91 protein-coding genes (1 of these 91 running past the window's edge) are annotated in these 115,343 nt (G+C 71.6%); 65 read left to right on the forward strand and 26 right to left on the reverse strand.

Annotation, left to right across the window (positions count from 1 at the left end; translation table 11 throughout):
* Window positions 1–306: transposase (locus tag LY13_RS17400; protein WP_253829543.1), on the forward strand; the 306-nt coding region annotated here is incomplete at its 5' end.
* 326 nt (window positions 307–632) lie between these two features.
* Here LY13_RS17400 and LY13_RS17405 read toward each other — a convergent pair.
* Both LY13_RS17405 and eccD read right to left on the reverse strand, forming a co-directional pair.
* Complete coding sequence (locus LY13_RS17405) at window positions 633–2,291, reverse strand: S8 family serine peptidase (RefSeq protein WP_253829545.1); 1,659 nt, start codon at window positions 2,289–2,291, stop codon at window positions 633–635.
* Between the two features lie 172 nt (window positions 2,292–2,463).
* Window positions 2,464–3,858, reverse strand: coding sequence for a type VII secretion integral membrane protein EccD (eccD, locus tag LY13_RS17410; protein ID WP_253829546.1), 1,395 nt, complete (start codon window positions 3,856–3,858; stop codon window positions 2,464–2,466).
* Window positions 3,859–4,174: 316 nt separating this feature from the next.
* Between eccD and eccCa the strand changes: the two genes are divergently transcribed.
* The 16 genes from eccCa to LY13_RS17490 all read left to right on the forward strand — a co-directional run bounded on the left by eccCa (window position 4,175) and on the right by LY13_RS17490 (window position 25,545).
* Window positions 4,175–8,194 carry a type VII secretion protein EccCa gene (gene eccCa / locus LY13_RS17415; RefSeq protein ID WP_253829547.1) on the forward strand — a complete coding sequence of 1,340 codons (4,020 nt, stop codon included), beginning with the start codon at window positions 4,175–4,177 and terminating at the stop codon, window positions 8,192–8,194.
* Between the two features lie 52 nt (window positions 8,195–8,246).
* Window positions 8,247–10,409 carry a type VII secretion-associated protein gene (locus LY13_RS17420; protein WP_253829549.1) on the forward strand — a complete coding sequence of 721 codons (2,163 nt, stop codon included), beginning with the start codon at window positions 8,247–8,249 and terminating at the stop codon, window positions 10,407–10,409.
* A 334-nt stretch (window positions 10,410–10,743) separates the two neighbouring features.
* Window positions 10,744–11,061, forward strand: coding sequence for a WXG100 family type VII secretion target (locus LY13_RS17425; RefSeq protein ID WP_253829551.1), 318 nt, complete (start codon window positions 10,744–10,746; stop codon window positions 11,059–11,061).
* Between the two features lie 60 nt (window positions 11,062–11,121).
* Complete coding sequence (locus tag LY13_RS17430; protein WP_253829552.1) at window positions 11,122–11,409, forward strand: WXG100 family type VII secretion target; 288 nt, start codon at window positions 11,122–11,124, stop codon at window positions 11,407–11,409.
* Window positions 11,410–11,944: 535 nt separating this feature from the next.
* Entirely contained in the window at window positions 11,945–12,397 is a 453-nt protein-coding gene (gene rplM / locus LY13_RS17435) for a 50S ribosomal protein L13 (protein WP_183646095.1), read from the forward strand.
* 14 nt (window positions 12,398–12,411) lie between these two features.
* Window positions 12,412–12,882 (forward strand): 30S ribosomal protein S9, encoded by a 471-nt coding sequence (gene rpsI / locus LY13_RS17440; protein WP_253829554.1) that lies wholly within the window; start codon window positions 12,412–12,414, stop codon window positions 12,880–12,882.
* A 568-nt stretch (window positions 12,883–13,450) separates the two neighbouring features.
* Window positions 13,451–14,794, forward strand: a complete 1,344-nt coding sequence (gene glmM, locus LY13_RS17445) for a phosphoglucosamine mutase (protein WP_253829667.1) — start codon at window positions 13,451–13,453, stop codon at window positions 14,792–14,794.
* Between the two features lie 216 nt (window positions 14,795–15,010).
* Entirely contained in the window at window positions 15,011–15,364 is a 354-nt protein-coding gene (locus LY13_RS17450) for a WXG100 family type VII secretion target (RefSeq protein WP_308216358.1), read from the forward strand.
* 2 nt (window positions 15,365–15,366) lie between these two features.
* Window positions 15,367–18,402 (forward strand): hypothetical protein, encoded by a 3,036-nt coding sequence (locus tag LY13_RS17455; RefSeq protein ID WP_253829555.1) that lies wholly within the window; start codon window positions 15,367–15,369, stop codon window positions 18,400–18,402.
* Window positions 18,403–18,481: 79 nt separating this feature from the next.
* Window positions 18,482–18,961: a hypothetical protein gene (locus tag LY13_RS17460; protein ID WP_253829557.1), complete on the forward strand. Its 480-nt coding sequence runs from the start codon at window positions 18,482–18,484 to the stop codon at window positions 18,959–18,961.
* A gap of 393 nt (window positions 18,962–19,354) precedes the next feature.
* Complete coding sequence (locus tag LY13_RS17465; RefSeq protein ID WP_253829559.1) at window positions 19,355–19,684, forward strand: hypothetical protein; 330 nt, start codon at window positions 19,355–19,357, stop codon at window positions 19,682–19,684.
* Entirely contained in the window at window positions 19,681–22,320 is a 2,640-nt protein-coding gene (locus LY13_RS17470) for a WXG100 family type VII secretion target (protein WP_253829560.1), read from the forward strand. Before LY13_RS17465 ends, LY13_RS17470 begins: the two co-directional genes overlap by 4 nt.
* Window positions 22,321–22,458: 138 nt before the next feature.
* Window positions 22,459–22,866: a hypothetical protein gene (locus LY13_RS17475; protein ID WP_253829561.1), complete on the forward strand. Its 408-nt coding sequence runs from the start codon at window positions 22,459–22,461 to the stop codon at window positions 22,864–22,866.
* An 11-nt stretch (window positions 22,867–22,877) separates the two neighbouring features.
* Window positions 22,878–23,192: an acyl carrier protein gene (locus tag LY13_RS17480; RefSeq protein WP_253829563.1), complete on the forward strand. Its 315-nt coding sequence runs from the start codon at window positions 22,878–22,880 to the stop codon at window positions 23,190–23,192.
* A 2-nt stretch (window positions 23,193–23,194) separates the two neighbouring features.
* Window positions 23,195–24,433 carry a beta-ketoacyl-[acyl-carrier-protein] synthase family protein gene (locus LY13_RS17485; protein WP_253829564.1) on the forward strand — a complete coding sequence of 413 codons (1,239 nt, stop codon included), beginning with the start codon at window positions 23,195–23,197 and terminating at the stop codon, window positions 24,431–24,433.
* Window positions 24,430–25,545, forward strand: a complete 1,116-nt coding sequence (locus LY13_RS17490) for a beta-ketoacyl synthase N-terminal-like domain-containing protein (protein ID WP_253829566.1) — start codon at window positions 24,430–24,432, stop codon at window positions 25,543–25,545. The genes LY13_RS17485 and LY13_RS17490 overlap by 4 nt, the downstream gene beginning before the upstream one ends.
* 67 nt (window positions 25,546–25,612) lie before the next feature.
* Here the strand turns inward: LY13_RS17490 and LY13_RS17495 are convergent, their stop codons facing one another.
* The gene (locus LY13_RS17495) at window positions 25,613–26,449 is read right to left on the reverse strand and encodes a dienelactone hydrolase family protein (protein WP_253829568.1); all 837 of its coding nucleotides are present in this window, start codon (window positions 26,447–26,449) and stop codon (window positions 25,613–25,615) included.
* 204 nt (window positions 26,450–26,653) lie between these two features.
* Between LY13_RS17495 and glmS the strand changes: the two genes are divergently transcribed.
* From glmS to tsaE, 5 genes are all read left to right on the forward strand, one after another.
* Window positions 26,654–28,519, forward strand: coding sequence for a glutamine--fructose-6-phosphate transaminase (isomerizing) (gene glmS, locus LY13_RS17500; RefSeq protein WP_253829570.1), 1,866 nt, complete (start codon window positions 26,654–26,656; stop codon window positions 28,517–28,519).
* Between the two features lie 5 nt (window positions 28,520–28,524).
* Window positions 28,525–29,997, forward strand: coding sequence for an NAD(P)H-hydrate dehydratase (locus LY13_RS17505; protein ID WP_253829572.1), 1,473 nt, complete (start codon window positions 28,525–28,527; stop codon window positions 29,995–29,997).
* Window positions 29,998–30,132: 135 nt separating this feature from the next.
* A complete protein-coding gene (alr, locus tag LY13_RS17510; protein WP_253829574.1) occupies window positions 30,133–31,263 on the forward strand; it encodes an alanine racemase in 1,131 nt (376 codons plus the stop codon).
* Entirely contained in the window at window positions 31,260–32,267 is a 1,008-nt protein-coding gene (locus tag LY13_RS17515) for an alpha/beta fold hydrolase (protein WP_308216360.1), read from the forward strand. The genes alr and LY13_RS17515 overlap by 4 nt, the downstream gene beginning before the upstream one ends.
* Window positions 32,255–32,824, forward strand: coding sequence for a tRNA (adenosine(37)-N6)-threonylcarbamoyltransferase complex ATPase subunit type 1 TsaE (gene tsaE, locus LY13_RS17520; protein ID WP_253829670.1), 570 nt, complete (start codon window positions 32,255–32,257; stop codon window positions 32,822–32,824). The genes LY13_RS17515 and tsaE overlap by 13 nt, the downstream gene beginning before the upstream one ends.
* Before the next feature lie 264 nt (window positions 32,825–33,088).
* On the opposite strand, the gene LY13_RS17525 is transcribed toward tsaE, so the two are convergent.
* A complete protein-coding gene (locus tag LY13_RS17525) occupies window positions 33,089–34,519 on the reverse strand; it encodes an acyl-CoA synthetase (RefSeq protein ID WP_253829671.1) in 1,431 nt (476 codons plus the stop codon).
* A 156-nt stretch (window positions 34,520–34,675) separates the two neighbouring features.
* Here LY13_RS17525 and tsaB point away from each other — a divergent pair, with 156 nt between their 5' ends.
* The 5 genes from tsaB (at window position 34,676) to LY13_RS17550 (ending at window position 38,531) form a co-directional block, all read left to right on the forward strand.
* Window positions 34,676–35,365: a tRNA (adenosine(37)-N6)-threonylcarbamoyltransferase complex dimerization subunit type 1 TsaB gene (gene tsaB / locus LY13_RS17530; protein ID WP_253829577.1), complete on the forward strand. Its 690-nt coding sequence runs from the start codon at window positions 34,676–34,678 to the stop codon at window positions 35,363–35,365.
* 143 nt (window positions 35,366–35,508) lie between these two features.
* Window positions 35,509–35,988, forward strand: coding sequence for a ribosomal protein S18-alanine N-acetyltransferase (gene rimI / locus LY13_RS17535; RefSeq protein WP_253829672.1), 480 nt, complete (start codon window positions 35,509–35,511; stop codon window positions 35,986–35,988).
* The gene (gene tsaD / locus LY13_RS17540) at window positions 35,988–37,034 is read left to right on the forward strand and encodes a tRNA (adenosine(37)-N6)-threonylcarbamoyltransferase complex transferase subunit TsaD (RefSeq protein ID WP_253829579.1); all 1,047 of its coding nucleotides are present in this window, start codon (window positions 35,988–35,990) and stop codon (window positions 37,032–37,034) included. The genes rimI and tsaD overlap by 1 nt, the downstream gene beginning before the upstream one ends.
* Before the next feature lie 13 nt (window positions 37,035–37,047).
* A complete protein-coding gene (locus LY13_RS17545; protein WP_253829581.1) occupies window positions 37,048–37,836 on the forward strand; it encodes a helix-turn-helix transcriptional regulator in 789 nt (262 codons plus the stop codon).
* 77 nt (window positions 37,837–37,913) lie between these two features.
* Complete coding sequence (locus LY13_RS17550) at window positions 37,914–38,531, forward strand: LysE family translocator (protein WP_253829583.1); 618 nt, start codon at window positions 37,914–37,916, stop codon at window positions 38,529–38,531.
* A gap of 84 nt (window positions 38,532–38,615) precedes the next feature.
* Here the strand turns inward: LY13_RS17550 and LY13_RS17555 are convergent, their stop codons facing one another.
* Window positions 38,616–40,598 (reverse strand): N-acetylmuramoyl-L-alanine amidase, encoded by a 1,983-nt coding sequence (locus LY13_RS17555; protein WP_253829584.1) that lies wholly within the window; start codon window positions 40,596–40,598, stop codon window positions 38,616–38,618.
* Window positions 40,599–40,705: 107 nt separating this feature from the next.
* Window positions 40,706–41,755 carry an alpha/beta fold hydrolase gene (locus tag LY13_RS17560; RefSeq protein WP_253829586.1) on the reverse strand — a complete coding sequence of 350 codons (1,050 nt, stop codon included), beginning with the start codon at window positions 41,753–41,755 and terminating at the stop codon, window positions 40,706–40,708.
* Between the two features lie 632 nt (window positions 41,756–42,387).
* Here LY13_RS17560 and groES point away from each other — a divergent pair.
* On the forward strand, window positions 42,388–42,681 hold the full coding sequence (groES, locus tag LY13_RS17565) for a co-chaperone GroES (RefSeq protein ID WP_030532828.1): 294 nt from the start codon (window positions 42,388–42,390) through the stop codon (window positions 42,679–42,681).
* Between the two features lie 81 nt (window positions 42,682–42,762).
* Window positions 42,763–44,382 (forward strand): chaperonin GroEL, encoded by a 1,620-nt coding sequence (groL, locus tag LY13_RS17570; protein WP_253829587.1) that lies wholly within the window; start codon window positions 42,763–42,765, stop codon window positions 44,380–44,382.
* Window positions 44,383–44,579: 197 nt separating this feature from the next.
* Here groL and LY13_RS17575 read toward each other — a convergent pair whose 3' ends face one another.
* Window positions 44,580–44,879 carry a WhiB family transcriptional regulator gene (locus LY13_RS17575; protein WP_253829589.1) on the reverse strand — a complete coding sequence of 100 codons (300 nt, stop codon included), beginning with the start codon at window positions 44,877–44,879 and terminating at the stop codon, window positions 44,580–44,582.
* A gap of 240 nt (window positions 44,880–45,119) precedes the next feature.
* Here LY13_RS17575 and LY13_RS17580 point away from each other — a divergent pair, with 240 nt between their 5' ends.
* The 4 genes from LY13_RS17580 (at window position 45,120) to LY13_RS17595 (ending at window position 49,072) form a co-directional block, all read left to right on the forward strand.
* On the forward strand, window positions 45,120–46,040 hold the full coding sequence (locus LY13_RS17580) for a hypothetical protein (RefSeq protein ID WP_253829590.1): 921 nt from the start codon (window positions 45,120–45,122) through the stop codon (window positions 46,038–46,040).
* Between the two features lie 129 nt (window positions 46,041–46,169).
* Window positions 46,170–46,766, forward strand: coding sequence for a response regulator transcription factor (locus tag LY13_RS17585; protein WP_030532824.1), 597 nt, complete (start codon window positions 46,170–46,172; stop codon window positions 46,764–46,766).
* Window positions 46,767–47,128: 362 nt separating this feature from the next.
* A complete protein-coding gene (locus LY13_RS17590; protein ID WP_253829592.1) occupies window positions 47,129–47,701 on the forward strand; it encodes a sigma-70 family RNA polymerase sigma factor in 573 nt (190 codons plus the stop codon).
* Window positions 47,702–49,072: an anti-sigma-D factor RsdA gene (locus LY13_RS17595; RefSeq protein WP_253829595.1), complete on the forward strand. Its 1,371-nt coding sequence runs from the start codon at window positions 47,702–47,704 to the stop codon at window positions 49,070–49,072.
* Window positions 49,073–49,413: 341 nt separating this feature from the next.
* On the opposite strand, the gene LY13_RS17600 is transcribed toward LY13_RS17595, so the two are convergent.
* Window positions 49,414–49,809 (reverse strand): DUF5319 family protein, encoded by a 396-nt coding sequence (locus tag LY13_RS17600; RefSeq protein ID WP_183646053.1) that lies wholly within the window; start codon window positions 49,807–49,809, stop codon window positions 49,414–49,416.
* Window positions 49,810–49,983: 174 nt separating this feature from the next.
* On the opposite strand from LY13_RS17600, the gene guaB reads away from it, so the two are divergent.
* The 4 genes from guaB to LY13_RS17620 all read left to right on the forward strand — a co-directional run bounded on the left by guaB (window position 49,984) and on the right by LY13_RS17620 (window position 55,626).
* A complete protein-coding gene (gene guaB / locus LY13_RS17605; protein WP_253829674.1) occupies window positions 49,984–51,468 on the forward strand; it encodes an IMP dehydrogenase in 1,485 nt (494 codons plus the stop codon).
* A 106-nt stretch (window positions 51,469–51,574) separates the two neighbouring features.
* The gene (locus tag LY13_RS17610; RefSeq protein ID WP_253829596.1) at window positions 51,575–52,732 is read left to right on the forward strand and encodes a GuaB3 family IMP dehydrogenase-related protein; all 1,158 of its coding nucleotides are present in this window, start codon (window positions 51,575–51,577) and stop codon (window positions 52,730–52,732) included.
* A gap of 204 nt (window positions 52,733–52,936) precedes the next feature.
* Entirely contained in the window at window positions 52,937–54,667 is a 1,731-nt protein-coding gene (locus LY13_RS17615) for a GMC family oxidoreductase N-terminal domain-containing protein (protein ID WP_253829598.1), read from the forward strand.
* A gap of 410 nt (window positions 54,668–55,077) precedes the next feature.
* Window positions 55,078–55,626, forward strand: coding sequence for a hypothetical protein (locus LY13_RS17620; RefSeq protein ID WP_253829599.1), 549 nt, complete (start codon window positions 55,078–55,080; stop codon window positions 55,624–55,626).
* A 260-nt stretch (window positions 55,627–55,886) separates the two neighbouring features.
* Here LY13_RS17620 and LY13_RS17625 read toward each other — a convergent pair whose 3' ends face one another.
* On the reverse strand, window positions 55,887–57,185 hold the full coding sequence (locus LY13_RS17625; protein ID WP_253829601.1) for an aldehyde dehydrogenase family protein: 1,299 nt from the start codon (window positions 57,183–57,185) through the stop codon (window positions 55,887–55,889).
* 143 nt (window positions 57,186–57,328) lie between these two features.
* On the opposite strand from LY13_RS17625, the gene guaA reads away from it, so the two are divergent.
* The 3 genes from guaA (at window position 57,329) to LY13_RS17640 (ending at window position 61,621) form a co-directional block, all read left to right on the forward strand.
* On the forward strand, window positions 57,329–58,906 hold the full coding sequence (guaA, locus tag LY13_RS17630; RefSeq protein WP_253829602.1) for a glutamine-hydrolyzing GMP synthase: 1,578 nt from the start codon (window positions 57,329–57,331) through the stop codon (window positions 58,904–58,906).
* 28 nt (window positions 58,907–58,934) lie between these two features.
* Window positions 58,935–59,714 carry an E3 ubiquitin ligase family protein gene (locus LY13_RS17635; protein WP_253829675.1) on the forward strand — a complete coding sequence of 260 codons (780 nt, stop codon included), beginning with the start codon at window positions 58,935–58,937 and terminating at the stop codon, window positions 59,712–59,714.
* Between the two features lie 380 nt (window positions 59,715–60,094).
* Window positions 60,095–61,621, forward strand: a complete 1,527-nt coding sequence (locus tag LY13_RS17640) for an FAD-dependent monooxygenase (RefSeq protein WP_253829604.1) — start codon at window positions 60,095–60,097, stop codon at window positions 61,619–61,621.
* 46 nt (window positions 61,622–61,667) lie between these two features.
* Here the strand turns inward: LY13_RS17640 and LY13_RS17645 are convergent, their stop codons facing one another.
* On the reverse strand, window positions 61,668–61,904 hold the full coding sequence (locus tag LY13_RS17645; RefSeq protein WP_253829605.1) for a hypothetical protein: 237 nt from the start codon (window positions 61,902–61,904) through the stop codon (window positions 61,668–61,670).
* Window positions 61,897–63,159, reverse strand: coding sequence for a PspC domain-containing protein (locus tag LY13_RS17650; protein ID WP_253829607.1), 1,263 nt, complete (start codon window positions 63,157–63,159; stop codon window positions 61,897–61,899). The genes LY13_RS17645 and LY13_RS17650 overlap by 8 nt, the downstream gene beginning before the upstream one ends.
* A 169-nt stretch (window positions 63,160–63,328) precedes the next feature.
* Between LY13_RS17650 and LY13_RS17655 the strand changes: the two genes are divergently transcribed.
* The 3 genes from LY13_RS17655 (at window position 63,329) to LY13_RS17665 (ending at window position 67,025) form a co-directional block, all read left to right on the forward strand.
* Entirely contained in the window at window positions 63,329–65,086 is a 1,758-nt protein-coding gene (locus tag LY13_RS17655; protein WP_372493847.1) for a PspC domain-containing protein, read from the forward strand.
* A 95-nt stretch (window positions 65,087–65,181) separates the two neighbouring features.
* The gene (locus LY13_RS17660; RefSeq protein ID WP_253829677.1) at window positions 65,182–65,841 is read left to right on the forward strand and encodes a response regulator; all 660 of its coding nucleotides are present in this window, start codon (window positions 65,182–65,184) and stop codon (window positions 65,839–65,841) included.
* Between the two features lie 245 nt (window positions 65,842–66,086).
* Complete coding sequence (locus tag LY13_RS17665) at window positions 66,087–67,025, forward strand: DMT family transporter (RefSeq protein WP_253829608.1); 939 nt, start codon at window positions 66,087–66,089, stop codon at window positions 67,023–67,025.
* 9 nt (window positions 67,026–67,034) lie between these two features.
* Here the strand turns inward: LY13_RS17665 and LY13_RS17670 are convergent, their stop codons facing one another.
* Window positions 67,035–68,807: a chloride channel protein gene (locus LY13_RS17670; RefSeq protein WP_308216362.1), complete on the reverse strand. Its 1,773-nt coding sequence runs from the start codon at window positions 68,805–68,807 to the stop codon at window positions 67,035–67,037.
* A 52-nt stretch (window positions 68,808–68,859) separates the two neighbouring features.
* Here LY13_RS17670 and LY13_RS17675 point away from each other — a divergent pair, with 52 nt between their 5' ends.
* Window positions 68,860–69,360: a MarR family winged helix-turn-helix transcriptional regulator gene (locus LY13_RS17675; protein WP_253829610.1), complete on the forward strand. Its 501-nt coding sequence runs from the start codon at window positions 68,860–68,862 to the stop codon at window positions 69,358–69,360.
* A 30-nt stretch (window positions 69,361–69,390) separates the two neighbouring features.
* Here the strand turns inward: LY13_RS17675 and LY13_RS17680 are convergent, their stop codons facing one another.
* The 6 genes from LY13_RS17680 to LY13_RS17705 form a co-directional block, all read right to left on the reverse strand.
* Window positions 69,391–70,338: a serine/threonine-protein kinase gene (locus tag LY13_RS17680; RefSeq protein WP_253829611.1), complete on the reverse strand. Its 948-nt coding sequence runs from the start codon at window positions 70,336–70,338 to the stop codon at window positions 69,391–69,393.
* Between the two features lie 17 nt (window positions 70,339–70,355).
* Window positions 70,356–72,065, reverse strand: coding sequence for a serine/threonine-protein kinase (locus tag LY13_RS17685; RefSeq protein ID WP_253829612.1), 1,710 nt, complete (start codon window positions 72,063–72,065; stop codon window positions 70,356–70,358).
* 197 nt (window positions 72,066–72,262) lie between these two features.
* A complete protein-coding gene (locus LY13_RS17690) occupies window positions 72,263–72,655 on the reverse strand; it encodes a hypothetical protein (protein WP_253829613.1) in 393 nt (130 codons plus the stop codon).
* 237 nt (window positions 72,656–72,892) lie between these two features.
* On the reverse strand, window positions 72,893–73,930 hold the full coding sequence (locus tag LY13_RS17695; protein ID WP_253829615.1) for a hypothetical protein: 1,038 nt from the start codon (window positions 73,928–73,930) through the stop codon (window positions 72,893–72,895).
* An 862-nt stretch (window positions 73,931–74,792) separates the two neighbouring features.
* Window positions 74,793–75,107 (reverse strand): hypothetical protein, encoded by a 315-nt coding sequence (locus tag LY13_RS17700; RefSeq protein WP_253829617.1) that lies wholly within the window; start codon window positions 75,105–75,107, stop codon window positions 74,793–74,795.
* Between the two features lie 153 nt (window positions 75,108–75,260).
* Window positions 75,261–75,587 (reverse strand): chorismate mutase, encoded by a 327-nt coding sequence (locus tag LY13_RS17705; protein WP_253829619.1) that lies wholly within the window; start codon window positions 75,585–75,587, stop codon window positions 75,261–75,263.
* 220 nt (window positions 75,588–75,807) lie between these two features.
* Here LY13_RS17705 and pcrA point away from each other — a divergent pair, with 220 nt between their 5' ends.
* A complete protein-coding gene (gene pcrA / locus LY13_RS17710; RefSeq protein WP_253829621.1) occupies window positions 75,808–78,231 on the forward strand; it encodes a DNA helicase PcrA in 2,424 nt (807 codons plus the stop codon).
* 520 nt (window positions 78,232–78,751) lie between these two features.
* Complete coding sequence (locus tag LY13_RS17715; RefSeq protein ID WP_253829623.1) at window positions 78,752–78,928, forward strand: hypothetical protein; 177 nt, start codon at window positions 78,752–78,754, stop codon at window positions 78,926–78,928.
* Window positions 78,929–79,055: 127 nt separating this feature from the next.
* On the opposite strand, the gene LY13_RS17720 is transcribed toward LY13_RS17715, so the two are convergent.
* Window positions 79,056–79,778 carry a M23 family metallopeptidase gene (locus LY13_RS17720; protein ID WP_253829680.1) on the reverse strand — a complete coding sequence of 241 codons (723 nt, stop codon included), beginning with the start codon at window positions 79,776–79,778 and terminating at the stop codon, window positions 79,056–79,058.
* A 769-nt stretch (window positions 79,779–80,547) separates the two neighbouring features.
* Here LY13_RS17720 and LY13_RS17725 point away from each other — a divergent pair.
* The 11 genes from LY13_RS17725 (at window position 80,548) to LY13_RS17775 (ending at window position 97,815) form a co-directional block, all read left to right on the forward strand.
* A complete protein-coding gene (locus LY13_RS17725; RefSeq protein ID WP_253829625.1) occupies window positions 80,548–82,371 on the forward strand; it encodes a hypothetical protein in 1,824 nt (607 codons plus the stop codon).
* Window positions 82,372–82,638: 267 nt separating this feature from the next.
* A complete protein-coding gene (gene sucC / locus LY13_RS17730; RefSeq protein ID WP_253829626.1) occupies window positions 82,639–83,805 on the forward strand; it encodes an ADP-forming succinate--CoA ligase subunit beta in 1,167 nt (388 codons plus the stop codon).
* A gap of 5 nt (window positions 83,806–83,810) precedes the next feature.
* On the forward strand, window positions 83,811–84,698 hold the full coding sequence (gene sucD / locus LY13_RS17735) for a succinate--CoA ligase subunit alpha (RefSeq protein ID WP_253829628.1): 888 nt from the start codon (window positions 83,811–83,813) through the stop codon (window positions 84,696–84,698).
* A 418-nt stretch (window positions 84,699–85,116) separates the two neighbouring features.
* Window positions 85,117–85,959, forward strand: coding sequence for a DUF5336 domain-containing protein (locus LY13_RS17740; protein WP_253829630.1), 843 nt, complete (start codon window positions 85,117–85,119; stop codon window positions 85,957–85,959).
* A gap of 222 nt (window positions 85,960–86,181) precedes the next feature.
* Complete coding sequence (locus LY13_RS17745; RefSeq protein WP_253829632.1) at window positions 86,182–87,972, forward strand: cell division protein PerM; 1,791 nt, start codon at window positions 86,182–86,184, stop codon at window positions 87,970–87,972.
* A 125-nt stretch (window positions 87,973–88,097) separates the two neighbouring features.
* Window positions 88,098–88,715, forward strand: a complete 618-nt coding sequence (gene purN, locus LY13_RS17750; RefSeq protein ID WP_253829634.1) for a phosphoribosylglycinamide formyltransferase — start codon at window positions 88,098–88,100, stop codon at window positions 88,713–88,715.
* Window positions 88,712–90,298, forward strand: coding sequence for a bifunctional phosphoribosylaminoimidazolecarboxamide formyltransferase/IMP cyclohydrolase (purH, locus tag LY13_RS17755; protein WP_253829635.1), 1,587 nt, complete (start codon window positions 88,712–88,714; stop codon window positions 90,296–90,298). The genes purN and purH overlap by 4 nt, the downstream gene beginning before the upstream one ends.
* Before the next feature lie 818 nt (window positions 90,299–91,116).
* Window positions 91,117–95,103: a Pls/PosA family non-ribosomal peptide synthetase gene (locus LY13_RS17760; RefSeq protein ID WP_443678909.1), complete on the forward strand. Its 3,987-nt coding sequence runs from the start codon at window positions 91,117–91,119 to the stop codon at window positions 95,101–95,103.
* A complete protein-coding gene (locus tag LY13_RS17765) occupies window positions 95,100–95,807 on the forward strand; it encodes a BPL-N domain-containing protein (RefSeq protein WP_253829639.1) in 708 nt (235 codons plus the stop codon). The genes LY13_RS17760 and LY13_RS17765 overlap by 4 nt, the downstream gene beginning before the upstream one ends.
* Window positions 95,804–96,592: a dimethylarginine dimethylaminohydrolase family protein gene (locus LY13_RS17770; protein WP_253829641.1), complete on the forward strand. Its 789-nt coding sequence runs from the start codon at window positions 95,804–95,806 to the stop codon at window positions 96,590–96,592. The genes LY13_RS17765 and LY13_RS17770 overlap by 4 nt, the downstream gene beginning before the upstream one ends.
* A 5-nt stretch (window positions 96,593–96,597) precedes the next feature.
* A complete protein-coding gene (locus LY13_RS17775) occupies window positions 96,598–97,815 on the forward strand; it encodes a heparan-alpha-glucosaminide N-acetyltransferase domain-containing protein (protein WP_253829643.1) in 1,218 nt (405 codons plus the stop codon).
* Here the strand turns inward: LY13_RS17775 and LY13_RS17780 are convergent.
* The 3 genes from LY13_RS17780 to LY13_RS17790 all read right to left on the reverse strand — a co-directional run bounded on the left by LY13_RS17780 (window position 97,763) and on the right by LY13_RS17790 (window position 99,937).
* Entirely contained in the window at window positions 97,763–98,284 is a 522-nt protein-coding gene (locus LY13_RS17780; RefSeq protein ID WP_253829644.1) for an STAS domain-containing protein, read from the reverse strand. The genes LY13_RS17775 and LY13_RS17780 overlap by 53 nt on opposite strands.
* Before the next feature lie 114 nt (window positions 98,285–98,398).
* On the reverse strand, window positions 98,399–99,145 hold the full coding sequence (locus LY13_RS17785; RefSeq protein WP_253829646.1) for a GAF and ANTAR domain-containing protein: 747 nt from the start codon (window positions 99,143–99,145) through the stop codon (window positions 98,399–98,401).
* A gap of 57 nt (window positions 99,146–99,202) precedes the next feature.
* Window positions 99,203–99,937 carry a GAF and ANTAR domain-containing protein gene (locus tag LY13_RS17790; RefSeq protein ID WP_253829648.1) on the reverse strand — a complete coding sequence of 245 codons (735 nt, stop codon included), beginning with the start codon at window positions 99,935–99,937 and terminating at the stop codon, window positions 99,203–99,205.
* Window positions 99,938–100,328: 391 nt separating this feature from the next.
* Between LY13_RS17790 and imuA' the strand changes: the two genes are divergently transcribed.
* The 5 genes from imuA' (at window position 100,329) to LY13_RS17815 (ending at window position 107,196) form a co-directional block, all read left to right on the forward strand.
* Complete coding sequence (gene imuA', locus LY13_RS17795; RefSeq protein ID WP_253829681.1) at window positions 100,329–101,105, forward strand: DnaE2-dependent mutagenesis accessory factor ImuA'; 777 nt, start codon at window positions 100,329–100,331, stop codon at window positions 101,103–101,105.
* Window positions 101,106–101,212: 107 nt separating this feature from the next.
* Entirely contained in the window at window positions 101,213–102,790 is a 1,578-nt protein-coding gene (locus LY13_RS17800) for a DNA polymerase Y family protein (protein WP_253829683.1), read from the forward strand.
* Window positions 102,790–102,960 carry a hypothetical protein gene (locus tag LY13_RS17805; RefSeq protein WP_253829649.1) on the forward strand — a complete coding sequence of 57 codons (171 nt, stop codon included), beginning with the start codon at window positions 102,790–102,792 and terminating at the stop codon, window positions 102,958–102,960. The genes LY13_RS17800 and LY13_RS17805 overlap by 1 nt, the downstream gene beginning before the upstream one ends.
* A gap of 3 nt (window positions 102,961–102,963) precedes the next feature.
* The gene (locus LY13_RS17810) at window positions 102,964–106,449 is read left to right on the forward strand and encodes an error-prone DNA polymerase (protein ID WP_253829651.1); all 3,486 of its coding nucleotides are present in this window, start codon (window positions 102,964–102,966) and stop codon (window positions 106,447–106,449) included.
* A 117-nt stretch (window positions 106,450–106,566) separates the two neighbouring features.
* The gene (locus tag LY13_RS17815) at window positions 106,567–107,196 is read left to right on the forward strand and encodes a pentapeptide repeat-containing protein (RefSeq protein ID WP_372493848.1); all 630 of its coding nucleotides are present in this window, start codon (window positions 106,567–106,569) and stop codon (window positions 107,194–107,196) included.
* 104 nt (window positions 107,197–107,300) lie between these two features.
* Here LY13_RS17815 and LY13_RS17820 read toward each other — a convergent pair whose 3' ends face one another.
* Window positions 107,301–110,786: a glycohydrolase toxin TNT-related protein gene (locus tag LY13_RS17820; RefSeq protein WP_253829652.1), complete on the reverse strand. Its 3,486-nt coding sequence runs from the start codon at window positions 110,784–110,786 to the stop codon at window positions 107,301–107,303.
* Between the two features lie 173 nt (window positions 110,787–110,959).
* Between LY13_RS17820 and LY13_RS17825 the strand changes: the two genes are divergently transcribed.
* The 3 genes from LY13_RS17825 to LY13_RS17835 all read left to right on the forward strand — a co-directional run bounded on the left by LY13_RS17825 (window position 110,960) and on the right by LY13_RS17835 (window position 113,195).
* Complete coding sequence (locus LY13_RS17825) at window positions 110,960–111,982, forward strand: DMT family transporter (protein WP_301299263.1); 1,023 nt, start codon at window positions 110,960–110,962, stop codon at window positions 111,980–111,982.
* A 22-nt stretch (window positions 111,983–112,004) separates the two neighbouring features.
* Entirely contained in the window at window positions 112,005–112,856 is an 852-nt protein-coding gene (locus LY13_RS17830) for a bifunctional methylenetetrahydrofolate dehydrogenase/methenyltetrahydrofolate cyclohydrolase (protein WP_253829654.1), read from the forward strand.
* Window positions 112,857–112,937: 81 nt separating this feature from the next.
* Window positions 112,938–113,195: a DUF3017 domain-containing protein gene (locus tag LY13_RS17835; protein WP_253829688.1), complete on the forward strand. Its 258-nt coding sequence runs from the start codon at window positions 112,938–112,940 to the stop codon at window positions 113,193–113,195.
* A gap of 57 nt (window positions 113,196–113,252) precedes the next feature.
* On the opposite strand, the gene LY13_RS17840 is transcribed toward LY13_RS17835, so the two are convergent.
* The 3 genes from LY13_RS17840 to LY13_RS17850 all read right to left on the reverse strand — a co-directional run.
* Window positions 113,253–114,464, reverse strand: coding sequence for an MFS transporter (locus LY13_RS17840; protein ID WP_253829656.1), 1,212 nt, complete (start codon window positions 114,462–114,464; stop codon window positions 113,253–113,255).
* A gap of 441 nt (window positions 114,465–114,905) precedes the next feature.
* The gene (locus LY13_RS17845; protein ID WP_253829658.1) at window positions 114,906–115,106 is read right to left on the reverse strand and encodes a DUF1918 domain-containing protein; all 201 of its coding nucleotides are present in this window, start codon (window positions 115,104–115,106) and stop codon (window positions 114,906–114,908) included.
* 84 nt (window positions 115,107–115,190) lie between these two features.
* Window positions 115,191–115,343 carry the 3' end of a TIGR03560 family F420-dependent LLM class oxidoreductase gene (locus tag LY13_RS17850; RefSeq protein ID WP_253829659.1) on the reverse strand. Its footprint extends 690 nt past the window's final position, so the window shows 153 of its 843 coding nt (coding positions 691–843); its start codon lies beyond the right edge, outside the window — the gene reads right to left on this strand; the stop codon is at window positions 115,191–115,193.

Genomic DNA, 115,343 nt, shown 5'->3' on the forward strand with positions numbered 1-115,343 from the left:
GCCGCCTACGCCGGCATCGCCCCCGTCACCCACAAATCCGGATCGTCGATCAAGGGCGAACACCCGACACGGGCGGGCAATCGCAAGCTCAAACGGGCGTTCTTCCTCGCCGCCTTCGCTTCTCTGACGGACCCGGTCAGTCGGACCTACTACGACAAGAAACGTGCCGAAGGCAAGAAACACAACGCCGCCCTCATCTGCCTCGCCCGACGCCGCTGCGACGTCCTACACGCCATGCTCCGCAACGGCACCCACTACCAACCACCCCAGACCACACCGAGCGAAAACCTCCCCGCAGCCGCTTGACGTCCCCCATAGGGACACCCCCCCGGGGGGCATCGTCGTACCCGGGGCCGGCCCGTCACGTGGGCCGATGGTGTGGACCGATGGTGTGAACGTAGGACCCGGCGGGCACCGGCATCGGCGCGCGGGTTCAGGCGGTCCCGCAAACCAGCGGCTCAGCAGGGTGCTGCAAGCCCAGCGGCTCAGTGGGGGTACCGCAAGCCCACGGGCTCAGGCGGTCCCGCAAACCCGGCCGCCCAGTGGGTTTGCAGGCTGCGCCGGGTCACCGGTTCCGGCGGCCCAGCGGGATGTGCGTGTCGTGACGGCTCTGCGGGATCTGCAGGCCGGAGTCAGTCCGGTGAACCGGAGGACGACGCCCTTGCCGAGGTCTGCGGCGGCTTCTGCTTCCGCCGCACGGTGTGGACGACGAACATCGTCACGCCGAGTGCCACGAGCGCACCCGCGGACCCGGTGACGGCGACGGCGAACGGTGTCCAGTTGGGGATGTTCGCGGGAGGCAGGTCGTCGGGCAGCGGCTGCTGCTGGATCTTCTCGACGCCCATCTCCTCGGGCACGTCCGCGGTCAGCGCGGCGACGGGGTCGATGACGCCCTCGCCGATGTACTGGTCGTGACCGTCGGGGGTGGCCGGGTGGTGCGCGGTGTACTTGATGCGATCCGTGACCTGCGTCGCCGTGAGGTTCGGGTACATCTGCCGCACCAGGACGGCCAGGCCCGAGACGTACGGTGCCGCGAAGCTCGTGCCCTCGATCGGGGCCGCGTTGCCGTTGGGGTCGATCGTCTGGTTGACGATGCGATCGGAGTTCTCCGCCGGGTCCAGCGAAATGATCTTCGTGCCGGGCGCGGCGACGCCGACCCACGGGCCGTTCATGCTGAACGGCGCGGTGCCCTCTTCGCCGATCGCCGCCACCGACAGCACGTGGTCGGAGAACACCGGCGGCGAGACGATCGAGTTGAGCTTGGACAGGTCCGAGTCGGTGTTCTGCTGGCAGTTCTCGCCGACGTTGCCCGCCGCGGTCACGACGACGACGTCCTTGACCTCGTGCGCGTATTTGACGGCGGCCTGCAGCTTCTTGTTCTCGGCGTCGATGGTCGTCGAGAAGGGCTGGCAGTTGTTGATCGACACGTTCATGACGCTGCCGGGAGCCTCGTCGGCGGCCCTGATGATCGCGGCGGCGAGCGTGGCGAGCGTGCCCGCGCCCTCCTCGCTGTCGGCCTGCCGCTGCGACGTGCCCGTGGCCGAGGACTCGCCGGTGCCGGCGTCGCCACCGCCGTCGCCGCCTGCGTCGCCGTCACCTCCGGGACCGCCGCCGTCGCCACCGGCCCCGCCGCCGTCACCGCCACCGGGGCCACCGCCGTCGCCACCGTTCTGGCCACCGCCGTCGCCGCCGTTCTGGCCGCCGCCCGGGTTCTGCGGCTGCGCGGGTTCGTCGCTCTTCTCGTAGTACTGGCTGGACTGGCGGATCGCGTTGATCCGCACGTGCGGTGCGACGCCCTGGAAGCCGATGTCGGGCGGGGTATTCGCGCCGATGATGCCCGCGACCTCGGTGCCGTGGCCGTCGCAGTCGCGGACGCCCGGTCCGCCCTCCTCCTTGACGTACTCGCCGATGCCGTGGACGCGGCTGTTTCCGTCCGGCCCCTGCATGTACGGGTGGCCGTCCTCGACACCGGTGTCGATCACGGTGACGGTCTGGCCCGCACCCGGCTGTTTGCCCTCGGCGGCCAGGATGCGGTGGGCCTCGTCGAGCCGCAGGTACAGCTGTCCCCACGGGGCCTGCCGGAGACGGTCTGCCTCCTCGAGCTCGGCCGCCTTCACGCACTCGGTGTGGAGCTCGTAGTTCTCCTTGGGCCCGTCCATCTTCAGCTGGCCGATGGGTGGCAGGCCGGTGTCGGGTGGCGGTGTCCAGGCATCCGCCTGGGCCGCCGCGGGCAGCGACGGGACGAGCGCCGTCGTGGCGCCGATGGCGGCGGTGAGCAGTACCGCGGACATCCGGCGTGCCGGTCCCGTCCGGCGGGCACCGGCGCGGGGAGCGGCGCCGAACCGGCCGGCAGCTCGCGAACCGGCGTGTGGACCGACCGAACGCACCCGAAACCCCCTTGACGTCTGTTGCCGTGCCTGCGCGGCCTGCTGTCGGCCGCGCGCGTGTCCGCCCCGCCCGGTGTCAGCCGAGAAGGTCGAGGTGGCGGAAGAACGAGTACAGGCCCATGACCGCGAGCGCCAGCGGCAGCACCGCCGCGATGCAGACGGCCTCGAGGATGTCGACCGTGCGGCGCACCGGCGGCGAGAACCGCTGGTTGGGGATCACGACACCCAGCACGACCGAGCCCGCGGAGATCACGACGAACGCCACGCTGGCCCACAGCAGCTGGTCGAACGGTTCGGCGCCCTGCAGCCAGCCGATGAGGATGCCGCCCGCGGAGACCATGCCGGTGACCAGCAGTGCGACGGCCTGTGCGCCGTTGGCGTACGTCCGGGCGCGCAGCAGCAGCACGACGGTGGCGATGGCGCCGGTGAGGACGCCCCAGATGGCGCCGGAGGTGGCGGTGAGCATCGCCGCGAGCGCCGTGACGGCGCCGCAGCCGACGAGCAGGCCCGTCATGTAGTTGTGCGCCGAACTGGTGCGCTGCTCGATGTCGGAGTAGTCCGGGATCTCGGAGTCTTCCTTGAGCTCGTCGGCGGTGCCCGGAACGGTCGGCAGCGGCAGCTTGGCCAGCCAGATGGTCGCGCGGGGGAGCATCGAGATGCAGCCGAGCGCGACGGCGGCCGTGCCGGCGGCGATACCCGGCGCGGGATGGTCGACGAGCGTGGCGACGAGGAACGCGACGACGCCGAACACGCCCGCGGTCGCGGCGGCGATGAACGTCGTCAGGCCCGTGCCCATGATCATGATCGAGGCGGCGGCGACCACCACGACGAGTGCACTGGCCAGCAGCAGGTTCGGCCGGATCGAGGTGTCGAGCGGCACGATGAAGAAGCCCGCGACGAACGCCATCGGCAGGCCGCCCGCGGCGGAGATCAGCACGCCGGTCGAAACGGCCTGGTAGGCGCGGACGAGCGTGGCGCCCAGTGCGACGGCGGCGATGGCCACCACGCCGGCCGCGATCGCGGCGAACAGTGCGTAGCCGCCGATGCCGCCGAGGAACACGGCGAGTGCGGCGAGCACGGCCGACAGGCCGCCCGCGGCGTGGCCGATCTTCCGGGCCGTCTCCTTGCTCCAGGGGCGGAAGCCGTCGGGGTCGGCCTCGGCGATGGCGTCGACGACGTCGTCGTAGAGCGGCGGCGGCGGGTTCTCGTTGCGCTTGCGCAGCTGCAGCAGCTCGCCGTCCACGACACCCAGGGAGGCGAGCGTGCGGCTCGGGTCCAGCGGAGCGTCACCGAGCTTGGCCAGCGCCCAGCCGCCGTGGCGAGCGCCGCCGTCGGGAGAGACCTCCTTGGCCATCTCCAGCAGCATCGGCATCAGGTCCGCAACGGCCACGTCGGCCGGCAGTGCGACGTCGATACGGGTGCTCGGTGCGACCACCGTGACCCGGCTGAATACGGTCGTGCCCGTTGCCACCTGTTGTCCCCCTACCTGGATGTGTCGCTGACCCGGTACTTATACCGCGCACGGGAACTTACCGTTCGCCCGCCCGGACGCCTACGGCTGTCTCGCGCGGCCGCGGCTGCGTGCCGTTTCTAGCGCACTCGCCCCGCTCGGTGGGACGGATTCGCCGAAGGCGGGCTGTGACGTCGCCGGTACGGGGATCGACTTCGCCGGTCTGTGGATCGCAGGTTGCTCTCGTTCGCTACCGTGTGGTCTCGGCCAGCATTCGGTCCGCAGGTGGCCGGTCGCATGGCGACTCGATCAGCCGAGTTGAAGAGGGGTCTTTTCGGTGAGCACGCTGCAGTTCAAGCGGTCGCCACGTCTTGCTGCGCCCCGCCCGCCGGGCGGTGAGGTTCACCTCGAGCCGCCACCCGAGGTGCCCCGGGCGGTTCCGGGCAACATCATGATGAAGATCCTGCCGGTCGTCATGATCGTGGCGATGCTCGGCATGGTCGGCATGATCATGGTGCCGCGGCTGGAGCAGGGGCAGGCTCCGAGCCCGTTCATGATGATGATGCCGATGATGATGATCATGTCGATGGTCGGCATGTTCGCGGGCGGCGGAAAAGGGGGCGGCCAGAAGAAGGCCGAGATGAACGAGGACCGCAAGGACTACCTGCGGTACCTCGGCCAGATGCGCGAACGCGCTCGCGAGGCGATGGAGGAGCAGCGGGCCTCGCTGGAGTGGGTGCACCCGGATCCGCAGACGCTGTGGTCGATGGCGGCCACGCGCCGGATGTGGGAGCGCAGGCAGAACGACCAGGATTTTCTCCACCTGCGGGTGGGCCGCAGTGCGCACCGGCTCGCGACGCGGCTCGTGCCGCCGCAGACCGGCCCCGTCGACGAGCTGGAGCCGATCGCCACGCTCGCGCTGCGCCGGTTCGTGCGCGCGCACTCGATCGTCCCGGACCTGCCGACGCAGATCACGCTGCGTGGGTTCGCGGCCGTCGGCGTGCAGGGGGAGCGCGAACTCGTCCGCGGGCTGACGCGGGCGGCGCTCGCGCAGCTCGTCACGTTCCACAGCCCGGAGGACGTGCTCATCGCGGTCGCCTCGACCGGCCGGTCGAAGGCGGACTGGGAATGGGCCAAGTGGCTGCCCCACACCCAGCACCCGACGCTGTCGGACGGCATCGGCCAGCTCCGCATGATGGCCGGTTCGCTCGCGCAGCTCGAGCAGTGGCTGGAGGAGGAACTGCGCGACCGGCAGCGGTTCTCGCGTAACGCCACGCCGCCGCCGGACCAGCCGCACATCGTGATCGTCCTCGACGACGCCGACGTCACCGGCGAGGAGCGGATCCTGCTGGAGGAGGGGCTGGTCGGCGTCACGCTGGTCGACCTGTCCGACACGATCGGCACCCTCGCCGCCCGCCGCGGGCTGCGCCTGGTCGCCGAGCCCGAGCGGCTCGGTGCGCGCAGCGCCGGCGGTGTCGAATGGTTCGGTGCGCCGGACACGCTCAGCCTCGTCGAGACGGAGGCGCTCGCGCGGAAGCTGTCGCCGTACCGCATCGGCACGGCCGCGGCCGACGACGGCGAGGAGCAGCCGCTGCTGTCGAACCCGTCGCTGCTCGAACTGCTGGGCATTCCCGGCGACCCGATGACGTTCGACGTGCAGCAGGCGTGGCGGCCGCGCCCGGTGCGCGACCGGTACCGCGTGCCGTTCGGCGTCGGCGAGATGGGCCAGCCGGTCGAGCTGGACATCAAGGAAGCCGCCATGGAGGGCATGGGCCCGCACGGCCTGTGCATCGGTGCGACCGGTTCCGGTAAGTCCGAGTTCCTCCGCACGCTCGTGCTGGGCATGCTGGCCACGCACTCGTCGACGTCGCTGAACTTCGTGCTCGTCGACTTCAAGGGTGGTGCGACGTTCCTCGGTCTGGACAAGGCGCCGCACGTCTCGGCGGTCATCACCAACCTGGCCGACGAGGTCACGCTGGTCGACCGGATGAAGGACGCGCTCGCCGGTGAGATGAACCGCCGTCAGGAGGCGCTCAAGAACGGCGGCAACTTCAAGAACGTGTGGGAGTACGAGAAGGCCCGCGAGAACGGCGCCGATCTCGACCCGCTGCCCGCGCTGTTCATCGTCGTCGACGAGTTCTCCGAGCTGCTGAGCGAGAAGCCCGACTTCATCGAGCTGTTCGTCGCGATCGGCAGGCTGGGCCGTTCGCTGCAGATGCACATGCTGCTGGCCTCGCAGCGCCTCGAGGAGGGCAAGCTGCGCGGTCTGGACTCGCACCTGTCGTACCGGATCGGCCTGAAGACGTTTTCCGCCGCGGAGTCCCGCGCGGCGATCGGCGTGCCGGACGCGTTCGAGCTGCCGTCGGTGCCCGGTGGTGGCTATCTGAAGTACGACACGTCGACGCTCGAACGGTTCAAGGCGTCCTATGTGTCCGGTCCGTACCGGCCCGCCGGAATCAAGGCCGCGGCGCCGGGTGCGAAGGTCGTGCGCGCCGACAAGCGGCCGCAGATGTTCGTGCCGGACTACATCGAACTCCCGAAGGAACCGGAACCCGAACCGGAGCCGGAACCGGAGCCGCAGCAGCCCGAGTCGGAGGAGGCCGTCGAGCCGAGCGAGCTCGACGTCATCGTCGGCAGGCTCGTCGGCCAGGGCCCGCCTGCCCACGAGGTGTGGCTGCCGCCGCTGAACGAGCCGAACTCGCTCGACACGCTGCTGCCCAACCTCAACCCGACCGAGGAACGCGGCCTGTCGCCGGTCGGGTTCTTCGGCAACGGCAAGCTGCAGGTGCCGCTCGGCATCGTCGACCGCCCGTACGAGCAGCGGCGCGACCCGATGTGGGCCGACTTCTCCGGTGGTGCGGGCCACGGCGCCATCGTGGGCGGTCCGCAGTCGGGCAAGTCGACGTTGCTGCGGACGCTGATCATGTCGATGGCGCTGACGCACACGCCGCAGGAGGCGCAGTTCTACGCGATCGACCTCGGTGGCGGCACGCTCGCCTCGCTGAACGGCCTGCCGCACGTCGGCGGCGTGGCCGTGGCGAGGCGTGACCCCGACAAGGCGCGCCGGATCGTCGCCGAGCTGACGACGCTCGCCAATGAGCGCGAGTCGCGGTTCGGCGAGTTGAACGTCGACTCGATGGCCGACTTCCGCAACCGCAAGCGCCGGGGCGACATCACCGCCGACCAGGACGCGTTCGGCGACGCGTTCCTCGTCGTCGACGGCTGGCGTGCGCTGCGGGACGACTTCGAGGAGCTCGAGCCGCAGATCACGAAGCTCGCGGTGCAGGGCCTGGCCTACGGCGTGCACGTGGTCATCGCCTCGAACCGGTGGGCCGACATCCGCCCGGCCATCAAGGACATGCTGGGCACGCGGTTCGAGCTGCGCCTCGGTGACCCGAGCGAGTCCGACATCGACCGGCGCACCGCGGTGAACATCCCGGCGGCCAGGCCCGGTCGCGGTCTGACGCGCGACAAGCTCCACTTCCTCGGCGGACTGCCGCGGATCGACGGTTCGAGCGACGCGGAGAGCATCGGTGACGGCGTGAGCGACGCCGTCGCGAAGATCAACGCCGCGTGGCACGGCCCGAAGGCGCCGCAGGTGCGGCTGCTGCCGGAGCTCATGCCGTACGAGGACCTGCTGGCGATGGACCACCGCCGCGACTCGAAGCTGGTGCCCATCGGCGTCAACGAGGACGAGCTGGCACCCGTCTACCTCGACTTCGACGCCGACCCGCACTTCCTGGCCTACGCCGACGGCGAGTCCGGCAAGACGAACCTGTTGCGGCAGATCGTCCGGGGCATCACCGACCGGTACACGCCCAAGGAAGCGGTGCTGATCCTCGTCGACTACCGCCGCACGATGCTCGGTTTCGTCGAGGGCGACCAGGTGCTGTCGTACGTCGTGTCGGCCAACCAGCTCGACGGCATCGTCAAGGAGGTGGCCGGGTCGATGCAGAAGCGACTGCCCGGCCCGGACGTCACGCCGCAGCAGCTCAAGGACCGTTCGTGGTGGCAGGGTCCGGAGCTGTTCGTGATCGTCGACGACTACGACCTCGTGGCGACGCAGCAGAACAACCCGCTGCGGCCGCTGGGTGAGTACCTGGCCCAGGCGAAGGACGTCGGTCTGCACATGATCGTCGCCCGCCGCACGGGTGGTGCCGCGCGGACCGGTATGGATCCGATCCTCGGCAAGCTCAAGGAACTGGCGATGCCCGGCATCGTCATGAACGGGTCGAAGGACGAGGGGCAGTTGCTCGGCAACGTCAAGGCGGGGCCGATGCCTCCGGGCCGCGGCAACCTGGTCAGCCGCAAGGTCGGCAAACAGCTCATGCACGTCTCGTGGATCAACCCCGAGTGATCACCGTGGTGTCGAACCGGTCACCGGTCGCCTCTGACGTCGGAGGCGACCGGTGACTTTTCGCGTCGCGATCGACTTCGGCACGTCGAGCACCTGTGTCGTGGCGGCGATCGGGGAACGGCAACCACAGGTCGTCGTGATCGACGGGCAGCCGCTGATGCCGTCCGCGGTGTACGCCCACGGCGACGGCACGCTGTTCGTCGGCCAGGAGGCCGAACGGCAGGCCGCGGTCGACCCGGCACGGTTCGAGCCGACGCCGAAACGCCGCATCGACGAGGGCGAGCTGCTGCTGGGCGACACGGTGCTGCCGGTCGTCGACGTGGTCCGCACGGTGTTGTCGCGCGCGGTGAGCGAGGCGCGCAGGCTCGCGGCGAACGCCGACGTCGACCTGCTCGTGCTGACCCACCCCGCCGACTGGGGCGCGGTGCGCACGCGACTGTTGCGGCAGGCGGCGTCCGGTCTGGGGCACGAGGTGGCGCTGGTGCCGGAACCGGTTGCGGCGGCGGTGTTCCACGCCGCGACGTACACGCCCGCGAAGGGCGAGAACCCGGAGAAGACGGTCGCGTTCACCGGCAGTCCCGGCGACACGCTGGCCGTGCTGGACTTCGGCGGCGGCACGATCGACGTCAGCGTGGTGCGCAGGACGGAGTCGCAGCAGCGGCACACGGCGTTCGAGGTGCTGGCCACGCGCGGTGATCCGCGTTTCGGCGGTGCGGACATCGACCAGTCGCTGCTCGAACACGTCGGGTCGCTCGTGCCTGCTGACGACCGTGAGGCGTGGGACGAGCTGGTGCAGGGCCGCGAACTCGCCGACCGCAGGCGCAGGCGGGTGCTTCGGCAGGACATCCGCGGCGCGAAGGAGACCCTGTCGCGGCACGCCTACACCGACGTGCCGATGCCGCCGCCGTTCGCGGACGCGCACGTCACGCGTGAACAGCTCGAAGAACTGATCGCCTCACCGCTCGGCAGGGCCGTCGAGTTGACGCTCGCCACGATCGAGGACGCGAAGCTGCGGGCCAAGCAGCTGACGGCGATCTTCCTGGTGGGCGGGTCGAGCCGGATCCCGATGATGTCGCGGCTGGTGCACGAGCGCACCGGGGTCGTTCCGACGACGCTCGACCAGCCGGAGACGGTCGTCGCCCGCGGCGCGCTGCGCGCCGTGCAGGTGATTCCCGACCGTGGTGGTTCCGTTCCGGCCGCGCTGCCGGGACGGGGCAGCGAGACCACGTCGGTCGTCGGCCGGGACGAGGCGAACCGCGCCACGCAGGGCGGGCCCGGCACCTCGGCGCAGGCGGGGTCCAGGCATCCGGGACAGGCACCCCAGTCCGGCACACCCCAGTCCGGCACACCTCAGCCCGGTACACCCCGGCCCGGGGCGCCGCAGGCCTGGCACGGTGGGCCGAACCGGCAGGGACAGCACCACGGCGGTCCGAACCGGCAGGCCCCGACCCAGCACGGGCCGCAGGGCGGCGCGAGTCAGCCCGGGGGAGCCGGGCAGCCGCTGCACGGCCCGTCGCAGGCATATCCGCAGAGCGGGCCGCTTCCGCATCAGCCACAGGGTGGTTCGCACCAGCCCGGGCCGTACGGAGCATTCGGCCACCAGGCGTCGCAGGGGTATCCGCAGCCCGCGGGTGCCCGCGGCGACGGCGGTGACGGGGAGAACGCGCCGAAGCGGAAGCGCCGGGGTCTCGTGTGGTCCGCGGCCGCGGTGGTCACGCTGTTGGTGGCCGGCGCGGCGGGCTGGTTCTTCTTCCTGCGCGACGACCGACCCCCCGGCACGGAGATCGCGCGGTTCTCCTATTCGTTCGTGGCACCCGAAGGCTGGCAGAAGGTTCTGGAGGACACGCAGCGCGCGCGGGTCGCATTCGCACCGAAGGACTCGGACGGTTCCGATCGCGTCGTGGTCCAGCAGATCGAGCAGGACTTCGACGCGGGCGAGCAGCGCAGGCAGCTCTACGACACCCTGCGCGCCGACGCCGACGAGGCGAACTCGCAGAGCCCCGGCACGTACCGCAACTTCCGCGAGCACCACACCTACGCCGACAAGGACACGATCTACTACGAGGAGTTCCCGTCCGAGGGCGTGGTCATCAAGTGGTACGTCCAGGCCAACGGGAAGGCGCAGGTCAGCATCGGCTGTCGCGTCGTGGAGATGCAGCAGCGGCTGGAATCGGGGTGCCACCAGATCGTCGGCACCCTCGACTTCACCAACTGACGCCTCGCTGTCGCACCCCGCGGTGGTCGCGTTCGCGAATCGGTGCTGTCGCTTTCGCAAACCGCAGGCGTCGACGGCGGAAATCGATCGTTCGTCGGTAACCCGGACGTGTTCCCGCGCGCTTTCGGAAACGAATGCAAATTGCCACCCGGGTGGTTCTGACCTGGACAAACGGTGCCGGTTCCCGGTGGTTCCGACCTGTCGCGTTTACGGGAGCAACTACTTCCCGAACCCGTGGGACATCGTGGAACCGATCGTGGCAGGGTCTTCGTCGTAGGGTCAGTACCAACGAGGAAGTACTCGACCGAACCACTTACGAAGGGGGTCATTCCCAATGGCTGGCGGTTTTGCAGGGACACCGGAGCAGTTCCAGAAGGCGTTCCAGGACGTGTCGGAGACCAGGACCCAGATGGACTCCAACATGCAGAAGCTTCGCTCGAACATCGAGGCCACCTCGGCCGGTTGGCAGGGCGAGGCTGCCGGCGCGTTCCAGAACGTGATGGCCGCGTTCGACGAGAAGAACATGAAGCTGAACCAGGCGCTGCAGGACATCGCCGACCTGCTCCAGCAGTCGGGTCACAAGTACCAGCAGGCTGAGGAGGAGCAGAACTCCGCCATCAGCAACATCGGCAACGTCCTCGGCGGCCTCTGAGCAGGCGATTCCACGTCCTGATCCACTTCATTTCTCACGACTTCTGGAGGGAAGAACAGCATGTCCGGAATCAAGGTTGATTACGCAACCATCAACACCGCGGCCGAGGACTGCAAGTCCACCGGTGCCGAGCTCGAGGCCCTGTTCGAGCAGCTGAAGAGCAACCTCGCCCCGCTCACCAGCGAGTGGGAAGGCGAGGCCATGGCGGCCTGGCAGGAGCTGCAGCAGAACTGGAACAACTCGCTCGACGAGCTGAAGCAGGTTCTCGCGCAGATCGCGACCGCGCTGCCGCAGATCGCCGACTCCTACCAGGGTACGGAGCAGGGCATCAAGGGCATGTTCGGCTGAGACGGCTCCGGCTGTCGGCTGACGACGCTGTGTGAGGCGGGTCCGGCATCGGCCGGGCCCGCTTTCGCATGTCCGGAGGCGGTGGCACGTGTCCCCACGGATACGTCGGCATGCCCCAAGGGCACCTTGGCATGCACCCAAGGGCACTGTGGTGGCACTCGATACAGCCACGCGCCGGCGTGCGGATGAGGGTGGTGGTCGGGCCGGCGGGAGGGGCCCGAATCTTCCCCTCGTTGCCGACTCGCGCTGTCGACCCGGCGTGCCCGTCGAGGGACGGCCGGCACGCCGGCCTGGTCGAGGTGCCCCGGGGCTTCACTCGGCCGGGGTGGTGCGTAAACTTCCGCGTCGCCGGAGGTCGACGCGCCGGTGCGGCCTGTTGGGCCGCAGGGGTCGCCGGTATTAGGATGACCGACCGACCCGACCCCGCTTCTATGCTCTCCGAAGCGACCGGGTATCTTCGTAGTCTGTGCGCGTGCCGAGTGTTTGCGGCCGGCCCGCACGTACCCACAAGCAATCTTGACGACGAGGTAGACCCTTGCCCACGTACAGCCCTAAGCCCGGCGATGTCACCCGTGCCTGGCACGTGATCGACGCCCAGGACGTCGTGCTCGGCCGGCTCGCGACCGAGGTTGCCACGCTGCTGCGCGGCAAGCACAAGCCGACCTATGCTCCTCACGTGGACACGGGTGACTTCGTCATCATCGTGAACGCCGAGAAGGTCGCCCTCACCGGCAACAAGCGCGAGCAGAAGTTCGCGTACCGCCACAGCGGCTACCCGGGCGGCATGCGCAAGCAGTCGTTCGGCGAGCTGCTGGACCACAAGCCGGAGCGCCTGCTCGAGAAGACCATCAAGGGCATGCTGCCGAAGAACAAGCTCGGCCGTGCCATGGGTAAGAAGCTGAAGGTGTACGCCGGCCCGGACCACCCGCACGCCGCGCAGAACCCGCAGCCGCACGAGATCACCAAGATCGCTCAGGTGACCAAGTGAGTGAGGAACAGCCTGTGACCAGCACCGAGACCGAGGCCGCCACCGAAGCGGCTGTGATGAGCGAGACGCCGGCCGCGCCGAAGCCGTCTCGCGCCGCCGGTGGCACCGCGCAAACGGTCGGCCGGCGCAAGGAGGCCGTCGTCCGGGTGCGCCTCGTGCCCGGCAGCGGCCAGTTCAAGCTCAACGGCAAGCCGCTCGAGGACTACTTCCCGAACAAGGTGCACCAGCAGCTCATCCGTGAGCCGCTGGTGACGGTCGAGAAGCCCGAGTCGTTCGACATCGCCGCGAACCTCCGCGGTGGCGGCCCGTCGGGTCAGGCCGGCGCGCTGCGCCTGGCCATCGCCCGTGCGCTCGCCGAGATCGACGCCGACGACCGTCCGGCGCTGAAGAAGGCCGGCTTCCTCACGCGTGACGCGCGTGCGACGGAGCGCAAGAAGTACGGCCTCAAGAAGGCCCGCAAGGCGCCGCAGTACTCCAAGCGCTGACGTTCGGCGAACACTTCCGGTCGCGTGCGTCACATGCGCGCGCGGCAACACGCGAAAGCGCCCATCCGATACACGGGTGGGCGCTTTCGCGTGTCCAGGTGCAGCCGCGCAACGTCGTCTCCCGCCGTGTTGCGGATCCCCGGGCCCGTGTTGCGTTTTCCGGAGACCGTGTTGCGGTCCCAGGGGCTCGTGTTGCGGGTTCCGGGGGCCGTGTTGCGGGTTCCGGGGCGGGCGTTGCGCATGTCGTCGGGCCGGCCGCCGGTCCTCGGTCGGCGCGCGGCGGCGTCCGCGGGGTCGCCGCGGTGCTCGTGGCCGGGGCGCGGCCGCCGTTGTGGTGACCGGGTCGTGGTGACCGGTTCGCGGTGAGTGGGCCGGTCGGAGTGCGGAGGGGACCGCGGAGGCGCCCGAGCACGTGCGGAATGTCGCCGGTCGGGCACCGGCCGTAGCGCAAACGGTGACCCGCCGGTATCGCCCGCGCGTGTGTCGCTAAGTTGTCCGCGCGGCGCGCAGTGCCCACGGTGGGCTCGGAAGCGTCGTGAGGCGCGAGAAGTTGCAGTTGGAGGAACGTATGGCCCGCCTGTTCGGCACCGATGGCGTGCGCGGTCTCGCGAACAGTGAGCTGACACCGGAGCTGGCGATGTCGGTGGCTGCGGCCGCCGCGGGGGTGTTGGCGGCTCACGACCGGTCGCACCGTCCGGTGGCGGTCGTGGGACGGGATCCGCGGGCGAGCGGCGAGATGCTGCAGGCAGCGGTGGTCGCGGGGCTCACGTCGGCGGGTGCGGACGTGTTGCGGGTCGGTGTGCTGCCGACGCCTGCGGTGGCGTTCCTCGTCGGCGACCTGGGCGCGGATTTCGGCGTCATGATCTCGGCGTCGCACAACCCGATGCCGGACAACGGCGTGAAGCTGTTCGGCGAGGGCGGGCACAAGTTGGCCGACAGCATCGAGGACGAGATCGAGGCGGCGCTCGCGGGCCGCGGGCCGGGGCAGGCGCGTCCGACGGGGTCGGAGATCGGCCGGGTGCGGGACGTCGACGATGCGCTGGACCGGTACGTGGCGCACCTGGTGGCGGCGACGCCGCACGCGCTGTCGGGCCTGAAGGTCGTCGTGGACTGCGCGAACGGCGCGGCGTCGGCGGCGGCGCCGGAGGCGTATCGGAAGGCGGGCGCCGAGGTGGTGGCGATCCACGCCGAGCCGGACGGGCTGAACATCAACGACGGGTGCGGTTCGACGCATCCGGAGCGGCTGCAGGATGCGGTCGTCTCCCACGGTGCGGACCTGGGGATCGCGCACGATGGTGACGCCGACCGCTGTCTGGCCGTGGACGCCGACGGCACGCTCGTGGACGGCGACCAGATCATGGCGGTGCTGGCGCTGGACATGGCCGAGCGCGGCGAGCTGGCGCACACGACGCTCGTGGCCACCGTGATGAGCAACCTCGGCCTGCACCTGGCGATGAAGGAACACGACATCACGCTGCGCACCGCGGCCGTCGGCGACCGTTACGTGCTCGAGGAGCTGCGGTCCGGTGGCTTCGCGCTCGGTGGTGAGCAGTCGGGCCATGTGGTGCTGCCCGCGCACGCGACGACCGGTGACGGGCTGTTGACGGCGTTGCGGCTGATGAGCAGGGCCGCGGCGACGGGTAAGCCGCTGGCCGAGCTGGCGGCGGTGATGGAGCGGCTGCCGCAGGTGCTGGTGAACGTCCGGGTCGTCGACAAGGCGGCGGTGGCGGCGTCGCAGGCCGTGAAGGATGCCGTCGACGCGGTGACCGACGAGCTGGGCGAGGAGGGGCGCGTGCTGCTGCGCCCGTCCGGAACCGAGCAGCTGGTGCGGGTGATGGTCGAGGCCAAGGCTGAGGCCACTGCGCAGGCCGCCGCCGACCGGCTGGCGGGAGTCGTCGCCGCGGTGGCGTGACGCCGATGACCCGCATCCCGGGGCGCCGCCTCGGGTGACGGGCGCGACCCTCGCGGCGTCGCATCGGGAAGGTGCCCGTGACCGGGGCTTCGGCCCCGTGCGGCGCTGGTCACGTACCGGCCGGGCGGCTGTTCCCATCCCGTAGACCCGGTCGATTCGGTATGTTTCTCTGTGCATCCGTAACGGCACCGGACGTCATCGTGTTGCGTCTGAACCGTGAGGGACGAGCTCGACCTGCACGACATGCAACAGGGGGAGGAACCGATGGCCGGTGGACACAACGTAAACCCGCAGAAGCTGGCTGCTGCTGGGCGTGCCTATGCCCAGGACGGTGGGCAACTGAAGGAGGTCGGCGGAAAGCTGGAGACCGACGTCGGGGAGGCGCAGGTCGGCAAGGCCTGGTCGGATACCGCGAAACCGTATGCCGAGGCGATCAAGAAGTACCGCGATGCTGTGACCAAGTACGGCGAACAGGCCGCTGACCTGGGCGACAACATGAAGCAAGCCGCCAAGGCGTACGAGGACGGCGAGACCGTGAACGCGGAGACCATCGCCTCGAAGGGGGTCTGACGATGGATGACAAGACCTCTGCTGCTCTCTCCGGGGTGCTCGGCCACGAAGCCCGTGCCGAAGCGGCGCAAAAGGCGGCCAAGTCGATGTTCACCGATGCAGAGCTGAAAGAGATGAAGACTCTGCTCGATGACCCGAATGTTTCGTCCGAGCATCGCGGGCAGATGCTGATGGCGCTGTCCAATGCGGGCATGGTCAGCCATCAGGAGATCGACAAGTATTCCAACAAGTACGGGTACGACGCGGAAGACATCAAGGAGGGTGGAGAGGCTCCGCTCGAGAATCTGGTCAATGCGCAGCGGTCTTTGCGCAGGGCGCAACGTGAAGCGCATCAGGGCAAAATTTCGGATGCGAAGGACAGCCTGCAGGACCTCAAGTCGTACCGGTCTTCGGACCAGATCATCGACAAGGCCAAGCTGATCGTCAAACTCTTCAGCGAGTTCTACCCGAAGTACACCGAAGTAAAATCTCTCGGCTACAACGCTGATTCCGGCGATCCGGGCAAGCGTGAGATGCCGCGAGCCGAGATCAACGACCCGAACTCGGGGCAGGGCAAAGCGGGCGCGACGGCGAAGTACTCGGCGGACGGGCACGAACCGGACGATATTCGGGCAGGCCTGGACGAGTTCCGCGGCATCGAGTTCCACTGCTTCTGGCAGGACTCCAATGCCTTCTCGGACACGCACGAGAAGGTCGGTGAGATCAAGGAGTCACTGAACGAGGCTTGGCGGGATGGAACCGCCGATTGGACCGGCGACGCCAAGGGTGCGGCCGACCAGCGAAACAGTGCCATTGACAAGAGCGCCAGCGACCTCTCGGAGGCGCTTAACACTTCTGCTGACAGTGTGATGGCCGGCATCGACGCGGTCCGGGAGTGTGTGGCGCAGTACGTCGAGGTCGTACTCGAGATGTACGGGGACGGCAGAATTTCGAGTCTTGTCCCGTCCGACATCGACACGCTCATCGCAGTGGTCCAGCAGTTTCCTTCTGGGATCAGTCGCCTCGAGGAAATGAAGGACACGAATGTCTTTCAAGATATCGCTGGCGGTTTCATGGAGCTCCAGTCGTTCGGGATGCACAGCGGCGGTGTGCCTCGGGGGAAGTCGTCCTTGTTTGATTTTCAGGACTACAAGTTCGCTGAAATCATAAACAGCGACAACATCAATCAGGAAATTGAGCGTGGTACGCAGGCTCTGCAGGATGCCGAAAATCAGTTGAAGGCTTTTCTGGGTGCCTACGAGCAGAAGGCGAAGCAGTTTCACAGTCTTGGGCAGGAGTACGTCGGGGGTATTCAGACCAACTACTCTGAAATGATTAACGCCCTGAACAAGAACCTGGGGCACGTATTCGGTGACCAGGCGGGCAAGGGCGGTGACAAACCTGCTGTTCCCGCCGGTCAGCAGACGGCGACGCAGACCGCCAATCCTGTCCAGGGTGGCGGGCCGCCGACGGGTGGTGGACCGCAGCAACCGGGTGGTTCACCTGTCGGCTCGCCGGCCGTGCCTCCGCAGGCTTCGGTCGACCCGGCCGCCGCCGGTGAGCAGGCGCAGGGAGAAGCCGGTCAGGGTGGGAACGGCCAGCCGAAACCGGGCGACGTGGGCGAGGGGAAGAACCCCGTCACGGGCGGCAAGCTCGAAACCGACCCTGAGACCGGCGAGCCGTACCCGATCGACCCGGAGACCGGCGAGGCCGTCAAGGACGCCACCGAGCGCGACACACTGACCGTCGAACAGGGCGACAAGAAGCTCGAACTCGCCGAACCCAACGCCGACGGTGAGATGGCGATCTCCGTCGACGACGGCAACGGGCAGCTCAAGGACTACAAGCTCGACTTCGGCAACGGTGAGGACGCTTCCGGAGGTGCCCAATCGGGTGGTCCGACGGAGGGTGGCCCCGCCCAGGCCGCTGGTCAGAACCAAGGCCCCGGGGGAGAGGGCCAGGGCCCGGGCGCAGGCCAGGAACAGAACCCCGGCGAGCAGGACAGGCAGGATTTCGGACCGCAGGGTTCCGGTGACGGGGCCGACGGCGGGCAGGGCGCCGGCCAGGGCGAGAAGGTCTACACGCCGGACGAGGACGGCAAGATCCGCATCCAGGACGGCGACACCGAGATCGTCGCCGAACAGCCCGACGGACCCGACGGCCCGACCACGGTGACCGTCGACGACGGCAAGGGCGAACCCACCACCTACACCCTCGGAGAAGAGCAGAGCGAACCCTCCGCCGCGGGTGGCGGTGGCATGCGGCCCGGGGGTGGCGGCGCCGAGTTCGCGGGCCGCGGCATGACCGCCGAGCCGGCGGACGTGGCTGGTCGGGCCGACGCCGCCGATGGCGGGGTTGCGCAAGCCGCTCAGGACGGTGGTCCACAGGCTGCGTCCGACGTGGATGCCGCCGATGCGGGATCGGTCACGGGCGACCTCGGTGCCGCAGGCGGCGGTACGCCCGCAGAACCGAGTGGCGACGCGATGCAGGCCGCGGCGTCCGCATCGGCCGCAGGTGGCGCCCCGTCGATGCCCGACGACATGGGTTCCTCCGGCGGTGGCGCTCCCGAATCCGGTGGGGGAACGCCGGCCGCGGAGCCGTCCCCGGCCGGCCGGCCGGGTGGAGACCAGGCGCCCGCCGCCGACACAGGCAACAGTGGTGGTGCCGACGACTCCACCTCGCCCGCATCCAGCCTCGGCTCGTCCCTGGGTGACGACGCGCTCGGTGGTGGTTCCGGTGAGGCCGGCGGTGGCAGCCTCGGGGACGCTGGCATGGGTGACAGTGCCGATGGTGGCGCTGCGGCCGACTCCGGCGACGGTGACAACGGCGGCCCCGGAGGTTCCGGCGACCGCGGTGGCGGCTCCGGTGCGGCCGGCAGCGGAATGATGGGCGGAGGCATGGGCGGCGCCGGCGGAGGCGGCGGTGGCGGCGACGAGGAACGGCAGAGCCAGTTCGTCCTCAACGCCGTCAGCGACCTCTTCGGCGAGGCCGTGGCCGGCAACCACATCACGGGCACGATCGGCGAGGGTGTCGAGCCCGCCGTGTCGTTCAGCCGGTGACGGCACACATCGAGGCGGCTGGTGACAGTCCCGGCCGGTGCGCGTTCAGATGCCGAGTCGTGAGCAGAGGGGAAGCAGCATGGTCGAGAACGCTGATTCGGAGCTGGCGCAGCGGCTCGCCGAGAATCGGGCCCGGTTACGTGCCGCGACCGCCGAGATCAACGAATGGGCCCAGCAGGCCGAACGAGAGCGTGAAGAGGCGGCAGAAGCACGTCGCCAGGCTGCGGAGCAGTTGAACAAGGAACTCGACGAACAGGTCGCCGCCAACAAGGAAGCCCGCGAGGATCCGAACTCGAAGAACGAGTGGTTGCAGCGGCGCGACGACGGTGGTGGCCGCACGATGGACTTCGGCCCCACCGGGGACGGCTTCGAGGACGACCAGGCCGGCGCGGCCCCGGCACAGCCCGCCGCCCCGTCACCGCAGGTGCCCGTCGCGGAGCCTGCACCGGCGCAGCAACCGACGCAGCAACCGACGCAGCCGTCCAGGCCTGCCGCGCGGCACCGGCGCGCGGACGAGGACGACGACGAGGACTTCGCCAACCGCGACTGGTTCGTCTAGTCCGGGACTCCCGCGACACTGCGGAGTTCGCCGAGCCGGAGTTCGTCGAGCCGGGGTTCGCCGAGCCGGAGTTCGGCGAGCTTCTGGGCGCCGGACACACGTCCGTACCGGAGACGGCACATCGACGGCGGCCGCCCGGGCCTTCACGGTCCGGACGGCCGCCGTCGTCGTTTCGCCCGGAGTCGTGGCAGGCCGGTGGTGCGCGGCCTGCTCGCCGTCGTCCCCGGCTGACCAGCGCGGACACCTCGCGCCGCCCGGGTGGCCGTGGTCGTTGCGCGTTCCTCGGATCCGCCCAACCCGGTACATTTCGTGTGCAGATGCGACGGCACCGATCCGGTACTCCTCGCGTCTCAGTCGTCAGACGACCACGGACGATGCCAGGGGGTGCGAGGAGTGAGCGGGGTCAACGCGCCGCAGGGGTACACGGCCGACCAGGGTTCGATGTCGAACCAGGCCACACGCATCGGCGATGCCGCGACGAGTGCGCAGGAGGAGGTCGTCGACGTCGGCACGTCGAACGTCGGCGAGGGCGGCTTCGGCAAGGCGCACACCGAGTTCAGCGGCGACTACACCGCGGGCATCCAGACGATCGGCGAGGCGGCGCAGGCCATGTGCAGCTCGTTGACGTCGTTCGCGAGCACCGTCGGCGCGGCGGGCCGGCAGTACGGCGCTGCGGAGGAATCGCAGGCCCAGGCGGCCACGCGGGCGGGGAGTGGACTGTGAGCGACTACACGTGGGACGAGACGAAGGAGATCCTCGACGACCCGTACGTCTCGGCCGACACCAAGCAGGCCGTGCTCTACAACTACGCCATGGCCGGTGACGGTAACGAGGCCGCCGAGGCGTACTACGAGAAGTACAACGTCGCTCCGCACCCCTATCCCGGTCCGTACATGGGCAGTCGAGGGAACTACGAGGGCTACGACGGCAGGAAGGACCCGTACGAGAAGGCGCGCGAGGAGTCCGAGGCGGGAAGCTATCGCGGCAGCCAGCTCGAGTCGAAGCTCGACGAGAACGCCGACGAGCTCGACCAGGCGCAGCCGCCCGCGTCGTCGTCCTCGTCGGCGGGCGGGGTCACCACCTCCGACGAGCTGCTCGAATTGGCCAAGGACGCGCTCGACACGTTCCACACGTTCCTGCCGATCGACGCGCAGGTCCCGGCCGACTCCAAGCACATCGACGGGCCGTTGGACTACGCCACGGACATCCGCGAGCGCTACTGGGAGCAGAGCGGCATCGACTTCCGGAAGTTCCTCGACGATGCCGAGCAGCTGCGCAAGGCACACGGCACGCTGAAGGAACTTCGGACGAGCACACAGCAGGATCTGAACTCGCTCTACCGCGACTGGACCGGCGACGCCGCCAACGCGTCGTACCAGCAGTACAGCGAGGACATCGAGCCGAACGCGGCCGACCTGATCGAGCATCTCGACGGCGCGTCCCAGGTGATCGAGGCCGCCGTGCAGACGGTGTTCGACACGGTCAAGCACAAGGCCGAACAGGTCATGCAGCTGTACACGCCGACCGTCGGCCAGGCCACGCCGGAGATCGCGAAGCAGGTCATGACGCTCGCGAACGGCGATTTCTCCACCCAGGACGAGGTGCTCGAGGTGGCCGCGTGGGTCGACTCGGTGTGCGGGTCCAACCTGGAAGCCACGATCCGCGCCGACAACTGCGGCCTCAACGACGAGAACAAGGAACTCGTCAAGACCGAGTGCAAGACGTGGATCCGCGAATCGTGGAACGTCGACCTGTACGACAACCTGTACGCCTCGTTCACGTCGCTGTGCGACTCGACGAAGGAAGCCGTCGACCAGGCCTACAGCACCCTGAACGAGTACCTCGGCGAGTACGAGAACGGCTTCCCGGCCCAGCAGGGAGGCACACCGGGAGGTACGCAGCCGCCGGGCGTCGACACCGGGGTCGGCACTCCGGGCACCGGCACTCCGGGCACCGGTACGCCGGGCGCAGGTACGCCGGGGGCGGGCACTCCCGGCGCGGGCGCAGGGACGCCGAGCGTGGCGACGCCGGGTGCGGGCAGCCCGGGCGGTGGCGCTCCCGCGGGCGGCGGCCCCGGTGGCGGGAGCCCCGGCGCGCCGACGACGCCGAGCACCCCGGCGCCCGACGTCCCGAAACCCGACGTTCCAAAGCCCGAAGCGCCGAAGGTCCCGGAGTTCGAGACGCCCGGCCCCGGAACGGGCGGGCCCGGCACCGGTGGCGGCGACACCGACGGCGACGGTGAGCCGGACCTGCCGGAGTTCGAGACGCCGGACCTGAAGAAGCCCGACCTGGGCCTCGACGACGACGGCGACGGAAAGCCCGACAACGTGCTCGACACACCGGGAGACGATCGCGACAGGCTCACGGTCGAGGAGGGCGACAACACGCTCGAGATCACCGAGCCCGACGACGACGGGAAGATGGAGATCTCCGTCGACGACGGCACGGGCCTGCCCAAGGACTACCGACTCGACTTCGGCAACGACGACGCAGCAGGCGACGACGCAGCAGGCAACGGCGCAGCAGGTGGCGGGAACGCGAGCGGCGACACCGGCGACCGGCGCGAAGTCCGCGCGGAGGACGCCGCCGAGGCGTACGACGGCGGTTCCGATGGCGGGACCGACGGCGGCAAGGTCCACACGCCCGGCCCGGACGGCACGATCCGCATCGAGGACGGCGACCTGACGATCGTCGCCGAACAGCCCGAGGGGCCGGACGGTCCGACGTTGGTCACCGTCGACGACGGCACGGGCGAGCCGACCACGTACACGCTCGACGGAGTCGACAGCGGTGACAGTGGTGACAGCGGTGCCGACAGTGGACTCCGGACGCTGCCGAAGGAGTTCGAGCCGCCGTCGTCGGGCTCGCTCGACCTCGACGACGGCCCCGCCGGCGGTGACGACCCCGCGGGCGGTGGCGGCGCTGCGGTGGGTGGCGGTGTCACAGGCGGTAGCGGCTCCGTCGGGGAGGGTGCCGGTTCGATCGGAGCCGGTGCCGGCTCGGTCGGTGGCGGTGGCGGCGGCGGGTTCTCGGCCGACGCCGAGGCACCGCAGCCGCTGAACGAGGGCTCGCGCACGAGCGCCACCACCGGCGCTCTGCCCACGAGTGGCGCACCCGCGGCCGTCGCGGGCGGTGGTGACGCCGGTGGCGGTGCGGCCGGTGGTCGCGGCGGAATGATGGGCGGCGGCATGATGGGTGCGCCGATGGGCGCCGGCGGCGGCGCCGGTGGGCAAGGCGGCGACCAGGAACGGACGTCGAGCTACCGCATCGACGGTGGCCTGTTCGACGGTTCCGAGTCCCCGCAGGCCATCACCGGCACGATCGGCGACGACCCGCCCGCCGTGCGCTACGACAAATGAGCACGCCACGACAAGTGACCGCCCCACGGCAGGTGAACCCCTGCTCCGGCGAACGCGCCAAGGCGGTGGGAAGGGCGGCGGTGGAAACGGCGGCGGTGGAAACGGCGGCAGGCGAGGACAGGACGGCGGGAGAGGACCATGGCTGAGGGCAGGGCGGCGGCCGCGCTGGCCCGGTTCGACCGGATCAACCGGGAACTGGCGGACCGGCGGGCGTTGCGGGAACGCAAGGCCGCCGAGGCGAAACAGCGGGCGTCGGACAACCTCGCGCGGCGCGGTGAGGTCGCCGAGCGGTCGGCGAAACACCTCATCGAGCTGGCGAAACGGCAGCGCGCGAACAGCGGCTTCGACACCGGCCGCTCGCGTGAGGAGGAAGAGCACGTGCTGCGGTTCGGTGCCGAGGACGAGACGGCCGCAGAACCGCCCACCCGGCACATGCTGCCGCCCCAGCCGCCCGCATCACCTGCACCGCCGCCACCTCCGCGCGGGCCGGCTCCCGCCGACGACCACGAAGACGACGACTTCTCCCACGAGACCTACCTGAAATGAGCGCCGGCGACATGAACACCGAACGGAACGCCGAAGCCGCCGCCGCAACGACCGCGACCGTGCCCGCGGCGGTGGCAGGCAGGGCCCGGGAGATCGAGGCATTGGTGTGCCGGGTGCTGGAGGTCGAGTCGGGGACGGTGGGCCCTGAGGATCGGTTCGTCGACGATCTGGGTGCGGATTCGATGAAGTTGATCGAGTTGTTGTCGCATTTGGAGATCGAGTTCGACGTGGAGATCGACGAGGACGAGTTGGAGCGCCTGGTGCACCTGCAGGGCGTGTACGACGTGCTCGGCGACGTCCTGGACGCCGACTCCCTGGACGCCTAGCCGTGGCGGGTTCGCGTGCGCACGCGGGCAGGCGCCGCGTGGCCGTGACGGGCGTCGGCGTCGTGTCCTCGATCGGCACGGGCGCCGACGCCTACGCGCGCGCATTGCGGCAGGGCCGCAGCGGGGCTCGTCCGATCGAGGCGTTCGACACCACCGGGTTCGCGCACGCCACGGGCTGCGAGGTCGTCGGGTTCGAACCGGAGCGCTGGCTGCGGCGCGTGCCCGTGGAGGAGGCGGGCAGAGCGGCGCAGTTCGCGATCGCCTCGGCCGGGATGGCGCTCGACGACGCCGGGATCACCGAGGACGACCTGCGGGACCGGCGCGGCCTCGTGTCCATCGGCACCACCGACGGCGGCTCCGACGACGGTGAACGTCTCGCCGCCTCGTTCGTCCACGACGGCCCCGCGGCGATCGACCCGGCCGCCGCACGCCGCGTGCCCGCGAGTCGTCTCGCCACCGGTGTGGCCCGCGACCTCGGACTCGCCGATGTCGAGGTGTCGACCGTCGCCACGGCCTGCGCCGCGGGCAACTACGCGATCGGCGGCGGCGTCGACGCACTCCGCACCGGCGAGGTCGACTACGCCCTCTGCGGCGGCGCCGACGCCCTGTGCCGCATGACGTTCACCGGCTTCTACCGCCTCGGCGCCGTGGATCCCGACCGCTGCAGGCCGTTCGACGTCGACCGCCGCGGCATCCACACCGGCGAAGGTGGCGCGGTGCTGCTGCTCGAACCCCTCGACGACGCCGTGGCGCGCGGCGCGCGGGTCTACGCCGAGGTGCTCGGTTACGGCCTCAACTGCGACGCCCACCACCAGGTCGCCCCGCACGGGGAGAGCGTCGCCCGCTGCATGGAACTCGCACTCGACGACGCCGATGTAGCACCCGCCGACGTCGACCTGATCTCCGCTCACGGCACCGGCACGAAGGCCAACGACGTCACCGAGTGCGGCGCGATCCACGGCGTGTTCGGGCCCGCGGGCGAGGTGCCGCCGGTGGTGTCGGTCAAGTCGATGCTCGGCCACACCATGGGTGCCGCCAGTGCGCTCGCCGCCGCGGCGTGCGCACTCGGCATCGACGGCGGATTCGTCCCGCCGACGATCAACCACACCGAGACCGATCCGGAGTGCGCCGTCGACTGCGTCCCCAACACCGCCGTGGACGCCGACCTGCGGGTGGTGCAGAACAACGCGCTCGCCTTCGGGGGCAACAACGCCGTCGTCGTGCTGGGCAGGCCCGCATGACCGGCGCGGTGATCACGGCGTGGTCGGCGATCTCGGCGTGCGGCGTCGGCGCCGACTCCCATCGCGCGGTGTACGGCGACCCTGCCCGCAGGCCCCGGCTCACCCCGGTGGGCGATCCGGTGCCCGGCGAAGCCCACGTGGCCGCGGACTTCGACGTCACCGAGGCCCTCGGCCCGAAGGGCACCTCCTCGATGGACCGGTGCAGCGCCCTCGCCGTCGCCACCGCGGCCGACCTCCTCGCCGCCGGGCAGCGCCCCCAAGGGCACATTGGTTGCATTCAACGCAACCAAAGTGCCTCTGGGGGCATCGCACCACCGAGCGGGATCGGCGTGGTGCTGGGGACGACGTCGGGGAGCGCGCAGACCCAGCTCGACTTCACGCGCGAATCGCTGACCCGCGCCAAGCCGTACCGCGTCAATCCGGCGCTGATGCCGTTCGCGCTGATGAACAGTGCCGCGGCCCGGACGGCGATGTGGCACGGGCTCACCGGTCCGAACACGACGATCGCGGGTGGCCGCATGTCCGGCCTGTCCACGCTGCGCTACGGGGCGCGGCTGCTCGCCACCGGCCGTGCCGACGCGATGCTGTGCGGAGCCGTCGAGGAGTACGGACCCGCCCGGCAATGGCTCGCCGACCAGCGCACCCCGGACGCGCTGCACCCGCTCGGCGAGGGCGGAGCCGTCCTACGCCTCGAACCGGCGGCCGCGCACGGCGAGACCACGGCCACCTTCGGCGAGACCACGGGCGCGGGTACTCCGGCACTGGCCGACGTGCTGGGCATCGACACCCGGGTGGTCGTCGACGACGATCCGGCGGCGGCGCTCGAGGCCTGCATCCGCCGCACCCTCGACCGTGCCGGTGCCGCCGCGAGCGACGTGCGCACCGTCGCCGTGTCCGCCCCGCCCGGGCCGCTCGCCGACGCCGAACGCCGCGCCGTCGCCCACACCGCCGGTCACGCCGACGTGCGCGACCCCGGCGACATCGTCGGCGACACCGGGGCGGCGACCGGCCCGTTCCAGGTCACGCTGGTGCTCGAGCGCCGCGGACTCGCACTGATGACCGCCGCGGACGAGGACGGCACGGTCGGCTGCGGCCTGCTCCGCGTGCACTGACCGCGGTCGGTTCCGGATCCGTGGTGGCCGATTCCACCCGCGGTGGCCGGGAGCCTGCTCCGCCGGGTCAGCCGGCCTTCGCGACCGCGGCCTTGTCGGAACCGGCGCCCGGCTCGTCGAGGTCGACGATCTTGGCGCTCTTCACGCTCTCGTCGAGCAGCGGGCGGTAGGTGTCGGTGCCGGTCAGGTGCGTCAGGAAGAACGCGGTCAGCAGCGCGCGTACGGTGCGGTGCGCCGCGCGGTTCGGCTTGCCGTGCACGAGCAGCCTGCTCCAGTGCATGCCCTCGGTGACGGCCAGGTGCGACGCCTTCGGCACGGTCCGCAGCTGCACCGGGCCGGCCCAGGCGCGGGCGATGGCCTCGGCGTTGCCCTGGGCGGGCGCCACGAGGTCGTCCTCCGCGGCCAGGTGTAGCCCGGGGCGGTCCACCTGCCGGGCCGCCGCCGACGCCGACGGGACCGTCTGTGCGGGCGCGAACGTGCCGACCGCCCGAACGGACTGCTCCTTCGCGGCCGCCAGCACCGCCGAGCCGCCGCCCGTCGAGTGGCCGCCGACGCCCAGCTTCTCCGGGTCGACGCTGATCGCGCCCGGTCCGAGCCGCACCCCGGTGATCATGTCCAAGGTCGACAGCAGATCGTCGGCCAGCAGCCGGTGCGACGGCAACGGCCCACCCTGCGTCGACGGAGCGGCCGTGACGATGCCCCAGCTCGCCAGGTGTCGCAGCAGCTCGCGGTACTGGCCGGTCGGCTGCAGCCACCCGTGGCCGAACGCGACGGCAGGCAGCCCGCGGCCCTGCTTCGGCGTGTAGACCACGCCCGGCAACCCGACCAGTGCCAGGTCGCCGCGCAGCACGTCGTGCGGTCCCGGGAAGGTGAGGTCCTCGAGCAACTGCTTCGCCTTGGCCATGCCGGGCAGATTACTCGACACCCCGCGACGACGAGACGCCCGACACAGGTGCGCGACCGGTGCGGCGGACGCCCCCAGGGGCACTTTGGTCGCATTCAATGCAACCAAAGTGCCCTTGGGGGCAACACCGGTCGTGCGGAGGCACGACGCGCGTCGACCGCGGCCGGCAGGGCGTCGCTCGGTCGTGTCGATACGCTGGAGGGCGTGTGTGGAATCGTCGGATACGTCGGGCACCGGGACGCACTGGATGTGGTGCTCGGTGGGCTGCGACGCATGGAGTACCGCGGCTACGACTCGGCGGGCGTCGCCGTCCTGGACGGGGCGGGCGGCCTGACCGTCGAGCGGAAGGCGGGCAGGCTCGCGAACCTGGAGGCCGCGCTGGACGAGGCGGGCCGGACGCGGTTCGCGGGCACGTCCGGGATGGGCCACACGCGCTGGGCCACCCACGGCCCGCCGGTGGACCGCAACTCGCACCCGCACCGTGACGCGGCCGAACGCGTCGCCGTGGTGCACAACGGCATCATCGAGAACTTCGCGCAACTGCGCGCCGAGCTGGAGGCCGACGGGGTCGAGCTCGAGAGCGACACCGACACCGAGACGGCCGCGCACCTCATCGCGCGCGCCTACGACAAGGACCCGGACACCGCGGGCGACCTGCCTGCCAGCGTGCGGGCGGTGTGCCGCAGGCTCGAAGGCGCGTTCACCCTCGTCGTGACGCACGCCGACCACCCGGACCTGATCGTCGCCGCACGCCGGTCGTCGCCCCTGGTGGTGGGCGTCGGTGAGGGCGAGACGTTCGTGGCCTCCGACGTCGCCGCGTTCATCGAACACACCCGTGAGGCCGTCGAGCTCGGCCAGGACCAGCTCGTGACGATCACCCGCGAGGGCTACGAGGTCAGCGACTTCCACGGCGAGCTCGCCCAGGGCAAGCCGTTCACGGTCGACTGGGACCTGTCGGCCGCCGAGAAGGGCGGCCACGAGTACTTCATGCTCAAGGAGATCGAGGAGCAGCCCGACGCGCTCGCCAACTCACTCCGCGGGCACTTCTCCGAAGGCCGCGTCGTCCTCGACGAACAGCGCATCTCCGACCAGGATCTGCGCGACATCGACAAGGTGTTCGTCATCGCGTGCGGCTCGGCGTACCACTCGGGCCTGGTGGCGAAGTACGCGATCGAGCACTGGTGCCGCCTGCCCGTCGAGGTCGAGCTGGCCAGCGAGTTCCGCTACCGCGACCCGGTGCTGGACCGCGACACGCTCGTCGTGGCCGTCTCCCAGTCCGGCGAGACCATGGACACCCTCGAAGCCGTCCGCCATGCCAGGGAGCAGAAGGCCAGGGTGCTGGCGGTCTGTAACACCAACGGCGCGCAGATCCCCCGCGAGTCCGACGCCGTGCTGTACACGCACGCGGGCCCGGAGATCGGTGTCGCCTCGACGAAGGCGTTCCTCGCGCAGATCGCCGCCAACTACCTCGTCGGCCTGGCGCTCGCGCAGGCCCGAGGCACCAAGTACCCCGACGAGGTGGGCCGCGAGTTCGCCGAGCTCGAAGCCATGCCGAAGGCGGTCGAGCAGGTGCTGTCGACCGTCGGCCAGGTGCGGGAACTCGGCGCGCGGCTCGCCGACTCGAAGGCGGTGCTGTTCCTCGGCAGGCACGTCGGCTACCCGGTTGCGCTCGAAGGTGCGCTCAAGCTCAAGGAGCTCGCCTACATGCACGCCGAGGGCTTCGCCGCGGGTGAGCTCAAGCACGGTCCGATCGCGCTGATCGAGAAGGACCTGCCCGTGGTCGTGGTGATGCCGTCGCCGCGGGGCCGCGCGGTGCTGCACGCCAAGCTGGTGTCGAACATCAGCGAGATCCAGGCCCGCGGCGCTCGCACGGTCGTCATCGCCGAGGAGGGCGACGAGACGGTGCGGCCGTTCGCCGACGAGCTCATCGAGGTGCCCGCCGTGTCGACGTTGTTGCAGCCGCTGGTGTCGACCGTGCCGCTGCAGGTGCTGGCGGCCGAGATCGCCCGCACGCGCGGTTACGACGTCGACAAGCCGCGCAACCTCGCCAAGTCCGTGACGGTGGAGTAGCCCCCGTGCGCGGCGCGTGGACGACCGCCGGGGTGCGGGAGGCCGAGGACGAGGTCCTCGCCCGCACACCCGACGGTGCGCTCATGCAGCGCGCCGCCCATGCCGTCGCAGTGCGCGCGGCGGCGCTGCTCACCGATCACACCGGCGGCGTTTCCGGACGCCGCGTGCTGCTCGTCGTCGGCGCGGGCAACAACGGCGGCGACGCGCTGTGGGCGGGGGCGTTCCTGCGCAGCCGCGGCGTGGGCGTCGCCGCGGTGCTACTCGCTCCCGAGAAGGCGCACGCCGCGGGGCTGGCCGCGTTGCGTCGCCGTGGCGGCCGCGTGCCGGCCGACGCGGATGTTCCACAGTGGATCGAACGGGCCGACCTGGTCGTCGACGGCGTGGTCGGCATCTCCGCCCGCGGTCCGCTCCGGCCCGCCGCCGCGGACGTGTTCGACCGCGTCACCGCGCCCGTGCTCGCCGTCGACCTGCCCAGCGGTGTCGACCCCGACACCGGCGCCGTCGACGGTCCCGCCGTGGCGGCCACCGCCACGGTCACGTTCGGCGCCCGCAAACCCGTCCACCTGCTCGCGGCCGGGCGGTGCGGCGACGTCACGCTCGTCGATCTCGGCCTGCCGCTCGGCGCCGACCACGGCAGGCCGCCCGCACTGCGGCAGCTCGACGTCGCCGACGTCGCCGCGGCCTGGCCGGTTCCCGCACCCGAGGACGACAAGTACACCCAGGGCGTGGCGGGTATCGCCGCGGGCTCGGCGACCTACCCCGGCGCGGCGGTCCTCGCCGCGGGCGCCGCGGTGCGCGCGACGTCCGGCATGGTGCGCTACGCCGGTCCCGCCGCCGACGAGGTGCGGTCCTGGTGGCCCGAGGTCGTCGCCACCGGGTCGGTGGCCGACGCGGGACGCGTGCAGGCGTGGTCGGCGGGCCCCGGCCTCGGCACGGGCCGCGACGGCTCCGACGTCCTCGCCCACGTCCTCGGGCAGGGCGTGCCCGTGTGCGCCGACGCCGACGCCATCACGCTCATCGCCACCCGGCCCGAGGTCCTCGACGCGCGGGACCCCGACACACCGCTGGTGCTCACCCCGCACGACGGCGAGTTCGCCCGCCTCACCGGCGACTGCCCCGGCGCCGACCGCGTCACCGCCGCCCGCGACGCGGCCCGCCGGTTCGACGCCGTCGTGCTGCTGAAAGGCCACTGCACGCTCGTCGCCGCCCCCGACGGGCGGGTGCTCGCCAACCGGCCGCGCGGCGCGTGGCTCGCGACCGCGGGTTCCGGCGACGTGCTCTCGGGCATCCTCGGGGCGCTGCTCGCCGCGGGACTCGACCCGTGGCTCGCTGCCGGGGCGGCCGCCGACGTGCACGCCCGCGCGGGGGAGATCGCCGCGGCCGGGGCGCCGACGTCGGCATCCCAGGTGCTCACGGCGGTACCGGAGGCGATCCGGCGGGTACGTGCGTTGTGCGACGATGGCGCACACGGTGCGTGAACGGCGGCGTCGGCCCCGGACACGCGGCGTCCCCGCGAGCAGCCCGACGGTCCACCCCGGCGACCGCCCGCGAACGAGGGGCCGAACAGTGGCTCCGCACCCCGGAACGACACTCGACAGCAGCGCAGGAACCTCATGACCGCACACACCCGGCCGGCGCGGGCGCTGGCGACCGTGGACCTCGGCGCGATCCGCCGCAACGTCGCACTGCTCTCGTCGCGCGCGGCCGCGTCGGGCGCCGCGACGATGGCGATCGTCAAGGCCGACGGCTACGGCCACGGCGCCGAGCAGGCCGCCCGTGCGGCCCTGCGCGGCGGCGCGACGTGGCTGGGCGCGTGCTCGATGGCCGAGGCGCTGGCCCTGCGCCAGGCCGGTATCGATGCGCCGCTGTTCAGTTGGCTCGAGTCGTGGGACGCCGACTTCGCGCCCGCGCTGGAGGCGGGCATCGACGTGTCGGTGTCGTCGGCCTCCGAGCTGGCGCGCGTGGCGGGCGCCTCCGCACGCACCGGCAAGCGGGCGCGGGTGCACCTGAAGATCGACACGGGGTTGTCACGCAACGGCTGCCCGCCCGAACTGTGGCCCACGCTGGTCAAGGCCGCCGCCGCGGAATCGGGTGTGGACGTCGTCGCCGTGTGGTCGCACCTGGCCGCCGCCGACGAACCGGGACACCCGTCGATCGACCGGCAGGCCCGGCGCTTCTCCGAGGCTTACGATCTCGCGCGCGAGGCGGGCCTGACCCCGTTGCGGCACCTGGCGAACTCGGCGGCCACGCTCACCCGCCCCGACCTGCACTTCGACCTCGTCCGCCCGGGTATCGCGATCTACGGCCTCAACCCCGTCCCCGAGTCGGCGGACCTGACGCCCGCGATGACGTTCTCGTCGCACGTCGTGCTGACCAAGCGGATCGCCGCGGGCGAAGCGGTGTCCTACGGCCTCACCTGGACCGCCGAGCGGGACACGACGGTCGCGCTCGTGCCCGTCGGCTACGCCGACGGCGTGCCGCGCACGCTGTCGGGCCGGATGGACGTGTGGCTCGGCGGGCGCAGGCGCCCCGTCGTCGGCCGGGTGTGCATGGACCAGATCGTCGTCGACTGCGGCGACGACGAACCGCCGCTGGGCGCCGAGGTCGTGCTCTTCGGCACCGGCTCCGAGGGCGGGCCGACCGCACGCGAATGGGCGGACACGATCGGCACGATCGACTACGAGATCGTCACCGGCATGTACCGGCCCCGCGTGCAGCGCACCTACCCGGGAGCGGAGTCGTGACCACGGAGGCGGGCAGGCCGGAACCCGAGGACGTCCTGGGCGCGCCGGGCGACGGCAGGGTCTCGACGGTCGCCGCCGAGGACGGCACGCCGCTGATCGTCGAGGAGATCGCACCGCGGTCGGCGAAGGCGGCGCTGACCGTGGTGGGCGTGCACGGCTTCGCCCTCTCGCGGCGCAGCTGGCACTTCCAGCGCCGGGCGCTCACCGCGCTCGAACAGCCGGGCGTGCGACAGGTGTACTACGACCACCGCGGGCACGGCGAGTCCGGACCCGCCGACACCGGCACCTGCACGATCGAACAGCTCGCGGCCGACCTGCACGTCGTGATCCGTACCGTCGCGCCCGGTGAACCTGTCGTCCTGATGGGACACTCGATGGGCGGCATGGTGCTGATGGAGCTCGCCCAGCAGGCACCCGAGCTGTTCGCCTCCCAGGTGTGCGGAGTGGCGCTGCTGGCCACCGCCGCAGGCGAGGTCGGCAGCCACGGACTGCCGAGATCGTTGCTGTCGCGGAAGAACCCGATCACCCGTGGTGTCGGCGAACTCGCCGGATGGCAGCCGGGGCTCGTCGAGTTCGTGCGCGCCGCGGGCGGGCAGCTGACCCGCACCGCCGTGCGGCACCTGGCGTTCGGCAAACACGACGTGCCCTCCGAGGTCGTGTCGTTCATGCAGGAGATGCTGGCGGTGTCGTCGGTGAAGCAGCTGGCCGGTTTCGCCGACACGTTCGGCACCCACAATCGGTACGCGGCGCTGGCCGGGCTGAAGCACGTGCACACGCTCGTCGTCGGCGGGGACGCCGACCGCATCACACCGCAGGCGCACACCGAACGCATCGTCGCCGAGCTGCCGGACGCGTCGCTGCTGCGTCTTCCCGGCGCGGGGCACATGCTGCAACTGGAACAGCCGGACGAGGTCAACGGCCACGTGATCGAACTGGTGCAGCGGTGCGCGGGTGTCACGGGCAGGGAGAAGACGAAACGGAAGTCGAGGTGGTGGCGCCGGTGACCATCGAACTGACCACGGCCGACGACGCGATCCGATTCGGACGGTCGTTGGGCAGGGCGTTGCGGGCGGGGGATCTCGTACTGCTGGCAGGCCCGCTCGGCGCGGGCAAGACGACGATGACGCGCGGCATCGCCGAGGGCATGGGCGTGTCGGGCCGCGTCAGCTCACCGACGTTCGTGCTCGCGCGCGTGCACCCCGCCTCCGGCGACGGGACTTCCGGGGACGGCTCATCCGGGGACCGCTCATCCGGGGTCGGCGCCTCCAGGGGCGGTGCCTCCGAGGACGGCTCATCCGGGGACGGCGCCTCCGAGGACGCTGTCGCGCTCGTCCACGTCGACGCCTACCGGCTCGGCGGTGACCTGTCCGAACTGGACGACCTCGACCTCGACGCGGAACTCGATCGGTCCGCGGTCGTCGTCGAGTGGGGCGAGGGGCTGGCCGAGCCGCTGTCGGAGGACCGTCTCGTCGTCCGCATCGCGCGCCACGCCGACGACACCCGCACCGTCACGTTCGAACCCCACGGAACCTGGAAGACCCGCGTCGACACCCTCCCCTGACCCCGCGTGTTGCGGATCCCGGAGCCCGTGTTGCGGGTTGCGGAGCGCGTGTTGCGCTTCCGGGGGCGCGTGTTGCTCCCGCCCGTCGCCCGGCCACCACCCCTCAACGACGCGCTACCGCGCGACTGTGTTCCCGGGGCGCGTGTTGTCGATTCGGGGAGCCGGGTCGTCGCCGGTGGAAGCCGTGGCGCCGCTCGGTCGACGATGCCGCAGGCGAACGCCGAGGCGACGGCGTCGATCATCCCGCGGGCCGAATCGGGCAGGTCACCCATGGAGCGACCGCTTCATCAGCTTGCCCATGTCGTTGCGCGGCAACCGGTCGAGGAACCGCACCACGCGCGGCCGCTTGTGCGGTGTCAGCAGGCGGGCCACGTGGTCGGCGAGTTCCGCCTCGGCCGGTGTGGCGCCGGCGGGCACGACCCACGCCACGATCCGCTCGCCGAGGTCGTCGTCGGGTTCGCCGGTCACCGCCGCCTCGGCCACGCCGGGATGTTCGATGAGCGCGTTCTCGATCTCACCGGCGCCGATCTTGTAGCCGCCGGACTTGATGATGTCGGTGCCCTTGCGGCCCACGATCTTGACGTAGCCGTCGGCGTCGCGCGTGGCCATGTCACCGGTGCGGAACCACGAGTCGTGGAAGGCCTCGGCCGTGGCGTCCGGCCGGTTCAGGTACTCGGTGAACAGGTTGGGCCCCCGCACCTCGATCTCGCCGACGGTCTCGCCGTCCCACGTCGTGATCGGCGTGCCGGACTCGTCGACGAGCCGCAGCTCGACGCCGCGGAGCGGGACGCCGACCGTGCCCGGTTTGCGTTCGCCGTCGGCGCGCACGCTGGTGTTCATGAGCGTCTCGGACATGCCGTAGCGCTCGACGACCCGCCTGCCGGTCGCGGCGTGGATGCGCTCCTGGTCGTGCACGGGAAGCGGGGCCGACCCGGAGACGAGCAGCCGCGCGCCGCGCAGTGCCCCGGCCAGCGCCTCGTCGGAGTCGACCTCGTCCGCGATCCGGTGGTACATCGTCGGGACGCCGAACATCATCGTCGCGCCGCTGGTCAGCGCGCCTGTCAGCGCGGCGATGGAGAACGTGCCGAGGTGCCACACCGTGCCGCCGCGGCGCAACGGGCCGAGCACGCCGAGGATCAGTCCGTGCACGTGGAACAGCGGCAGCCCGTGCACCACGGTGTCGTCCGACGTCCACTGCCACGCGTCCTCGAGGGCGTCCAATGTCGAGGCGATCGCCCGTCGCGGGAGGACGACTCCCTTCGGCGCGCCGGTCGTACCGGAGGTGTAGACGATCAGCGCGGGCGCCTCGGCGTCCGGTTCCGGCAGCGGGTCCGCCGTGGCGGGTGCGGCGTCGACGTCCAGGCGCGGCACGTCGGCCAGTCCCGGCGGCAGGTCGTCGCCGCCCGCGGCGAGCACCAGACCGGGCTCGCTGTCGGACACGATGTGCGCCAGTTCGCGCTCGCCGATCTTGGGGTTGATCGGCACCGCGGGCACTCCCGCGAGCAGTGCGCCCACCACGGCGACGGCGGTCTCCAGGGTCGGCGTCGCCCACACCGCCACGCGGCCCACGCCGGTCAGCCTGGCTGCCAGTGCGCCCGCGGCCCCGGCCAGGTCGTCGTAGGTCAAGGTCTGTTCGCCGAACCGCACCGCGGTCTTCGCGGGCGGGGCGGACAGGGACGGCAGCAACGGCGGCACGCTCACACGGTCTCCTCGGTCGGGTCTGGCTCGCGGGCCTCCTCGTCCGGAGCCCGGCACGACAAGTATCAGCTCCGTGGCCGCCTGCGCCATGGTCACGGCGCCGCGGGCGGAGACGCGCGCGAGTAGTCGGCCGCGACGTCGTACGCTCGAAGGGTGCTGATTCTCGCCCTCGACACCGCCACACCCGCGGTGACCGCCGGGATCGTCCGACTGTCCGGACCCGCCGCCGCAGCAGCTCCCGCGGCCGCCGACGGCACGGCGCCCGGCCCCACCGCGTCCGGCCCCGTCGGCGCGGACGTCGCGGAGCCCGTCGTCGAGCAGGTGGCCGCGCGCGTGACCGTCGACCCGCGGGCGCACGGCGAGCTGCTCACCCCGCACGTACTGGACGCCGTCGCCGACGCCGGGATCACGCTCGCCGACGTCGGCGCCGTCGTCGTGGGCACGGGCCCCGGGCCGTACACCGGACTTCGGGCGGGCCTGGTGACGGGCGCGGCGCTGGCGCACAGCCTCGGCGTCCCGGCCTACCCGGTGTGCACGCTCGACGCGATCGCGGCCGGTCCGGAGGGTGCGGCGCTGGTCGTCACCGACGCCCGCCGCCGCGAGGTGTACTGGGCGACCTACGACGCCGGGGCACGTACCGACGGTCCCCACGTCGGGCCGCGCGACGAGGTACCGGAACCGGCGGGGCGCCTCGCCGACCACGAACAGCCGACGCCGGCAGGCATCGTGCGTGCAGCGGCGCCGGACGTCCTGGCCGGGCGCGAACCGGGGCCGTTGACGCCGCTGTACCTGCGCAGGCCCCACGCCGCCGAGCCGGCGACCAGGAAGCGGGTGACGGCGTGACCCTCGGCGACCGCCCCTTCGGAAGCCCCGACGGCGCCGCGAACCCGAACGGTGCGGCGGCCGACGGCGCGGCCGTCCACGCCGACGGCGCGGTGACCGGGCCGAGCGACCCCGACGGTGCGGCACCCGCGAGGCTGGAACCGATGCGCAGACGGCACGTGCGGGAGTGCGCGGAGATCGAGAAGGTGCTGTTCGCCGGGGACAGCCCGTGGCCACCGGCCGCGTTCCACAGCGAACTCGACCTCGGCGGGTACTACCTCGTCGCGGTCGACGGTTCGGTCTCCGGCGGCGACGAGCACGTGCTCGGCTACGCGGGCCTCGCCGTCATGGGCAAACGCGGGGACCACGAGACGAGCCTGCACACGATCGGGGTGCGCCCGGAGCATCAGGGCACCGGCCTCGGCCAGGCGCTGCTGCGGGCGGTGCTGGCGAGGGCCGACGAGCTGGCCGCGCCCGTGTTCCTCGAGGTGCGCACCGACAACGACAGCGCGATCGGACTGTACGAGAAGCACGGATTCCGGCGACTGGGCGTGCGCAAGGGCTACTACCAGCCTTCGGGCGCCGACGCGTACACGATGCGCCGGGACGCGATCACCGGTGAGCGACAGGAGGACGGCCGCTGATGGCGAGGATCATCATGGGCATCGAGAGCTCGTGCGACGAGACCGGTGTCGGGCTGGTCGCCGCCCACGACGACGGCACGGTGGAGCTGCTGGCAGACGAGGTCGCCTCCAGCGTGGAGCAGCACGCGCGGTTCGGCGGCGTCGTGCCGGAGATCGCCAGCCGCGCGCACCTCGAGGCGATGGTGCCGACGACCCGCCGCGCGTTCGACACCGCGGGCCTTTCGATGTCCGATGTGGACGCGGTCGCCGTGACGGCCGGTCCCGGGCTGGCGGGCGCGCTGCTGGTCGGCGTCTCCGCGGCGAAGGCGTACGCGGCGGCGCTCGACGTGCCGCTGTACGGCGTCAACCACCTCGCAGGGCACATCGCGGTCGACACGTTGCAGCACGGGCCGTTGCCTGCGCCGTGCCTGGCGCTGCTGGTGTCCGGCGGGCACACGCAACTGCTGCGGGTGGACGACATCGCGGGCACGATCACCGAGATCGGCTCCACTGTGGACGACGCCGCGGGGGAGGCCTACGACAAGGTGGCCCGGCTGCTCGACCTGCCGTATCCCGGCGGCCCGCCGATCGACAAGGCCGCCCGCGACGGTGATCCGCAGGCGATCGCGTTCCCGCGCGGCATGACGGGACCGCGGGACGCGCAGTTCGACTTCTCGTTCTCGGGCCTGAAGACCGCCGTGGCGCGGTGGGTCGAAGGTGCGCAGGGACGCGGCGAGGAGGTGCCGGTCGCCGACGTCGCGGCGTCGTTCCAGGAGGCCGTCGCCGACGTGCTGACGGCCAAAGCGGTGCGCGCCGCGACCGAGGCCGGGATCGGCACGCTCGTCGTCTCCGGTGGGGTGGCGGCGAACTCGCGGCTGTCGGCGCTGGCGCAGGAGCGGTGCGCCGAGGCCGGGATCGAACTGCGTATCCCACGGCCCCGGCTGTGCACCGACAACGGCGCGATGATCGCCGCGCTCGGCGCCCACGTCGCGGCCGCGGGCCACAAGCCCAGCTCCCTGGACCTGTCGGCCAACCCCGGCCTGCCCGTGGACACGGTCCTGGTCTGAGGGGAGCGAGAGCGTGGGGGAATTCCGGCGCAGCACGGCGGTGCCGCACCTGGAGGTGCGCCGCTCGTGCCGGCACGACACGTGCTACCGCCCGCACTTCCACGACACGTTCTCGATCGGGTTGATCGACAGGGGATCGTCGGTGTTCACGGGGTCGCCCGCGGGCACGATCCGCCTGCAGCCGGGTGACGTCGTCGTCATTCCGGCCGGGCACGTCCACGCCTGCAATCCCGACGACGGGCCGTGGCGGTACCGGATGGCGCACATGGGCCAGGAGTGGGCGGTCTCCCTCGTGTCCGGCGGCGCGGCGGACCGCCTGCTGTCCGGGATCGGGGTGCTGCGCCGCGACGAACTGCATCGGCGGACTGCCGCCGCGATGCAGACCGTCGTCGCCGATGCGGAACCCGCGCGCATCGAGGCCGAGTTCGCCGCCGCGCTGACCGAACTGGCCGCAGCCGCACCGGAACACCTCGTCCCCAGCGGCACGGATTCCGCGCTGCGCACGCGATTGCGCCCGGTCATGGACCGCCTGCGCGGTGACGAGACGAACCCGCCGCTCGACGAACTGGCGCGGTCGGTCGGCATGACCAGGTACGGCCTGGTGCGGGCGATGCGGCGCGCGACCGGTCTCACGCCACTGGCCTGGCGGCAGAACGCCCGCATCGTGCGGGCCCGGTACCTGCTCCGTGCGGGACTGCCGATCGCCGACACCGCACAGGAACTCGGGTTCACCGATCAGAGCCATTTCCACCGCGTGTTCCGCGCGCACGTCGCCGTCTCGCCGGGCGCCTACCGCGGCTGAGCGCAAGAACGTACAAGATCCCGGCCCCGGCTGTTGCGCATGCTCGGCGTGTTCGTCGCCGAGACATGTGAGGGGACATGGAGCAGTTCGCCGCGGTCGCCGCCGCCCACTTCCTCGCCCTGCTGATTCCCGGGGTGGACTTCTTCCTCATCGCACGCACCGCGATGACGTCCGGCTGGCGCAGCGCCACCGGAGTCTGCCTGGGTATCGCCGTCGCCAACGGGATCCTCATCGCGGCGGCGTTCTCCGGCGTGTCGTTGCTGTCGCATCCCGTGCTGCTCGACGGGATCCGTGTGGCGGGCGGGGTGTTCCTCGTCGTCGTCGGCGCCGCGTTCGTCAGGGCGAGAGTCAGGGTCGACGTCGAACAGGGTCCGCGTGCCGAATCGGCGACGTGGCTGCGCGGCGCCGGACTCGGCTTCACGTCGGGCCTGCTGAACCCGAAGAACGCGCTGTTCTACGTCAGCCTCGCCGCCGCGGTCGCCACTGCCCGGCCGCCGGCACTCGTGCTCTACGGCGCGTGGATGGTGACGGTCGTGCTCGGCTGGGACGTCTTCGTCGCTCTCGCGCTCGGTTCCCGGCGGGCGCTCGCTCGTATGGACCGCGTGCTGCCGTGGCTCACGAAGGCAGCGGGCGGCTTCCTCGTCGTGTTCGGCATCGCCATGATCGCCGGCCTCGCCGCGGGGCTCGTCTCCTAGTGGGAACACCGCGGAACGCAGGACGCCCCCCGGGGCACCCTGGTTGCATTGAACGCAACCAGGGTGCCCCCGGGGGATGTGCTCCTACACGTGCCAGGTGTCGACGTCGGCGAGCCTGACGTAGGCGACGCGGTGGCCGAGTTGCACCTGCGCGTACTTCTCCCCGCGGACGACGACGTGCTGCGACTCGTCGTAGGTCTTGGCGTGGTAATACTCCGAATCCACGACCAGGCCGACGGCGTAGCGCTGCCCCTCGGGGATCGAGTACTGCAGCGGCGCGAGCTCCTGCGGCGGCACGCCTTCGGGGTAGGCGCCCGCCTCCGGGTACGCCCGCCCGTACACCGGGATCCGCCCCGAACCGGCCTTCGGCGCGGCCACCACGCCGAGCGTCGGCCGCACGACCGGGGCCGACGCCGGGTTCTTCAGCCACGCCTTCCTGCCGTTGAACCAGATCGCCGTCCAGTCGCCGTCGGAGTCGGCGACCGCGTACACCTGACCGGTCACGACGCGGCTGCCCCAGTCGGACAGCTGCATCGACTGCGGCGAGCCGTCGGGGTTCAGCGCCGGATCGCTGAGCAGCGGCGCGTCGTCGCGGGGTTCGGTGCGCAGCAGGACCATCGCCGAGCCGGTGACCGGGCACGCGGCGGACGGGTCGTCGGCCTCGCACCCGCGGTAGGGCACGTGGTTCGCGTCGAAGTCCGGCAGGACCACCACGAGGCCGGTGTCGGCGCGCCACGTCGGCAGCTCGGCGCCGAGCAGCTCGAAGTAGTGCGCCCAGTCCCAGTACGGGCCCGGGTCCCAGTGCATGCCCGCGACGTTCTCCGGGATCGTGCCCGGGACGTTGTCGTGCCCGATGATGTGGTGCCGGTCCAGCGGAATGCGGAACCGGCGCGCCAGGTGCCGCACCAGCTTCGCCGACGCGCGGTACATCGCCTCGGTGTACCAGGCCGGTTCGGCGGCGAAGCCCTCGTGCTCGATGCCGACGGACTTGGCGTTGACGTACCAGTTTCCCGCGTGCCACCCGACGTCCTCGGTGCGCACGTGCTGCGCGACGTGCCCGTCGGACGAGCGGATCGTGTAGTGCCACGACACGTACTCCGGGTCCTGCACCAGGCCGAGCGCGACGTCGTAGCTGCACTCGGTGTCGTGGATGACGATGTGGGTGATGCGCTGACTGTCGGGACGGCTCGCCCGGTCGTGGTTGCCGTAGCTGCCCGGGTCGTCGGAAAGCCGTTCGTACGGCGCGGGGATCCACTCGACGGGCAGGTCGTCGGGGCCCTCCGGTGGCGCGGCGCGGGCGGTGCGCAGGCCGAGGGAGCGGAGTTGGGTGCGGTCCGGACGTGCGCTCGTGGCGGCGAGCCGGACCGTTTCGCCGTCGACGGTCACGCGCTCGGCACCCTCGGCGAGCACGGTGTACACCTCGTCGGCGAAGAACCCCGCCGTGGCCTCGTCGTCGGCCCCGGCGTAGCGGGCGACCGCTCCGTAGAAGTCGCCGGGGTCGTGTCCGCGTGTTCCGGACGTGCGCTGGTAGTGGGCGAGCAGCGCCGCGCCGCCGCGGATGTTCTCCACCGGATCGGTGCGCAGTGTCTCCTTGTCGACACCGGTGAGCTCGGAGGCGAGGTCGATCGTCTGCAGCCGTTCCGTCGGCGTGCCCTCGGCGGGCGAGACGGGCCGCAGCGCGCGTCGGGCGGTGTCGCCGCGCGGATCCTCGACGACTGTGCCGCTGACGGCGACGTCCCCGCCGGTCGCGGTGCCGGCCCGGTGGTCGTGGTGACTGCCCCCTGCTGCCGCGGTGCGCAGGTCGGTGAGGTGCATCGGCCCGTACCCGGCACCGCTGCTCGGCCTGCCGCCGTGATCGTCCCAGCGGGATTCGAGATACGACACCGCCAGCAGCACCCGCTCCGGTACGCCGAACTCCGCGGCGGCCGCGGCGAACGCACGCTGCCGGGCGCTCCGCTGCGCGGCGGAGGCGACGCCACCCGTGGCGGAGAGTCCCGCGGTGGCCGCGGCGAGGCCCGCGGTTCCGGCGGCGGCGCGGAGAGCGCTGCGTCGAGGGAAGGTGTCCATGCGTTCGCTCCTCACGCGGCGATGTGACGTGAGGAACGTACCGACAATTCGCCTACCGTGGAACGAACTTTCCGCCGGGAAACCGACGCCGTCCGGGTGACGCGTGGTCAGGCGCCCAGCCGCACGGCGGCGCGGATCACCGGGCCGAGCGCACTCGACATGCCGCGCCGGGGCAACGCCGCGATGCGGGCGACCCGCCGGCGGAGACCGTCCAGGTCGCCGCGCTCGACGTGATGGGCGACGTGCAGTGCGGCGAGCTGGTGGGTGTCCAACGCGCTGTGTCCGTTGTCGGGCAGCTCGACCCGCACGGAGTGCGGAAGCAGCTGCGCGACGCGTTCGGCGACGGGCCGTGGCGTGCGCAGGTCCCTGCCGCCCGACACCACGGCTGTCGGCCAGTCGAACCCGGGCAGGGCAGCGGGCAGGTCGACGGTGTCGCCGGTGAACGGCGGTGCGTGCTCAGCGGCCGGTGCGAACTCGGCCTGCGGATCGAGGGGCAGCCCGTCGGGTTTCGCTCCGTAGCCCAACTCGCCGTGGGTGATGCCGGCGACCAGGTCGAACTCGGCGACGAACGGCGCGGCCTCACCCGCCGTTTCCTGCTTGCCGAGCGAGGACAACCACTGCCAGGTCACGCGGGCGTCCCCGCGCAGCCTCGCCTCGAGCAGTCGTTCGAGTGCGTCGGGTCCGGCGAACTCGTACACGACCTGCGCCACGTGCCCGGCGCGGTCCCACCCGGCGTCCACGGCCGCACGCACCAGCGAGGGCAGTCGGCCGGGGCCGTCCAGCAGCAGCTCGCGGCGGTGGCTGCGGACGGTCTCACGGTCCTCGGCGGACAGCAGGGGCGAGTCGAGCACCATGCCGGCCACCCGGTGCGGATGGCGCACGCCGAACACATGTGCCAGGTACGAGCCGTACGAGGTGCCGTACACCACGGCGCGGTCGATGTTCTCCCTGTCGAGGACCGCGGCGACGTCGTCGGCCGCGGCGGCCGTCGACACCGCGGACACGGCCAGTTCGGTGCCGTCGACGTCCCGGCGGGACAGCCCGACGCCGCGGTGCTCGGTCATCACCACGTCCAGCCCGCGGGCGAGCGCGCGCCTGCGCAGCGAGTGGTACGGCAGTGCCGACGCCAGGCCCGGACCGCCGGGCAGCACCACCACCGGCGTCCCGCGTCTGCGTTCCGGCGGGGCCGGGCGCAGCGAGAGGAGACCGGGAACGAGGGGAAGATTCGGGGGCGCCCGCCCGTCGGCCCGACCACCCCGACCACCCCGGGCACGCTGACGCGTGGCTGTGTTCGATGCCACCAAGGTGCCCTCGGGGGCAAAATCCGGGTCCCTCGGGCAGGCGGTCGCTGCGGGTGTTCGGCGGTCCCGGGCCTGAACGGCGAACGGCCCCCGACGTGGTCGGGGGCTGTGGCGTCACGCGGTCGTCAGGAGCAGCTTCCGCAGCACCCGCATCCGCGACCGGTACACGCACTGCAGCAGTTGCAGCCACCCATTCGGATCACCGTCCCTTGTCCGTCGTCCGCAGGGGAGCGTTCACGGTAGGCCGGTGGGCGGTGCTCGCGGCACCGCGCGACGAGTGACGACCGGCGGTCACGGGGAGTGCGCACGCGGCGAAAGGTGCCGATCAGGCCGGTTGCGGACCCTGCTTGCGCGGCTAGCACTCCCATGGCTAGAGTGCTAATCGAAACGGCACCACACACGCCCCGGCACCCGCGACGGCGGGGTGGTAGGCGCCGTACCCAATAGGTACCTGCCAACGCTTTCTTAGACCCGTGGAGGTCAACCCGGTGAGCGTGAACATCAAACCGCTCGAGGACAAGATCGTTGTCCAGAGGAGCGAGGCCGAGGAGACGACGGCTTCCGGTCTCGTCATCCCGGACACCGCCAAGGAGAAGCCCCAGGAGGGCAAGGTTCTGGCCGTCGGCCCGGGCCGTGTCGACGACAAGGGCAACCGCGTCCCGGTGGACGTGAACGAGGGCGACGTCGTCATCTACTCCAAGTACGGCGGCACCGAGGTCACGTACAACGGCGAGGAGTACTTGATCCTGTCCGCCCGCGACGTGCTGGCCGTCGTCAACTGACGACCCGCTATGCGTTGACGCCCCGGGCCCCGCTGACGCCGGGGGTCGGGGCGTTTCGCGTGCCTGGAGAGAGGTTCCTCAATGCCTAAGCAGATCAATTTCGACGAGGATTCTCGTCGCGCGCTCGAGCGCGGGGTCGACAAGCTCGCCAACGCCGTCAAGGTGACGCTCGGCCCGCGCGGCCGGCACGTCGTCCTGGACAAGCAGTTCGGCGGCCCGACGGTCACGCTCGACGGTGTGACGGTCGCCCGCGACATCGAGATCGACGAACCGTTCGAGAACCTCGGTGCTCAGCTGGCCAAGAGCGTCGCCACGAAGACGAACGACGTGGCGGGCGACGGCACCACCACGGCGACCGTGCTCGCGCAGTCGCTGGTCAAGGTGGGCCTGCGCAACGTGGCCGCCGGTGCCAACCCGGCCGCGCTCGGCGCCGGCATGGAGAAGGCCGCCGACCACGTGGTCGAGTTCCTGAAGAACAAGGCCACCCCGGTCAAGGGCCGCGACAACATCGCTCAGGTCGGCACGGTCACGTCGCGGGACGCCAACATCGGCGCCCTGCTCGGCGAGGCCGTCGAGAAGGTCGGCGAGGACGGCGTGATCACCGTGGAGGAGTCCTCCACGATGGCCACCGAGCTCGACATCACCGAGGGCGTGCAGTTCGACAAGGGCTTCCTGTCGGCGCACTTCGCGACCAACCCGGAGGAGCAGCGGGCGACGCTCGAGAACGCCTACGTGCTGCTGCACCGGGAGAAGATCTCGTCGCTGAACGAGCTGCTCCCGCTGCTGGAGAAGGTCGCAGAGACCAAGAAGCCGCTGCTGATCATCGCCGAGGACGTCGAGGGCGAGGCGCTGTCCACGCTCGTCGTGAACTCGCTGCGCAAGACGATCAGCGCCGTGGCGGTCAAGGCCCCGTTCTTCGGCGACCGCCGGAAGGCGTTCCTGGACGACCTGGCCGTCGTCACCGGCGGCACGGTCATCTCGAGCGAGATCGGCATGAAGCTGTCCGAGTCGGGCATCGACGTGCTGGGCCAGGCCCGTCGCATCGAGATCACCAAGGACGCGACGACCATCGTCGACGGCGCGGGCTCCAAGGAGGCCATCGCCGACCGGATCTCCCAGATCCGCAGCGAGATCGAGACGACCGACTCCGACTGGGACCGCGAGAAGCTGCAGGAGCGGCTCGCGAAGCTGGGCGGCGGCGTCGCGGTCATCAAGGTCGGTGCGGCCACCGAGACCGAGCTGAACGAGCGCAAGCACCGCATCGAGGACGCCGTGGCCTCCACCAAGGCGGCCGTCGAGGAGGGCATCGTGCCCGGCGGTGGTTCGGCGCTGGCTCACGCGTCGAAGGAGCTCGAGGGCAACCTCGGTCTCACCGGCGACGAGGCCACGGGCGTCAAGATCGTCCGTGAGGCGCTCACCGCTCCGCTGTACTGGATCGCCCAGAACGCCGGCCACGAGGCCGCCGTGCTGGTGTCCAGGGTCAAGGAGCAGGACTGGGGCCAGGGCCTCAACGCCGCGACCGGTGAGCTGACCGACCTGCTCGCGGCCGGTGTCGTCGACCCGGTCAAGGTGACGCGGTCCGCGGTGTCCAACGCCGCGTCCATCACCCGCCTCGTGCTCACCACGGAGGGCTCCGTGGTGGAGAAGCCCGAGGAGGACGAGGACGAGGACGCCGGCCACGGACACGGCCACGCGCACTGACGTCGGCATCGCCTGCGTCTCTCGTAGCGACGGGGCGGCACTCCGATTCGGAGTGCCGCCCCGTTCTTCGTCCCTACCGACATTTCCCGTGCAAGTAGTTTGCGGGAAAGAAAATTCGGCGAAAAGAAAGGGGCGCCCGGCCGGGCGCCCCTTTCTTCATCCCCCTCCGGTCGCTCCCTCGAGATGAGGAAAGCGATTCACATTACGACCGTCAACGACCGGTGCTCGTTGCGGATGATGTGCTCCCGTTCGCTTTCCGAGAGTCCGCCCCACACCCCGTAGGGCTCGTGCACCGCGAGGGCGTGCTCCCGGCACAGCTCGAGCACCGGGCACGATCGGCACACGGCCTTCGCTCTGGCCTCCCTGCGCGCTCTCGCCGGTCCCCGCTCCCCGTCGGGGTGGAAGAACGAACCGCTGTCCATGCCCCGGCACGACCCCTCGAGCTGCCAATTCCAGATATCGGCATTCGGGCCGGGAAGTCTGCGGGTATCCGCCATCGGTGTCCCCTCGTCGAATCCGGTCCCACGTAACCGGATCTACTGCGACTACTCCATTCGGTGCAACGAGATGCACGTTAGAAGTGCGGCAAAAGTTGTTCAAGTGATGGGTCGGCGGATTCATTCTTTAGGCATCCCCCGCTGGTGTGATGGCAGACACAGCGTGGGTTTTCGGCGGTGTTTTCGGCCGAGTGGATGCCGCGAACGCGCTTTCCGGGTGGCCGAGGGGCCGGAGGCAGGATGGGGGCCGTGACCCTCGAGAATCGCCTCCGCGGGCTGGCGTTCGGCGACCCGGGTGAGCTCCGTATCACACCGGACCACCGGTTCGCCGGTGTCGCCGCACGGGCCCGCACGGATCGTGAGCGCTGGCTGGCCGCCGTGGTGCTCGGCGCGCACGGCCGGTACGCCGCTGCCACGACCCTCCTGCGCGGACTGCGCCACAGCAGCGACGTCGTGATCGCCTCGCTCGCGGCGAGCACCCTCGCCTCCCTCCGTCGACAGCTCGGCGGGCACGCCGCGGCCCTGCCCGCCGACGGGGCCGCGCTCGCCGTCGTGGCCGGGCTGCCCCTCACGGGGTCCGCCGACCACGACGGGATCGACGTCGCGGGCGCGTGGGCCGACGCCCTGCTCGGGCTGGCCGCCGACCATCTCGCGTTGGGCGGACCCGCCACGGCGCGACGCCTCGTCGCGGAGGTGACGGCCGGTCTCGACGCGGCCTACGGGGTGGGTGGTGGCAGTCTGCGCTCCCGCGTGCGTGCGGGCTGGGTCGGCGCCGAGGCCGCGCTCGCCGGCGGCGACGCGGCCGCGGCCGTCGTATCGGCGGAGGAGGCGTTGCGCCGGGTCGAGGCGGCACCCGGGGTGAATCCGGTGCGGCACCGGGCCAAGACGGAGCTCGTCCTCGCCGCGGCGCTGTCGGCGTCCGCGCCCGGTGCGGCGGCGTCGACGCGGCCCGCGGAGTTGGTGGCATCGGCGCTCGCGACGATCGACGCCCACGGGTTCGCCTCGCTGTCGTGGCCCGCCCGGCTCCTCGCCGCCGACGCCGACCCGGCGCGTGCCGACGAGCACCGCCGCCGCGCCACGCGTGAGGTACACGCGCTGTTACCCAGGGTCGACCCCGAGTTGCGCAGACTCGCGGTGGAGTCGCCGTGGGTTCCGGCGTGAGCCCGCGACCTGGCGTTCCGGCATCCGGGTCAGAGAAATTTCAAAAAAGCCACCAGATCGTGTCAAGGTCCGGCCTCAAGCGTCCGATAGTGGGGGTAGTACGTCACCCGGCTGCAGGAAGGAACCCCCGTGACTACGGTCTTGATCTGCGACGACCGACGCAGTGTCCGCGAAGGCCTCACCCGCGTGATGTCCGCTGTGCCCGGCGTCAGCCGCATCGACTGTGTAGCGCACGGTGACGAGCTGTTGGCGCGTTACTCCCGCCAGCCGGTCGACGTCGTGCTCGTGGGCACGCAGCGCGCCGTGCCCACGGGTGTGGAGGCCACGCGGCGTCTCGTGTCGGCGAACCCGCAGGCGAACGTGATCGTCTTCGGTGCCCCGGACGACGCGGGCAGCATCGCCGCGGCCATCGCAGGCGGTGCCCGCGGCTACCTGCGCTGGGACGCCTCGCGGCCCGAACTCGTCGCCGCCCTCGCGCACACGCTCGCCAGCACGTCCGTGCCCGCCCAGCGGCAGCCCGCCGACCCCGGCGTGCAGCTCACCGAGCGCGAGCTCCAGGTGCTGCGCGGCATGGCCCAGGGCAAGAGCAACGGCCAGATCGGCCGTGAGCTCTACCTGTCGGAGGACACGGTGAAGACGCACGCGCGTCGCCTGTTCCGCAAGCTCGGCGTGCGCGACCGCGCGCAGGCCGTGGCGCACGGCTTCCGGCGCGGACTCGTGGCCTGATCTGCCTCCTCGCCGGAGGGCTTGCCCGGGGACGAACGCCGACGGGGCGTGGCATGACGACATGCCACGCCCCGTCTCGTGCGCGAGGCGGGGTACCGTGACCGACGGCGATGCCGTGAACCGTGAGCGCATCGCCCACACGGCCGCCCGTCACGACGGACGCAGTGTGTTCGCGTGACCGGAGGCCGTTCGGCAGTGACCCGTCCGTGGGGCATGTCACCTGCGCGAGCGACGGCCGGGAACTCACGCGGAACTCAGAGAGTGGCCGGGTACTGTGGTCACGTCACCGGCGTGAGGGACGCTCAAACCCGCGCGCCGCTTTTCATGCACACCGAGACGTAACACCGGGATCGTTGTCTGCGATGGCCACTGTGGGGGATGGACTGGACGAGTCGGTCGCCGCCGCTGTTGAGGGAGATCAGCAAGCGGTCGAGCGGCTGCTCGCTTCGATCCGCCCCCTAGTGGTGCGGTACTGCCGCGCCCGTGTTGGCAGGCAGGAGCGTTCGTACGCTTCGGCAGACGACGTGGCTCAGGAGGTGTGTCTCGCGGTGCTCACCGCTCTGCCCTCCTACCGCGACCAGGGACGACCGTTCCTGGCGTTCGTCTACGGCATCGCCGCTCACAAGGTGGCCGACGCGCACCGCGCGGCAGCCAGGAACAAGGCGGAGCCGGTCGCCGATGTGCCGGACGAGATGGAGCGGGACGTCGGGCCCGAGCAGTTCGCCATCCAGGGCGAGCTGAACGAGCGCATGACGAAGCTGCTCCAGGTCCTGCCGGAGAAACAACGCGAGATCGTGGTGTTGCGCGTGGTCGTGGGACTGTCCGCGGAGGAGACCGCGGAGGCCGTGGGCTCGACCCCCGGCGCGGTCCGGGTCGCTCAGCACCGTGCTCTCGCGCGGCTGCGCAAGGTGCTGGCCGCTGAGGAGGTGGTCTGAGTGACGGAACACACCGGTCCCGCCGGTTCGGCCGACGAGCCGGAACGCGACGACGACGCCGGAGCGGTCGAGTACGCCGAGACCAACATCGACGACACCGCCGCTGACCGGACCGTGGACGAGACGACGTCCGCCGACGATTCGGCTGCGGACGAGACGACTGCGGACGAGACGGCTGCGGACGGGACGACGGCGACCGCCGGAGCGGACGACACCACCGAGTCCGGTGCCGACGACGCCGACACCCCGGCCGACGCCGACACCCCGGCCGACGCCGACACCCCGGCCGACGCCGACACCCCGGCTGCGGCCGACACCCCGGCCGACGTCGAGACGCCGGCGGAGGCCGACGGCGACGGCCGCATGGCCGATGTCGTCCACATCGGGCCTGCGGAGACGGTCGACGCGGCCGACACGGAGCTCGTCGAGGCCGCGGAGGCCGACGACCCGATCGGCGGCACCGACGGTGCCGAGCTCGCCACGGCCGCGGCGGACCTGTCCGCCGTCCAGGCCGACGACGCCCTGCTCGACGCGCTCGGCGGCCCGGACGCGAAGGTCGCCGACGAGCTCGGCGACGCCGAGCTGGGTGCCCTGCTGCTCGCGTGGCGGCGGGACATCGACAGCGAACGCATCCCCGAGCTGATCGACGCCGACACGGCCGCCACGGAGATCCGGACGGCGTCGCTGGCCAAGCGGTACGCGGGCCGTGGCCGCAAGCGGCGGTTCATGGTGCCGGTCGCGGCGGCCGCCGCGGTGCTGGCCATCGGGTTCACGGGCACGGCACTCGCCGCGCGCGACGCCCAGCCCGGCGACACCCTGTGGGGCCTGAGCAAGGTGCTCTACACCGACCACGCCCGGTCCGTCGAGGCGGCGGCGTCGGTACGTTCGTCGATGGACGAGGCCCGCCTCGCGATCGCTTCGGACCGCTACTCCGAGGCCCGCTCCGCGCTGTCGCAGGCGGAGAAGGATCTGCGCGACGTGACGGCCACCGAGGAGGCCGCGCAGCTCAAGGCACGGCACATGCAGCTGATGCAACGGCTGGAGGGGAACCCGGACGAAGGTGGCCAGCACCCGCCGGAGTCCTCGAAGGACGGCTCGTCGTCGAAGTCGAGCTCGTCGGACTCCTCGTCGCCCGACTCGTCGTCGCCCACGGGGTCGCAGCCGCAGCCCGGCCCGGACGACCCGACCGGCAGCGCGCCGACCGAGTCGGAGGAACCGACGACCAGCGAGCCGGACGACACGACCACGGGCTCGCCGAGCTCGGAGACGCCGACGCCGTCCACCGAGACGAGCGACGACACCGGCCGTTCGTCCGACGGCTCCGGCAGCGGCTCCCTGGAGTCGCCCGCCCTGTCGGGCAGCACCAACTGACGGCAGGCGGCTCCGACCGAGCCGCCCCTCGGCACGAGAACGACCCCGGGATTCACGGTGAATCCCGGGGTCGTTCCGCTGTTCCGGGCCGGAGGCCGCGGGCCGGCTCACTGTTCGCCATGCGCGAACAACTCGTCCGCGGCTGGAGAGGGGCGGAGCGCGGGAGTCGCCGCTGGTCGTCGGCCGAGGTGAGCCGTCCCCGTCGCGGTCCGCCGCCGAAGCGCGGGCAGGGAGCCACGGCGGCGGATCCGGGCAGGGTGTCCCCACGCCGGGCCCTTCGGGGACCCGGCGTCGAGGTCGCCGGTGTGGACGTCGGTGGCGCGGTGCTCCGCGCCGGAGGCTCAGTAGGCGTTCTCCGTCGTGGTGATGCCGTCGGCGAAGCCGCGGCAGTAGTCCCACGTCACGTAGTCGGCGGGGTCCGGGTCGAACGCGGGCTCGTGAGGGCGCATGCGGCCGTCGGCGAGCAGCTGTTCGAGGCTGGCGCGGAGCAGGTGCCAGTCGTGGTAGTGAGGCAGGTCGCACTCACCGCAGTCCACCACGATTCCGCGCACCCCGCGGGGCTCGAGAAGCGCCTGGTAGACGGCCAGGTCGGCGAGGTCCGACAGGAGCTCGGTGCGCTCCTCCTCGGAAATGGGGTCGCCGGCCGGCTCGTCGATCTCTGCGATCTCCTTTGCCGGGTCGTCGGGGTCGTCGGCGAATGGGTCTGGGGGCAACACGTCGTGCGGCACGGGCTGCACGGTACCGGGAAGGTACCCCCATCCGTCCAGCTACCATCGGTTACGAGGCGTTTCGCCCCGCGCCGCCGTCCGCATCCCCATGCACCGAGGAAGGTCCGCCGCCCTATGCCGAGCGAGTTCACCGACTCCGACTCCAGCGCCGCCGTGCCCGGTGGTGCCGATGACGCCGCCGTGATGGCGGACAAGTTCGCGCTCCTCGGGCTGACCTTCGACGACGTGCTCCTGTTGCCCGCCGAGTCGGACATCGTCCCGAGCACCGTCGACACGTCGACCCGGGTCTCGCGCAACGTGTCCCTGCGTGTCCCGCTGCTGTCGGCGGCGATGGACACCGTCACCGAGGCACGTATGGCCATCGCCATGGCCCGGCAGGGCGGCATGGGCGTGCTGCAGCGCAACCTGCCGATCGACGAACAGGCGCAGGCGGTGGAGATCGTCAAGCGTTCCGAGGCGGGCATGGTGACCGACCCGGTGACGTGCTCGCCCGACGACACGCTCGCCGAGGTCGACGCGCTGTGCGCCCGGTTCCGCATCTCCGGCGTTCCGGTGACCGACGCGTCGGGCCAGCTCGTGGGCATCATCACGAACCGCGACATGCGGTTCGAGGTGGACCACTCCAAGCAGGTGCGCGAGGTCATGACGCCCGCGCCGCTGGTGACCGCGCAGGTGGGCGTCACCGCCGAGGCCGCGCTGGGCCTGCTGCGCAAGCACAAGATCGAGAAGCTGCCGATCGTCGACGGCGCGGGCAAGCTGCGCGGGCTGATCACGGTGAAGGACTTCGTCAAGACCGAGCAGTATCCGGACGCCAGCAAGGACGACGACGGACGCCTGATCGTCGGCGCCGCGGTCGGTGTCGGCGCCGACGGCCACCAGCGTGCGATGGCGCTGGCGGACGCGGGCGTCGACGTGCTCGTCGTGGACACCGCACACGGTCACTCGAGGGGCGTGGTCGACACGGTGGCGACGCTGAAGAAGGAGCTCGGCGACGCCGTCGACGTCGTCGGCGGCAACGTCGCCACGCGTGCGGGGGCGCAGGCGCTCGTCGACGCGGGCGTGGACGGCGTCAAGGTCGGCGTCGGCCCGGGTTCGATCTGCACCACCCGCGTCGTCGCCGGTGTGGGCATGCCGCAGATCTCGGCCATCCACGAGGCGGACAAGGCGTGCAGGCCGGCGGGCGTGCCCGTCATCGGGGACGGCGGCATCCAGTACTCGGGCGACATCTCGAAGGCCGTCGCGGCCGGGGCGTCGGCCGTCATGCTGGGCAGCCTGCTCGCGGGCACCGCCGAGGCGCCCGGCGAGGTCGTGCTCGTCGGCGGGAAGCAGTTCAAGACCTACCGCGGCATGGGCTCGCTCGGCGCGATGAGCTCGCGCGGCGGGGCGCGGTCGTACTCGAAGGACCGCTACGCCCAGGACGACGTGCTGTCCGAGGACAAGCTCGTGCCGGAGGGCATCGAGGGGCGCATCCCGTTCCGCGGGCCGCTCGCGACCGTCGTCCACCAGCTCGTGGGCGGGCTGCGGTCCGGCATGGGTTACGCGGGGGCGCAGACGATCGCGGAGATGCAACGGGCGCAGCTGGTGCGGATCACCGCGGCCGGGCTCAAGGAGAGCCACCCGCACGATGTGACGATGACCGTCGAATCGCCGAACTACACGACGCGCTGACCGCGGCGCCGGCACCGGCACCGCGGCCGAGCCACCGACGACGGGTACGCGGCCCGAGCAGCGCCGCCGCGAGCGGCGGAATCGCCTGAGCGAGAGAGGACTACACGTGCGGGATCTGGTCGAGATCGGCATGGGACGGACCGCCCGGCGGTCGTACGACTTCGACGACATCGACATCGTGCCGTCGCGGCGGACGCGCTCGTCGAAGGTCGTGTCGACCGGGTGGCAGATCGACGCCTACCGGTTCGACCTGCCGCTCGTGACGCACCCGACGGACGCGGTCGTGTCGCCGCACACCGCCATCGAGATCGGCAGGCTCGGCGGGCTCGCCGCGCTGAACGCCGAGGGCCTGTGGGCGCGGCACGCCGACGCCGAGAGCGCGCTCGCCAGGGTCGCCGAGGCCGCCAAGGAGGGTGCGGCGCCGTCCGAGGTCGTCCAGCGCCTCCAGGAGCTGCACTCCGCTCCCGTCCGGCCCGACCTGATCACCGAGGCGGTGCGCACCGTGCGCGACTCGGGCGTCACCGTGGCGGCACGTGTCAGCCCGCAGCACGCGGCCGAGCTCACTCCGCACCTGCTGTCCGCGGGCGTGGAGATCCTCGTCGTGCAGGGCACGATCGTGTCGGCCGAGCACGTGGGGGAGGACAACGGCGAGAGCGACACCGACCCGCTGAACCTCAAGGACTTCATCGCCGACCTCGACGTTCCGGTGGTCGCGGGCGGCGTGAGCGACTACCGCACCGCGATGCACCTGATGCGCACCGGCGCGGCGGGCGTCATCGTCGGCCACGGCTACACCCCGGGTATCACCAGCACGGACCAGGTGCTCGGCATCGGCGTGCCGATGGCGACGGCGTTGATCGACGCCGCGGCTGCGCGCCGCGACTACCTCGACGAGACCGGCGGGCGCTACGTCCACGTGCTCGCCGACGGCGGGGTGCGTCACTCCGGCGACATCGCCAAGGCCGTCGCGTGCGGCGCGGACGCCGTCATGCTGGGCGCACCGCTGGCCGCAGCGTCCGAGGCGCCGGGCCACGGGCTGTACTGGACGTCGGCGGCGGCCCACCCGTCGCTGCCGCGTTCGCGCGTGGCCACGGCCGGTCAGGGTGAGCACGGCGCCGTGGACCTGCGCACGTTGCTGCACGGGCCGTCGCAGGACCCGAGCGGCACGGTCAACCTGTTCGGCGCGCTCCGCCGGGCACTGGCCAAGACGGGCTACTCCGACCTCAAGGAGTTCCAGCGCGTCGGCCTCACGGTCCGCCACTGACCGCCCTGACTGCCGTTCTGCGCCTGGCGCCCCCAAGGGCACCTTGGTCGCGTTGAGTGCAACCACAGTGCCCCTGGGGGCAACCGTGCCCGTGCTGCACCGACCGCATCGCGGCTACGGAGCGTCACGCGATGTGACAACATGAATTGACCCGTTGGTAACTTACCTCTGGTCAGAAGGTGCCTCGCTGGTTACAGTTTTGCTGTGACTTCGCGTAACACCATCGCTGAGGATGGCAGGACGGACCTCGACTACGACGTGCTGGTCGTCGGCTCCGGATTCGGCGGCAGCGTCGCGGCGCTGCGGCTGACGGAGAAGGGCTACCGCGTCGGTGTCGTCGAAGCGGGCAAGCGGTTCACCGACGAGGACTTCGCCAAGACCTCCTGGGACCTGCGCAACTACCTGTGGGCGCCGCAGCTCGGCTGCTACGGCATCCAGCGGGTGCACCTGCTGCGCGACTGCATGATCCTCGCGGGCTCCGGCGTCGGCGGCGGCTCGCTGGTGTACGCGAACACCCTCTACCGGCCGCTCGCCCCGTTCTACCGGGACTCGCAGTGGTCGCACATCACCGACTGGGAGTCCGAGCTCGCACCGTTCTACGACCAGGCGAGCCGCATGCTCGGCGTGAACGTCAACCCGACGGTGACCCCGTCCGACGAGGTCATGCAGAAGGTGGCCGCGGACATGGGCGTCTCCGACACCTACCACGCGACACCCGTGGGCGTGTACTTCGGCGAGCCGGGCAAGGACGTGCCCGACCCGTACTTCGGCGGCGCCGGGCCGGAGCGCACGGGCTGCACCGAGTGCGGCTCCTGCATGACCGGCTGCCGCGTGGGCGCGAAGAACACGCTCGTCAAGAACTACCTGTACCTGGCCGAGCAGGGCGGGGCCCACGTCGTGCCGATGACGACCGTCACGGCGGTGCGGCCGCGGGGGAAGGGGGCGTTCGAGGTCGACCTGCGGAAGACGGGCACGACGTCGAAGAAGTTCACCACGACCGTCACGGCGGGCCACGTGGTCATGGCCGCGGGCACGTGGGGCACGCAGAAATTGCTGCACGCGATGCGCGACACCGGCACGTTGCCGCGCCTGTCGAACCGTCTGGGCGAGCTGACGCGCACCAACTCCGAGGCCATCCTCGGCGCGGCGCGCACCGACGTCGACCCGGAACGCGACTACAGCCGCGGCGTCGCGATCACGTCGTCGATCCACCCCGACGAGGACACGCACGTCGAGCCGGTGCGCTACGGCAAGGGCAGCAACGCGATGAGCCTGCTGCAGACGATCGCCACCGACGGCAGCCTCGCCGAGCCGCGGTGGAAGCAACTGGCCAAGTACATGCTCAAGCACCCGTTGAAGAGCGTGAAGATGCTCAACGGCTACAAGTGGAGCGAGCGGACCGTGATCCTGCTCGTGATGCAGAGCCTCGACAACTCGATCACGACGTTCACCAAGCGGGGCCTGTTCGGGCGGCGCAGGTACACGTCGAGGCAGGGGCACGGCGAGCCGAACCCGACGTTCATCCCGGCGGGACACGAGGCCACGCAGCGCACCGCGGAACACATCGACGGCGTCCCGGGTGGTACGTGGGGCGAGATCTTCGACATCCCGCTGACCGCCCACTTCATCGGCGGCGCGCCGATCGGCACGAACGCCGACGACGGCGTCATCGACCCGTATCACCGGGTTTTCGGCTATCCGAACCTCCACATCGTGGACGGCACGGCGATCACGGCGAACCTGGGCGTGAACCCGTCGCTGACGATCACGGCGCAGGCGGAGCGGGCGTTCTCGTTCTGGCCGAACGCGGGCGAGTCGGATCCGCGTCCGTCGCAGGACGAGCCGTACCGCCGGATCGACCCGGTCGCCCCGCGTCGCCCTGCGGTCCCCGCCGAGGCCCCGGGCGCCCTCCGCCTCCCCATCACCCCGGTGTAGCCCCGCCGCGTGTCCCGCACCCGCACCCGGTCCGTCCACGCGTGTCCTGCACCCGTGTCGCCGTGTTGCAGCTCCAGGGGCCCGTGTTGCGGGTTCCGGGGATCGTGTTGCGCATCCCGGGGGCTGTGTTGCGGGTTCAAGGGATCGTGTTGCGGTTTCCGGACACCGGGCGGGCCACCTCGCGGAGCTGACGGCACGCCGCGTCCGGGATGTCGTGGCCGGGTGGCTGTTTGTTCGGGTGGCTGTGCGTCCGGGGTGCGGCGTTCGGTGCCAGGGTGGGCCGTGTGTCGGGAGGCGGTGCACACGGCCTGGCCGTCGTGACGGGTTGACCTTCGAGTCGGTCGAAGCCCGAGGATCACTCGGCCGGTGGCAGCCCCCCACCGGCCCGAGCCGACGGAGGAGACCCGCTCATGGCCACCACATCGACGACCACATCGACCACCGACTCGACCGGCGAATCGGCCACCGACGCCGATCCGACGATGGACGCCATCGTGTCCGCCGTGACGGCCGGCCGGGACGGTGACGTCGACACCGCCCGCCGTGAACTGCTGCGCATCTGGGCGCGGGTCGGTGCCGCGGGAGACCCGTTCCACCGCTGCACGCTGGCGCACTATCTGGCCGACCTCTACGACGACCCGGCCGAGTCGCTGATGTGGGACGTTCGCGCGCTCGATGCCGCCGACGCGCTCACCGATCAGCGTGCCCGGCAACACGACGCGAGCCTGCACGTCGCCGGCTTCTACCCGAGCCTGCATCTCAACCTCGCCGACAACTTCCGGCGCCTGGGCGCGTTCCGGGCCGCAGCCGAGCACATCGAGGAGGCCGAGCGCCACACCTCGTCGCTCCCCGACGGCGCGTACGGCGACACCATCCGCGCGGCCGTTCGGGACGTGGGCCGTGCGGTGGCGCAACCCGACACGGCACGGCGCGCTTCGTCGCCCGGCCCCGCCCGGTGACGGTCCGGTCTCTCGCGATCGACCACGCCGAGAGCTCGTGGACACGCCCGCGGGCGTGTCCACGGCCCCGGAATCCGCAACACGATCCCCGCGTTCCGCAACACGGCCCCGGAATCCGCAACACGATCCCCGCGTTCCGCAACACGGCCCCGGAATCCGCAACACACGCCCCGGGATCCGCAACACGCGCCCGGGAATCCGCAACACGCGCCCCGGAAAGCGCAACACGGCGGGTCGGGTGCAGGACACGCGAGGTGGGGTCAGGTCAGGGTCGTCAGTTGGGGAGTGGTGATCGCGTGCATGGTGATGTGGACCGTGGCCGGGTCGTAGTCCGGCACGTCGCCGACGACGACGCGAGTCGCCTCCAATTGCGAACGCGCGCGCAGCGCCAGTGCGGTGTCGCCGGTGAACAGTCCGACCGCCGGAGCGGCCGCGCCGGGTACCGCGACCGCGGCGAGCGCCTCCTCCGGTTCGTCGGCGACCGTCACGGCCAGCACGGGGCCGCAGGCGGGTTCGTCCTCGGTGCCGGTGACGAGCGTCGGCTCTCCCGAGGCGCCGCCGGCCAGGACGGTCGCACCCGCCGCGGTGGCCTCGCTCAACCAGGCCGCCGTCCGCTCGGTGACCTCGGCGGGCAGGGCGGCCACCGAGACGGACGTGTCGTAGGCGCCGCCGGTCGGCTGGGCCTCGACGGCCGCGGTCAGCGCGGGCAGCAGTGCGTCGGCGACGGCCGAGCACACCACGGCCCGCCGCACCGCCTCCGGCCGCATCCCGCCCTGGCGGGTGGCGGCGACGGCGATGCGCTCGGCGGCGTCGTCGACGTCGGCGTTCGGGAGGCCGGTGACGACCACGGCGGCACCCCGTGACGGGGTCGTGGTGTCGATCCGCACCAGGTCGCCTGCCTCCGGCTCGTCGCCCGGCAGCACGGAGAACGCGCCCTCGGGCAGGCCGACCTCGCCCAGCGCCTCGCCGAGCGCCAGCGCGGACAACGGTGTCGCGGTGCCTGCGGCCACGATCACCGGCGTGCCCACGGCGAGTGCGGCGGCCACCGCGTGCGCGGCGCTGCGCAGCGGCGCCTCCGGTGACACCACGCCCAGCACCGGTCCCCGCGGGACGTCGTGGATCAGGGTCGTGACGCCGCCGTCGTTGCTGACCCGGCCGCCATGGGGGAGCGGGTTCCGTGCCGCGTACCGCAGCACGGCGACGGCGTCGTCGACCTCGCGCTGTGCCCAGCGCAGCGGGATGCCGCTCTCGGCCGTGAGCAGTTCCGAGAGTTCCTCGTGGCGTGCCTCGAGTTCGCCCGCGGCGATGTGCAGTGCGCTCGTGCGCAGCTGCTCGTCGTCGATCCGGCCGAGGCTCACGGCCGTCTCCACCGCGGTGGCGGCCTGCTCCGGCGTGGCCACCGCGACGGTCGCCACCTCGGTGTCGTCGGCGGGGTGGGTCACCGCGGCGGTGTCGGGACTCGACTCCGCGCGCCCGGCGATCCAGGCGTCGCGCGGCCGCGGGGTGTAGGCGTCGTCCTCGGTGTCGAACTCGAAATCCGGCGGGCCTGCTGTGGTCATGGGCGCACCTTATGTGGGCCCGCTCACCCGCCGTCACACCCGCCGTGACGTGGGGCCGCACGCGGCCCACCTGGCGGCGAGCGCCGTCGGCTCACCTGCGACGATGGGAGCCGGTCGAATGTCGCAGCGAGGAGGTCCCGCTCGTGCCCGAGAACACGTCCGCCGGTCCGGCAGCCGCCACCGAGGGTCCGGTCCTCGTCGTGGACTACGGGGCGCAGTACGCCCAGCTCATCGCGCGCCGGGTGCGGGAGGCGCAGGTGTACTCGGAGGTCGTGCCGCACACGGCGACGGCGGCGGAGATGCTCGACCGCAACCCGTCGGCGATCATCCTGTCCGGCGGACCGTCGAGTGTGTACGCCGACGAGGCGCCGAGCATCGACCCGGCGCTGTTCGACGCGGGCGTGCCGGTGTTCGGCATCTGCTACGGCTTCCAGGTCATGGCGCAGGCACTCGGCGGCACGGTCGAGCACACGGGCACACGCGAGTTCGGCCGCACCGAGCTCGACGTCTCCGGCGGCCGGCTGCACGAGGAACTGCCCGCGCGGCACCCGGTGTGGATGAGTCACGGCGACTGTGTGACGAAGGCGCCGGAGGGATTCGACGTCACGGCCAGCAGTGAGGGTGCGCCGGTCGCCGGGTTCGAGAACGTGGGTCGCGGGTTCGCGGGCGTGCAGTACCACCCCGAGGTGGCGCATTCGCCGCACGGTCAGGAGGTGTTGCGCCGCTTCCTGCAGGAGGTCGCGCAGATCCGTCCACAGTGGACCACGTCGTCGATCGTGGACGACCAGGTCGTGCGGATCCGTGCGGAGATCGGGCACGGACACGCGATCTGCGCCCTGTCGGGCGGCGTCGACTCGGCCGTCGCGGGCGCGCTGGTGCAGCGGGCGATCGGTGACCGGCTCACGTGCGTGTTCGTCGACCACGGCCTGCTGCGTGCGGGCGAACGCACCCAGGTGGAACGCGACTTCGTCGCCGCGACCGGCGTCAACCTGGTGACCGTCGACGCGCGTGACCAGTTCCTCGACGCGCTGGCCGGTGTCAGCGACCCGGAGGAGAAGCGCAAGATCATCGGACGCGAGTTCATCCGCGTCTTCGACAATGCCGCCCGCGACCTGAAGGACAAGGGCGACGCCGAGTTCCTCGTCCAGGGGACGCTGTACCCGGACGTCGTCGAGTCCGGCGGCGGCACCGGCGCCTCGAACATCAAGAGCCACCACAACGTCGGCGGCCTGCCCGAGGATCTGCAGTTCAGCCTCGTGGAACCGTTGCGGCTGCTGTTCAAGGACGAGGTGCGCCGCGTCGGCCTCGAGCTCGGACTGCCGGAAACGATCGTGCAGCGCCAGCCGTTCCCCGGGCCGGGCCTGGGGATCCGCATCATCGGCGAGGTCACCGGCGACCGGCTCGACACGCTGCGCGCCGCCGACGCCATCGCGCGCGAAGAGCTGTCCGCGGCCGGTCTGGACCACGACATCTGGCAGTGCCCCGTGGTGCTGCTGGCCGACGTGCGCAGCGTCGGTGTGCAGGGCGACGGCCGCACCTACGGCCACCCCGTCGTGCTGCGCCCAGTTTCCAGCGAAGACGCCATGACCGCCGACTGGACTCGGCTACCCTACGACGTACTCGAGCGCATCTCGACCCGCATCACGAACGAGGTCGCCGAGGTCAACCGGGTCGTGCTGGACGTGACGAGCAAGCCGCCGGGCACGATCGAATGGGAATGACGCGCGAGACGAACCGGGGGTGACGGGCGTGTGGATCGCAGGCGCGATTCTGATCGTGGCGGGTGTGGCCGCATTCTTCTTCATGCAGCACACCAAGAAGGAGCTGCACGCGATGATCGGCACGGAGACGCTGTCGATCCCCGAGCTGGAGGCCGAGCGAACGGCCTCCGACGACCTCGGTGCGAAGGGCTCGTTCCGTAAGATCACCGAGGTCGTCGGCGCGGCGCACCCGCGGCCCGAGGGCGTGCTGACGGCGGAACTGTCCAAGCAGGAATGCGTCTGGTACCGCTACACCGTCGAGCGCGAGTACGAGCACGTCGAGTACCGCGACGGCGACCGGCGCACGCGCAGGCGCACCGAGAAGATGGCCGACCACTCGTCCAACGCGGGCTTCGCCGTGATCGACGAGGCGGGCCGCACGATCGGCGTCGACCCGGGCGGTGAGCGGCCCGACAAGCCCGAACAGGTCATCGACCGGTTCGAGCCGCACGAGGGCGGCCGCGGCAGCGTCGAACTGTTCGGGATCACACTGCCCAGCTTCGGCGGCGGCAACCGGACGATCGGCTACAAGTACAAGGAATGGATCGTCCGACCCGGTCAGCGGCTGTACATCCTCGGCGAGGTGCACGACAAGATCGGCCCACTGGTCATCGGCAAGCCGTCCGAGGACGGGCATTTCATCATCTCGACCCGATCCGAGTCCGAGCTCCGCAAGTCCCGCGAGACGCAGCACAAACTGCTGGCGCTCGGCACGGTCGCCGGCGTCGTCATCGGCCTCGGACTCCTCGTCGCGGGGATCGTCGCCTAGCGACCGCCGCGCCCCACTCCTCACGCCGTGGCCACACCGGAGACGCTCCGATGTGGCCACGGCTTTTTCGCGCCATGCCACCGCCGCAGGGGCACCGGCAGCGCAGGGTGAACCGGAAATCGGTGTCGACGGTCGCGCGGTGTCGGTCGACAACGGCCTGACAGCACGCAGCGTCGACCGCGTGAGCAGCGTCGAGGGGAACAGCGTCGAGGGGAACGAGAAAGGCCGGCGGAAATGAGAATGGCGGGATCCCTCCCGCCACTTTCACCGTACCGCGCGTCCCCGGGCTTGCGGCAATCCCCGGAACAGGGTGCAGACTTGCGATTCCGGTCGGGAATTCCGACCGGGAAATCAGCGGGAATTGCCTCAGGGGGACATCCATGTTCGATGTGATCATCGTCGGCGGCGGCCCGACCGCGACGATGCTGGCCGCGGAGCTGCGGCTGCACGGGACGTCGGTCCTGGTGCTGGAACGGGAGGCGGAACCGACCCCGGTGGTGCGGTCGCTCGGGCTGCACGTGCGCAGCATCGAGGTGCTCGACCAACGGGGACTGCTGGAACGGTTCCTCGACCGCGGCACGACACATCCGCTGGGGAGTCAGTTCGCGGCGATTCCCACGTCGACACCCGACGTGGACACGGCGCACGCCTACATCCTCGCGATACCGCAACCCGTCGTCGACCGGCTGCTCGAACAGCATGCCGTCGAGGCGGGCGCCGATGTCCGGCGCGGGTGCGAGGTGACCGGTCTCGCGCAGGACGACGACGGCGTGACGGTCGAGGTGGCAGGCGGTGGGACCGAGCGCGCCCGCTACGTCGTCGGCTGCGACGGAGGCCGCAGCACGGTGCGGAAACTGCTCGACGTCGGTTTCCCGGGTGAGCCGACGCAGACGGAGAACCTGCTGGGCGAGGTCGAGGTGACGGCCACGCCCGAGGAACTGAGGGCCGCGATGACCGAGGTGCGCAGGACGCAGCTGCGCTTCGGGATCGCACCGATCGGTGGCGGCGACGGCGTGCACCGCGTCACGGTGCCCGCGGCCGGTGTCTCCGACGACCGCACGCCGCCGACCCTCGACGAGCTCAGGACGCGGCTCGTCGCCGTCGCGGGCAGCGACTTCGGCGTGCATTCGCCGCGGTGGCTCTCGCGGTTCGGCGACGCCACGCGGCTCGCGGACCGCTACCGCGTCGGCCGTGTCCTGCTGGCGGGCGACGCGGCGCACGTCCACCCGCCGCTGGGCGGGCAGGGGCTCAACCTCGGCATCCAGGACGCGTTCAACCTCGGCTGGAAGCTGGCCGCCGAGGTGACGGGACGCGGCCCGGAGGGGCTGCTGGACAGCTACGAGTCGGAGCGCCGCCCCGTGGCCGAGGACGTCCTCGACAACACCCGCGCCCAGACGGTGCTGATGGCGACCGACGCCCGGTCGCAGGCGGTACGCAGGCTCGTCGCCGAGCTGGCCGGGATCGACGAGGTGGCCACGCGACTGACCGAGAAGATCGTCGCCACGGCCGTCCGCTACGACGTCGGCGAGCCCGACCGCGGCGAACGCGCAGACCTGCTGGGGCTGCGGATGCGGGACGTGCCGTGGGCGGGCGGCAGGCTCTACGAGCACATGCGGACCGGGCGCGGGCTGCTGCTGGACCCGCTGGGGACGCTGTCGGTCGACGGGTGGGCCGACCGGGTCGACCACGGCGTCGGGCGGCCCCGAGGCGAGTCGGCAGGCCCCGCCCCCGGCGACGCCGCAGGGGAGGCCACGAGCACCACAGCGGATACGACGAGCCGCGCAGCGGATGCCGCCGGAGGCACAACTCCCGTGCTGCTGCGGCCCGACGGGCACGTCGTGTGGGCGGGTGGCGACCCTGCTGCGCTGCCGGAACGGCTCACGCGCTGGTTCGGTGCGGCCGCGTGATGACTTGCTCTGGGCCGATGTGTGAGGAGCGCATCGGCCCAGAGCGTCAGCGGTCCTTGCGCAGCGACGCGGCCAGCATGACCACGCCGACCACCACGGCGATGCCCGCGACGACCCAGCGCGGGTCGACATGCCCGATCCACACCGGACCGTCGAAGAACACGTAGCCGGCACCGCCGAGGGCGGCCAGTCCGGCGAGGAGCGACAGCGGGTCGAACCGGTGCCGGTCGCGGGGGTCCGCGGCCGGATCGGGCGTGTGCTCGAACGGATTCTGCTCAGCCATCGCGCCGCACCTCCACGTTGCCGATACCGGCGTCGAGCCTCAGGTGGAACCGCTGCCCGCCTTCGTCCGTCCCGGTGTCGCCGGCACCGCTGTTGTTGTCGCCACTGTTGGTCACGTTCACGCCGGTCATGCCGCTCTGCGACTTGTCCAAGCACGTGGCCGTGCCGGTGCGGGCCTTGCAGTCGTAGGTCACGTCGGCGTCGCGGGGCACGGTGAACGTGATGTCGCCGGTGCCGACCCGGGCCTCGACGGAGATCGGACTACCAGTGTCGGGCAGTTCGGTGAGGTCCACGTCGATCGAGCCCGCCGTGAGTTCGTAGGTGTCGAGCTGGTGCGCGTGCTGGGGCGTGTCGCGGATCTCGCCGAGTCCGCCCGGGTAGCCGCCCGGAGGTAACGCGCTCGTCAGCGCGGCGACCAGGGCCGTCGGCAGAGCGAACCAGATCAGGCCGCGTGCCCCTCCCGTGAACGCGCCGACCAGCAGCCCGCCCGCCAGCACGGCCAGCGTCGCCGCGGCCACCTCGGAGACGCCCCACACCGGGCCGAGGAGGGTCGCCGTCACACCTGCGGTGATCACCGCCAGCGCCAGTGTCACGAGCGTGACCCTGGAGACGCAGCGACGCCTGGACGAGTGTTCTCGCGCGGGTCGTTCCGGTTCCTCGGGCGGCGGCGCGGGAACCGGCGTCGACGCATCGGCCAGGTGCCAGCCGAGCGGGTTCGCGCCCAGGGCGTCCCAGTCGGCGGTGGCCGTGTCGACCCGGGTGCCGGACTGCGGCGCCGTCGCGCCCGCCGTCCGGGAAGCGGGCCGGTTGAGGTGCCCTCGCCCGCGGTGCATCAGGTACAGCGCGGTGACGACGAGCGCCAGGCCGACGATGCCGCCGCCGTCCAGCCACGTGCCGCCGAACGCTAGTCCGAACGCGGGGAAGCACGCCGCGCACAGCAGCAGTGTCAGGCCTTTCGACGTCCCGCTGGCGCCGTGGCCGAGGAGCCCCTCGAATGCGGACACCTCGTCGTCGGCGGCCGGGAGGAACAGCCAGCCCAGCAGGTACACCGCCGGTCCGACGCCGCCGAAGAACGTCAGGGCGACGAGCGCCACCCGGATGACGATCGGGTCGATGCCGTACCGCAGGCCGACTCCCGCGGCCACGCCCGCGACCTTGCGTCCCTGCGCGGGGCGGCGGGGTCTGCTCGCCCAGAAGTCCTTGACCGTCGCCTCGAACCCGTCGAGATGCCGGGTCGCGCCGCTCGTGCTGTTCATGACGTCGAGCATGCGCCCCGCGGTGGCCCCGGCACATCGGGGAGCACCCTGAAACCGTCCCCGAGGGCCACCGGCGGGCCCCGGCGCCGACGAGGACCGTCTCCGGGCCGTGCTTCAGGGGTTTCCCTGATGATTCCGGTCGCCATCTCTGTGACGATGGACGGTGACCATGGATGACGTGCAGGAACAGGGCGCGCAGGAACAGGGCGCGCAGGAACAGGGCGCAGCAGGGCGTCCGGCGGACACGCGACCCCGGGACGGGGCCGCCGCGCCGGACGCCGGCACCCACGCGTCCGGGGGCGGTGCGCAGGCCCACGGCGCGGTTCCGGCCGCTCCGGTGACCGCCGGCGCAGGCCGGCTGTCCGACGGCGACTCCGCCGACGGTCACCCGGCGCAACCGAAGATGTACCGCAGGCGTGGTGGGCGTGCGCTCGCCGGTGTGGCGGGCGGGCTCGCCGATCACCTCGGCGTCAAGGTCCTGTGGGTGCGGATCGCGTTCGCCGTGCTCGCGGGCCTGGGTGGACTGGGCGTGCTGACGTACGGCCTGCTGTGGGCGTTCGTGCCGCAGGAACGCAGGGACACGTCCCGTGCCGAGCTGTCCGGACGGCAGCGGCAACAGGCCTACGGGCTGATCGCGCTCGGTGTCGGGCTCACCGTCGTCGGCGGTGTGCTGAGCGGCGTGCTCACCGGCTGGGCGGGACTGCCCGTGGCGGTGGTGCTCGTCGGTGTGGCCGTCGTCTGGCGGGAGGCCGACGAGACGCAACGTCGCCGCTGGCGCAAGGGTGCGAGGTCCGGTGTCGCCGGGGTCGTGTTCGGCGGCGGGGGCGTGTCGGCGACGGTCCGGGTACTGGCGGGTGTCGTCCTGGTCGTGGCGGGCATCGGCCTGATCGTGCTGCGCGGCAGCGGACTGGCCCAGTTGCAGTTCGCCGTCGTCGCCGTGCTCGCGACGCTCATCGGCGTGGCGCTGCTGACGGTGCCGTTCTGGCTCCGGCTGGTGCGCGACCTCGGCGACGAACGCCGCGCGCGCATCCGTACCGAGGAACGCGCCGAGATCGCCGCCCACCTGCACGACTCCGTACTGCAAACGCTTGCGCTCATCCAGAAGCGCTCCGACCATCCGCGTGAGGTGACCCGGCTGGCGCGCGGTCAGGAACGGCAGTTGCGTGCGTGGCTCTACGGCCCGAACGGCTACGGCACCCCGAACCGCGACGCCGGGGCTCCCGGATCCGACGGCCCGGGCGAGGCGGAGTCGGCGCCGGCGACGTTGGCGCAGGCCGTGGCGGAGGCGTGCGGCCAGGTCGAGGACACGTTCGCCATCTCGGTGCAGCAGGTCGTGGTCGGGGACGTCGAACTCGACGACGGCCTCGTCGCGCTCGTCCAGGCGGCGCGCGAGGCCATCGTGAACGCCGCCAAGCACGCGGGGGTCGACGAGGTCAGCGTCTACGCCGAGGTCGAGCCCACGGCCGTGACGGCGTTCGTCCGCGACCGCGGGGCCGGGTTCGACCCCGACGCCGTACCCGACGACCGCCACGGGCTGTCCGACTCGATCCGGGGCAGGATGGAACGCGGCGGCGGCAGCTGCCGGGTGCGCACCGCGCCCGGCGAGGGCACCGAGATCCAGCTCGAAATGCCCCGTGCAGCCGGTACCGCGGGCGGGAAGGACACCGGCGCCGGGGACAACGGCGGCGGGGACACCGGCGGCGGGGACACCGGCGGCGGAGACACCGGCGGCGGAGACACCGGCGGCGGAGTCGACGACACCGGCGGCCGCGGAACCGGAGACGACAGCCGCGGAACCGGAGACGACAGCGGCAGGAACGGCGGCGGAGGCCGCGCAGCCGAGGACGGCGGCAGGGGCGGCGACGAGCGAGGCTCGACGTCCGGCCGCGCGACACACGATCGAGCAGCACAGGGGGCAGCATCATGACGACCGACGACCCGGGCACCACCGACGGCATCGACCACGCGGCAGGCGCCACCGCGGACGCGGACTCGTCCGGCGGCCACGAGGCGCAGGCGGAGATGTCGGACAGGCCGGTGACGGTGTTCCTCGTCGACGACCACGCCCTGTTCCGCGCCGGTGCGAAGGCTGAGCTGCAGTCGATCAGCGACGAGATCCGCATCGTCGGCGAGGCGGGGTCGGTCGGCGAGGCGGTCGCCGGCATCACGCGGATGCGGCCGCAGGTCGTGCTGCTGGACGTGCACATGCCCGACGGCGGCGGTGCCGAGGTGTTGCGGCGGCTGCGCGACGAGTTGCCGGAGGTGGTGTTCCTCGCGCTGTCGGTGTCCGACGCGGCCGAGGACGTCATCGCGGTCATCCGTGCCGGTGCGCGCGGCTACGTCACGAAGACCATCTCGTCGGCCGAGCTGGTGCAGGCCATCGTGCGGGTGGCCGACGGCGACGCGGTGTTCTCGCCGAGGCTGGCGGGATTCGTGCTGGACGCGTTCGCCGAGCGGCCGGGTGCCGAGCCGATCAGCGATCCCGAGCTGGATCAGCTCACGCCGCGCGAACGGGACGTGCTGCGGCTCCTCGCGCGCGGCTACGCGTACAAGGAGATCGCCTCCGAGCTGTTCATCTCGGTGAAGACGGTCGAGACGCACGTGTCGAGTGTGCTGCGCAAGACCCAGCTGTCGAACCGCTACGAGCTCTCCCGCTGGGCGACGGACCGCCGCCTCGTGTGAGCGCGGCCCCGCCCCGTCGAGTCACCGCCCCCAAGGGCACCTCGGTTGCACTCAACGCCACGAATTTCCCCTCGCACCGCGGTGGTCCCGCGGCTCCGTGAACGGTGGCCGAGCAAGATCAAGGGAGCGATCGTCGCGTTCAACGCACCCAAGGTGCCCTTGGGGCACAACCGTGCAGAGGGGCTTAAGCAGGGTTCAGAACTGTTCGCTTGTCCTCATTAGTTGTGGTGGGCGAAGCTTGACGTATGCAGGTCGAGTCCCGGAAATCCGCCGTGTTGCCGTGGGTCGCCGCGCTGGCGGTCATGGTGTTGTGGGCGTCGTCGTTCGTGGTCATCCGGGGCGTCGGCGTGCATTTCTCGGCCGGTGCGATGGCCTTGCTGCGCCTGATCGTGGCGTCCGCGGCGCTGGGGCTCGGTGCGCTGCTGTACCGGCCGCGCTGGCCCGGCACGCCCGCCGCGTGGGGCTGGATCCTGTTGTGGGGCGTGTCCTGGTTCGGCGTGTACACGGTCGTGCTGAACCTCGCCGAACAGCACATCGACGCGGGTACCGCGGCCATGCTCGTCAACCTCGCGCCGCTGCTGGTGGCGCTCGCCTCGGGCGTCCTGCTGGGTGAAGGTCTGCCCGCGCGGCTGTTCGTCGGCATCGGCGTGTCGATGGCGGGCATCGTCGTGATCACGCTCGCCACCACGACCGGCACGTTGACGGCCGCCGGCGTGGTGCTGTCACTGATCGCCGCGCTGTTGTACGCCGGGAGCGTGCTGCTGCAGAAGTGGCGGCTCACCGGCGGCGACTCGTACGCCGTCACGCTCGTCGGCATCGCAGGCGCGATGGTGGCGTGCACGCCGTTCTCCGGTGAGCTCGCCGACGACCTCTCGGCCGCGTCCCCGGCCTCGGTGCTGGCGGTGGTGTATCTGGGCCTGTTCCCGACCGCGCTGGCGTTCAACTTCTGGGGCTACGCGCTCAAGCACGTTCCCGCGGGAGTGCTCAGCTCGTCGTCCCTGGTCGTGCCCGCGCTCGTGGTGCTGCTGTCGTGGATCGCGCTCGCGGAGGTGCCGCCGTTGCTGGCGATCCTCGGCGGTGCGCTGTGCCTGACCGGGGCGGGCTTCTCGATCGTTCCCCACATTCGCGCGGCCCTCCGCAGGCCCGAACCGGTGGGCGAACCCGCACGGACGCCGACGGGATGACCGCAGGCGTCAGCGGGCCGCGGGGTCGCGCATCGTGTGCAGCAGGGTCTGGTGGGTGAGCCAGCCGACGAGCTCCCGCCCGCTCTCGTCGACGACCGGCAGGCCGGTGCCTTCGGCGTCGACCAGCGGGTCCAGCGCGTCGACGAGGCTGGTCGTGGTGGTGACGGCCGCCGGGACCTCCGCCAGGCCGGCCACGGTGTCGGCCGCATCGGGGTCGCCGAGCACCTCGGCCACGGCCTTGGCCGTCACGCAGCCGAGGTAGGTCCCCGTGTCGTCGACGACAGGGAGGATCCCGCGGCCCGAGCGCGCCAGCTGCTCGCTCGCCTCCCGCAGTGACGTGGTGGCGGGCAGGCTGCCGGGCATTTGTTCCATGACGGAGCCGACCGTGCGGTCGGGGAGTGTGCCCCGCCGGTGTCGCGCGTCGAGGTCGATGCCCCGGCGCCGCAGCTTCGCGGTGTAGATCGTGTCGCGGCTGAGCACGCGGCTGGTCAGGGTCGCCACGACCACGGCCAGCATCATCGGCAGGATGATCGAGTACTCGCCGGTGATCTCGAACAGCGTGATCACGCCGGTGATCGGGGCCCGTGCCGCGCCCGCGAACGCCGCACCCATCCCGATCAGCCCGTAGACCCCGGGTGACGCCGTCATGTGGGGCAGGAGCGCGTGCACCAGCAGCCCGAACGCCGTTCCGCCCATCGCGCCGATGAACAGCGACGGGGCGAACACCCCGCCGGAGCCGCCGATACCGATCGTCACGCTCGTGGCCACCATCTTGCCCACGAGCAACAGCAGCAGGAATCCGACCGCGTAGCCGCCGTCGATGGCGTTGCCGAGCACCGGATATCCCACGCCGTACAGCTGCGGCAGCAGCATCAGCAGGCCGCCCAGCACCAGTCCTCCGGCGGCCGGGCGCAGCCACTCGGGGCCGCGCCAGAGGCGGTCGCAGACGTCTTCGATGCGGTAGAGGACCCTGACGAACAGGACGCCCACGGCCCCGACGAGCAGTCCGAGCATCGCGAAGAACACGAACTCGACCGGGTTGCGCACGTGGAACACCGGCAGCGACAGGAACGCCTCGTCGCCCATGATCGCCCGGCCCGTCACGCTCGCCGCGACGCTGGCCAGCACGACGGCGCCGAACGACTCGATCGTGAAGCTCTGCAGGATCAGTTCCATGGCGAAGAACGGCCCGGCGAGCGGAGCGTTGAACGTGGCCGCGATTCCGCCCGCGGCGCCGCACGCCACGAGGACCCGCAGCCGGCGTTCGGGGAGCCTGGTGATCCGGCCGAGGGTGGACCCGAGGGCGGCGCCGATCTGCACGATCGGTCCTTCCCTGCCGACCGAGCCGCCACCTCCGATGCAGAGCGCCGACGCCACCGTCTTGACGAGGCTGACCTGGGGTGTGATCCGGCCACCGCGTTCGGCGACCGCGTACATCACCTCCGGCACGCCGTGCCCGCGCGCCTCGCGGGCGAACCGGTACACCAGCGGCCCGTAGACCAGCCCGGCCACGACCGGCGCCACCAGCAGGAACCACGAACCCCAACCCGGCAACCACGGGTGTGCCGCACCGGGGGCGGCCGCGTAGTCCTCGTGCCCGGACAGCACCCGGGTCGCCGTCGTGATCAGCCATCGGAACGCGACCGCTCCCAGGCCCGCGCCGAGCCCGATCACGAGCGCCAGCACCATCAGGCCCGCGGTGCGGTCCCGTATCCAGCCGGTCAGCGAGCCGCGTGCCGCAACCGGGATGCTCCGTCCCCGTGTCTCGACACCACCCACCATCGTTTGCATTGTGCAAAGCTTGCCCTGTGCACGTCAATGTGAGAATGGCTATATGAGTGAGCCCGCCCAGCCCTACGGCGACGAGGTCGACGCGATCACCGAAGCCGTACTGACCGCATCCCGGCTGCTCGTCGGGGTCTCCGCGGAGTCGGTGGCCTCCGTCGCGGGCGCGATCACGCTGCCGCAGTTCCGGCTGCTCGTCGCGCTCGGCTCGCGCGGGCCGCTGAAACTGGTCGCGCTCGCCGGGCTGCTCGGCGTCAACCCGTCGACGGCGACGCGCACCGTCGACCGGCTCGTCACGGCCGGATGGGTGGAACGCAACAGCAACCCCACCTCGCGGCGCGAGATCACCGTCGGGCTCACGGCCGCGGGCCGGGACCTCGTCGACCGCGTGACCGCCTACCGGAGGCGCGAGATCGCGGCCATCGTGCAGCGCATCCCCGCCGAGCACCGGGAAGGTCTGGTCGAGGCGCTGCAACGGTTCACCGAAGCAGGCGAGGAACCGCCACCGCGCACGTCCCCGTACGACGCCGAACTCACGGACTGGGACTGAGCAGACCCGCCGGATCGTCCGTCGAACGCGTCAGAGGACGAGCAGCAGGACGACGACGATCACCACGAGTACGGCGGCACCGCCCGCGAGCAGCCACGTGCGCATCGAACCCGCGGGCGCGGGCGCGGCCGGTGGTGGCGGCGGCGGGGGAACGGTGACCACCTGGGGCAGTACCACGGTCGGCAGCGCGGGCGCCGTCGGCGGCACGAGCCCCTGTTCTCGGCCCTTCGTGATCGCGCGCAGCGACTGCACGGTGTCCTGCATCGTGGGCCGCAGGTCGGGATCGTCGCGCAACAGTTTCAACAGCGCCCCGGTCAGCGCACCGCAGCGACGCGGCACGACCGGCGTCCCCGTGCCGTCCTCACCGAACGGCGGCACACCCTCCACCGCCGCGAACAGCATCGCGCCGAGTGAGAACCCGTCCGACGCGGGCGACGGTTCGACACCGCGGGCGAGTTCGGGAGCGCGATACGCCGGGTCGGCGGGCGGCTGCGACAGGCCGACGTCGGTCAGTTTGACGCCGCCGTCGTCGCACAGCAGCACGTTGCCGGGTTCGACGGCGCCGTGCGTTACGCCGATCGCGTGGGCCGTCGCCAGCGCCGCCCCCAGCCGGTGGCCCAGGTACGCCGCCTGCTGCGGGCTCAGCTCCCCGTGCTCGGCGAGGAAGTCGGCCATGTTGCGGCACGGCACGTACTCCATGACCGCCCACACGTCGTCGCCGTACTGCACGGCGTCGTACACGGCGACCGCCCCGGCGTGCACGACCCGCGTCGCCTGCCGGGCCTCCAGCAGGGCCGTCCGGCGGGCGTGTTCGGCCGCCTCGCCGGTCAGCGTCGGGTCGACGTACAGCCGCTTCGCCGCCACCGTCCGGTGCAGCATCGTGTCGAACGCCAGCCACACGATGCCGGCCCGACCGCGTCCGATCGGCTGGTCGAGCCGGTACCGCTTGCCGACGACGGTGCCTTCCGCGTAGTTCACACAGCGCCCCGGACTGGTCAGGGGCCTGGGGTGACCGGGCTTCCGGTACCGCTGCCGGTCGTGCCGGTCGGTGCCGGACTGGACGGTTCCGGCGACGGTTCCTCCGTTGACGGCGGCGGTTCCGGTGACGCCTCGCTCGTCGGCTCGGGCTCGACGTAGGTCGACGTCGGCTCCTCGTACGTCGGTTCCGGTTCGACGTAGGTTGGCTCGGGCTCGACGTACGTCGGTTCCTCGGTCGTCGGTTCCGGCGCGCTCGTCGTCGGTTCGGAGGAGCTCGTGGGCTGCGACGTCGACGTGGTGGCCGGAGCCGGGTTGCCTGCGGGCTCCGGGTCCTGGCCGCCACTCGGGCCGCTGAACAGCCACACCGCGAACGCGGCCAGGCCGATCACGACGAGCCCGCCGACCAGGGCGGGCACCTTCCACTTGGGCTTCTCGTCGTCCTCGCCCGCTGCGCCGCCGCCACCCGCGGCGGCCGCCACCCGCGTGCCGTCGCGGTCGTAGGGATCGTCGTCGTACGGGTCGTCCGGGTAGGCGCCGTACCCCGCGCCCGTTGCGCCCGCGACCCGCGTGCGGTCGTCCTGGTCGTAGTCGCCGTAGTCGTAGTCGCTGTAGGCGGTGGCGGCGTAGGCCGGGTCGTCGTAGTCGCGGTCGGGATACCCGTGGTCGGCGTGACCGCCCGCCGCGGCGTAGTCGTCGTAGGCGTCGTAGCCGTCGCCGTAGTAGTCGCCTGCGTCGGAGCCGAGCGTGCCGGAGTGCCCCGGGGGCGGTTCCTCGGCGGCGCCCGCGGCACCGGCACCCAGTGCCGCGCCTGCCGCGCCACCGGCCGCGGCGGCACCCGCCGCGCCGAGCATCGACGTCCGGTCGTCCGCGCCCGCCCCGTCGGCGGGTCCGCCGAGCGGGGTCTCACCCCGGGCGACGGCGTCGAGCAGTTCCTCGCACTCCTCGGCGGTGGGCCGGTGCTGCGTCTCCGGATGCAGCATGACGGCGAGCACGCTGGTCAGCGGCCCCGACTGGCGTGGCGGGTTGATCTGCCCCGCGGCGACGGCGTGCAGCAGGCTGAGCGTGTTCTCGGACAGGCCGAACGGCGGCTGCCCCTCGGTCGCCGCGTACAGGGTCGACCCGAGCGAGAAGACGTCCGACTCGGGGCCCGGGTCGCCGCCGATGGCCACCTCGGGCGCCAGGTACGCGGGGGTGCCCGCGATCATGCCCGTCTTGGTGACCGTGACGTCGTCCTTCGCGCGGGAGATGCCGAAGTCGGTCAGCTTCACCATGCCGTTCGGTGCGAGCAGGATGTTGCCCGGCTTGATGTCGCGGTGGACGATGCCGACCGCGTGCGCCGCCTTCAGTGCCGCGGAGACCTGGGTACCGATCTGTGCGACGTCGATCGGGGAGAGCGTCCGGCCGCCCTGGAGTTCCTGGGCGAGGCTCGTCGACTCGAGGTACTCCATGACCAGGCACGGCTGGCCGCTGTCGTCGGTGACGACGTCGAACACGCTGATGGCGTTCGGGTGGTGGAGGCGCGCGGCGATCCGTGCCTCGCGCATCGTGCGGGCGCGCGCGTCGTCGATCTCGTGCTCGTCGAGTCCGGACTGGAGCAGGAGCTGTTTGATGGCCACCGTGCGGTGCAGCAGTTCGTCCTGCGCCATCCACACGGCGCCCATGGCGCCGGAACCGATCCGGCTCAAGACACGGTAGCGGCCCGCGATCAGGCGACCTTCGTCGCTCACGCGACCTCCTTCGGGGGCTGGTGTCTCCGGTGGTGGAGCGTAGGCACACCGATCCGACCGAGCTGGCTGGGTGTGGCCGGGAACGCAGCCGTTCGCTGCATCGACCACTCAGCACAGGTTAGGCCGCTCACGCTGTGCACACGAAGGCGGCACTGGCGCGCACGGTAGGTCGCTCCGCACAGGAAGACGCGCGGCGGTCAGAAAGGTTGTGTCACCGAGACGAATGATACCGGTTCCGTCGTCGCTGCTCCGGGTAGCGATACGGCGCTCGTCGTGGGGTCGCCCGCGGCGCTGTCGTGCCCGCCGGTGACGACCGCGGCGGCGACGATCGACGCGATGACCATGAGTGTGGCCACGACGAGCGCGATCAACTTCGCGCGGCGTGCGACGGGATGCTCCGGTTCGGGATCCGCTGTCGCCTGTTCGGGTTCACGGTCGGCCTGCACGCTGGGAGGGGGCAGGTACCGGCCGGGTTCGGCGAGGGCCTCGCGCAGGTAGGCGTCGTCGACGAAGTCGTCGTCCAGGATCTCCCTGTCGATGACGTCCTCGACTGCGACGCAGTCCTCACTGGCGTGCCGGCGCTCGTCCACTGTTCGGCCCTGTCTGCTCCGTCTCGTGGTTCCTGTCCTGCGGACCCCTGTGGACCAGGTAACCGGCTGTCGTCGTCGATCACCAGGGTGTGTCGGTAGAGGGTTGCGGACGTACGACGAGCGGTCATCGCGATCACCCGGTTAGAGCAATTTGCCACCGCTCAACGCATGCACGTGCAAGGGAATGTGCGAGGGAACGTGCAGAAAATGGGGTACTGACCTGGGAATTTCCTGCGGTCATGCGCCGTCGGAGGAAATCTTCTCGTTGTCGTCGAACGTGAGTCGACGGGTCTGTTCGACCGTGGTGCCGTCCTCGTACGTCACTCGGACGGTGTTGTCCGTGACGCCCTCGTACTGATCGATCGCGACGTGTTCGACCTCGAAGTAGGCGATGTCGGCGTACCTGCGCGCGAGGCCGTCGGGGCCCTGCTTGCGCAACTCACCGCTGGTCAGCTCGTGCGCAGCCTGCGGGTCCTCGGTCACGCGGTCGAAGAACGCTTGCGAGCGCTGCGCCATCGCCTCCGTGTCGTGCGTCCTGCGGAAGTACAGCTGCTGCGCCGTCGACGTCGACGCGGGCGTCGGTGGGGGCTTCGACAGCGACGTCGACGGCGGCGCGGAGTCCGACGGTGCGCTGCTGCCGGGTCCGGAGGTCGCGGACGGGCCGGAACCGCCGGGCTGTGCGGGCCTTCCGGGGGAACCGTCGCGCACCGGGTCCGGAGCGGCGGTCCCGCGCGGCGTCTCGGACGGGTTCTCGGAGGTTCTCGACGTCGACGAACTCGAGCTCGTCGCCGTCGTCGACGACGTGGGGGGAACCGGTTGCTGCCCACCACGGTCGTGGCGTTCCTCGGGCAACAGCGGTGCGACGGCGCCGTTGCGGTCGGGCCAGCCGTCGACCGCCGCGGACCGCTCGTCGGGTCCGACCAGCAGCGTGCCCGCCACCAGCATCGCCACGACGACCGCGCCCGACGACAGGCTCGCGAACCACGCCGCCCTGCGCCACGTCGACGGCGGGGTCACCGACGCGGGCACCGATCCGAGGTCGAACGTGCCGAGCCCGTCGACGGGACGGATGCTCACGTCGTCGGCGTCGTCCCCGCCGGTCGCGTCGGTCGCGTCGGTCTCGGCGGTCGGCGCAGCGGCGGGAGCCGCGTGACGGTGTTGTGCCGTGTCAGCGGTGGCCGGTTCCGCGGTGTCCGACAGTGCGACGCGCTGCCTGCGGACGGGACGCTGTTGTCCCCGCGGCCTCTCCCGCGGCGGTCCGGCCTGTGGCGGCACGTCCGCCTGTGACGGGACGGGTGCGGTCGTCTCGCCCGGGGACGGGGCGCCTGCGGACGGCGGGGTGCCTGCGGAGGACGGGGCTCCTGCGGACGGCGGAGTCCTGGCGGGTGGCTGGCTCTGGGTGGATGCCGGGGACTGGGCGGATGCCGGGGCCTGTGCGGGCGGCGGGGACTGTGCGGGTGGCGGGGACTGTGCGGGTGGCGGAGCCTGGCTCGGGACCGACGGAAGGGTGCCCGACACCGCCCCGGAGGCTCCGGTTTCCCGGGTGGCTTCCCGGACGGCTTCCCGGGTCACCCTGTCGTCGCGGGTCGGGCCGTGGTGCGCCCTGTCGTCGTGAGGTGCCCTGTCGTCGTGGACGGCCCTGTCGTCGAGGGCGTGCCGACCTCGGGAACGGCGGTCGTCCCGGGCCTGCCTCTGTCGGGACGGGCGGTTCGCGGCGGGCCTGCCGCCGGCGGTCCGGGCCGGGTCGAAGAAGTCGAATGCGTCGCGCGAGCCGGAGGTCATGTGGTGCGGACCCCTCCTCGTGCGCCTTCTGACGTCGGGGATGCCCGGTTTCGTCCGAACGGAGCAGCAGGCAGGCCCGCCGCGTGCAGCAGGTCGGCGCGGGCCGCCGTGGTGAGGACGGTGCGGCAGGCGGTGGTGCGGGGAGCGTGGGTGTCCGGGACGGCACGGTGCGCAGCACGCGCAGCTGCACGGCCGTATGCACGTGCGTTGCATGTTGCAGCGCGCAGAGTGCCCCTCGAAACCCTCACTCGGACAAGGGTAGGAGCTTTCGGCGCTGCTGGCTGCGCTTGAGACCGTTAGTGCACGGATATCACTCCACCGGGCGCACCCTGGTTTCGTTGCGTGAGCGCCTGCGTCAGTTGCCGGAACGGTACTTCGTCCGGGTGGACTGCAACGCCTTCGTCGCCACGGCTCCACTGCCCGCCGCGAGCAGGATCGCCACGACGTCGAGGAACGTCGGGCCCGCCGTCAGCAGGAGCGCCAGCAGCGACGCACCCGTGGTGCCGCCGGCGACGGGCCAGCGGCTGCGCACGTAGTCGGCGACCGGTCCGCCGCCCGCCCGCTTCGCGGCCGCACTGTTGAGCAGCGCGAGGTATCCGGTGTGGCCGAGGGCGACGACGACGCTCGCGAGGGCGGCGACGAGCGCGATCAGGTGGATGATCGTTTCCATGTGTCCAGTGTGCCCGAATGCGGTGACATGCCGGTGGGCGGAAGCGGTGCCCGCTACTCCGGGTAGGCCGGTGTCGCGGGTACCCCGCCCCGGCGGCCGGTGTTCGAGGCGCTGGTGTTCGAGGCGCGGGGCCCGAGGTGCCGGGGTGGCGCGTCAGTGCCCGAGGCGCCCGCGGCCGAGGTTCAGCAGCGCGAGCGCGAGTTGCCTGCCCTCGGGGCCGAGTTCGCGGTACCGGGCGAGCACGTCCATCTCACGGTTGTAGACGATCCGCGGACCGCCCGCGGCCATCCGCGCGGCGCCGATCGTCCTGGACACCTCGGCGCGACGCTTGATCAGGCGCAGGATCTCGGCGTCGAGCCAGTCGATCTCCTGGCGCAGGTCGTCGATCGTCGTCTCGGCGGCTTCCGGCTGCTCGTCGGCCGGGGCCTCGGCCGAGCGGACGTCGGCGGCCTGGGAATCGTCGTGAGTCTGGGCGTTCATGTGACCCTCCGGTCGTGTCGGCGTGGCCGGCGAACCGGACCCCGAGCCGACGAAAGCCCCGGGTCCGAGGACTCCGGGGCTTGAGGTGATGGCTGGGTCAGCACGCGATCACGGGAGCCGGAGTCCGGATCCCGTAGAAAAATCGGCACGTCGCGTCGACCACGGCGCGAGTATGGCACATTCCGGCCGTGTCAGGGGCGCGAGGTAGCGTGAAGTCACAATGAGCACCCTCTTCGATCTCCCCCCGGACCAGGGCAAGCACGCCGATCTGCTGGATGACCTCAACCCGGCCCAGCGTGCCGCCGTCGAGCACGCCGGAGCCCCGATGCTCGTCGTCGCGGGCGCCGGCTCGGGCAAGACCAGGGTGCTCACCCGCCGCATCGCGTATCTGCTGGCCGCGCGCGGGGCGCACCCCGGTCAGATCATGGCGATCACGTTCACCAACAAGGCGGCCGCCGAGATGCGGGAGCGCGTGAGCGAGCTGGTGGGCCGCAGGTCCGGCGCGATGTGGGTGTCGACGTTCCACTCGATGTGCGTGCGGGTACTGCGGCGCGAGGCGAAGACCCTCGAGATGTCGTCGAACTTCTCCATCTACGACGCCGACGACGCGCGCAGGCTGCTCACCCTCGTGGCCCGTGACCTGGACCTGGATTCGAAGCGGTACCAGCCGCGCGCGCTGGCCTCCCACATCTCGAACCTGAAGAACGAGTTGATCGACTCCGAGTCCGCGGGGTCGCACGCGACCAACGACTTCGAGCGCAGGGCCGCCGAGGTCTACGTCGAGTACCAGCGCAGGCTCTCGCAGGCCAACGCGATGGACTTCGACGACCTGATCATGCGCACGGTCGAGCTCTTCCAGGTGTTCCCCGACGTCGCCGAGTACTACCGCCGCCGGTTCCGGCACGTGCTGGTCGACGAGTACCAGGACACCAACCACGCGCAGTACACGTTGGTGCGCGAGCTCGTCGGCACCGAGCCGACCGAGTCCGGTGTCGAGCCCGCGGAACTGTGCGTCGTCGGTGACGCCGACCAGTCGATCTACGCCTTCCGTGGCGCGACGATCCGCAACATCGAGGAGTTCGAACGGGACTTCCCGAACGCCCGCACGATCCTGCTCGAACAGAACTACCGGTCGACGCAGACGATCCTGTCGGCGGCCAACTCCGTCATCTCACGCAACCCGAACCGCAGGGACAAGCGCCTGTGGACGTCGGAGGGCGACGGTGAGAAGGTCGTCGGCTACGTCGCGGACAACGAGCACGACGAGGCGGCGTTCGTCGCGGGCGAGATCGACGACCTGGTCGACCGGGGCGTCGCGAAGTACTCCGACGTCGCGGTGTTCTACCGCACCAACAACCAGTCCCGGGTGTTCGAGGAGATCTTCATCCGCCTGGGCCTGCCGTACCGCGTGGTCGGCGGGGTCCGGTTCTACGAACGCAAGGAGGTCCGCGACGCGCTGGCCTACCTGCGGGTGCTGGCGAACCCGGACGACACCGTCAGCCTGCGGCGCATCCTGAACGTGCCCAAGCGCGGCATCGGCGACCGGGCCGAGGCGTGTGTGGCCACGCACGCCGAACGGGAGCGGATCTCGTTCGTCTCGGCGCTGCGCGACGCGGTCGCCGACAAGGTGCCGATGCTCAACCCGCGTTCGCGGAAGGCGATCACGGCGTTCGTGGAGCTGCTGGACGGCCTGTACGAGCTGGTCGATTCCGGTGTCGAGGTCGCCGACGTCCTCGAGGCGGTGCTCGACCGCACGGGATACCGCGCCGAACTGGACTCCTCCGACGATCCGCAGGACGCCTCGAGACTGGAGAACCTCGACGAGCTCGTCACGGTCGCGCGTGAGTTCACCGAGTCGGCCGCCGAAGCGGCCGCGCTCGCTCCGGAGTCGGACGCCGACGACGAACCGGACGCCGGTGTTCCCGAGCCGGGCTCGCTGCCCGCGTTCCTCGAACGGGTGTCGCTGGTGGCCGACGCGGATTCGATCCCCGAGTCGGACGGCGGTGACGCCGAGGAGGAGGCCGACGACGCGGGTGTGGTCACGCTGATGACCGTGCACACCGCGAAGGGCCTCGAATACCCGGTCGTGTTCGGTACCGGCTGGGAGGACGGTGTCTTCCCGCACCTGCGCGCGCTCGGCGAGCCGAAGGAGCTGGCAGAGGAGCGCAGGCTCGCGTACGTCGCGATCACGCGGGCGCGCGAGCGGCTGTACGTCTCACGAGCACTGGTCCGGACGCAGTGGGGGCAACCCGCGGCCAACCCCGCGTCGCGGTTCCTCGACGAGATTCCCGCCGAGTTGATCGACTGGCGGCGCGAGGCGCCGTCCTCGGGAGGCGGCGGCGGTTCGCCGCGGGCCGCCACGACCTGGGGCGGGCGACCGGGAACCGGTGCGGACTCGGCGCAGTCCCGACTCGCCTCCGGCGGTATGCGGACGACCGGATTCACGGGCACGAGGAACGACTGGAAGGACACGGTCGCCCTCAAACTCGACGCCGGTGACCGCGTGAATCACGACAAGTACGGACTCGGCACGGTCGTGTCGACCGACGGCACCGGTCCACGTGCGACGGCCACGATCGACTTCGGAACGGCCGGCACGGTGCGGCTGATGCTGATCGGCAGCGTGCCGATGGTGAAGCTGTAGTCCCCGAGCCGAGGTTCCCGTCCTCCGGCGGGTACTGGGCAGGCCCGGTCGATCGGTGCCCTTGCCGAACGCCCCTGACGTCACGATTCGATCGTCTGTTCGGGTGATGATGGCTCGAGGTTCCGGATTCTGTCAGGCCCTCGCGATAATCTCGACATCGAACACGAGTTCGTAGACCGTGTGGCTCGACGATGTGGTCGAGCCGTGCACAGGGTGTCGAGCGAGGGGGATGACAGGTGTGGATCGCGCGAACAGCGGTGAGACGGCACGTGGTCGTACGGCGTCGCCGAGGCGAGTTCGGCCGCGTGCGCGTGTGGACGAGCGCGGCGGGTCCGCGTGGCGTCGACTGTGCGACGGCCGTGGCCGGGCGGGGGACCGGAACCGCCGCCGGGCGAGGTCGAGGCGGGACGGGCCCGAGCGGTGGTTCCTGGCGGTCCGCGCGGGTGTTCTGGAGGTTCTGGGCGGGCTGTCTGCACAGGTTTCGGCGCGATGTGGCAGGAGGGTTCCGGAGGTCGAGCGGGTGGTCGCCGCGTGGCGACTCCTCCTGCGCTTGCACGAGCGCACCGCTGACAGCGGGTGCACGGTGTGCGGAACCCAGCGTGAGCGCAGGCTGTGCACCGTCTGGCAGGTCGCCGTCGGCTACTTCCTGCGCAGCCTGCCGAACGAATCGCCGGCCGAGTGGCGCACGGCAGCCTGACCGGACGGGCTCGCCGAAACCGCCGAGGGGTCGTTCGAGGTCGGTGGGACGTCCGGTCCGGTCCGGGTCACCCGTCCGCCTCGGTGGTGCGGAGCGCGGGGAAACGGCCGGATGTGAGGGGTGGCGGTCAGCCGAGGTTGATGCCGTGCTCGGCGAGCCAGGGCAGCGGGTCGAGCTTCTCGCCCTCGTCGGATGTCCAGACCTCGAAGTGCAGGTGCGGACCGGTCGACTGGCCCTCGTTGCCCATCAACGCGATCTGGTCGCCGGCCTTGACTCGCTGGCCCTCGTAGACCGAGTAGCTGGAGATGTGGCCGTAGACGGTGACGGTGCCGTCGTCGCGCTGGACCTTGACCCACTGGCCGAAACCGCTGGCCGGGCCCGCTTCGATGACCGTGCCGTCGACCGCGGAGACGATCGGGGTGCCGATCGAGTTGGCGATGTCGATGCCGTAGTGGGTCGTTCCCCACCGGGCGCCGAAGCCGGAGGTGAACACACCCTCGGTCGGCTTGACCACCTTCGGGCGGGCGGCCTCGATCGCGGCCTGTCGGCGCGCCTCCGCCTCCGCGGCGAGGCGCTCGTCGGTGACCTGGGCGCTCCGGTTCAGCTTCTTGGCCTCTGCCGTGGCCGAGGCCTCGTCGGTCGTGTCCTGCACCTGCAACAGCTGCGGGGCGGCGACCGGGGCGTCGCCTCCCATTCCCATGGCCGCACTCGCGTCATGGGAATTCGCCAGCGGCGTCACATCCGTGCTGGTGTCCACGGAACCGGACTGGGCTTCGTTGGAGGAGGTGTTCTGAAGGGTCTGGCCCGCCGCGGCGGCGGCGAATGCGCCAGCGGCGACGGCCGCGACCACCACACGACCACGCAGGGCCGACGACGGGGCGGGCAGCCGGTGGGCGCCACGCGGACGAACGAACGGATCGTCGTCCATCCCGTCCAGCGCATCGTCAAGCGCAGGCGAGGTGGCTTGGCCGCTATGAGAGCGGTGTCGAGCCAAGGCAGGGGCCTTCCGTTACTCGGGGGAGTCAGCTCGCGAACGCCGGGCGGGGGAACCCGGTGGGCGACCTCGGGGGTGATCGCCCGTGGTGGCGGTATCGACCTCCGGGGAGAGGTGAACCACCACGCGTGTCCGTGATCTGACCGTAATGGGGACTGCGGGACAGTAACGAAGGGCCGCCTGAAGGGGCAAGGCCCGGACGTGTCCATCGACCGGACGGGGGTGATCGTCGCGGGCTCTCCGAACGCGATCACGCAAGGTACGGCGGCGATTGGTCTACCCGTGTGAGTTGGGTTACACCCGGGCAACCGGTGGTCCGGACAACCGGTGCGGCGGGTGCTCGCGACGTCGGTTCTCCGGGCGGTGTGACGGTGGTGTGATGGAGTGGTGATCCTTTCCGTGATGTCGGTCGGATCGGCCCCGGGCGCTCACCGTTGCTAGCGTCGGCGCCGATGACGGCCTCCCTGTCCCTCCCCGAGCGGTGCCGGTGCCCGCAGTGCCGGTGCCTCGGCGACACGGTGACTCGTGCTGTCCCGCGGGAATCGCAGCCGGACGTTCGGTGCCTCCAGGTGTCGGGACGCCCCGTGTCGCGGCGACGGACGTCGAGTGGCCGGGTGGTGCGGCCGTGAGCCCGGGAGCGCGTGACGGCGGTGCGCTGCGAGACCTCGGCGTGAGCCGGGCGACGCCGGCGCTGGCCGCGGCGTTCGCCGCCGCGGTGCCGGCCTTCCTGTTGTCGGCGGCGGGTGCGTTGCTGCCCGTCGTCGAGGGCGGTGAACGTGGCCTGGCGGCCGGTCCGGTCGTCCTGGTCGTCGTTGCGGCGCTGCCGCTCGTTCTGGCCGGTGCGTTCGCGGTGCGGGGCGCCGCGGTCGCCGCCGCCGGGGTGCTGATCGGCGCGGCCGCACTCGCCCCGGGGCGGGCCGTGCTGGACCTGCAGTTCGCCGCCGAGCCGTCACGGGCTTCCCGGCCGGAGTTGTATCTGCCCTCCGACCTCTACGCCCATTCCGCGGCACCGGGGCTGTGGCTGCTCGTCGCCGGTCACGTCGTGACTGTGGTGGCGGGTGTGCTGGCCCTGCGTGCCCGTGCGGGAGGTGAGGCCGGGTCCGCGGACGGGACGGATCCGGGCCGGCGTCTCGCGGTCGCGGTGTCGGCGGCTGTGGCGGCCGCGATCGGCCTGGTCATGCAGCCGTTCACCTCGTCCGAGGTGTACCTGCTGGCGCAGAACGCCTTCGAGGGGCCTCTCGTCGCGATGGCCGGCTACCTCCTGGTGGCGGCGGCTCTGCCGGTGACGGCGGCGATCGCCGTCTCCTCCGGCGACACGGATCTCGTGCGGGGCTCCCTGCTGGGTGCCGCGGCCAGCGCAGCGGGGCTTGCCGTCCCCGCCGTGGTCGCCGCGCTCGGCCTCGACACGCTGGGCCTGTCCGTCGGCCCGGTCCTGACACTGGCCGGGCTGGCGGTGTTGGTCGTCGCGGCGCTCGTGCGGATGCCCGCGGCCGAGGCGGCCGGTGAGGACGAGACCCCTGTGCGGTTGCCGGGAAGTGTGCGACTGCGGGCGGCCGCGGGCGTGGGCGCCCTCGTCGCGGCCGGGTGTGCCGTGATCGGTGCCGTGACGCCCCAGCTCCAGACGCAGGGGTCGATCGCGGCGCCGGAGAGTCCGGCACGGTGGTCGCTGTTGGCGGCGGGTCTCGTCGTCGGGGTGCTCGGGGTGGCGATGCTCCTGCCTCGGACGGCGGTGCTCGTCCGTCCGGTGTTGTCGGTGGCGTGGGTCGGCGTGCTCGTCGCGGGAACCGCGGTGCTGGATACCGCCGTCACCGCCACCGGCTCGGCGGGTGGTGTCGCCTCGTCCGGTCCCGGTGTCGTCTGGACGTGGATCGCGATGTTCGTCGCGGCGGTGACGGCGTGTGCGTCGGTGGTCGCGGGCGCCGTGGAGCGGGACGACGTCGACGACGCGGCCCCGGCCGACGCCGCCGACGACGCCGAAGCCGACGACGATGCCGCCGACGGCGGAGCGGCCGAGGCCGACAGCGGGCGTAGCTCCGTGCTCCTCCTCGGTGCTCTGGTGGTTGCGGGCGTGCTGACCGTCGTGGCGTTCGGGTTGCCCGTGTTCACCGCACCCGACTACGTGGCCGCGGGACTGTGGGCGCGGTTCGGCACGCCCTCGTGGGGGCTGCTCGCCGGGACGGCGGTGGTGCTCGGCGGGTTGGTGCTGGCGGCGCGCAGCAGGCGGGCGCCCGCCGTCGGGGTGTTGTGCGGTGCGGGCGTCGTGCTCGCGTTGCACGCCGCGTCGTTCCCGCTGAGCCGTGGGGAGATCGCGGGGGCGAGTGCGGGCGCGGGTTTCTGGTGCGCGTTCGCGGCGGTCGTCGTGGTGCTCGTGGCCGCGATGGCGGCGGCGCTGACCCGGCCCGCTGCAGGCGGCCCCGTATCGACCGGTGCGCGACGGAAAAGCCGCTGAGGTGACGATTCTCCGGCAGAATGTCGACCTACTGCCCGGTAACTGTTCGGGAAATGCGCGCTGAATGGTTTCAGCCGAAGGCGATCTGTGCCACATTCCCCAGCTCAGAGGTTGTTTGGTGACCGAGTTCACCAGAGGTGGGCGCGGCGTGTCGCGGGCGGCTCGATAGGGTCGTTCACGTCCGGCAGCACGGTTTGTAAAACCAGCGTCTCGCAAACCGTTGGTCGTGCAAACCAGAGTGGCGTGTGTCGTCAGGAGACTGAAGTAGTGGACCTCTACGAATATCAGGCGAAGGACATCTTCGCCGCCCACGGCGTGCCGGTACTGCCCGGCGCCGTGGCGAGCACCCCGGAAGAAGCACAGGCCGCGGCCGAGAAGATCGGTGGGCAGGTCGTCGTCAAGTCGCAGGTGAAGACCGGCGGCCGCGGTAAGGCGGGCGGCGTCAAGCTGGCCGAGAATCCCGCGGAGGCGAAGGAGAAGGCCGAGGCCATCCTCGGCCTGGACATCAAGGGTCACATCACGCGGCGGGTGTTGGTGACCGAGGCGTCGGACATCTCCGAGGAGTACTACTTCTCGTTCCTGCTCGACCGCGCCAACCGCACCTTCCTCGCGATGGCCTCGGCCGAAGGCGGCGTCGAGATCGAACAGCTCGCCGTCGAGCGCCCCGACGCGCTCGCGCGAGTGGCGATCGACCCGCTCGAAGGCGTCGACAAGGCGAAGGCCCTCGACATCCTCACGCAGGGCAAGTTCCCCGAGGCCGTCAAGGACGAGGCCGCGGACGTCGTCGTGAAGCTGTGGGAGACCTTCGTGGCCGAGGACGCCACGCTGGTCGAGATCAACCCGCTGGTCCGCGACCCGCAGGACAAGATCGTCGCCCTCGACGGCAAGGTGACCCTCGACGGGAACGCCGACTTCCGGCACCCGGCGCACGAGGAGCTCGTCGACAAGGAGGCCGAGGACCCGCTCGAGGCCAAGGCCAAGGCGAAGGACCTCAACTACGTCAAGCTCGACGGCCAGGTCGGCATCATCGGTAACGGTGCCGGTCTCGTCATGTCGACGCTCGACGTCGTCGCCTACGCGGGCGAGAACCACGGCGGCGTGAAGCCGGCGAACTTCCTCGACATCGGTGGCGGCGCCTCGGCCGAGGTCATGGCCGCGGGCCTGGACGTCATCCTCGGCGACCCCGACGTCAAGAGCGTGTTCGTCAACGTCTTCGGCGGCATCACCGCCTGTGACGCGGTCGCGAACGGCATCGTCGAGGCGCTGAAGATCCTGGGCGACGACGCGACCAAGCCCCTCGTCGTGCGCCTGGACGGCAACAACGTCGAGGAAGGCCGCCGCATCCTCAACGACGCCAACCACCCGCTGGTCACGCAGGTGGACACCATGGACAACGCGGCGGACAAGGCCGCCGAGCTGGCGGCAGGAGCGTAAGAGACATGTCGATCTTCCTCGATTCCAGCAGCAAGGTCATCGTCCAGGGCATCACCGGGTCCGAGGGCACCAAGCACGCGACCAAGATGATCGCCGCGGGCACCAACATCGTCGGCGGTGTCAACGCTCGCAAGGCAGGCCAGACCGTCACGATCGCCGAGAAGGAGCTGAGCGTCTTCGGCTCGGTCGGCGAGGCCATGAAGGAGACGGGCGCCGACGTCAGCGTCATCTTCGTGCCGCCGAAGTTCGCCAAGGACGCGGTCATCGAGGCCATCGACGCCGAGATTCCGCTGGCCGTCGTCATCACCGAGGGCATCCCGGTGCACGACGCGGCCTACTTCTGGGCACATGCCAAGTCGAAGGGCAACAAGACCCGGATCATCGGGCCGAACTGCCCGGGCATCATCTCGCCGTCGCAGTCCAACGCGGGCATCATCCCGGCCAACATCACCGGCCCCGGCAAGATCGGCCTGGTGTCGAAGTCCGGCACGCTGACGTACCAGATGATGTACGAACTGCGTGACATCGGCTTCTCCACCTGCGTCGGCATCGGCGGTGACCCGATCATCGGCACCACGCACATCGACGCGCTCGAGGCGTTCCAGGCCGACCCGGAGACCGACGTCATCGTGATGATCGGTGAGATCGGTGGCGACGCCGAGGAGCGTGCGGCCGAGTACATCAAGGCCAACGTCACGAAGCCGGTCGTCGGCTACGTCGCAGGCTTCACCGCGCCCGAGGGCAAGACGATGGGCCACGCCGGTGCCATCGTGTCGGGCTCCGCGGGCACGGCGCAGGCCAAGAAGGAAGCGCTGGAGGCCTCGGGCGTGAAGGTCGGCAAGACGCCGACCGAGACCGCCGACCTGGCGCGGGAGCTGTACAAGGCGCTGTGAGCCGAACGGCTCCGAGCTCCACGGTTCCGCTGCCGACCGGACGCCGGTGAGGCCGTGAGGCCGATCCGTGGCGTGCGGGGCGGGGCCGGGGTTCTCCGGAAACATCCACGAGGGACCGGGCACTTTTGTGCTCGGTCCCTCGTTGTGTGTCGGGGACCGGTGCGCGGTGCCGTCCGGCCGGTGCGCGGGTGGTGACACCGCCGTCGATCCGTCGTCGATCGACCGGTCGTCGATCGGTGGGCGTCGGTGTGAAACCGGACGGGCGAATCAGCCGTCTCACCACAAACGGGTCGGGCCGGTGCGCTAACGTCCGTGCTGTGGTCGTCGGCATGGCGCGGCCGCGTATCCCCGGGTCATACACGGCGGGTGAGACCGATCCGCCGTGCTCGCGAGCAGAATCACGACAGGAGAACAACGGATGAGCTTCCCGAGCGGCGGCCCCGGCACGGGTGGATTCCCCGGGCAGGGCCCGCAGCAGCCGCAACAACAGTTCCCGGGGCCGCCCGCGCCGCCCGCAGGCGGCGGGGGCATGAAGATCAGCCTGCCGCAGATTCTCTTCCTCGCGACTGCCGGCCTCGGCCTGCTGAACCTGTTCCTCGGCTTCGCGAACTTCGGGGTGCCCGAGGTTCCGGAAGGAGCTCCGGAGGGGTACGACCCCGGTCCGGGCATCGGCTTCTACGAGAACGGGTCGGCGTCCTGGCTGCCGATGATGTTCTTCCTGAGCGGTCTCGCCGCACTGCTGACGGTCCTGCCGGGTGAGCACAAGCCCGGACCGTGGCCCGCCCTGTTCTCGGTGGGCGTGCTGCTGCCGTTCCTGTTCATCACGTTCGCCAGCGACGTTTCGTACGGCGCCGGTGCGATCATGATCCTCATCTTCGGCATCGTCCAGACGCTGGCGGCCGTCGCGGCGTACCTGTTCGACGAGAACATCGTCAAGCCGCCGCAGCCGTCGTCGCAGCCCGCGGGCCAGCCCGGTCAGTTCGGCCACCCCGGCCAGGGCGGCCAGGGTGGTTTCGGCCAGCCGGGTCCGCCGTCCGGTGGCTTCGCGCAGCCCGGACAGCCGGGCCAGCCCGGTCAGCCGGGGCCGCAGGGGCAGCCCGGTCAGCAGGGTCAGCCCGGCCAGCCGCCGCAGCCGGTGAACAACCCGCACCAGCAGCCGACGACGTACGCCTCGCAGCAGGGCCAGTTCTTCCAGCCGCAGGAGAGCCAGCAGCCACAGGGCGGACAGCCCGGTCAGCAGGGCCCGCAGCAGGGGAGCTGACCCTCGCGACCGTCACACCACGAACGCCCACGGCCGGTCACCGGTCGTGGGCGTTCGTCGTCGGGTGGCGCTGTCGGGTGACGTGGCCGGGTGGCGCGGCCGCACGGGATGGCCGGGCGATGTGGCAAGGGCGACCCGGTCGGGCGAACGTGATTCTCGTCAGATCCCCGCGGCGGCGTGGCGCGCCTCGTCGGGGCGGGCTCGTTTGCGATGGTCGAGGGCATGAGCCTGCTCGCCTCCACCTTCCGTTCCGCGCATGCGGACGGCGAGCCGGTATCCCGTTCCGTGTGGGTACGGGCGCTGGCGATGGCCGCGCTGGCCCCGATCGTGACCGGTCTGCTGGCGACGGCGGCGCTGTTGACGCTGATCGTCGCGATCGCCACGTCGTCGCACTTCTCGACCGAATCGGTGGTGGCGGCGACGGGGCCCGTGTGGCTGTCGGCGTACCAGGTGCCACTCGAGATCGGCGGGCTGCCGCTGGGTGTGCTGCCGTTGCTGCCGACGGTGCTGGTGTGCGTGCTGATCGCGCGGGCGGCATCCGGCGCAGCCCAGCGACTCGGCTGTGCGACGCCGGATCGCGCGCCGCTGCTGATCGGCGTCGTCGCCGGTACGCACGCGGTGGTCGGTGGTCTCGTCGCGGTGGTTGCGGGTGATGCGTTCATCACGGTCGACGTGCTGACGGCCGGGTTCGTGGCCGCGCTGGTGTCGGGCCTGGCCGCGACGGCGGGCGTCGCGAAACCGTGCGGCCTGACGACCGTGGTGCGCCGCTATCTCGATCCGCTCGCCGTGGCGGGTCTGCGGGCGGGCGCGCTGGGGCTGGCGGGGCTGATCGCCGCGGGTGCGCTGACGTTGTTGCTGGCGACGGCGCTGTCGGCCTCGACGGTGGTGCAGCTGTCGGCCGAGGTGGCGCCCGGTGCGGGCAGCGCGACGGGACTGTGGCTGCTGTCCGTGGGCTACGTGCCGAACGCGGTCGTCATGGCGACGGGCTTCGCGACCGGACCCGGGCTGCAGCTCGGCGGTGTCGAGCTCGGACCGCTCTCGTTCACCGGGGGCGGGGTGCCGCCGTTCCCGTTGCTCGGTGCGCTTCCGGACGAACAGGCGATGTGGTGGCCGGTGCTGATGCTGCTGCCCGCCGTGGTGGGCGCGGGTGTCGGCTGGTGGCTCCGGAGGTGTCACGACGATCCGGTGGCACGGCTGCGGACGGTCGGCGTCGCGGGCGCGCTGGTCGGCTTCGGCACGGTCGTCGCCGGGTTCCTCGCGGGCGGGCGACTCGCCGCGGGCCCTTTCGACCCGGTGGGGATCCCGCTCGGGTTCGTGTCGATCGCGGCGTTCCTGTGGATCGCCGTTCCCGGTGCCCTCGTCGCGTGGTTCGCAGGACCGCGGCCGGAGCCGGTCCGGTCCGCCGACCCGGAGGCCGCCCACGACGGCGACCATGGTGGCGGTGACGGCGGCGACGACGGTGGCGGCGACGACGACGGTGGCGGCGACGACATCGACGCGGAGCGGTCCGAGGACGAGGCATCCGATGAGGATGCCGCCGATGCCGACGCGACCTCCGATCCCGAGGACGCGGATTCCGAAGACCTTGACACCGACCTCGACACCGACGACGCGGACGACGGCACCGACGACCGCGACGACGCCGGGAACCCGGATGACGTGGACGACACCGGGGATCCGGACGACGGCACCGACCCGGACGGTGAGACGCCGGGCGACCCGGACGGTGACGGCGACCGGGAGATCGGCGGCGACGCCGACGACGAACTCGATGTCCCCGACGAGACCGACACCGACGACCTCGACGAGACTGACACCGACGACCTCGAGGACGCCGACAGTCCCGCGGACCGCGACGACACCGACGACCGCGACGACCGCGACGGCACCGACGACCGCGACGACCGCGACGGCACCGACGACCGCGACGACCGCGACGGCACCGACGACACCGGTCGAGACCGGCGCGACGACTCCGGAGGCGCGAGCGCAGAGGGGGAGCGCACGGTGTGACCGGCGCCCCTCGCGCTCGCCCTCGCCGAGTCGGCCGAAACCCCGGCGTTAGGGTGGTGCCACCAGCTCATGCGATGTGCGCGGTCGCGGCACCACCGGCGAGGAGAAGCGTTCTGGTTACCAGGTTGGAGTTGCCGGCACCGGCGAAACTGGTCGTTCTCGCCTCGGGGTCCGGCAGCCTGTTGCAGGCTGTGCTCGATGCGACCGCGGAACCGTCGTTTCCCGCCACCGTCGTGGCCGTGGGAACCGACCGCAAGGACGTCGAAGCGCTCGAGCGGGCCGAACGAGCGGGGATTCCGCGGTTCACGGTCCGCACCGCCGACCACCCCGATCGCGCCGCGTGGGACGCGGCGCTGACCGAGGCCGTGTCGGTGCACGAGCCCGACCTGGTCGTCTCGGCCGGTTTCATGAAGCTGCTCGGACCCGCGTTCCTGGCGGCATTCCCGAACCGGGTCATCAACACGCATCCGGCACTGCTGCCCGCGTTCCCGGGTATGCACGCGGTCGCCGATGCGCTCGCACTGGGGGTCAAGGTCACCGGGTCGACGGTGCATTTCGTCGACACCGGCGTCGATACGGGGCCGATCATCGCGCAGGACCCGGTGGTCGTGGAGCCCGACGACGACGAGTCGAGCCTGCACGAGCGGATCAAGGTGACCGAGCGTCGCCTGCTCGTGGAGGTGATCGCGAAGCTGGCCCGTGCGGGGTGCACGGTGGACGGACGAAAGGTGAGGTTGTCGTGAGCGAGCAGACTCCTGGGGCCGGGCAGCCCGGAGCCGGTCAGCGCCCCGTTCGGCGTGCGCTGATCGGTGTGTCGGACAAGGCGGGCCTGCTCGAGCTCGGCACCGGCCTGCACGCCGCCGGGGTGGAGATCGTGTCGACGGGCGGCACGGCGAGGGTGCTCGCCGATGCGGGCGTGCCGGTGACGAAGGTCGAGGAGGTCACCGGGTTCCCCGAGTCGTTCGACGGCCGGGTCAAGACGCTGCACCCGCGGGTCCACGCGGGCCTGCTGGCCGATCGTGGCAACGCCGAGCACGAGTCGCAGCTGGCGTCGCTCGACATCGCGCCGTTCGACCTGCTCGTGGTGAACCTGTATCCGTTCGAGCAGGCGGTCGCCTCCGGTGCGAGCCCCGAGGACTGCGTCGAGAACATCGACATCGGCGGCCCGGCGATGGTGCGTGCCGCGGCGAAGAACCACGGCAGCGTGGGCGTCGTCGTCGACCCGTCGAACTACGAGTGGGTGCTCGAGCGGGTGCGCGCGGGCGGGTTCACGATGGCGGAGCGCAAGCGGCTGGCCGCGCGTGCGTACGCGCACACCGCGTCGTACGACACGGCGGTGGCGTCGTGGTTCGCGAATTCGTACGCGCAGGCCGACGAGTCCGGCTACGCCGACTTCGTGGGCGCTACGTGGGAGCGCGGCGACGTGCTCCGGTACGGCGAGAACCCGCACCAGTCGGCCGCGATGTACCGCCGCGCGGGCGAGCCCGGTATCGCCCACGCCGAGCAGTTGCACGGCAAGGCCATGTCGTACAACAACTACGTCGACACCGACGCCGCGCGCCGTGCGGCGGCCGACTTCGACGAACCGGCCGTCGCGGTCGTCAAACACGCCAACCCGTGCGGCATCGCACTGGGCGACGACATCGCCGAGGCGCACCGGAACGCACATGCGTGCGACCCGGTGTCGGCGTTCGGCGGCGTGATCGCGGCGAACCGTCCGGTGTCGCTCGCGATGGCCGAGCAGATCGCGGACGTGTTCACCGAGGTCGTGCTCGCCCCGGCGTTCGACGACGACGCCCTCGAGGTGCTGACCCGCAAGAAGAACGTGCGCCTGCTGACGCTGCCCGCCCCGGAGGCGAGCCCGGTGGAGCTGCGGCCCATCTCGGGCGGCATGTTGATGCAGAGCGCGGACCGGATCGATGCCGAGGGCGACGACCCTGCGGACTGGACGCTCGCGACCGGTACTCCCGCGGACGAGCGGACCCTCGCCGACCTGCGGTTCGCCTGGCGGGCGATCCGCGCGGTGAAGTCGAACGCGATCCTGCTGGCCCACGACCGCGCCACCGTCGGTGTCGGCATGGGGCAGGTCAACCGGGTCGACTCGTCACGCCTGGCGGTGCAGCGTGCGGGTGAGCGGGCACAGGGCTCGGTCGCCGCGTCGGACGCCTTCTTCCCGTTCCCCGACGGCCTTCAGGTGCTGCTCGACGCGGGCGTGCGCGCGGTGGTGCAGCCGGGCGGCTCGGTGCGGGACGCCGAGGTCATCGCGGCCGCCGAGGCGGCGGGCGTCACGCTGTACCTCACGGGGACGCGCCACTTCGCCCACTGAGACGTCTCCCGTCCGCCCCGGTGCCGCGCGTCGGCACCGGGGCGGACGTGTTTCCGGGCCGGTGGGCAGCCCTCGTGAAGGCCGCACCGTGGTCCGGCGCCGCGGTCCCGGGCACCGCGCTCCGGGCCCTGGTCCCGGAAACGGCCCGACGGGCGGCTCGGTGCCGATCCGCAGGAGCTGTGGAGGGTCGGTGCCGTGGTCCCCTTCTCGGGTGAATCCCGGGCGTTCGCCGGTGTCCCGTTTCGCCCGCGTCCGGTGCCGGAGCGGTCCTTTCGGGCCTGGATTCCTGAACCCGCCGTCGGCATTCGTTACCGAATCCAATCGTGTGTTGAATCGTCCGTCGTTTCACGGAAAATTGTCGGCGAGACCGGGGCCTCGAGATCGAGGTAGGTGTGGCTTTTTCCCTCGCGGTCCGGTAGTCGTGCCGTCACGGTCCGCGCTCCGCACCGTTCGGTGGTTTTAACCGAACATGCGGGCCGGCGTGTGTGTGGCTGGCGGTGGTTTCCACCAGGCTTCTCGCGTAGTCGGTCGATGATCACCGGATCGCAGAATCCGGGCCCGTGCCCGTAACGTGCTCGCTCGGCGCGGCGAAAGCCGGTGTGTGGAATGACCTTCCCGCGTAGTCACCATCCGTCCTGGATTCATGCGCAACGGCACGTCGCTCGTTCCGCTGTTGCGTCCGATTCGACCACGTCGGCGACCCCGGCGTTCCCGGACCGGTTCCGGATGTCCGTCTCGTATGCAGACGAAGGGGTTCGTTTCTCGTGTCCGATATCGTTGCCGGTCTTCCTGCGAACCGGCGAAAAGGTCCGAATCAGATTCCCGCAACGGTTCCACGGAGCCGGGCCGGTGCGGGACGGCCGCGGTTGCACCGGTTCTTCGAAACCACCGTCGACCGCGTGCCGGACCGCGTGGCCGTCGTGGACGGCCCGGTCGAGGTGACGTACCGGCAGCTCGAGGCGCGCGCCAACCGGTTGGCCCACCACCTGCGACAACGCGGGATCGGTACCGGAAGCCGGGTCGGGGTGTGGCTCGGCCGTTCCCCGGACGCCTACGCTTGCGTGCTCGGTGTGCTGAAGGCCGGTGCGGCGTTCGTGCCGATCGATCCGGCGGCTCCGCCCGACCGTGTGGCCTACATCGCCGACGATGCCGACCTCGCGTTACTGATCACCTCGGCGGCGCTGGCCGCCACCGTCACCGTGTCGTCCCGTGCGGTACTGGCGATCGACCGTGCCGGCCGCGTGCTCGGCGAGCAGCCCGCGTCCCGGCTCGACGTCGACGCCGCAGGGGACGCGGCGGCGTACGTCATGTACACGTCCGGCTCAACGGGGCGGCCGAAAGGCGTCGAGATCGCGCAGTCGAGTATCTGCAACTTCATCGCGGTGGTGCCCGGCATCTACGACATACGCCCCGAGGACCGCGTGTACCAGGGGATGACGCTGTCGTTCGACTTCTCGATCGAGGAGATCTGGCCGACCTGGGCCGTCGGGGCGACGCTCGTGGTCGGTCCCACCGACGCGGCCCGGTTCGGCGAGGAGCTCGCGGACTTCCTCGACGAGTCCGGCGTGACGGTGCTGTACTGCGTGCCGACGCTGCTGGCCACGATCGAACGGGAGCTGCCCACCGTGCGGACCGTGCTGGTCGGCGGTGAGAGCTGCCCCGCGGAACTGGTCGAACGGTGGAGCACCCCGCACCGGCGGATGCTGAACACCTACGGGCCGACCGAGACCACGGTCACGGCGCTGTGGAGCGAACTGGTGCCGGGCCGGACCGTGACCGTCGGCAGGCCGTTGCCGACCTACGGCGTCGCCTTGCTCGACGAGGAGCTGCGCGAGGTGCCGAGCGGTGCGGTCGGCGAGATCTGCATCGGCGGACCGGGCGTGGCCACCGGATATGTGGGCATGCCCGAGCTGACGGCGGAACGGTTCGTGCCTCACGAGCTGGCCCCCTCGGGACGTCGGCTGTACCGCACCGGGGATCTGGGGCGCTTCACTCCTGACGGCGAGGTCGAGTACCTCGGCCGGGCCGACGCCGAGGTGAAGGTGCGCGGACACCGCGTCGACCTCGGCGAGGTCGAGAGCCTGCTTCTGGAGGACCCGGAGGTGGCGGCCGCTGCCGTGGCGCTGCCGGGCAACGGTACGGCGGAGCTCGCGGCCTACGTGACGTTGCGACGGGGCAGTGGCGAGAACGGCGCGTCACCGGAACTGGCGGCCCGGTTGCGGCACGCCCTGCAGCGTCGGCTGCCGGACTACATGGTCCCGGCGTCGCTGGACGTGTTGGCCGCGCTGCCGACGATGCCGAGCGGCAAGATCGACCGGCCCAGCCTCCCGCCGCCCGGTGGTAGGAGGCTCCGGGCAGGGGGACCCGCGACCGTCGTGCCCGCCACCGAACTGGAACGGCAGGTCGCGGCCGTGTGGTCGGACGCCCTGGACGTCCCGGCCGGCCAACTGTCGGCGGACGCCGACTTCTTCGCCGACCTGGGAGGGCACTCGTTGCTGGCGGCCCGTGCCGTGTCGCTGCTGCGGCAACGCGGTGTCGGGGACGGTCCCGCGGTCCGTGACCTCTACGCACACCCGACGATCCGGACCCTGGCGCACCACCTCGGGACGCCGCGCGCTCCGGGTACCACCGTGGCCGCCGTCGCCGCCGGGCCGGGCCCGGTGCGCCGCATGCGACGTCGTGGCGCGGCCGCCCTCCGCATCCCCGCCGGCCTCGCCCAGGCGGCGTTCCTGCTCGTGCTGATCGGGACGGGTGCGCTTCCCGTGGCCCTGGTCTACGCCTCCTTCGGTGGCGGTGTGGCGGCGCCGGGCGCCCTCGGACCGCTCGCGCTCGCGGCACTGGTCTCGTACGCCACGATGCGCTGGGTGCTGCCGCCGTTGCTCGTGCGGCTGCTGTCGGCCGGCGTGCGGCCGGGCCGCTACCGGCTGTGGGGCGTGACGTACCTGCGGCTGTGGGCGCTGGACATCGTGCTGACGCTCGCGCCGTTGCCGGTACTCAGCGGGTCGGCACTGATGGGGCCGTACCTGCGGCTGCTCGGCGCGCAGGTCGGCCGCCGCACCCACCTGGGCAGCGGCATGGTGTCCCTGCCCGCCCTGCTGTCGATCGGCGACGACGCCACCGTCGGCTACGGTGCGGCGCTGCGGCCCTGGATCGTCGAACACGAGTGGGTCGCCGTGGCGCCGGTCGTCGTGGGTGACGGCGCGTCCGTCGGGGCGTCGGCGGTGCTCGAACCGGGCGCTCGGGTCCGTGACCGCGGCGGCGTCGCCGAGCACACGGTGCTGTCCCGCAACCAGCACGTGCCGGAGGGCCGGTGGTGGGGCGGCTCGCCCGCGAAGCCGCTCACCGAGCCCGACCCGGTGGTGGCCGCGATCGAGGAACTGCCCGCGACCGGCGGCTGGAGCCGCCGGGCGTTCGCAGGCACCGTCGCAGGCCTGGCGATGCTCGAGCTGACGATGATCGCAGCCGTCGCTCCCGCGATCGTACTGGTCTGGACCGTGCTGCTGCTCGGAGGCACCGTCGCCGGTCTGATCGCCGCGGCCGTCGCGGGTCCGGTGTTCGTCGTGAGCGTGTGTGCGCTCGTGGCGGCGTTGCGCCCGGTCGTGCTGCCGCGTATCCCGCTCGGTATCCATGCGGCCCGGTCGTCGCTCGGCGTGCGCAAGTGGATGGCCGACGCGCTGCTCGCGACGAGCCTGACGCTGACCAATTCGCTGTACTCGACGCTGTACACGGTGCCGTGGTTGCGTGCGCTGGGTGCGCGGGTGGGCCGCGGGGCCGAGGTCTCCACGATCGCGCACGTCGATCCCGAGCTGCTGGTCCTGCGGGACGGGAGTTTCGTGGCCGACATGGCGTCGGTCGGGGCGGCCACGTTCCACCGGGGCTATCTGAACTTCGCGCCGACCGAGGTGGGCAGGCGGTCGTTCGTCGGCAACGCCGCGTTCGTCCCTGCGGGCACCCACACCGGTCCGGACACGCTGATCGGCGTGCTCACCGTACCGCCGCGGTCCGGCGTCCCCGCGGGGTCGTCGTGGCTGGGCGCACCGGCGATGCACCTGCCACGACGGGAAAGCAGCGGCGACCATCCCGAAAGCGAGACGTTCCGTCCGCCGAAGATTCGGGTCGCGGAACGCCTGGCGATCGAGTTCGTGCGGGTCACCGCGCCCGCCTCGATCCTCGCGGCCGCGCTGTACCTCGTGCTGCTGACGCTCTCCGAGGTCGCGAGCGCGACCGGCACCGCCGTCACGGTGGCACTCGCGCCGTGCCTGTTCGCCGCGGGATCGCTGGCCGTGTACCTGACGGTCGTGCTGGCCAAATGGGCCGTCGTCGGCCGATACCGGCCACGGTGGGAACCGCTGTGGAGTCGCTTCGTGCGCCGGACCGAACTGGTCACCGGGCTGTACGAGGCGGCCGCCGTGCCGGCACTGCTCGGCGTGCTGGCCGGCACGCCGTGGCTGCCGCCTGCCCTCCGACTGCTGGGTGCGCGGATCGGGTGGGGTGCCTGGCTGGGCACGACCTACCTCACCGAGTTCGACCTCGTGCACGTCGGACGCGGAGCCACGGTCGGCCGTGGTGCGTCGCTGCAGACACACCTGTTCGAGGACCGCGTGATGAAGATGTCGCACGTGCGGATCGGCGCGGGTGCGAGCGTCGGTGACCGGTCCGTCGTGCTCTACGACGCCACGGTCGAGGACCGAGCCACGCTCGGTCCGCTGTCGCTGGTGATGAAGGGCGAGCGGCTCACCCGGCTCACCCGGTGGATCGGCATCCCCGCTCAGAGCGACCCGCTCCCGCCCAGGGAACCGCAATGACCTCCAAGCCACTCGCGCTGGTGTATCGCGGCCCTGCGAGCAGGCCCGCGGGATGCTCCGAAGCGGTCGCCGCGGTGCTGCGGCGCAACCACCACGGGTTCGACGTCCGCTACGTCGGACCTCGCGAGGCGCTGTCACTACGCGACGACGTGCTGGCCGCCGCCACGGTGTACGCCCAGCCGGGCGGCGGGACGCTGCGTCACGGCTACCGCGTGATGAGACGGCACCGTGGGCGGATCCGCGCTTACGTCGGTGCAGGCGGGCACTACCTCGGGTTCTGCCTCGGGGGCTATCTCGCAGGCGCCACGCCGGGGTTCGCGTTGCTGCCCGGCGACACCGACCAGTACATCGCCACTCCGGGAGCGACGGTGACGACCTCGGGGGACACGATCGTCGACGTGCAGTGGGGTCACCGCACACGCGCGGTGTTCTTCCAGGACGGCCCGGTGTTCGAACTCGCCCCCACAGGGGACGGCGGGCATCGCGGCGTCACGATCCTCGCCCGCTACCCCAACCGGCAGATCGCCGCGCTGGTGACGGATTTCGGTGCGGGCCGCGTCGGCGTCGTCGGCCCGCATCCGGAGGCACCGCCCGACTGGTACGCCGACGCGGGCCTCGGCTGGCCCGGGAGCACGGCGACGGACCTGGCCGACGACCTGATCGACCGACTGCTGCACCGGCGCGTGACCGGAGGTGACGGGTGAACACGCATCTGCTGGTCTCGGACGCGGAGCACTTCCGCATCGACTACGAGATCAATCCCTACATGGACACCGGCAACCAGCCGGACGGTCGTGCGGCGGTCGCCGAGCACGACGCGATCGTCGAGGCCCATCGCAGCGCGGGCCGCACGGTGGAGCGGATGCCCTCGGCTGCCGAGTGCCCCGACATGGTGTTCACCGCGAACGCCGCGCTCGTGCGCCGCGGCCGTGCCGTGCTGGGGCGTCCGCCCACGGCACGCGCCAACGAGACGGACCACTACCGCCGATGGCTCGAAGGACGCGGCTTCGAGGTCCTCGAAGCGCCGTACGCCTTCAGCGGCCAGGGTGACGCGCTGCCGTGCGGCGACGTCCTGCTCGCCGGGTACGGCAGGCGGACCGACCGGCGGATGCACGAGTTCCTGCACCGCAGCCTGGGTTACGACGTCGTGCCGATCCGCACGGTGGACGCGCGTTGGTACGACCTCGATCTCGCCGTCGCCGTCATCGGAAACCCGCACACGCTCGCGTGGTGCCCCGAGGCGCTGGACCGGCCGAGCCGGCAGCGCATCGTGCGACTGGGGCTCGAGCTCATCGAGGTGTCCCGGGACGAGGCCGAGCACTTCGCGCTCAACCTCGTCAGCGACGGCGACACCGTCACCATGACGCGGGACGCGCCGCGGCTCGCCGCCACGCTCCGGGACCGCGGGCTCCGGGTCGTCGAGCTGCCGACCACGGAACTGGCCAAGGGCGGCGGCGGTATTCGCTGTACCGCGCTGACCCTCGGGTGAGACTCATGGGCATCCGAACGCGCTCACCCGCCGCGGCGTCGTCGGGCACGACGTCGCGGCTCGTCGGGGTCGACGCGACCCGGGGTATCGCCGTGCTGGGCATGATGGCGGTGCACGCGCTGTACATCGCGGACAGCAGCGGGGATCCGGCCTGGTGGTACTCGATCGTGTCCGGCCGGTCCGCTGCGACCTTCGCCGTGCTGGCCGGTGTCGGCATCGCCTTCACCACGCGCCGGGAGCAGGTCTCCCGCGCGCGGTGGCGGCCGGTCACGGCGTCACTCGTCACGCGGGCTCTGGCGGTCGGCCTCCTGGGCCTGGCGCTCGGCTACACCGACAGCGACATCGCAGCGGTGATCCTGCCGTTCTACGCCGTGTTGTTCCTGTTCGCGATCCCGCTCGTGTTCCTGAGCACGCGGTCGCTGCTCGTCACCGGCGGCGTGGTGGTTGCGGTCGTTCCCGTGCTCAGCCACCTGTTCCGGGATGCGCTACCCGAGCCGAGCTACGCGAACCCCTCGTACGGCTACCTGGCAGGCGACCCGCTCGGCATGCTGTCCGAACTGGCGGTCACCGGCATCTATCCGGCTCTGCCCTGGGTGGCCTATCTGTGCGCCGGGCTCGTCATCGGCCGGCTGCGGTTGTCGTCGCTGCGGGTCGACGCGTGGCTGCTCGCCGGGGGTGCGGCACTCGCCGTGGCCGCCTCCGCGCTGTCGGCCCTGCTGCTCGGTCCGTTCGGCGGCCTCGTCCGGCTCGTCGCTGCGGACGGATCCGGCGTCGTCGAGAGCGTGCTGGAGTTCGGCGCCTCGGGCACGACACCCACGACGAGCTGGTGGTGGCTGGCCGTGGACGCCCGGCACTCGAGCATGCCGCTGGACCTGCTGCACACCACCGGAACCGCGACGGCACTGCTCGGCGCGCTGCTGCTGCTCACGAACGCGTCAAGGCTGCGCGCCACCACCCGCGTGCTCGTCGCGCCACTAGCGGCCGTCGGCGCACTCACCCTGACCGTCTACTCGGCGCACATCGTCTTCCTGAACTCACCGCTCGACCGGTTCGGCGCTCTTACCGGATACCTGGTGCAGGTCGCCGTCGCCGTCGCCGTCGCCATGGCCTGGCGACGGTTCGTGGGCCGGGGCCCGCTCGAATGGGCGGTCACCTGGCTGGCGGGCCGGGCTAGCGCGATCGCGTCGAAAGACTGGGTTCGGCAGCGGCGTTCCTCCCCGTGAGCGCCAGGCGGGCGGCGCTTGTGACGTCCGGTGCTGTAAGCAGGACGTTGTCCAGTGCGACCAGGCCGAGTACCCGTCGCAACGCGGCGCTCGGCGCGGCCAGGCGTAGCGATCCGCCCGTGGTTTCGGTGCGGCGGTGCAGCGTGACGAACAAGTCCAGCCCGGCGGCGCTGCAGAAGGTCATCCGTGCGACGTCCAGCACCACGTGATTGCCCGCCGTGAGGCCCGGCGAGAGCCCGTCGGCGAGCGAGGGCGTGGTCGCGAGGTCGAGTTCACCGTCGACGACCGCCACCACCAGGCGGCCGTGTGAACGGACGTCCCAGCGCAGCAACGGCATCCCGGCTGCGTCACCGGCGACGACGCGGGATGACTGCGGTGGATGTCCGCAAGTGAATCGGGTGAATGGAAACGATACGCACATGCGGAACCCTTCGGGCAGATGGGTGCCACCGGGGTCCGGGGTGGACAAAGATCAAGTGCAGCAGTGCGATGACGAAAGTCGATCGTGCTGTGCACCCTAGGCGAATCTAACAGAATTTTCCGCTCGGCAACATCCGGTCCCGAGTTCGCCGGAATGCCAGGACTACGGCCGGACGTGGCGCTGGTTCGCGGTGTCGGTGACGGTGATGTCGACCTCGCCCACGATGATCTCGCCCGCCACCTCGCCCAGGCGCCGACTTTGGCTACGGGCGTGACGGCGCATCGCGGTGAACGCCTGGTCGGTGGTGACCCCATGGCGTTCGGCGAGGACACCCTTGGCCTGCTCGATGGTGACGCGGCTGTTCAATGCAGTCTGCAACTGCTCGGTCACCATCTCCTGGTGCCGCACGGCGCGTTCGGACAGCAGGCCGATGGTGGCCACGTCCACCAACGCCTTGCCCAGCCTCGCGTCGTTATCGTCGAGACCGTTCGGATGAGTGCGGAACAGGTTCAGGGTGCCGATGACCTGCGTCCGCAGTTGCATCGGGATGGCGTGCACGCCGGCGAAGCCCAGTTCGGTGGCCATCGCCGTGAACCGCGGCCACCGCCCCGCCACCTGGCTCGCATCGGGGAGGGTGACGACCTGGCCGGTGCGGTAGCACTCCAGGCACGGTCCCTCTTCCTCCTGCAACTGAAATAGTTCCAGGAGCTGGGTCTCGCTCGTGGATGCGGCGACCAGGCGCAGTGAGCCGCGCTCGTCGGCCAGCAGCAGCCCCGCGGTCTCGGCGTCGAGCAGCTCCACACACCGCTCGGTGAGCGTGTGCAGGAACTCGACCGTGTCGAAGCCGGCGACCAAGGTGTCAGCCAGTTCGACGAACGTGTCGGTCACTCGCTGTTCCCGCATTGTCATTCCCTCCACCATACGGCGTCCTCCGATGCAGTACACCCGGGTTGTCCTGCGCCGGGTTCATCCCGGCGCCTCGTCCGGTTCGGTTTCGGGCCGGAAACGGAGTCGGCGGGCCACCACATCAGCGGCGACCTCGTTCAGTGGGGTTTCACTGGTGAAGGCGTGGGCCCGCAGCCGCGCCAGCGCTTCGGCCACGCCAACCCCCAGTTGCACCGCGATCATGCCGGTCGCCTGATGCACCGCGTCCCGGCCACGCGCGGGTTCATCGGCCGGACGGTAGCCGAGCCGCCGGTCGACGCCGGAGGAGCTGTCCAGCAGCAGCTGCAACCCCAAATCGGCAAAGACCAGCACGTTCGCGAGGTCCTCGGTCGTCAACGGGCCCGTCTCGGCGCGGTGGAGTTCGAGTACGCCCAGCTGGATCGTGCCCGTGTGCAGGGGGAACGCGAACACGGCGGCCACGCCGCGTTCGCGGGCGGCCGTGGCGAACCCCGGCCAACGGGCGGTGGACGTGGCCAGGTCGGGGACCAGCATCGGCGAGCCGAACGTGAACGCTGCAAGCCCCGGGCCTTCGCCGAGGGTGACCTGCAGTTCCTCCAGTTCGGCCGCCAGTTCCCCCGAAGCGGCGACCGGGGTGTGCATGCCGTGTCCGGTCATCGCCGTCATGCTTACCCCGTCGACCTGCAGTCGTGTCCGGGCAGCTCGGCACAACGCCGCGGGGGAGATCCGCCCGTCCCCTTCACCGTCGGCGGCGGCTGCGGCGACCCACGCGAACACTCGTGCCGTTCGCTCGCCCATCCATCCATCCTGCCCGCATCCGTGACGGCACTGACGGCGCCCCACGGTGTTTGTACCCCACCTGTGGGCCGACGGCACGATCGAAGGGTCTCTCAGAGGTCGTCACGAGACCGCTTGACACATTCTTCGAACTGATGTTCTATGACGGGTGTCGAACAGTGTTCGAGTGAGGCGGATCGACAGGGTCGAGGCCGTCAATACGAGCACCGACATCGGCCGAAGCCGCCTTCCCCGCGGCTGAGTGACATCAGACGACAGACATGTATCGGTGCGTACGCCCCTCTGTGGGCCTACGGCGGATCCCTGTGTGCAAGGGGAGGTGAGGGCGATGACCGTGCCCGCGGTGGTGGACACGGAGGGGGAGTCGTCGGAAGAACCTGCGGCGCAGGGGATGCCGGGTCCCTCGAGCGGAGGGAGCGTCGCCGACACCGTGGCGCGGCTGGCGTCGTTGCCGGGTGTGGGCACGGCGGGGGACATCGCCTCGGCGCAGTGGCCGGCCTCGCCCGCGGAATCACCGGAGCCAGAGGGCTCCGGGGCGGCGGGCATCGACGACAGGGTGCTGCCCGTGGCTCCCGCGCTGGCGGAGCTGGTGCCGTGGGGCGGACTGCGCCGTGGCAGCACGGTCTCGATCGGCGGGTCGACGTCGTTGCTGCTGGCGTTCCTGGCGGAGGCGACCGCCCGCGGATCGTGGGCGGCGGTCGTCGGAATGCCGGAACTCGGTGTGGTCGCCGCGCGCGAACTCGGGGTGGCGGTGCACCGGCTCGCGCTGATCCCCCGGCCCGGTGCGGAACTTCCTCAGGTGACGGCGGCTCTGCTGGACGGGATCGACCTGGTGGTCGTTCCCGCGGGAGGGGCGGGCGGAACCCGTGATCCGAACCTCGCCCGGCGATTGTCGGCACGGGCGAGGAACCGCGGTGCGGTGTTGCTGACGGCCGGTTCGTGGCCGGGGACGGAGGTCGAACTGCGTTGCGCGACGGTGGGCTGGTCCGGAGTCGACGACGGCTACGGACACCTCGCGCAGCGAGAGGTGCTCGTCGACACGGCGGGCAGGCGCGGCGCGGCGCGGTCGACCCGCACCCGACTGCTGTTACCGGGACCGGACGGAACGATCGCGCGGGCCGACCCCGCCGGAACGCACTCACCGCTGAGGGAAGTGCGGGCAGGATGAACACCGTCCCGACGAATCGGGCGCCGGAATCCCGGCGGCCGTCTCAGGAGGTGCCTCGCGGGGCGTCGTCTCGGGGGTCGTCGTCTCGGGGGTCACAGCCGCCGCGGCTGTTGGTGCTGTGGTGTCCGGACTGGCCGGTGGCGGCGGCCGCTGCGGAGGCGGGACTGCCGGTGACGGAACCGGCCGCCGTGCTGGCCGCGAACCGGGTCGTGGCGTGCTCGGCCGTGGCGCGCGCGGCGGGGATCCGGCGTGGCATGCGGCGCCGTGAGGCGCAGTACCGGTGCCCCGAACTGGCCGTGTTCGCCGAGGACGACGATCGCGACGCCCGCCTGTTCGAAACCGTGGCGACGGCGGTGGAGGAACTGATCGTCGGGGTGGAGGTCGTGCGCCCCGGTGTGGTGGCCGTGCCGGTCGCCGGGGCGTCGCGCTACTTCGGCGGCGAACGCCCGCTGCTGGAACGGCTCGTCGACCACGTGTCGGTGCGGACCGGCGTCGAATGTCAGGTGGGTGTCTCCGAAGGACTGTTCGCGGCGACCCTGGCCGCTCACCGGGCACGGCCGGTGCCCGCGGGCACGGCGGCGGAGTTCCTGGCCCCGCTCGGGGTGCAGGAGCTCGACCGGCCCGGCAGCGGCCGTGGGGAACTGGTGGACCTGTTGCGGCGCATCGGAATCCGCACGCTCGGCGCGTTCGCGCAGTTGTCGGAGCGGGACGTGCTCGCCCGGTTCGGTGCCGACGGAGTACTGGCGCACCGGTTGGCGAGCGGCCGGGACGAACGTCCCCCCGGCAGGCGCTGTCCGGCCCCGGACCTCGCCGTGACGGAAACGTGCGATCCGCCGCTCGAACGGGTCGACGCCGCCGCGTTCCTCGCCCGCACCTTGGCGAACCGGTTCCACGAAGGGCTGGCCGCCCGCGGCCTCGCCTGCACCCGGCTGGGCATCCACGCCACGACCGAACACGGCGAGGAACTCGGCCGCAGCTGGCGTTGCGCGGAACCGCTCACCCCGGACGGCATCGCGGACCGGGTGCGGTGGCAGTTTGAAGGCTGGCTGACCCGTGGCCGGGGGCGCACCCCGACGTCCGGTGTGACCGTGCTCCGGCTCGAACCGGAGGAGACCGTCGAGGGCAGCGCGCTGCAACTCGGCCTGTGGGCAGGCGGGTCCGGTGCCGAACACACGCCGGAAGCGGACAAGGCGGCCCGCGCCCTGGTCCACGTCCAGGGGCTGATCGGCCCCGAAGGGGTCTGCACCGCCGTGTTCGACGGCGGCCGCAGCCCCGCCGACCAGGTGCGGCTCGTGCCGTGGGGAGATCGTCGCACCCCGGCGGAGGGGCACGACGCTCCGTGGCCGGAACGGCTGCCGGGGCCCTCGCCGGCGACCGTGTTCGACGAGCCGCAACCCGTCGTGGTCGCCGGGGAGGACGGACGGCAGCTCGACGTCACCGACCGGCACCGGCTCACCGCACGGCCGTGGACCGTCGAGCTCGGTGACGGCGGACCGCGACGGGTCCGGAACTGGGCGGGCCCGTGGCCGGTCACGGCGCGCTGGTGGGTGCCCGGTGACCGGGGCCGCTGTGTCCGGTTGCAGGTCGTACTCGACTCCGGCGACGGCGGGCAGCCGCTCGCGGCGTTGTTGCGGTGGCAGGAGCAACGAGATCCGAAGTGGACAGTGGAAGGGGTGTACGACTGATGTACGACGAGTCGTTGCGGGGCGCCGCCGACGGATTTCCCGGTGGGCAGCATCCGGACCCGACGTTCCGGCAGGTTCCGGAGTTTCCGGCGGATCCCGAGCTGCCGGCGTGGCAACTGATCCCCGAACCGATGATCCCCGAACCGAGACGGTCCCCGGAAGGCGACTGAACCGTGGGCTGGAACAACCCGCCCGTTCCCTGGAGGGACCTGGAACGCACCCTGTCGGGTCGCGGCCCGTCGTCAGGCGGTTCCGACGGTGGGCGGGACCAGACCGGGGACGGCAACGACAGCCCGGCGTGGGGGCGCAGGCGGGAGAAGTACGCCAGGCCGGCGGACCTGCCCCCACCCGGCCACGACGACACCGGTGCAGGCGGCCGTGTGCCGTACGCCGAACTGCACTGCCACTCGAACTTCAGTTTCCTCGACGGCACCAGTCATCCGGAGGAACTGGTCGAGGAGGCGGCGCGGCTGGAACTCGACGCCATCGCGCTCACCGACCACGACGGCATGTACGGCGCGGCCCGCTTCGCCGAGGCGGCCAAGGAGGTCGGCATGCGCACCGTGTTCGGTGCGGAACTCAGCCTCGGGCTGACCGAACCGCCCGCCGGGGCGGCCGACCCGGACGCGGAACACCTGCTCCTGCTCGCGAAAGGAGCCGACGGATACACGAGTCTCTGCCGCGCCATCACGTCCGGTCAGCTCCGGGGCCACGACCACGAGCCGCCGCCGGGGAAGCGGGCGGAGAAGGGACGGCCGGTCTACGACCTGGACGAGATCACCGAGGAGGTCGCGGGGCGGTGCGTGGTGCTCACCGGGTGCCGCAAAGGGTCCGTCCGGCGGGCCCTCGCCGAGGGCGGGCGGGACGCGGCGACCGAGGCCCTCCTCGCGCTGACCGAGCGGTTCGGCCGGGACGACGTGTACGTCGAACTCGTCGACAACGGCGGACCGCTGGACAGCACCCGCAACGACCGGCTCGCGGAGATCGCGGCCGACCTGGGACTGCAGACCGTCGCGACGGGAGCCGTCCACTACGCACGGCCGCAGCAGGCCCACGTGGCGCAGGCGGTGTCGGCGATCCGCGCGCGGCGCAGCCTCGACGAGATGGAGGGCTGGCTCGCCGCGTCCGGAGCGGCGCACCTGCGGTCGGGTGCCGAGATGCACGCCCGGTTCGCCCGCTACCCCGGCGCGGTCCAGCGTGCCGCGCTGCTCGCCGAACGGTACGCCTTCCCGCTGGAGATCCTCGCCCCGAAGCTGCCGCCGTTCGAGGTTCCGGACGGCCGTGACGAGGCCACCCACCTGCGCGCGGTGACCGCCGAGGGGGCGGCGCGGCGCTACGGTCCGCGAGAGGGCAACCCGGGGGCGCATGCCCAGCTCGACCACGAACTCGACGTCATCGAACGGCTCGGCTTCCCCGGGTACTTCCTGATCGTCTGGGACATCGTGGAGTTCTGCCGCCGCAACGACATCCTGTGCCAGGGCAGAGGCTCCGCGGCGAACTCCGCCGTCTGCTACGCCCTCGGCATCACGCGGGTCGACCCGGTGAAGTGGAAACTGCTCTTCGAACGGTTCCTCGCCCCGGACCGCGACGGCTATCCGGACATCGACCTGGACATCGAATCCGACCGGCGGGAGGAGGTGATCCAGTACGTCTACGGCAAGTACGGCAGGTTGTGCACCGCGCTCGTCGCGAACGTGATCACCTACCGCCCCCGCTCCGCGGTCCGCGACGCGGCCAAGGCTCTGGGGCATTCCCCCGGCCAGCAGGACGCGTGGAGCAAGCAGATCGACCACTGGGGACCGCTCCGGCAGCTGCGCCGGCAGTCCGACCACGACATCCCGGACGGTGTGCTCGAGGTGGCGGGCGCCTTGGAGCACGCGCCACGGCACCTCGGCATCCACCCCGGTGGCATGGTCATCTGCGACCGCCCCGTGAGCGAGGTGTGCCCGGTCGAATGGGCACGTATGGAGAACCGGAGCGTGCTGCAGTGGGAGAAGGACGACTGCGCCTGGGGCGGACTGGTCAAGTTCGACCTGCTGGGCCTGGGCATGTTGTCGGCCCTGCACTACATGCGCGACATGGTGCGCGAGGCCAAGGGCATCGACGTCGACCTCAGTGATCTGCCGCTCGACGACGACAACGTCTACGGGATGTTGCGGCGCGCGGACGCGATCGGCGTGTTCCAGGTGGAGAGCAGGGCGCAGCTCGCGACCCTGCCCCGGCTCGCACCGAAGACGTTCTACGACCTGGCCATCGAGGTGGCGCTGATCCGTCCCGGTCCGATCCAGGGCGGTTCGGTGCATCCGTACATCCGGCGTGCCAACAAGGACGAGAAGTGGGAACACGACCATCCGTTACTGGAGAACGCGCTCGGGAAGACGTACGGGGTGCCGCTGTTCCAGGAGCAGATGATGCAGATCGCCGTCGACGTCGCCGGGTTCACCGCGGCGGAGGCGGACGCCCTGCGTCACGCCATGGGGGCGAAGCGGTCGGGCCGGAAGATGGAACGGCTCCGGCAGCGGTTCTACGACGGCGCGGCCCGTAACGGGGTCGACCGCGACATGGCAGCCCACATCTTCGAGCGGATGCGCGCGTTCTCCCACTTCGGATTCCCGGAGAGTCACGCGCTGAGCTTCGCGTACGTGGTGTTCGCCAGTGCGTACTTCAAGTACTACCACCCGGATGCCTTCTGCGCGGGGCTGTTGCGGGCCCAGCCGATGGGGTTCTACTCGCCGCAGTCGCTCACCGCCGACGCCCGCAGGCACGGTGTCGAGGTTCGCGGCCCGGACGTCAACGCCAGTGACTCCCACGCACGCCTGGAGCCGCTCGTCGGGGAAGGCCCGCCGGAACCGCCGGACCCGCCACCGGACCCGGCGGTGGCCGCGGGGCCGGGATCCGGCCCCGACAACGGTTCCGCGGCCGGGCCGGGCGGTACGGCCCCGGCCACCCACGCCGTCCGAACAGGACTCGGCGCGGTACGGACGGTCGGCACGGCCGTGGCGGACGCACTCGTGGCGGAACGGGAGGAACACGGCCCGTACCGCGACATGGCCGACGTCGCCAGGAGGGTCCGGCTCACCACCCCGCAGCTGGAGGCGCTCGCCACCGCAGGCGCCTTCGGAGGTTTCGACGAGGTGCAGGGGGACCGGCGCAAGGCACTCTGGTCCGCGGGAGCCGTGGCACAGGAGCGGCCGGAGAAACTGCCCGGCACGACGCCTGCGACCGAGGCGCCCGCGCTGCCCGGCATGGACGAGATCGATCTGGCCGCCGCGGACGTCTGGGCGACGGGACTGTCCCCGGACAGCTTCCCGACTCAGTTCATCCGGCCCCGGCTCGACGCGCTGGGAGTCGTCCCGGCGCAGCAGCTGCAACGGGTCGCCGACGGCACCCGCGTGCTCATCGGCGGGGCCGTCACCCACCGCCAGCGGCCCGCGACGGCCGGCGGCATCACGTTCCTCAACATCGAGGACGAGACGGGCATGGTCAACGTGGTCTGCACGCAGGGACTGTGGGAGCGCTACCACCGGGTGGCGCGGTCGAGCTCGGCGATGTTGGTGCGCGGGGTCGTCGAACGCGCCGACGGTGTGGTCAGCCTGCGCGCCGACCGGCTGCAGCATCTGCCGATGCGCATCACCGCCAAGTCGCGGGACTTCCGGTGACGGCGTGGTCGCGAGCGGGTGTGGGAACCTGGCGGAGTGCACTCGCCCGACTCGGCCGCCGAACCCGACCCCACCGAGCGCGGAGCCACCGAGCCCGGAGCCACCGAGCCCGGAGCCGTGGAGACGGCGGCCGTGGAGACCGGAGTCGTGGAGACCGGAGTCGTGGAGACCGGCGAGGACTACCGCGACGCCGTGCTCTCGGGGCAGCGTTGGGAGGGCAGCCGGTTCGTCCGGTGCGATTTCTCCGACGCCGACCTGCGTGGGCTGGCGACGTCCGGGTGCGTGTTCGACCACTGCGACTTCACCCGCACCGATCTCGGCGGGTCGGCGCATCGCTCGTCGGCGTTCCGGACGTGCACGTTCGACCGCACCATGCTCGGCGACTCGTCGTGGGCCGGCTGCTCGCTGCTCGGCAGCGTGTTCGTCGGCTGCGGGCTGCGCACGATCACACTGGCCGACTGCGACCTGACGCTCGTGTCGCTGGCAGACGCCGTGCTGCGGGGCATGGACCTGTCGGGGCTGCGTCTGCGCGAGGCCAACCTGACCGGTGCCGACCTCCGCAAGGCCACGCTGCGGGAGGCCGACCTGGCCGGCGCCACCCTGACCGCGGCCAAGCTGACCGACACGGACCTGCGTGGTGCACGGCTGGACGCGCGGGCACTCGCGGCCGCCGACATGGCGGGCACCCTGGTCGACGTCGACACCGCGGTCCTGTACGCCGCGGCGCACGGGCTGATCGTGAGCTGACTCCTCGTCACGGGCCGGACCGGGCATCCGGCCGCGCCCACGGCCGCGACCCGAGCCGTCGGTGCGAGCGGGCCCGCGCGGACGTGCCGCGCGGGCCCCGAACCTCAGTCGATCGGCGGTTCGCCGGGGTCGAGCTCGATGATGTCGCCGTCGGCCAACAGCTCCTCGATCGATGCGGGCAGCATGTACGCCGCACCGCCGCCGGGCTGGTTGAACCACGGGATGGCGACGCCCGCGAGCGCCTCGAGCGGCCGCTGGACGCGGTAGACGTGGTACGGCCGGTTGACCCACTCGGGCACGAGCGACCGCTCCTCGAACGGTGTGCCCGCGGCGTAGGTCAGGTTGCCGTTCGCGCCGCCGAACCGGTCGAGCTCACTGCCCACGGGCAGCGTCCGCATCTCCTTGCCGCGGAACAGCGTCAGCGGCGGCTCACCGGGCAGTGGCTGGATCGGCCACTGCTGCCCACCCTGCTGTTGTCCGCCCTGCCCGGACTGCGGACGTGCCGCCTGCTGCGGTTCGCCCGCCGCGGGCCGGTGCGGCGCGGCGGCGGCCTGCTGGGCCACCGGTTCCCTGGCGGGGGCCTGCGCGGTCTGCGGGATCTGCCCACCGCGGCCCGCGGGCTCCTCGACGGGGGAGACCGCCCGCGTGTACGCGGCCGGTTCCTCGGAGACCTGACGGGTCCCCGTGGCGATCTCGGGAGTGAGAGTCGCCAGCAGCGGCCGGGACGTCCCCGGTTCCGGCGCGGCCTGCTCGGGGTCGTCGTACTCCGGCTCGCCGTGGACCGGTTCCTCGGGCACCTCGTCGACGCCGTCGGGCGACAGCAGCACCTTGCCCAGCATGAACGCCTTCGCGTCCGCCGCGTCGCCGAACACGGCGGTGCTCTTCAGCTCACCGTCGTACCAGCCGACCCGCCAGCCGTCGGCGACCCGTTCGAGGCTCCAGCCGTAATCGGACGGCACGCCGAGGGCGTAGTACTCGTCCGGGACCTGCAGCTCGTCGAGTTTGTCCTGCAGGTCGTCGAGCTCCGGATCCTGCGGGGGCATGTTGCCGATCTGCGTGGGCGGTCCCGGATCCGGCTCGAAGGCCGAGCCCGCCCGGCCCTCGAAGTCCGGCCTGCCCGCGGGGCCGCCGGGGACGTCGTACCCGCGGTCGCCGAAGTCCGGCTCACCGCGGTACTCGGGCTCACCACGGTACTCGGGCTCGTCGCCGTACTCGGGCTGATCGCGGTGGGCAGGCCGGCCGTCGAAGGCCCGCCGGCCGCTGCGCTCGTCGTAGTCGCCGTACTCGTCGTCGTACTGCAGGCCGCCACCGCGCTCGTCGCGACCCCGGCCCTCGTCGCGAGCCCGGCCCTCGACGTCGGCACGGTCCCCGAAGGCGCCGCGGTTGCCGACATCGCCGCGTTCGTCACGGTCGTCGTACTCGCCGGCATCGTCGCGGCCCGCGAAGGCCCCCGCGGCGGCACCCGCGGCACCGACGACACCGGCCGCACCGACGACACCGGCCGCACCGGATGCCGTGGGCGGTTCAGGCCGGTCGTAGTCCTGCCGCGGGGTCGGTGCGGTGCGTTCCTCCTCCAGCTCGGCGGGCGGTTCCTGTCCCGCGTGCGACACGGGCGGCATGCCGCCCGCACCCGGCTGGTCCATCGGGGGCGCGGCCGTGTCCCGGTCCACGTCGGGCCTCGGCGGCGGCCCGTCCGCCGACACGGGGGCGGTGATCGTGGTGGGCGGGCCCGAGTCGAAGTCCGGTTCGCGGTCGCCCGGCGACGGCGGACCGGGTCGCTCCGTGTCGCCCGCGCTGTCGGCCGTCTCGGACGCCCGCTCCGGGTGCGTGTCACCGATCGCGGTGTCCTCACCGGCGGCCTCGTCCGGCGCGTCGCCCGCGTCGGGAGCGGAGCGCGGGTCGCCGTCGAACGCGGGGATCGGCGTGAACGCCGTGCCCTGCTCGTGCAGCGGCTCGTCGCGGGGCGCGTCGTGGGAGGGGCCTGCGTACGGATCCTCGTACGGGGCGGCGCCGTGACGGCCGCTCTCGCTCGATCCGCGGCCGTACGGGACGTCGTCGAATGCGTCGACGGCGTGTCCCGCGCGCTCGGGGCCGCCGGTGTCGAGCGCGCCACCCGGAGCCGCGGTCGCCGAGTCCGGTTCGCCGGAGTCGCCGCGGCCGGGGAGCGTGTAGGCCGCGGTCTCGGCCTCCGGGTCGCCGAGGTCGTCGGCGCCGGGCTCGGTGGTGGGCCCCGCGCCCGAGGGGGCCGGGCCTGCGGAGACCGGCGCTGCGCCGGTGTCGATGCCCTGGGCACCGACACCGTTGACGACGGTTTCCTCACCGGCACCCGGGTCGGCGGGCCCGTCGTCACGGTCGGCGGGCAGGAACGGCGAGGGAGTGCTCGGCGAGCTCGGGTGACCCGTGCCGTTGATGCCGCTGAACTGCTCGTCGAGTTCCTGTGCGGCCTTGCCGGGACGGCGCACGGGCAGTTCGGGCGCGTCGGCGTCGGCGGGACCCGGGCGGCCGGAGCCGTCGTCGACGTCGGTGCCGTTCCGGCCTGCCATGGCACCAGCGGCACCGGCGGCGCCCGCGATGCCGGCGGCTCCCGCGGCGGCGGCTCCCGCGGCGGGGGACTCACCCGCACCGGCTGCCTGCTCGTCGTGCGACGGCTGTCCGGCTGCGCCCGCGAGGCCGGGCTGTTCCGGTCGCGCCCGGTCGGGGGCGACCGGCGGGGTCTGGGTCGTCGGCTGCGACGCCTCGCCGCCGGGCACCTGAGGCGGCCCCTGCTGCGGACCCTGGCCGTGTGCGACGTGCTCGGCCGCGGCCTGGCGCGTCTCGTCGGGGACCTCCGGGACGGCAAACCCGTTGGCCCGGATGTGCTGGAGCAGGTCCGCCTCGGGGGCGACACCGTGTGTGCGCAGGTAGTAGGGCACGGCCGCGGGCCAGATCCACGAGCCGTCGCTGTGGAACGCGATCGGCACCTCGGCAGCCTGGTCGCGGGCGAGCCGGTCGACGTCGTGGCCACGGGCGGGCCCGACCGTCGGAGCGGCGTCGAGATAGGCGAGTACGCGGTCGCGCTCGTCGGCGTCGAGCTCCGGCCGGGTGATGACGGGGCCGTTCGGGCCCGCGCCGTCGAAGATGCGCGCCATGCGGAACCGCGGGCCGGAACGCTCCGGACCGAGGCCCGCCATCCGGCGCATCAGCCAGTCCGGCACGTTCTCCTCGGAACGCGGGAACATCCGCAGTTCGTCGGCGTACGCCTGCGACGGCGGGGCGAGGTCCCACGACGGCTCGTCGCGGTCGTACTCGAGGTTGTAGCTCGACGGGTGGTCGAGTTGGTAGCGCGCGTTGAACCAGGTGCCGCGGCCCTCGCGGTACATGCCTGCGCGGAGCTTGCCGAACAGCGTCGCGATGTCGTGGGTCGCCACCCACTCCTGCGTCGCGCCGTCGGCGGTCACGACCTCGCCGGTCAGCTCGTGATACCTCCCCACAGCGCGGTACACCGCGGTCACCCTGCGCCAGTCCCGCGGGGCGGCTCGCAGCAGCGAGAGGCCGATCTGCTTGACCAGCGTGTCCTGCTCGGTCGCGTTCAGCTGGGTCGGAAGTGCCACGCCCACATCTTGGCTAATAGATTTCGCGAATGCACGACCACCGGGTACATCAGCCGCTCGTCTCACCCTGTGGCACGGCTGTCAGCGGCTGTGACGACGCCGGAGTGGGCGCGGACACACTCCGGCGGTGACACCCGTCGCGGGGACCGCGGGTGTGCGCACAATGGCGGGCGATGGCCACTGCCAGTGCGGATCCTGCTCCGGATCCGGCCACTCCGACCTCGCACACGCCCACCTCCGCCGCCCGGAAGCTGTGGGGCGTGGTCCTCGCCGTATCCGCGGGGCTCGGCATGTCCGTCCAGTCGCGGATCAACGGCCAGCTCGGCGCCGAACTCGGTGACTCGGCGCTCGCCGCCGTCATCTCGTTCGGTGGCGGTCTGTTGCTGCTGCTGTGCTGGCTCGCCGTGTCGCGATCGATGCGCGCAGGCACGCGCGCCGCCGTGGCGGCGCTGCACAGCGGCAGGCTCCGCCCCTGGCATTTCCTGGGCGGCATCGCGGGCGGTACGTACGTGCTGGGGCAGTCGGTCACCGTGTCGCTCATCGGTGTCGCCCTGTTCACCGTTGGAGTCGTGGCGGGACAGACCGTGAGCGGGCTGTTCGTCGACCGGTTCGGGTTGGGCCCGTCGGGCAAGGAGCCCACCACGGTCCTGCGGGTGACGGGCGCGGCGATGACCGTGGCCGCCGTCGCGGGCGCGCTGGCGGGCGACGTCGCCGGTCACGCGGGTCCCGGGCGCATCGCGCTGCTGATCCTGCCGTTCGTCGCGGGTGCGGGCATGGCGGTGCAGCAGGCGTTCAACGGCCACGTGGGCGCCGCCTCCGGCAGTGCGCTCACGGCGGCGCTCGTCAACTTCACCACGGGCACCACCATGCTGGTGCTCGCCTGGCTGGTGTCGCTCGCGCTCCACGGCCCGCCGGAGGCGCTGCCCGGCAACCCGGTGCTGTACCTCGGCGGGCTCGTCGGCATCGTGTTCATCGCGGTCGCGTCACTGGTCGTGTCGTGGATCGGGGTGCTGCTGCTGGGGCTGAGCACCGTCGCGGGGCAGCTCGTCGGGTCGATGCTGCTCGACGCGTTCGTACCCGCCGGAGGCAACGACCTGACGACGTCGACGGTCGTCGCGTGCGGGGTGGCACTGCTGGCCATCGGCGTCGCGTCGCTCGGTGGGCGGAAACGGCCGGGCGGGCAGCGGCACCGTTAACGGGATTGGGAGACTGGACGACGTGACGGCGACGATTCTCGACGGCAAGGCCACCAAGGACGCCATCTTCGCGGAGCTGACCCCTCGGGTCGCCGCGCTCGCCGAACGGGGCATCACGCCCGGTCTCGGCACCGTGCTGGTGGGCGACGACCCCGGTTCGCACTCGTACGTGAAGGCCAAGCACGCCGACAGCGCGAAGGTCGGGGTCACCTCGATCCGCCGCGACCTGCCCGAGAACACGACGCAGGCCGAGCTCGAGAAGGTCATCGACGAACTCAACGCCGACCCCGCCTGCACCGGCTACATCGTTCAGCTGCCGTTGCCCGCGCAGCTCGACGAGAACGCGATCCTCGAGCGCATTCCGCCGGAGAAGGACGCCGACGGGCTCGCGCCGATCAGCCTCGGCAGGCTGGTGCTGGGCAAGCAGGGTGCGCTGCCGTGCACGCCGCTCGGCGTCATCGAGCTGCTCCGCCGGTACGACGTGCCGCTCAAGGGTGCCAACGTCGCCGTGGTGGGCCGCGGCATCACCGTGGGCCGCACCATCGGGCTGCTGCTGACGCGCCGCAGCGAGAATGCCACCGTCACGCTGTGCCACACCGGCACCCGTGACCTGGCGAGCGAGGTCGCACGTGCGGACATCGTGGTGGCGGCCGCGGGCTCACCGGGCCTGATCACGCCCGAGATGGTCAAGCCGGGCGCGGCGGTGCTCGACGTGGGCGTCTCGCGGGTCGACGGCAAGCTGGCGGGCGACGTCGCGCCGGGCGTCGAGGAGGTCGCCGGGTACCTGTCGCCGAACCCGGGCGGGGTGGGGCCGATGACCCGGGCGATGCTCATCTCCAACGTCGTCGAGGCCGCCGAGCGCGCGGCGGGCTGAGCCGTGACCGCACCCGACCAGCCCGCACCCGACCAGCCCACCGGCGGCACCGGCGACGGGAACGGCCGCCGGGCGTGGCTCGTGCACGTGCCGCTGGTCGTCGTGCTGGTGCTCGTCGCCGTCGGCGGGCTGCGGATCGGCATGTACCACTGGCGTCAGGGCACCGCGCTGATCGGCGGAGCCCTGCTGGTCGCCGCGGTACTGCGGGTCGTGCTCTCGGACGCGCAGGCCGGCCTGCTCGCGATCCGCAGCCGGGTGGTCGACGTGCTCTGCTACGTCGGTCTCGGCGGGCTCATCGTCTTCGACGCGCTGACGATCACGGGCGGACCGTTCGGCTGATCCGCTGGGCATCCGGACGTCGCCGGTGCCCGGCGGGTCAGCCGGCGGCACCGGTCGTCACACCAGCGCGGGCTGTTCGGCGGGTGCGATGTCCTCGGCGGCTGCCGAGGGGACGGTGGCCGCCTTCTCCCTGCGTTCGGTGAGTGCGGCCACGACGGCCAGGCTCAGGCCCAGCGCCGCGAGGAGCGCGCCGACCACGTTCGGGGACACGAGGCCGAGGCCGCCTGCGATGACGACACCGCCGAGGTAGGCGCCGATCGAGTTGGCGATGTTGAAGGCCGACTGGATCGCAGCCGACACGAGCGACGGGCTGCCGCCCGCCTTCTCCATGACGCGGGCCTGCAGGATCGGGCCGACCATGAACGAGGTCAGGCCCACCAGGAAGATCGTGATCGTGGCGCCGATCTTGCTGCCCGCGGTGACGGTGAACAGGGCCAGCACCACGGCGAGGCCGGCCAGCGCGCCGCACAGCGCGGGCGTCGGGTTGCGGTCGGCGAGCCGCCCGCCGAGGACGTTGCCGAGCGTCATGCCGACACCGGCCAGCGACAGCAGCAGCGTCACGGTCGCGGGGTCGAAGCCGGCGACGTCGGTCATCATCGGCGTGACGTAGCTCAGGCAGGCGAACCCGCCGCCCATGCCGAACGTGACGATCGCCAGCGCCAGCCACACCTGCGGTTTGCGGAAGGCTGCGACCTCACCGCGGAGCGAGGCGCCGGCAGGCGCCCCCTGGTGAGGCACGAGCTTCATCACGGCGACCAGCGCGACCACGCCGATCAGCGCGACCACGGCGAACGTGGCGCGCCAGCCGAACTGCTGGCCGAGCAGGGTTCCGAGTGGCACGCCGACGACGTTCGCGAGCGTCAGGCCCATGAACATCATCGACACCGCCTTGGCCTTGGCTCCGCGGTCGACGAGGCTCGCGGCGACGACGGCGCCCGCGCCGAAGAACGCGCCGTGGGGCAGGCCCGCGACGAACCGGAACAACACGCCCAGCTCGTGGCTCGGGGACAGGACGAACAGGGTGTTCCCTGCGACGAACAGGCCCATCATCGCCAGGAGCATCGTTTTGCGGGGGAGTCGCACGGCGGCGGCGGTGAGCAGCGGAGCGCCCACGACGACGCCGAGCGCATAGGCGGAGATGAGGTGTCCTGCCGACGGAATGGACACCCCGAAATCGGCGGCGGCCTGGGGCAGCACGCCCATCATGACGAATTCGGTGGTTCCGATGCCGAAGGCACCGATGGCCAGCGCGAGAAGCGCGACGGGCACGGTTCTCCTCTCGGGGAAGCAGGGTCGGGTGGGGCAGCCCGGTGCGGATGGTCGGCGCTGATCGGGGCCGGGCTTGACGGGCCTGCGCGGTGACGTGCACGGGGGAGCGCAGGCCGGGCGGGGAGCGTGGACCACGATGATCGACTGGATCGTTCAAGTCGTGTCCCAAAAAAAGAACAGTCGACCGCGTGCCGTCGCGGATAACTGCTCCGTACTCGAGTGTGAACGCATCGATATGCGGTTGTCATCCCGGCGCCTTGCTCACGGCGGGTGACCATCGCCACGGTGTCGGGGCGTAACGCCCGCCCGGAGGCTCGCGGCCCCGGCCGCACTGCGCGGGAGCGGCGCGGCCGGGGCCGTGTCCGGCACGGATCGGCCCTCCGACCAGGGCTTCACGTCGGGTGTGGCGGGCGTCTCGCCCGCCGTGCGAGTCGCGCTGGGTCAGGACGGCTGCTGGGTGTGCGTGTCCTCGACCTCGCAGTCCGGGCCGGGGAACACCAGCCGTTCGTGACCGTCGGTGAAATGCACGAGGTAGGGCGGCCTGCCCGCTTCGCCGCGGACCTCCACGATCTCGCCCAGGCGTTCGGGCTCGCCCACGACCCGGCCGTGCACGCGGATCCGGTCGCCGACCACTGCCTGCATGACGTTCACCTCCGCTGGGTGCGATTGCCGGTGTGTTCCAGCGTAGGAGCGAGTCTGCGGGTCGGGCGAGTCGATCACGCCGGGTCAGCCGGTCAGCGGCGCGGCGGCCGTGGCCAGCCGGTCGAGACAGCCGGCGGGCACGTGGTGGGGCAGGTTGAAGACGACGAGGTCGACGCCCGCCTCGCGGTAGCCTGCGGCCTCCTCGACGGCGGGCTCGATGCCGGTCTCGGCGTGGAC

The organism is Prauserella aidingensis (genome assembly GCF_024171865.1).
Taxonomy (GTDB): domain Bacteria; phylum Actinomycetota; class Actinomycetes; order Mycobacteriales; family Pseudonocardiaceae; genus Prauserella; species Prauserella aidingensis.

Coding starts and splice junctions, on each gene's coding strand:
- LY13_RS17475 (WP_253829561.1), top strand. CDS start 22,459: ATGGCTGAGGGCAGGGCGGCGGCCGCGCTGGCCCGGTTCGACCGGATC.
- LY13_RS17705 (WP_253829619.1), bottom strand. CDS start 75,587: ATGAACGCCCAGACTCACGACGATTCCCAGGCCGCCGACGTCCGCTCG.
- LY13_RS17645 (WP_253829605.1), bottom strand. CDS start 61,904: ATGGCTGAGCAGAATCCGTTCGAGCACACGCCCGATCCGGCCGCGGAC.
- LY13_RS17775 (WP_253829643.1), top strand. CDS start 96,598: ATGGGCATCCGAACGCGCTCACCCGCCGCGGCGTCGTCGGGCACGACG.
- LY13_RS17640 (WP_253829604.1), top strand. CDS start 60,095: ATGTTCGATGTGATCATCGTCGGCGGCGGCCCGACCGCGACGATGCTG.
- LY13_RS17480 (WP_253829563.1), top strand. CDS start 22,878: ATGAACACCGAACGGAACGCCGAAGCCGCCGCCGCAACGACCGCGACC.
- LY13_RS17660 (WP_253829677.1), top strand. CDS start 65,182: ATGTCGGACAGGCCGGTGACGGTGTTCCTCGTCGACGACCACGCCCTG.
- LY13_RS17490 (WP_253829566.1), top strand. CDS start 24,430: ATGACCGGCGCGGTGATCACGGCGTGGTCGGCGATCTCGGCGTGCGGC.
- LY13_RS17550 (WP_253829583.1), top strand. CDS start 37,914: ATGGAGCAGTTCGCCGCGGTCGCCGCCGCCCACTTCCTCGCCCTGCTG.
- LY13_RS17825 (WP_301299263.1), top strand. CDS start 110,960: ATGGCCACTGCCAGTGCGGATCCTGCTCCGGATCCGGCCACTCCGACC.
- LY13_RS17405 (WP_253829545.1), bottom strand. CDS start 2,291: ATGTCCGCGGTACTGCTCACCGCCGCCATCGGCGCCACGACGGCGCTC.
- sucD (WP_253829628.1), top strand. CDS start 83,811: ATGTCGATCTTCCTCGATTCCAGCAGCAAGGTCATCGTCCAGGGCATC.
- LY13_RS17675 (WP_253829610.1), top strand. CDS start 68,860: ATGAGTGAGCCCGCCCAGCCCTACGGCGACGAGGTCGACGCGATCACC.
- LY13_RS17425 (WP_253829551.1), top strand. CDS start 10,744: ATGGCTGGCGGTTTTGCAGGGACACCGGAGCAGTTCCAGAAGGCGTTC.
- glmM (WP_253829667.1), top strand. CDS start 13,451: ATGGCCCGCCTGTTCGGCACCGATGGCGTGCGCGGTCTCGCGAACAGT.
- alr (WP_253829574.1), top strand. CDS start 30,133: ATGACCGCACACACCCGGCCGGCGCGGGCGCTGGCGACCGTGGACCTC.
- tsaD (WP_253829579.1), top strand. CDS start 35,988: ATGGCGAGGATCATCATGGGCATCGAGAGCTCGTGCGACGAGACCGGT.
- LY13_RS17455 (WP_253829555.1), top strand. CDS start 15,367: ATGGATGACAAGACCTCTGCTGCTCTCTCCGGGGTGCTCGGCCACGAA.
- LY13_RS17590 (WP_253829592.1), top strand. CDS start 47,129: ATGGCCACTGTGGGGGATGGACTGGACGAGTCGGTCGCCGCCGCTGTT.
- LY13_RS17430 (WP_253829552.1), top strand. CDS start 11,122: ATGTCCGGAATCAAGGTTGATTACGCAACCATCAACACCGCGGCCGAG.
- LY13_RS17555 (WP_253829584.1), bottom strand. CDS start 40,598: ATGGACACCTTCCCTCGACGCAGCGCTCTCCGCGCCGCCGCCGGAACC.
- LY13_RS17495 (WP_253829568.1), bottom strand. CDS start 26,449: ATGGCCAAGGCGAAGCAGTTGCTCGAGGACCTCACCTTCCCGGGACCG.
- LY13_RS17460 (WP_253829557.1), top strand. CDS start 18,482: ATGGTCGAGAACGCTGATTCGGAGCTGGCGCAGCGGCTCGCCGAGAAT.
- LY13_RS17740 (WP_253829630.1), top strand. CDS start 85,117: ATGAGCTTCCCGAGCGGCGGCCCCGGCACGGGTGGATTCCCCGGGCAG.
- LY13_RS17670 (WP_308216362.1), bottom strand. CDS start 68,807: ATGGTGGGTGGTGTCGAGACACGGGGACGGAGCATCCCGGTTGCGGCA.
- rimI (WP_253829672.1), top strand. CDS start 35,509: ATGCGCAGACGGCACGTGCGGGAGTGCGCGGAGATCGAGAAGGTGCTG.
- LY13_RS17625 (WP_253829601.1), bottom strand. CDS start 57,185: ATGACCACAGCAGGCCCGCCGGATTTCGAGTTCGACACCGAGGACGAC.
- LY13_RS17650 (WP_253829607.1), bottom strand. CDS start 63,159: ATGAACAGCACGAGCGGCGCGACCCGGCATCTCGACGGGTTCGAGGCG.
- LY13_RS17580 (WP_253829590.1), top strand. CDS start 45,120: ATGGGGGCCGTGACCCTCGAGAATCGCCTCCGCGGGCTGGCGTTCGGC.
- groL (WP_253829587.1), top strand. CDS start 42,763: ATGCCTAAGCAGATCAATTTCGACGAGGATTCTCGTCGCGCGCTCGAG.
- LY13_RS17665 (WP_253829608.1), top strand. CDS start 66,087: ATGCAGGTCGAGTCCCGGAAATCCGCCGTGTTGCCGTGGGTCGCCGCG.
- LY13_RS17790 (WP_253829648.1), bottom strand. CDS start 99,937: ATGGGCGAGCGAACGGCACGAGTGTTCGCGTGGGTCGCCGCAGCCGCC.
- LY13_RS17745 (WP_253829632.1), top strand. CDS start 86,182: ATGAGCCTGCTCGCCTCCACCTTCCGTTCCGCGCATGCGGACGGCGAG.
- LY13_RS17620 (WP_253829599.1), top strand. CDS start 55,078: ATGGCCACCACATCGACGACCACATCGACCACCGACTCGACCGGCGAA.
- LY13_RS17805 (WP_253829649.1), top strand. CDS start 102,790: ATGTACGACGAGTCGTTGCGGGGCGCCGCCGACGGATTTCCCGGTGGG.
- imuA' (WP_253829681.1), top strand. CDS start 100,329: ATGCCGGGTCCCTCGAGCGGAGGGAGCGTCGCCGACACCGTGGCGCGG.
- LY13_RS17655 (WP_372493847.1), top strand. CDS start 63,329: ATGGATGACGTGCAGGAACAGGGCGCGCAGGAACAGGGCGCGCAGGAA.
- LY13_RS17785 (WP_253829646.1), bottom strand. CDS start 99,145: ATGACAATGCGGGAACAGCGAGTGACCGACACGTTCGTCGAACTGGCT.
- guaB (WP_253829674.1), top strand. CDS start 49,984: ATGGCGGACAAGTTCGCGCTCCTCGGGCTGACCTTCGACGACGTGCTC.
- LY13_RS17765 (WP_253829639.1), top strand. CDS start 95,100: ATGACCTCCAAGCCACTCGCGCTGGTGTATCGCGGCCCTGCGAGCAGG.
- LY13_RS17700 (WP_253829617.1), bottom strand. CDS start 75,107: ATGGAAACGATCATCCACCTGATCGCGCTCGTCGCCGCCCTCGCGAGC.
- LY13_RS17845 (WP_253829658.1), bottom strand. CDS start 115,106: ATGCAGGCAGTGGTCGGCGACCGGATCCGCGTGCACGGCCGGGTCGTG.
- LY13_RS17575 (WP_253829589.1), bottom strand. CDS start 44,879: ATGGCGGATACCCGCAGACTTCCCGGCCCGAATGCCGATATCTGGAAT.
- pcrA (WP_253829621.1), top strand. CDS start 75,808: ATGAGCACCCTCTTCGATCTCCCCCCGGACCAGGGCAAGCACGCCGAT.